Raw genomic sequence first — 98,980 nt, forward strand, 5'->3', positions numbered from 1 at the left:
CTTATCTGACCCACGTGCTCCACGGCACTAAGTCTCATCAGCGTCACTCCGCCTGACCGCACCTACCTCCTTATTATCCGATGGAGATGCGGTACGCTCAATATACGAAGTCTGACATTCGGACACGAGCTCATGCATCGGGAGCGATTACGGCTGAATCCGTGTCCGAATGTCAGACTTGACCCCCATGGTTTAGAGCAAGAAACGCTGGGCGGTGGCGACGATCTGCTCGGTCAGCGCGCGGGTGAACGGCGTGTCGAGGTTCCATGCATGCCAGTTCAGCTCCACGTCGATGTGGTGGCCGGGCGCCAAGTCGACCAGGCGCTCGCTGGCCAGCGCGCCGGACACCTGGATCTGCGGCATCAGGCCGTACGCCAGGCTGCCATAGATGCACTCGGCGGTGGCGGCCGACTGCGGCATGGTGTGGTGCGGATACGGGCCGTTCAGCTCCAGCACCGTGTGCAGGAAGCCGGTCATCATGTCCTGGTCGCTGACCACGGCGGGCGCCAGCCGCACCGCATCCAGCGAGAATCCGTCGCCAAACCAGTGGCCGGCAAACGCCGGCGTGGCCACGCACACGTAGCGCATCTTGCCCAGCGGCGTGACGTCCGGCCCGTTGGCGTGCTGGTCCGGGTGCTCCTGGGCCACGGCGATGCTGCCGAACACGCTGCCTTCCTGCACCAGGTGCAGCGCCATCTTCTGGTCGGCCAGTTGCACCTTCAGCTGGCAGCGCGGCGGCGATAGCAAGGGCTGCAAACTCATGGGGAACCAGGTCGCCAGGCTGGCCGCATCGACCGCCAGCGCGATCTCCGGCATGCTCACCTTGTGACCCAGATCAATGTCGAGCGACGCTTCCATCAGCCTGACGTTGCGATGGTGCGACACCAGCCGCTGGCCCAGGCCGGTCGGCACTGCCGGCTGGCCGCGCACGATCAGCAGGCGCCCGGCGGCGTCTTCCAGCGCCTTGATGCGTTGCGAAACGGCGGATTGGCTGATGCCCAGCGCCAAAGCGGCTTTTTCGAAGCTGCCCTGGCTGGCAACGGCGTCCAGCACGGCCAGTGCCCGGTAGTCGAGTGATCCCATAAGCTGCACTTATATAAATTGGAAACGATAAGTGATACTAATACTCTTTTGCTTTTAAGTAAAACTCGATTACACGTATCGTGCGCGGTAAGCTTGCCTTTTTGGCCGGATATGCCGTTCAGCCAAACGGTGTAGACTCTGAAAAATGAAAACGCTACGCACCGAAGTCGCCGTCATCGGCGCCGGCACCGCCGGCATGACCGCCTACCGCGCCGCCACCACCGGCGGCAAGAAAACCCTGCTGATCGAATCCAACGTCTACGGCACCACCTGCGCCCGCGTGGGCTGCATGCCGAGCAAACTGCTGATCGCGGCGGCCGAGGCGGCCCATGCGCTGCACGCGGCTCCGGCCTTCGGCGTGCATCCGGGCCAGGTCCGCATCGACGGCAAGGCCGTGATGGCGCGCGTGCGCAGCGAACGGGACCGGTTTGTCGGCTTCGTCGTCGAGAGCGTCGACGGCTATCCGGCCGAGGACAAGATCCGCGGCCATGCACGCTTTCTCAGCGCGACCCAGCTGCAAATCGACGAACACACGCTGATCGAGGCGGAGCGCTTCGTCATCGCCACCGGCTCCACGCCCATCGTGCCGGACGAGTGGCGCGCGGCCGGCCCGCGCGTGATCACCAGCGACGACGTGTTTTACTGGGACGACCTGCCGGCGTCGATCGCCGTGGCCGGCACCGGCGTCATCGGCCTGGAGCTGGGCCAGGCGCTGGCGCGGCTGGGCGTGCGGGTGACCGTGTTCGGCCGTGGCGGCAGCGTCGCCCAGCTCAGCGATCCGGACGTGTTGGACGTGGCGCGCCGCGCCATGGCCGATGAGCTCGACGTGCGCTTCAAAACCAAGGTGGTCCGGGTCGTGCCGGAGGGCGACGGCCTGGCCGTCACCAGCGAGGACGGCGACGGCGTGCAGCGCACCGAGCAGTTCAGCTACCTGCTGTCGGCGATCGGCCGGCGCCCGAATGTGCACAAGCTGGGACTGGAGAACACCGGGCTGGAGCGCGATCATCACGGCATTCCGCTGTACGACCAGCAAACCATGCAATGCGGCGCCAGCGCCATCTTCATCGCCGGCGACGCCGACAACGAACGGCCGCAGCTGCCGGAAGCGGCCGACCAGGGCCGCATCGCCGGCGACAACGCGGCGCGCTATCCGGCCGTGCAACCTGGCCTGCGCCGCACTCCGCTGACGATCGCCTTCACCGAGCCGCAGATCGCGACCCTGGGCGCCAGCTACGAAGAGTTGTGCGCGTCATACGCCGGCCGCTTCTCGGTCGGCAAGGTGTCGTTTGAAAACCAGGGCCGCAGCCGCGTGATGTTGCAAAACAAGGGCATGCTGCGGGTGTACGCCGAGCACGCCACCGGCCGCTTCCTGGGCGCCGAGATGATCGGTCCCCGTGCCGAGCACATCGGCCACCTGCTGTCCTGGGCTTGCCAGGCCGGGCTGACCGTCAGCGCCATGCTGGACATGCCCTTCTATCACCCGGTGGTGGAGGAAGGCGTGCGCACCGCCCTGCGCGACCTGGCGCACCAGCTGGCCACCGCCCCGGCGCACGACTGCGGCTGCATCGACTGCACCCCCGCACCCTAAAATACAACAATCTCACACATTCTCACCGAAACACCGTATGCTGCTGGCTCGATAGTTTTTTATCAACGGCAATGAAGATACGTAAAGTCACGGCAGCCGATCTGAAGCTGGGCATGCTGATACCGTGGAATGTGTACGGCGAAAACGGCGCCCTGCTGGTCCGCAAGGGGCATATGATCGCCAGCGCCAACCAGATCGATTACCTGGTCGAGCGCGGTTCGTTCGAGGACCACAGCGGGCAGCATGAAGCCCCCCGCGAACCGGACTCGGCGCTGCGCAAGCTCAACGCCGCCAGCCTGGAGCTGCACGCACTGTTGCAAGCCGTGTCGCAGCGCGCCGCGCCGCCGGATCTGCGCCGCCGCCTGGACGATGTGGCGCTGCTGGTCACCGATGCCGTGGCCGTCAATGCCGACGTGGCCGTTGCCACCATCCTGCACAACCAGCGCGCCGCGCCCTACGCGGTGCGTCATTGCATCGATACCGCCGTCGTTGCGCAGTTGCTGGCCAAGGCGAAGCAGCTGTCGCCGGAAGAGACCGCGAGCCTGACGCTGGCCGCGTTGACGATGAACGTCGCCATGCTGGAGCAACACCAGCGCATGCAGGACAGCCGCCTCGAACTCAGCGCAGCCGATCGCGCCGTGGTGCAAGCCCATCCCGAAGCCGGCGTGCAACTGCTGCGCCTGGCCGGCATCGCCGACCAGGCCTGGTTGGACTGCATCCTGCATCACCATGAAAACGAAGACGGCAGCGGCTATCCGCTGCGCAAGTCGGGCGCGCAGATTCCGCCGCTGGCGCGCTTGCTGGCGCTGGCCGACCGCTATTGCGCCCGCGTGGCCGAGCGCGCCTGGCGCAAGACCATGACCCCGCACGCCGCCCTGCGCGACCTGCTGCTGGAATCGAACGTGACGGTGGATGGCAACCTGGCCGCGCTGCTGATACGCGAGCTGGGCATTTATCCCATCGGCACCTATGTGCGCTTGATTAATGGCGAGATCGGCGTGGTGTCGCGCCGCGGCCTGCAATCGACCACGCCGCATGTGGAATCGGTGATCGGCCCGCGCGGCGCGCCGCTGGAGGTGTTCCTGCAACGCGATACGCGCGCCGAGCTGCACGGCATCCGCGAGGTGCTGAGCCATGCACAGCTGGCCACGCTGCAGGCGCCACCGCTGCGCATGGAGCAGGTGTGGGGCCGCAGCGCCGCCGTTTAGGCGAGTACTAGTTCAGCATCGCATCCAGCCGGCCTTGCTGCGCCAGGTCGCGCAGCACGCGGATGGTGTCGATATCCGACTCCTGGTAGGCCGAGCGGCGGAAATCGTCGTACATCGCGTTGGCGGCGTCGGTCGCCGCGTCGTGGCCGTCGTCGTACTGGAAGCGCACGTACAGCGTATCGGCGGTCGGCGTTTCGATGGTCATCGTCAGGCTGGACTGGCTGATGTCCTGCTGCGCCGCCACTTCGTAGCGCACCTGGCGCATCGGCTCCAGCACCACGCGGTCTTCGATGACCAGCTTGCCGTAGGTCAGGCGGCGGCGGAAGCCGTTCTCGACGCGCTCGTCGATGACGCACTCGTCCAGGTGCGGCACGAACAGCTTCGGCGATTCGGCGCGCAGCACCAGGCCGCTCCACAGCTGCTTGAGGCTCAGGGCATCGATCAGCGGATTCAGCGGGTCGTTAATTTCAATTAAATGTTCGAATTTCATAGGGAAACCATGTCTAGGGCAGGCGCGTACGCGCCTCATCCCCGCATGGTAACGCAAATGCCGCCATCGCTACTGCGCCTGCTCAGGCGATGCCGACATCCCAGTAGGGTTCCGGCCCGAAACGCCGGCTGAAGAAGTCGATGAAGGCCTGGCTCTTGGGCGGCAGGAAACGGCGGTTCAGGTAGACGGCGGAAATCACCGAATCGGTGGTCTGGTAGCCCGGCAACACCCGTACCAGGGCGCCGCTGCGCAGCTGGTCGGCCACCAGCCAGGTCGACGACAGGCCGATGCCCAGCCCGGCGATGGCGGCGTCGCGCAGCGCCTCGCCGTTGTCGCTGCGAAAGCGGCCGCCGACGCGCAGCAGCAGCTCGCTGCCGTCGCGCTCGAGCAGCCGCCACGGGTTCATCGCTTGCAGCACCAGGCATTCGTGCTGCAACAGGTCGGCCGGCTGCCGCGGCACGCCGCGCCGGCGCAGGTAGTCGGGCGAGGCGCACAACACCAGCTTGCTCGGCGCCAGCGGCCGCGCCACCAGCGCCGAATCGCGCAGCGGGCCGATGCGGATGGCGACGTCGATGCCGTCCGCCGCCAGGTCGTGGGCGCTGTCGGACAGGCGCAGGTCCAGCTGCACGCCGGGATGTTCCTCCAGGAACTGCGCCACCTCCGGCACGATGTACAGCCGCCCGAACGTCACCGAGGCCGCCACCCGCAGCAAGCCCTGTGCCTGGGCGTTGCCGTGGCCGACCGCCGTCGAGGCCTGCTCGGCCGCATCCAGCAGTGCCACGGCGCGTTCCAGGAACACTTCGCCGTCCTGCGTCACGGTGATCTGGCGCGTGGTCCGGTGCAGCAGGCGCGCGCCCAGCTGCTTTTCCAGCTGCGCCATGCGGGTGCTGGACGCAGCCGGCGACAGGCCGAATTCGCGCCCGGCGGCGGACAGGTTGCGGGTCGCGCATACCCGCACAAACAGCGCCACGTCGGTCAGGTCCAGAGCCATTTTATTGATTTGATGAAGAATGATTTCATCATTATGCCAATTATCAAAGTAAATGCGGCGATTCATACTGCGTCCATCAAAACTTTTATCTGGAGCAAACCATGAAAGCCATCGCCGTCACCAACACCGCCCTGCAAGATGTGGAAATCGCCGTCCCTGTCGCCACCGGCCACGATCTGCTGGTCAAGATCGAAGCCGTCTCCGTCAATCCGGTCGACACCAAGGTGCGCGCCGGCGAAGCGGCCGACGCCGCCCCGCGCGTGCTGGGCTGGGACGCCGCCGGCACCGTGACCGCCGTCGGCCCGGACGTGACCCTGTTCAAGGTGGGCGACGCCGTCTACTACGCCGGCAGCATCGTCCGCCCCGGCGCCAACAGCGAATTCCACCTGGTCGATGAGCGCATCGTCGGCCGCAAGCCGGCCAGCCTGGACTTCAACCACGCCGCCGCCCTGCCGCTGACCTCGATCACGGCATGGGAAGCATTGTTCGACCGCCTGGCGATTCGCCGCGACGGCGCCGACGCCGGCAAGCGCGTGCTGGTGATCGGCGGCGCCGGCGGCGTCGGCTCGATCGCGATCCAGCTGGCCAAGCAGCTGTCCGGCCTGACGGTGATTGCCACCGCCTCGCGTCCCGAATCGGCCAAGTGGGTGCGCGAGCTGGGCGCCGACCACGTGATCGACCACAACGGCGACATGGCGGCGCAACTGCTGGCGCTGGAGATCGCCAGCGTCGACTACGTGCTGTGCCTGAGCGACACCGATCCGCATTTCGACGCCATCGCGCAAGTGATCGCGCCGCAGGGCAAGGTGGTCAGCATCGTCCACAACACGGCGCCGCTGGACATGGACAAGCTGTTCGCCAAGAGCGTGACCTGGGTGTGGGAAATGATGTTCACCCGCTCGATGTTCGGCACGCCGGACATGATCGAACAGCACAAGCTGCTGGACGAAGTGGCGGCATTGATCGACGCCGGCAAGCTGAAGACCACGCTGGGCGAGGTCTACGGCAAGATCAGCGCCGCCAACCTGCGCCGCGCGCACGAGGCGCTGGAAAGCCGCCGCACCATCGGCAAGATCGTGTTGTCGGGCTTCTGACCGGCCGGGGGCTGTACAATGGCTGGCTGTTCCCTAGCCAGATCGTTGCCTGATGTCCAAAGCCCCCCAATTCGGTCTTAATGTCCCGCAAAGCGAGGCCGTCATGTACCTGGACGGCCCTTGCCTGGTGCTGGCCGGCGCGGGCTCGGGCAAGACGCGCGTGATCACCCAGAAGATCGCCCACCTGATCGAGGACCGCGGCTACGATCCGCGCACCATCGCCGCGCTGACCTTCACCAACAAGGCCGCGCTGGAGATGCAGGAGCGTATCGCCAAGCTGCTCAAGCAGCCTCGGCAGGCGAAGCAGTTGACGGTCTCGACCTTCCACTCGCTGGGCGTCAAGATCCTGCGCCAGGAAGCCAACGGCGTCGGCCTCAAGGACCGCTTCTCCATCATGGACAGCGACGATTGCGGCTCGCTGATCCAGGACATGGCGATCACCACCGACAAGCAGGTGGTGCGGCGCATCCAGACCGATATTTCGCTGTGGAAGAACGGCCTGGTCGATCCGGCGATCGCGCTGCACAACGCCAAGGACGAGGACGAGGCGCAATCGGCGCGCATCTACGCCAGCTACGTGGCGACGCTGTCGGCCTACCAGGCGGTGGACTTCGACGACCTGATCCGCCTGCCGGTGGAACTGTTCCGCAGCAACGAGCCGGTGCGCGACAAGTGGCAGCGTCGCCTGCGCTACCTGCTGATGGACGAATACCAGGACACCAACACCTGCCAGTACGAGCTGGTCAAGCTGCTGGTGACGGGCATCGGCAAGAAGCCGATGTTCACCGCCGTGGGCGACGACGACCAGGCGATCTACGCCTGGCGCGGCGCGTCGGTGGAAAACCTGAAGACGCTGCAAACCGACTTCCCCGACCTGCAGGTGATCAAGCTGGAGCAGAACTACCGCTCCACCACCCGCATCCTGCAAGCGGCCAATGCGGTGATCGGCAACAATCCCAAGCTGTTCGAGAAATCGCTGTGGTCCGAGCACGGGTTGGGCGAACCGATCAACGTGCTGGGCATGGCCAACGACGACCAGGAAGCCGAGCAGGTGGCGATCATGATTTCGGCCGACCATTTCCAGCGCAAGAACAAGTGGTCCGACTACGCCATCCTGTATCGCGGCAACCACCAGGCCCGCATCATCGAACAGACGCTGCGCAAGGAGCGCATCCCGTACACGATCTCCGGCGGCCAGAGCTTCTTCGACAAGGCCGAGATCAAGGACATCATCAGCTACCTGCGTCTGCTGGCCAACACCGACGACGATCCGGCCTTCATCCGCGCCGTGACCACGCCGCGGCGCGGCGTCGGCCAGTCGACGCTGGAGACGCTGGGCACCTTCTCAGGTCAATGGCAGTGCTCGCTGTTCGAGGCGGTGTTCAAGGGGGGCATCGAAGGTCTGTTGAATGATCGCCAGTTGCTGCCGTTGCGCGACTTCTGCAACTTCATCAACAACCTGGAGGCGCGCGCCAGCCGGCCCGGTCCGAGCGGCAGCGGCGACAACGCGGCCCAGGTGCTGGACGACTTGCTGGAAGCGATCAACTACGAATCCTTCCTCTACGATATGTTCGACGAGCGCGCCGCGCAGGCCAGGTGGCAGAACGTGCTGGAGTTCACCAACTGGCTCAAGGAGCGCGGCCGTGGCGGCAAGGACCGCGACAGCGAAGAGAAAAACGTGCTGGAGCTGACGCAGATGGTGGCGCTGATGTCCATGCTTGAAGGCCAGGACGAAGACCCGGATGCGGTGCGCATGTCGACCCTGCACGCGTCGAAGGGACTGGAGTATCCGCATGTGTTCCTGGTCGGCGTCGAGGAAGGCATCCTGCCGCACAAGGGCGATCCCGACGCGCCCGCCGAGACCATTGCCGCCCGCGTGCAGGAAGAGCGGCGCCTGATGTACGTCGGCATCACGCGCGCGCAACGCACGCTGCAGATCACCTGGTGCAAGAAGCGCAAGCGCGCGGGCGAGCAGGTGCATTGCGATCCGTCGCGCTTCATCAAGGAGATGGAGCTCGACGTCGGCAACGCCGTGCCGGCCGAGTCCGAAGTGTTGACGCCGAAGGAGCGGCTGGCACGGATGAAGGAACTATTAACCACACCGAAGACGTAATCGAACAGGCCTTGTGCTAGCATCGGCATGTGCCAATCTGGCGCGATTTCACCGGAGGTGACACTTGCGTACCCAGCTCATTGCGTCTGTCGTTCTTGCCTGCGCGCTGTTGCCCGCCGCCCGCGCCGCCGACATTGCCACCAAGGCCGAAGCGGAGGCGATGGTGCATAAAGCCTTGAAGTTCCTGAAGTCCAACGGCAAGGACAAAACCTACGGCGAGATCAACAAGAGGGACGGCCAGTTCACCGACCGCGACCTGTACCTGACCGTGTACGGCCTGGACGGCGTGGTGCGCGCGCACGGCGCCAACGCCAAGATGATCGGCAAGAACCTGATGGAAATTAAGGACGTCGACGGCAAGGCCTTCGTCAAGGAACGCGTCGAGCTGGCGAAGAAAAAGCAGCCGTTCTGGCAGGACTACAAGTTCACCAATCCGACCAGCGGCCAGATCGAACCGAAGTCCATGTACTGCATGCCGGAAGACGACATGGTGGTCTGTGGCGGGGTCTACCTTAAGTAAGGCCACTAAGGCGGTAGAATGCGTGCTTTCCAGCAGGGAGTATGCCGTGAGCACCAACGAAGACCGCTTTATCGATATTGAAATCAAACTGGCGCACCAGGAGCACATCGTGGAGTCGCTGAACCAGCGCGTCTACGAGCAACAGCAGCAGATCGACAAGCTCGAGCAGATGTGCGCGGCGCTGGTGCAGCATGTGCGCGACCAGGCGCAAGGCGGCGGAGGCGGCGGCGCGTTGGCGCACGAACCGCCACCGCATTACTGATTACGCCAGCACAGCGCGCAGCGCTTCCACCACGATCGCATGGTCTTCCGCCTGGCGCAGGCCGGAGACGGTGGCCGTGCCGATCAGTCCGACATTCTTGACCACCACCGGAAAGGAACCGCCGTAGGGCGCGTACTCTTTCGGGTCCAGGTACTTCACCTCCTCGAACGCCACGCCGCGATTTTTATAATCGGTGCCAATGTGGAAGGAGCAGCGGCCGAAGCGCGTCACCACATTGCTCTTGCGGCGTATCCAGTCGGCCTGGTCGGGCGTCGCGCCCTGCATCGCGTGGTGGAACAGCACCTTGCCGTTGACCGTCACGTTGACGGTGACGCTCTTGTCGCGTTGCCTGGCCAGCTCGACCACCTTCAGGCCCAGCGCCAGCGCGGTGTCGCTGGTGAAGGCGGTGAATTGCAATTCCTTTTCCTGCTGCGCCAGGGTTTCCAGCAGCTCGACATAATTTTCCATCGTTGATCCTTTTCCGGTACAAGACGGCAGTGTAGCCTAGCGGAAGTTGAAGCGCGGAGCGGCTGCCTGCTGCTCGGCCTTGGCCTGCCACTCGCTGGCCAGCGCGGCATTTGCCTTCAGGCCCAGTTCGCCGTTTGTGTAAGCGGTGGCGAGGCGGCGCATGGCGGCCTCAAAGTTCAGATCAGCTGAACGCTGGTACATGGCGGCGGCGGTCGCCGCGTTTTGCGGAACGCCTTGCCCGGCTTCGTACAGCGCCGCCAGGCGATACAGGCCATCCTTATTGTTCTGATCAACGGCGCTTTGATACAGCGAAACGGCCTTGTTCAGGTCTTTCTCTATGCCCAGTCCGTGCTGGTATAGGCCGCCCAGCGCTGCTTGCGCATTGCCATTCCCATGTCCCGCCGCGCGTATGTACCACTCGCGTGCGGCCGCATAGTCCTGCGTAACGCCGCGACCTATTTCGTAAGCATAGCCCAGGTTGTTTTCGGCGGCTGCGTTACCGCCCTTGGCAGCGGTGCGTTGCCATTGCACGCCTTCGGAAGGATTGGCGGCGACGCCGTGCATCCCGTGGGCCAGCACCAGTCCCAGTCGGATTTGCGAGCTGATATCTTCGTCGGCCGCAGCCAGACGCAGGTAGCGTATGCCTTCCTCATCGTTTTGGGAAACGCCCTTGCCACTCAGGTACATCGTCGCCAGATCGCGTTCGGCGACGGGACTGCGTTTTGCGGCTGCCAGCTTCAGCCATTGGAGCGCCTGTGGCAGATCCTCGGGAACGCCTTTGCCGGACAGGTAGCACTGACCCAGGGCAGCCTCACCCTTGGTGTTGCCACCTTCGGCTGCCTTGCGAAACCATTTTGCGGCCTCAGCCAGATTGATCGGGACGCCGAATCCATCTGAATGCAGCAGGCCGATATTGAATTCCGCCCGGTGGTCGCCTTGCGTCGCTGACTTCAGATACCAGATCATCGCTTCGGCATAGTTTTGTGTGACACCTTTGGCTTGCACATAACGGTAGCCGAGTTCAGTCTGTCCGTTTGCATTGCCCGCTTCTGCGGTTTTGCGATACCAAGCCGCGGCTTCGGCCTGGTCCCTCGGCGCATTTCTTCCGGTGGACAGCCGATTGGCCAGCTCGAACTGGGCGTCCACCAGGCTCTTGTCGAGCGTGGTACGGAACTGCTTCAGGGCGGTCGCTTGATTGGCTGCGCCGTTGCTGTAGGCCTTGGCCAGCAGGTACAGCGCCTCGGGATCTCCGGCCAGCGCGGCATCCCGGTATTGGTTCACTGCCGACTGATCGACTCGTATCTTAGAGTCGTCCCCCAGGTCCCAGACATACTGCATCTGCTGCCAGGCACTGACGGGTTTGCTGTCAACGGTACCCGGCTTGAAGTGGCACAGACGCAGGCCGGTCACGGCCGCATCGTCGAGCAGCGGGAAGCCGCTGGAGCGGGTCACTTTGGCGTCGGCGACGCTGCCGTCGGCGGCGATCAGGAAGGCCAGCGTGACGGTACCGGATTGTTCATTGCGCAGCGCTTCCCTCGGCCAGCCAGGCTTGGCGCAGCTACGGAAATCGGCGATGGCTGGTTTAAGCGATTCTGCCGCGCCGGTGGACAGCGAAATAGTGACGCCTAGCGCCGCAGCCAGCAGCCGCCAAGTGGAAAAAGTCTGGCCCATGGCGTATCCTTAATGTTTCAAATTTGAAAATTGGCAGGATAGGCGGTAATTGCACGTTTGTCTATGATCAGAAGGATAGGCGTGGCGTGTCGAATTCACGGACCGTCGTTCGTCGTAGATTATAGAGGGATGTCCTCTCACTCACAGGAGATACGATCATGACTACGAATACTGTACAACTGCAACGGGTACTGAAGGCCAAGGCGGAGCGCGTCTACCGCGCCTTCCTGGATGCCGACGCGCTGGCCAAATGGCTGCCGCCGCACGGCTTCACCGGCAAGGTGCATGCGCTGGACGCCAGGGTGGGCGGCGGCTACCGCATGTCGTTCACCAACTTCACCACCGGCGGCGGCCATCACTTCGGCGGTGAATACCTGGAGCTGGTGCCGAACCAGCGCCTGGTCTACACCGGCAAGTTCGACGATCCCAACCTGCCCGGCGTGATGCAGACCACCGTGACGCTGCGCGAAGTGTTCTGCGGCGTGGAGCTGAAGGTGGTGCAGGAAGGCATACCGGCGATGATCCCGACGGAAGCCTGCTATCTGGGCTGGCAGGAATCACTGGTGCTGTTGGCGCAGTTGGTGGAACCTGAGATACGCGAGTAAATTTAGAGGACGGAAAAAAGTGGAGATATTCGCCGGACGACGTGCTGTCGGACGCTGGTTTAAAAATTTTCTGGCGCTGGTGGGCTTGTTGGCCTTGCTGGCAGGCGCGGCGCGTTTTTTGCTGGGCTACTTCGGAGACCAGCCCTTCCAAACGAAGGAGATGCGCTCGCCTGATGGCAGGTACAAGGCGGTGCTGCTCAACGAGAGTGGCGGCGGCGGCCCTTCTTCCTATTGCATCGATACGGTCGTGGTCATACCTGCCGACGTGAAGGTTGATGCGCGCGAGGATGCCCAGGTGGTCTATGTGGGTGGTTGCGGGAGCCTCCGTGATCCGGCGACCAATAATCTGCGCAACGGCCCGGATGTCAAATGGCTCGCAAGCAATCGCCTGGAGATCCGTTTTCCGCAAGAGAGCGTGGGCGGCGTCGCGGCGATGCGCCTGAAGCAGTATGCCGTCCAGGGCACTGTGACCATCACCTACCGCATCGACAGCAGCTATTGATTGTTGGGTTCTCGGCCCTTGTGCAGTTTAATGCAGCAAGCGCACTAGAGCAGACCGTAGATTTTGACGATCAAGCTCATCGTGCCAAGGGCCGTGGTCAGGCAGATGCTAAGCAGAATGCGAAAGTCCGTGGTGCGTATCTTCAGCAGTTGCTCGTGCACGCGAGCAAACTCGGCATTCATGCGAGCGAAGCCCATATCCACACGAACAAAGCCGCCGTCCGTGCGAACGAAGTCGGCCCTCATTCCTTCCTGTAGCCGTGATATGGCCTGGCCTTGGTAGTGGATCGCCGTCTCTAAACGGGCAACACGCTCTGCGATGCTGTGATGTTCCTGCAGGGGCTGATGCTTGCCATTCATGATTGACTCCTCGAGGGCATCTACCACTGTACGCCAGCACGCACGTGCAGCATAGCGTGCACGATTGATGTAGGTCCCAACGGCACCGCGATCTCGGCAGTGCCCCTTCTGGGCTTTGTGGGCAGACGATATTCTACTGTTGGTCGGGATGATAAGTTCCATGAGGTGCTATGATTTAGTGACCATCCAGATAGTCAGGAGGTTCCCATGTACACGTTTTCTTTGGCTGAAGCGAAAGCGCAGTTGAGCAGGCTGATCGAGTTAGTGGAAGGGGGAGAGCAGGTGACGATCACCAAGCGAGGAAAAGCGGTCGTCAAGATCGTGAAGAGCGATCTACCCCGGCAGCATGTCCCAAGCTTGACCGAACACCGGGCTGGCATTCGTTATTTGGGCGAGCCTTCAGCCGAATTTATACGCAAGATGCGCGACTCGGATCGTTTCTGATGCGGTATATCGACACCAGTGTCTTGATGGCTTTCCTGCTTCCAGAATCCGGCAGTCAACTCGCTGAACGGTTGATGACCAGTCCTGGCGACGCCTTGGCATTTAGCAGCTGGACGGAAGTGGAGTTGCTGTCTGCCTTGGGCATTCAGATTCGGCGCAAGCTGATCACGCGACGTGGAGCAAGGAAGGCAGTCGATGCCTTTGCGAACCTTGTGGCGCCAGTCCTGGTCAGGCTTGCAGTCGATGACAACGACCATCGCATGGCGACACATATGCTGGATGGATGGCAGACCGGTCTTCGCGCAGGCGATGCATTGCATTTGGCACTGGTCCAAGAATACCAAGCCGAATTATGGACCTTTGATCGAACCATGGCGAAGGCTGCTTCGCATTTTGGCCTTCGATGCCAGCTTCTGCGTAGTTAACAGGCTGGCCAAGCGAGAAGGAAAATTGGGCCTATGCGAACAGGCGCGCCAGAGAAGGAACTGAAGCTGGCACGCAAGCGTTTGAAGGAGAAAGGCAGCATGCGCCATCCGTCGCAACGCTTCAAAAATATGCTGCTGCGGTCGGTTGTGAACTACAGATAAAACTGGTCCGGCACAAGCCGGCCTGAAAAGGATAACGAGAAATGGGCAAGGGCAGGTTGGAAGCATTCAGCGACGGCGTCATCGCGATCATCATCACCATCATGGTGCTGGAACTGAAGGTGCCGCATGGCGCGGACTGGGCGGCGTTGCAGCCTTTGTGGCCGGTGTTCCTCAGCTATGTGCTGAGCTTCATCTACGTCGGCATCTACTGGAACAACCACCATCACCTGATCCACACCGTCAGCAAGGTCACCGGCGGCGCGCTGTGGGGCAATCTGCATTTGCTGTTCTGGTTGTCGCTGGTGCCGTTCGTGACCAGCTGGGTCGGCGAGAACCATTTCGCCGCGCTGCCGCTGGCCTGCTATGGCTTCATCCTGTTCATGTCCAGCATCGCCTACTTCATCCTGGCGAAGTGCCTGGCGGCCAACAACGAGGCGCTCAGGATTGCGCTCGGCAAGGATCGCAAGGGCAAGCTGTCGACGCTGCTGTATTTGATCGGTATCGGCGTGTCGCTGGTGGAACCGATGGCCGGTTTCGCGGTCTATGTGAGTGTCGCAATGATCTGGTTTATTCCGGATCGCCGCTTCGAGCACCGCTAGCATGCTGGCTTAACGCTTTTTGTTTGGCCTTGCTGAGCGACTCCACCGCGCGCCGGTACGATCCCGCCACCAGCTCGGTCAGATAATCGGCCGGGAACTTGCTCACGTCGACGATGGTCACCCAGTGAAAGCGTCCCATGTAGCGCGCTGGCTTCACGCCCGGCACGTCGGTCAGCTCCAGGAAACGGTCCGGCGTCACGCGCAGGCTGAAGCGCCAGCGCTCCGGCTCGCTGGTCTTGAAGTAGGCGAAGGTCTTGTCCCCGACCTTGTAGACCAGGATATTCGACGGTTCTCCATGCAGGGTTTCCACCGCGCCGGGGTATTGCTGGCAATGTCGTTTCAGCTGTTGAGTGTTCATTTCTGCGGTGATGTTGCAACGGAACCTCAGTGTAGCTGTAAAAATGCCAATTCGACAAAGCATTCTTCGGAAAAAGCCCCCGCTTTCCAACCAAGTGCAGTGCAGCATTTTTTGCCAGTGACTGCCGCCATATCACCCTGATATCATCTTGCGCTTCCATGCTGCGCTTAGGCGCGTCAGCATTTTCCCTCGGCGTTTAATGAAAGATGTCACCATGTCCCGTCCTCAAGTGCTCGTAATCGCGGCCGCCCTCGGCCTGGCCTTCTCCCAGACCGTGCTGGCCGCACCTGCTCCCGCCGCCGCGCTGGCCGGCAACCCGCTGGCCGCCGCCAGCACGCTGCCGTTCCACTACCCGGCATTTGACAAGATCAAGGACGAGCACTTCCAGCCGGCCTTCGTCGAAGGCATGCGCATCCAGCTGAAGGAAATCGCAGCGATCGCCGACAACAAGAAGCCGGCCACGTTCGAGAACACCATCGTCGCCATGGAAAAATCCGGCGAGCTGCTGACCCGCGTGCAAACCACTTTCGGCAACCTGCAAGGCGCCAACACCAACGACAAGCTCGATGCGATCGATAGCGAGATGTCGCCCAAGCTGGCCGCCCATGGCGACGCCATCTACCTGAACGCCAAGCTGTACGCCCGCGTGAAATCGCTGTACGACAACCGCGACAAGCTCAAGCTCGACGCCGAATCCAAGCACCTGCTGGAACGCTACCACACCGATTTCGTCCGCGCCGGCGCCAAGCTGTCCAACGCCGACAAGGAAAAACTCAAGACCATCAACGGCGCCATCGCCACGCTGCAAACCACCTTCACCCAGAACGTGCTGAAGGAAACCAACGCCTCGGCGCTGGTGGTCGACACCCGCGAAGAACTGGCCGGCATGACCGACGCCGCCATCGACGCCGCCGCGGCAGCCGCCAAGGCCAAGGGCATGGACGGCAAGTTCCTGGTCGCCATCGTCAACACCAGCGGCCAGCCGCCGCTGGCCGTGCTGACCAACCGCGCCGTGCGCGAACGCCTGATGGCCGCGTCGCTGACGCGCGGCAGCCACGGCGGCGAGTTCGACAGCCGCGAAGTGGTGCTGAAAATCGCCAAGGCGCGCGCCGAGAAAGCCACCCTGCTGGGCTACGCCAACTTCGCCGCCTACTCGCTGGAAGACCAGACCGCGCACGACACCGCCGCCGTCAACAAGCTGCTGGGCGAACTGGCCAAGCCGGCCGTCACCAACGCCAAGAAGGAAGCGGCCGACCTGCAAGCCGTGGTCGACGCCGACAAGGGCGGCTTCCAGATCGACGCCTCCGACTGGGCCTTCTACACCGACAAGGTGCGCGCCCAGCGCTTCGCCTTCGACGAGAACCAGTTGAAGCCGTACTTCGAGCTGAACAACGTGCTGACCAATGGCGTGTTCTACGCCGCCGGCAAGCTGTACGGCCTGTCGTTCAAGGAACGCAAGGACCTGCCGGTGTACAACCCGGACGTGCGCGTGTTCGATGTGTTCGACGCCGACGGCAAGCAGCTGGCCATCTTCCTGGCCGATATGTACGCCCGCAGCAACAAGCAGGGCGGCGCCTGGATGAACGAGTACAGCTCGCAGTCGTCGCTGCTGGGCACGCATTCGGTGGTGGCCAACCACCTCAACATTCCGAAGCCGCCGGCAGGCGAGCCGACGCTGCTGACCTACGACGAAGTGAAGACCGCCTTCCACGAGTTCGGCCATGCGCTGCACGGCATGTTCTCCAACGTGAAGTACCCGCGCTTCTCCGGCACCAGCGTGCCGCGCGATTTCGTCGAATATCCGTCGCAAGTGAACGAGATGTGGGCCGTGTGGCCGGAAGTACTGGCCAACTACGCCAAGCACTACAAGACCGGCGCGCCTATGCCTAAGGAACTGCTGGACAAGGTCATCGCCTCGAAGAAATTCAACCAGGGCTTCCTGACCACCGAGTACCTGTCGGCCTCGCTGCTGGACCAGCGCTGGCACCAGCTGACCCCGTCGCAGATCCCGACCGACGTGCTGGGCTTTGAAGCGCAGTCGCTGAAGGACATGGGCGTGGACTTCGCGCCGGTGCCGCCGCGCTACCGCACCACCTACTTCTCGCACAGCTTCTCCGGCGGCTACTCGGCCGGCTACTACGCCTACCTGTGGTCCGAGAAGCTGGACGCCGACACCGTCGAATGGTTCAAGGAAAAAGGCGGCCTGAAGCGCGAAAACGGCGACTGGTTCCGCGCCAAGCTGCTGTCGCGCGGCGGCACCGACGATGCGATGAATTTGTTCCGCAACTTCCGCGGCCGCGATCCGATCATCGAGCCGCTGCTGGACCGTCGTGGCCTGAAATAATATAAACCGTTTATAAGAAAACCAGATGAACACCAACCTCAACCTGCTACTCGCCGCCGGCGTGGCGGCCGTTTGCAGCGTCGCGCATGCGGCCGAGCCAGCTTCCATGCTGCCGGCCAGCAATGCCTTCGCCAAGGCCAGCACGCTGCCGTTCGGCTACCCGCCGTTCGACCAGATCAAGAACGAGGACTACGGTCCGGCGTTCGCCGAAGGCATGCGCATCAACGCCGCCGAAATCGAAGCCATCGCCAACAACAAGCAGCCGGCCACGTTCGCCAACACCATCGTCGCGATGGAGAAATCCGGCCAACTGCTGTCGCGCGTGTCCAGCGTGTTCGGCAACCTGTCCGGCGCCAACACCAACGACAGCTTCAAGGCGCTGGAGCGTGAGCTGTCGCCGAAACTGGCGGCCCACAGCGATGCGATCCGCCTCAACGCCAAGCTGTATGCCCGCATCAAGTCGCTGTACGACAAGCGCGCCAAGCTGCACCTGGACGCCGAGTCGCTGTACCTGCTGGAACGTTACAACACCGACTTCGTGCGCGCCGGCGCCAAGCTGTCCAGCGCCGACAAGGAAAAACTGAAGGCGCTCAACGGCGAGCTGGCCAAGCTGTCCACCAGCTTTGCCCAGAACGTTCTGGAAGAAGCCAACGCCTCGGCGCTGATCGTCGACACCCGTGAAGAGCTTGCCGGCATGTCGGACAAGGCGATCGACGCCGCAGCAGCCACCGCCAAGGCGCGCGGCCTGGACGGCAAGTTCGCCATCCCGGTGGTCAACACCACCGGCCAGGCCAACCTGGCGGTGCTGACCAACCGCGCGGTGCGCGAACGGCTGATGGCCGCTTCGCTGGCGCGCGGCAGCCACGGCGGCAAGTACGACAACACGCAAGTGGTGTTGAAGACGGCCAAGCTGCGCGCGGACAAGGCTGCGCTGCTGGGTTACGCCAACTTCGCCGCCTACTCGCTGGAAGACCAGACCGCGCGCACGCCGGAAGCGGTCAACAAGATGCTGTCCGAGTTCGCCCGCCCGGCCGTCGTCAACGCGAAAAAAGAAGGCGCCGAGATCCAGCAGGTGATCGACAAGGAACACGGTGATTTCCAACTGGCGGCGCAGGACTGGTCCTTCTACAGCGACAAGGTGCGTGCCGAGCGCTTCAATTTCGACCAGAACCAGCTCAAGCCCTACTTCGAACTGAACAACGTGCTGACCAACGGCGTCTTCTTCGCCGCCAACAAGGTCTACGGCCTGACGTTCAAGGAGCGCAAGGACTTGCCGGTCTACGATCCGGACGTGCGCGTGTGGGACGTGTTCGACGCTGACGGCAAGCAGCTGGCCATCTTCATCGGCGACTACTACGCCCGCAGCAACAAGCGCGGCGGCGCCTGGATGAATGCCTACGTGTCGCAGTCCAAGCTGATGGGCACGCATCCCGTCATCGCCAACCACCTCAACATTCCGAAGCCGAACGCCGGCGAGCCGACGCTGCTGACCTACGACGAGCTGCGCACCGCTTTCCACGAGTTCGGCCACGCGCTGCACGGCATGTTCTCCGACGTCAACTACCCACGCTTCTCCGGCACCCGCGTGCCGCGCGATTTCGTCGAGTTCCCGTCGCAGGTCAACGAGATGTGGTCGGTCTGGCCCGAGGTGCTGGCCAACTACGCCAAGCACTACCAGACCGGCGCGCCGATGCCGCAGGAACTGCTGGACAAGGTGATCGCCTCGAAGAAATTCAACGAAGGCTATCGCACCACCGAGTACCTGGCCGCCTCCATCCTGGACCAGAAATGGCACCAGCTGGGCGCGTCGCAGATCCCGGCCGATGTGCTGGGCTTTGAAGCGACCGCGCTGAAGGCCGCCGGCGTCGACTACGCGCCGGTGCCGCCGCGCTACCGCACCACCTACTTCTCGCACGTGTTCGCGGGCGGTTACTCGGCCGGCTACTACGGCTATCTGTGGTCGGAAAAGCTCGACGCCGACACCGTCAACTGGTTCACCGAGAACGGCGGCATGCTGCGCAAGAACGGCGACTGGTTCCGCAAGATGCTGCTGTCGCGTGGCGGCACCATGGACGCGATGCAGATGTTCCGCGGCTTCCGCGGCCGCGATGCGCAGATCGAACCGCTGCTGGAGCGCCGTGGCTTGACCGAAAAGTAAGCCGAAGTTCAGCAAGGAAGCAGGGGCCGGGCGCGATTTGTGTAAGAATCGAGTCCGGCCCTTTCATTTTGTGAGTAAGATAGAACTATGAGTAACGAACTGCACGGCGTGACGCTGGAAGCCATCGTAACCCGTTTGCACGCGCATTACGGCTGGGAACAGCTGGGCCAACGGATCGACATCAATTGCTTCATCAGCGATCCGAGCATCAAGTCCAGCCTGAAATTTTTGCGCAAGACACCGTGGGCCCGCGCCAGAGTCGAAGAACTCTACGTCGCCACGAAATTTACCGACTAGGGGTGGATTATGGACAGCAATCTGAAGGCATCACTGAGTTCCCTGCGCAGCCACCTGGCCAGCGCCGGCCCGATCGACGATGAATTGCAGGATTTGCTCAAGCAGCTGGACGGCGACATCAAGCAGCTGCTGGAACGCCGCGCCGCCGCCGAGGCCAATCCGGGCGGCAGCACCACCTACGGCCTGGCCGAGCGCACCCAGGAAATCTCCGCCAAGTTCGCCGCCCAGCATCCGCAACTGGAGCCGGCCCTGCGCGAATTGGGCAATATCCTGTCCAGCATGGGAATCTAAAGCAGGCGGGAGGACCCGGGGAACCTAGGTCCCCGGGCAGCCGGCGTTACGGAAACGCCAGCATCGGCGGTTCCATACCGCCAAAGCTGATTTCGGGATGACGCTTGGCGATCATCTCTTCGATTTCTTCGACGCGCCGCACCGGCACGTCCACGATCAACAGCACCTGGCCCTGCTCGACGCGCGGCATAAACTGCTTGAGCCGGGTATTCGGCACGGCCGCCGCGTTCATGCCGGAAGCCCAGCCGCCGAAAATCGCCCCGCCCAGCGCCACCAGCAGGATGGCGGCGGTGCGCAAGGTCATGCCGTCCACCGGGAACAGCGTCAGGAACACGCCGGCCCCGAGGCCGACGATGGCGCCGATCACCACGCCCAGCTGGGCGCCGTGGACCAGGTCGGTCTTCTGCAGAAAGCTGACGTCCGGCATGTCCGACGGCAGACCATCCCTGGCCATGAAGCGCATATGGCCGATTTCGATCCGCGCCAGCAGCAACTCGTCCAGCATGGAACGGGCGCTCGGCACGTCGGGCAGCATGAAATAAAGTCGGCGTCGCATAATGGTCTCCCGGTGACAGGTATCTAACCGTTATAGCAAAGTTGCGGACTATAGCAATGTGTATCCGTCATCATTTACACTCAAGTGATTGAATACTAAAAGAATTTTTCTTTTGGCCATGAGCGGAGCGGGGGCATTTCCGGTACAATGCTGTCCGATATGAGCTCCCCTACCAATTTATTTGCGACCGTCCCGAAACGGTCTGCCCGCGCTGCCGTTGCGCCATTCCTGCCGATGTCCCGCGCCGAAATGGCTGCGCTCGGCTGGGACGAGTGCGACGTCATCCTCGTCACCGGCGACGCCTACATCGACCATCCGAGTTTCGGCATGGCCCTGGTCGGCCGCCTGCTGGAGGCGCAGGGCTTCCGCGTCGGCATCATCTCCCAGCCGGACTGGACCTCTGCCGAGGCCTTCCGCGCGCTGGGCAAGCCGCGCCTGTACTACGGCATCACCGCCGGCAATATGGACTCGATGGTCAACCGCTACACGGCCGACCGCAAGATCCGCTCCGACGACGCCTACACCGCCAACGGCGAACCGAACAAGCGCCCCGACCGCGCCGTCACCGTCTACGCCCAGCGCGTGCGCGAAGCCTATCCCGGCACGCCGGTGGTGATCGGCTCGATCGAAGCCTCGCTGCGCCGCATCGCCCACTTCGACTACTGGTCGGACAAGGTGCGCCGCTCGGTGCTGACCGATTCCAAGGCCGACCTGCTGATCTTCGGCAACGCCGAGCGCGCGCTGGTCGACCTGACCCACCGCATGGCCGCCGGCGAAGACATCAAGACCATCCGCGACCTGCGCGGCACCGCCTTCATGGTGCCGGCCGGCTGGCTGCCGGATCAGGACTGGGGCGTGCACAACAGCACCCGCGTCGACGTGCCGGGCAAGATCGACACCCATCCCGATCCGTACATGATGGTGCAGCAGAACACCTCGTCGTGCGCCACCGAGAACGGCGGCGCCAAGGGCGAGGTGGACGAAGGCATGGTCGAGCCGAAGCCGGTGGTGCCGGTCGAGGTGATCAAGCCGATCCGCATCATGAGCCGCGAAGAACGCCAGGCCATGGCCAAGGAAAAGCACAACAAGACCGTGGTGCGGCTGCCGTCGTATGAAACCGTCAGCACCGATCCGGTGATGTATGCGCACGCCTCGCGCGTGTTCCACCTGGAGTCGAATCCCGGCAACGCCCGCGCCATGGTGCAGGCGCACGGCGAGCGCGACGTCTGGCTCAACCCGCCGCCGCTGCCGCTGCGCATGGACGAGATGGACGGCGTCTACGACATGAACTACGCGCGCGCGCCGCATCCGTCCTACGGCAAGGCCCGCATTCCGGCGTGGGAAATGATCCGTTTCTCCGTGAATATCATGCGCGGCTGCTTCGGCGGCTGCACCTTCTGCTCGATCACCGAGCACGAGGGCCGCATCATCCAGAGCCGCTCGGAGCCGTCGATCCTGCGCGAGATCGAGCACATCCGCGACAAGACCAAGGGCTTCACCGGCACCATTTCCGACCTCGGCGGTCCCACCGCCAATATGTACCGGCTGGCCTGCAAGGACCCGAAGATCGAGGAATCGTGCCGCCGCCTGTCGTGCGTGTACCCGTCGATCTGCGTCAACCTGGGCACCGACCACAGCAAGCTGATCTCGCTGTACCGCAAGGCGCGCGCGATTCCCGGCGTGAAGAAGATCCTGATTTCGTCGGGCCTGCGCTACGACATCGCCGTGCGTTCGCCGGAGTACGTCAAGGAACTGGTGACCCACCACGTGGGCGGCCTGCTGAAGATCGCGCCGGAGCACACCGAAGAAAACACGCTGTCGAAGATGATGAAGCCGGGCATCGGCGCCTACGACGAGTTCAAGGAAATGTTCGACCGCTTCTCGCTGGAGGCGGGCAAGAAGCAGTACCTGATCCCGTATTTCATCGCCGCCCACCCGGGCACGACCGACCTCGACATGCTGAACCTGGCGCTGTGGCTGAAGAAGAACAACTTCAAGCTGGACCAGGTGCAGACCTTCATGCCGACGCCGATGGCCATGGCCACCACCATGTACCACACGCGTAAGAACCCGCTGCGCAAGGTGAGCGAGGATTCGGAAGTGGTCGAGACCGCGCGCAGCGGCAAGATCCGCCGCACCCACAAGGCTTTCCTGCGCTACCAGGATCCGGAGAACTGGCCGATCCTGCGCGAGGCGCTGGTGGCCATGGGGCGCGGCGACCTGATCGGCAACGGCGACAAGCACCTGATCCCGTCGTGGTCGGCGGGCGAAGGCAATGCGCCGGATCCGAGCCGGCGCACGCCGTCCGGCCCGGCGCCGAGCGCCAAGGGCGCCCGCTCCGGCATCGTCGCCAGCGCCCAGCCGCCGGCACGCCATCAGGGCCAGCGCGCCAATGCGCTGACCGGTTCGCTGACGGCGCGGCAGTCGCTCGACACCAAGCCGCGCGCCTCCATCCTCGACACCATCAAGGTCAAGAAGCCGGCCGCCGCCGCGCCCGTCAAGGGCGCCAAGCCGGCCCCGCGCGGTCGCAAATAAGCCGCAAATCAACCGGCCCGGCCGGTCCGGCAAGCAGCGTCGCTACGGTGGCGCTGCTTTTTTTTTCGTCTATTTCATTCCGGAAATGTTGTTAAATACCCCCATCGGTGCAATTGCGTGGATAATTCAGGCTTGCTCCGACGATGCGTGGAGGCCGCTTGCGGCTACACTGGTTGCAAGCTGGCCACCGGTCCGGTTGGCCCCGCACGCAGACCTCATTCTGTGAACTGGAAGAACATGAAAAACTTTAAATTCTCGACCCTGCTGCTGGTACCCGTGCTGGCCATCCTGGCCGCATGCGGCGGCGGTGGCGGCAGCTCGACCACCACGCCGACGGTGGCGACGCTCAAATCCATCACCATCGCGGCCAGCGCCAGCGCCAGCAGCACCATCCCGATCGGCATCGCGGTGCCGCTGACGGCCACCGGCACGTATTCGGACAACAGCACCAAGGTGCTCAACACCGCCAGCGGCCTGGTGTGGGCCTTCAAAGGCGCCGGCGCGGTGGCGACCATCGTCCCGGCCGGCACTGTGACCGGCAAGGCGGTCGGCTCCGACACCGTGACCGCGACCCAGGACGGCGTGGTCGGCAGCCTGGCCATCAACGTCATCGCGCAGTGGAACGGCGTGGCCGCCGGCGGCAACCAGACCATCGGCCACAAGTCCGACGGCAACCTGTACGGCTGGGGCTCGAACATCCGCGGCCAGCTCGGCGACAGCACCCAGACCGACCGCAACGTGCCGACGCTGGTCAGCGGCGGCAGCACGCTGTGGAAGCAGATGGCGGTGGGCGAACAGTTCGTGGTGGCGCTGCGCAGCGACGGCACCCTGTGGGCCTGGGGCTCCAACCAGAACGGCACGCTGGGCATAGGCGCGCCCGACACCGCTCAGCATCAGGTCCCGCTCAAGATCGGCAAGGACACCGACTGGGCCTTTGTGGCGGCCGGCAAGGCGCACGCGTTCGCGATCAAGACCAGCGGCGTCATGTACGGCTGGGGGCGCAACTTCAACGGCCAGCTGGGCGACGGCACCAACATCGACCGGCCGGCGCCGGTCGTGATACCGCTGCCGACCGGCCTGAAGGCGTGGCTGTCGGTCAGCGCCGGCGACACCCATACGCTGGCCATCATCAAGGACAACCTGAACCTGTATGCCTGGGGCGGCAATTCCAGCGGCCAGGTCGGCAACAACGGCAAGGTGGACATCTCTTCTCCCGCCAAGATCGGCGCCTTCCAATGGTCGTCGCTGGCGGCCGGCGCCAACCATTCGGTGGCGATCCGCACCGACGGCGCCATGTTCGGCTGGGGTAACAATACCTTTGGCCAGGTCGGCAACAACGGCTCGAGCGACATCAGCGTACCCACGCCGATCGGCATCGGCAGCAACTGGCTGGCGGCGGCCTCGGGTTCCGCACACACCATGGCGGTGACCCGCGACGGCCAGCTGTGGGGCTGGGGCAGCAACGCCGAGAGCCAGCTCGGCACCGGCGGCCCGGACAGCCCGACGCCGGTGCAGGTGGGCACGGCCAACAACTGGCTGTCGGTCACCGCGGGCACGCTGCACAGCTTCGGCCTGCGCTCGGACAATACGTTGTGGGGCTGGGGCCGCAACGTGGAAGGCCAGTTGGGCAAGGGCGACAATGCCCAGGCGCCGGTGCCGGTCGCCATCCCCAACTAAGTAGTACTACCGACGTGACGACGGACGGCAGGCAAACGCCTGGCCGTCCGTTGTGTTTTATGCCTGAGTATTGTCAGAAAGCGACGATTTCGGCCGCCGAAGCAGCTACACTACACCTAGCCCGCGATTCTCTGGAAAAACACTAGTGCCCGTACGTGATACTGTCCCCACCACTTCCCCCTCCCTGCGCGCGCCGCGCCGGTGGCGCCGTGCCGGCCTGACGCTGCTGGCGCTGCTGCCCGCGCTGTGGCTGGCGCCGGCCGCGGCGCAGGACAAGGTCACGCTGCAACTCAAGCATCATCACCAGTTCCAGTTCGCCGGCTACTACGCCGCGCTGGAGCAGGGCTATTACCGCGAGGCCGGGCTGGACGTGTCCATCCTCGAAGGCTCGGACGGCAACGAGCCGGAGCGCGACGTCGCCGCCGGCAAGGCCGAATACGGCGTCGGCGCCAGCAGCCTGCTGCTGGCGCGCCTGGCCGGCAAGCCGGTGGTGGTGCTGGGCGTGGTGTTCCAGCACTCGCCGTATGCGCTGGCGATGCGCCAGACCAGCGCCGAGCCGGACATCCGCCGCATCATCGGCAAGCGCGCGATGATCGGCTCGCTGACCGACGAGCTGGGCAGCGCCGACGAGCTGCTGGCCTACCTGATCAAGGAAGGCATCCCCGCCAGCAGTTTCCAGCGGGTCGAGCCGAGCTACAACACGGCCGACCTGATCAACGGCAAGGTGGACGCCATCGCGGTCTACACCACCAACGAGCCGGACACCTTCGAGCGCCTCGGCTTCCCCTACGATATCTACAGCCCGCGCGCGGTCGGCATCGACTTCTACGGCGACAACCTGTTCACCAGCGAGCGCGAGATCGCCAACCATCCGGAGCGGGTGCGCGCCTTCCGCGCCGCCAGCATGCGCGGCTGGCAGTGGGCCATGAGCCACCAGGAGGAGATGGCCGACGTCATCCTCAACAAGTACTCGCGCCGCAGCGACCGCGCCCACCTGCTGTACGAGGCGCGCCAGATGGTGCCGCTGGTGCAGCCGGTGCTCGTCGAGATCGGCTACCAGAACCCGGAACGCTGGCGCCACATCGCCGACGTCTACGCCGGCCTGGGCATGGTGCCGAAGAACGCCAATTTCGACGGCTTCATATACAACGTCGGCGGCGGCGCCAGCCTGCTGTGGCTGTACCGCGTGCTGGGCGGCGCGGCGCTGGTGCTGGTGCTGGGCGCGGCCGTCCACTTCAGCCTGCTGGCGCGCGAACGGCGCCGCGCCAACGCCGCCATCCGCACCGGCGAGCAGCGCTTCCGCACCATGTTCGAGGCGTCGCCGCTGGGCATCGCGCTGGTCGATTCGGTCACCTCCGAATACCGCGACATCAATCCGCGCTTCGAGGAAATCGTCGGCCGTTCGCAGGTCGAGCTGAGCGCCATGCGCTGGTTCGAGGGCGCCCATCCGGAGGACGTGGCCCAGCTCAAGGTGCAGATGGGGCGCCTCACCGCGCACGAGGTCGGCAGCTTCAAGATCACCAACCGGCTGTTCCGCCCGGACGGCGAGCTGGTCTGGATCGAAGTCTCGGTCACCGCCATCGAGACCGAGAAGGGCAGCCATCCGCACCACCTGTGCATGATCGAGGACGTCACCGACAAGAAGCAGAGCGAGGCGCTGATCTGGCAGCAGGCCAACTTCGACCCGCTGACCCAGCTGCCCAACCGCCGCATGTTCCACGACCGGCTGGCGCACGACATGCTCAAGAGCCAGCGCGACCGCTCGCACATCGCCATCCTGTTCATCGACCTCGACCACTTCAAGGAAGTCAACGACACCCTGGGCCACCACCAGGGCGACATCCTGCTGGTGGACGCGGCGCGCCGCATCAGCGCCTGCGTGCGCAAGTCGGACACGGTGGCGCGCCTGGGCGGCGACGAGTTCACCGTGATCTTGTCCGAGCTCGAGGGCACCGAGCGGGTCGAGCACATCGCCCAGCACATCATCGACAGCCTGCGCCTGCCCTTCCCGCTGGGGCAGGAGCAAGCCTTCGTCTCGGCCAGCATCGGCATCACCCTGTACCCGGACGACGCGCTCGACATCGACGACCTGCTCAAGCACGCCGACCAGGCCATGTACGCCGCCAAGGGCGCCGGCCGCAACCGCTACAGCTATTTCACGCCGACCCTGCAGGTGGCGGCGCTGAACCGCATGCGCCTGACCAACGACTTGCGCGGCGCCCTCAAGGCCGAGCAGTTCGAACTGTATTTCCAGCCCATCGTCCACCTGAAGAGCGGCCGCATCCACAAGGCCGAGGCGCTGATACGCTGGAACCACCCGCAGCGCGGCGTGGTCAGCCCGATGGACTTCATCCCGCTGGCCGAGGCCAGCGGCCTGATCATCGACATCGGCGAATGGGTGTTCCGCGAATCGGCGCGCTGGGTGCAGCGCTGGCGCCATGAGCACCATCCGGAATTCCAGGTCAGCGTCAACCAGTCGCCGCTGGAGTTCGCGCGCGAGGACGGCGCCTACGACACCTGGCTGAGCTATCTGCAGGCGCTGGACCTGCCGGGCCAGGCGGTGGTGGTGGAAATCACCGAGGGCCTGCTGCTCGACGCCAACGCCACGGTCAGCAACAAGCTGCTGCAACTGCGCGACGCCGGCATCCAGGTGGCGCTGGACGACTTCGGCACCGGCTACTCGTCGCTGTCCTACCTGAAGAAGTTCGACATCGATTACCTGAAGATCGACCGCTCCTTCACCCGCAACCTGGCGCCCGATTCCAGCGACATGGCGCTGTCGGACGCGATCATCGTCATGGCCCACAAGCTGGGCCTGCGGGTGATCGCCGAGGGCGTGGAAACGCCGGAACAGCGCGACCTGCTGGCCGCCGCCGGCTGCGACTACGGCCAAGGCTATCTGTTCGCCCGCCCCATGCCGGCCGCGCAGTTCGACCAGCTGCTGCGCAGCCAGTAAGCCCCAGGCCGGCGCGCCTGCTCCCAGCGCCCGAAACAGCGATAATAGCTATCCGCTTTGCTTGTTCTATAGTCGATAGCTATTGAAACTATTGGAACAATCAATTTTGCAAATGGGGCGAAAACCCTTAAACTGGCGTCTCAATGATTCACAACCCAACGAGGAAACCACAATGTCTCTGATCAATACCCAAGTAAAACCATTCAAGGCAACCGCATACGCCAACGGCAAGTTCATCGACGTGAGCGACGAGTCCCTGAAGGGCAAGTGGTCCGTTCTGATGTTCTACCCAGCCGACTTCACCTTCGTGTGCCCTACCGAACTGGAAGACCTGGCCGACCACCAGCCTGAATTCGCCAAGCTGGGCGTGGACGTGTATGGCGTGTCGACCGACACCCACTTCGCGCACAAAGCATGGCACGACACCTCGGATGCAATCAAAAAAGTCAACTACCCGCTGATCGGCGACCCTACCGGCACCCTGTCGCGTAACTTCGAAGTGATGATCGAAGAAGAAGGCCTGGCACTGCGCGGCACCTTCGTCATCAATCCGGAAGGCTTCATCAAAGTGCTGGAAGTGCACGACAACGGCATCGGCCGCGACGCGTCGGAACTGCTGCGCAAAGTGAAGGCAGCGCTGTACGTGGCATCCCACCCAGGCGAAGTTTGCCCAGCTAAATGGACCGAAGGCGCGGCTACCCTGACCCCATCGCTGGACCTGGTCGGCAAGATCTAAGTCCGAGCACGTCTTGAAAGAGACCGCAGCACACAAGTAATACCGCGATGCCGGTCCGGGCGTCCGGCCCGGCATACGCCTAAATATTTGTAAAAAGGAAGAAAAATCATGTTAGATGCAACTCTCAAAACCCAGTTGAAAGCCTACTTGGAAAAAGTGGTGCAACCGATTGAGATCGTCGCTTCTCTCGATGACAGCGCCAAGGCCCGCGAGATGGAAGAACTGCTCCAGGAAATCGTCCTGTTGAGCGACAAGATCACGCTGGTCAAGCGCACCGACGATGCCGAACGCAAACCGTCGTTCAGCATCAACCGCCCGGGCACCGATATCGGCGTGCGTTTCGCCGGCGTGCCGATGGGCCATGAATTCACCTCGCTGGTGCTGGCCTTGCTGCAGGTCGGCGGCCACACCATCAAGTTCGACGAGGCCGTGATCGAGCAGATCCGCAACCTGGATGGCGATTACGAATTCGAAACCTTCATCTCGCTGAGCTGCCACAATTGCCCGGAGGTGGTGCAAGCGCTCAACGCGATGGCGGTGATCAACCCGCGCATCAAGGTGACCACCATCGACGGCGGCGTGTTCCCGCAAGAAGTCGAGGCGCGCCAGATCATGGCGGTGCCGATGATGTTCCTGAACGGCGAGCACTTCGGCCAGGGCCGCACCAACGTCGAAGAGATCCTGTCCAAGCTGGACAAGAACGCCGGCGCCCGCCAGGCCGCTGAGCTGAGCAAGAAAGACGTGTTCGACGTGCTGATCGTCGGCGGCGGCCCCGCCGGCGCGGCAGCGGCCATCTACGCCGCCCGCAAAGGCATCAAGACCGGCGTGCTGGCCGAGCGTTTCGGCGGCCAGGTGCTCGACACCCTGGCGATCGAGAACTTCATCTCGGTCAAGGCTACCGACGGTCCCAAATTCGCCGTGGCGCTGGAGCAGCACGTCAAGGAATACGAAGTCGACATCATGAACACCCAGCGCGCCGCCAAGCTGGTGCCGGGCAAGCTGATCGAAGTGCAGACCGCCAGCGGCGCGGTCTTGAAAGCCAAGTCGGTGATCCTGGCCACCGGCGCCCGCTGGCGCGAGATCAACGTGCCGGGCGAGAAGGAATACCGCAACCACGGCGTGGCCTACTGCCCTCACTGCGACGGCCCGCTGTTCAAGGGCAAGCGCGTGGCGGTGATCGGCGGCGGCAACTCCGGCGTCGAAGCGGCGATCGACCTGGCCGGCCTGGTCAAGCATGTGACCCTGATCGAGTTCGGCGCCGAACTGCGTGCCGACGCGGTGTTGCAGCGCAAGCTGCGCAGCCTGGCCAACGTCACCGTGATCGTCTCGGCGCAGACCACCGAGATCCACGGCGACGGCAAGATCGTCAACGGCCTGAGCTACACCGACCGGGTGTCGGGCGCGGTGCAGAAGGTTGAGCTGGAAGGCGTGTTCGTGCAGATCGGCCTGGTGCCGAACACCGAGTGGCTGAAAGGCACGGTGGCGCTGTCGCGCCACGGCGAGATCGAAGTCGATGCGCGTGGCCAGACCTCGATACCCGGCGTGTTCGCTGCGGGCGACGTCACCACGGTGCCGTTCAAGCAGATCATCATCGCCACCGGCGACGGCGCGAAGGCGGCACTGTCGGCCTTCGACCACCTGATCCGCTCGGACGACGAGGAAGTCGTCACCGAGTCTGCCGAGAAGCAGGCGATGACCGCGTAAGCGTACGCAGCAAAGCAAAAGAGAATCGGGGGTCAAGTCTGACATTCGGACACGGGCTCTGCCGTAACGTTCATTACGGCAGAGCCCGTGTCCGAATGTCAGACTTGACCCCCGATTATTTTTTTATGTCACCAGGTCGGCGCTGGCCTGCCTGGCGCGCAGCTCCATGGCGTTGCGGTGGCGCGCGCGCAGGCGCGGGTCGGTGATCAGCCGGCCCAGCGTTTCGCCGACCACCATCACCACGCCCAGCAGCGGCAGCACCAGCATCAGTCCCGCCACGCCGGCCACCGAGCCACCGATGAAGATCATCAGCACCGTGATCAGTGGATGGATGTGCAGGCTGCGGCCCAGGGTCAGCGGCATGAAGACGAAATCGTCCAGCAGCCGCACCGTGATGAACACGCCGATCGCCATGTAGGCCACACCCGGATCGGCCGGCGCGTCGGTCGAGGCCACCATCACCACCAGCACGCAGCCGACGATCGAGCCCACATACGGCACCCACGCCAGCATCGCCGCGATCAAGCCCAGCACCAGCGGCGACGAGACGCCGATCGCCCACAGCCCGAACGCCAGCACCGCCGTGTCGAGGATGGTCAGCTTGATCAGGCCCTGGAAGTAGCGGTGCGCGGTCTGGTCCACTTCGTGCAGCAGGCACAAGGTCTTTTCAAAGAAGGCGTTCGGCACGGCGCGCGCCAAAAACTTCTTGAAGCGCAAACCGTCGCGCAGGAAGAAGAAGGTCAGGAACGGCGCCAGCAGCAGCGACGGCAGCCACGCCGCCACCGACACCAGGATGTCGGTCAAATGCTTCTGCACGAAGCTGCCGGTGAAGGCGCTGACGCGGCTGTTGACCGTGCGCGCCAGCTTGATCTGCTTGAGGATGGGGAACTGCTGCTCCAGCGACAGCATCGTGTGGCGCACGAACTCCAGGCCGCCGCTCAGGTACTTGCCCAGCATGTCCTGCCACGAGTCGGACGGGCCGGAATCCCAGTAGATGAACACCAGGCCGGCCGCCACCAGCAGCAACAGGAACACGCTGCCAACGATCAGCGTGGCGGCGTTGTGGCTCAGGCCCATGCGGATCAAGCGCTGCATCGGCGGTTGCAGGATGTAGTACAGCACGATCCCCAGCAGGAAGGGGATGGCCAGGAACAGCATCTGCTGCAGCAGGAACAACAGCACGCAGGTGGCGGCGATGATGCCGCTCCAGACCACCGGCCCGGCGCGCTGTTGGGTCGGCAGGAAATTCATAGCGCCTCGACTTGCGGCTTGCCGGTCATCCAGTCGCGCAGGCGGCTGCCGATGTGGCGCGCCAGGGCCAGCGAGATCTTGTAGCCGATCACGGCGTCGGTCTCCATCAGGCCCATGAAGTCGGCGCGGAAGAACACCGCCAGCTCGCAGTTGTCCAGCGCGCGCGTCTGCGCGTTGCGCGGCGTGTTGTCCAGCAGGGCCAGGTCGCCGAAGAAGGAGCCGGCCGACAGCTCGGCCACCACTTCGCGCGTGGCGCCCAGCTGGCGGCTGATGATCACCCGGCCCGACATCACCAGGTACAGCGCCTGGCCTTCCTCGCCCTCGTCGAAGATGATCTCATCGGCCAGGTAGCGGCGCTCGTGCATCAGGCCGTCGACGATGTTCAGTTCGAGCGGGGTCAGCGTGGCGAACAGCGCCGATTCCTTCAGGCGCAGCAAACGCGGCGACAAAACGGGCGATTTGAGGAAGCCAAAGATCAAGGGAACTCCGTGCAGGGCAAGGTGCGCGGACCGGGCCGGCCCGGCTTTATCGTTCCAATGATAACTTAAAGTTGCACGGTAGCGGACAGCGGCAAGGCCGGGTCGAGGTGGCTGGTGAGCAGGATGCACTGGCGCGCCAGCCGTTCGGGCGCCGACAGCTGTTGCCGCAGATAGGCCATGGCGTCGGCGTCGAGGCCGTTGAAGGGCTCGTCGATCAGCAGTAGCCGCACCGGCAGCGCCAGCGCCAGCGACAGCTGCATCTTCTTGTGCTGGCCCAGCGACAGCGTGGTGACCGGCTGGTCCAGCGTGTGCAGCAGGTGGAAGGCTTGCAGTTCGGCGTTGAGCAGCGCGGCATCGGTGTCGGGATACAGCGACAGGTGCAGGTCGAGGATTTCGCGCACCGTCAGCCACGGCAGTTGCGGCGTGTCGCCGCCGCAGTAGTAGCACTGCAGGCGGTAGGCCAGCGGCTGGGCCTGGATGTCCAGGCCGTCCAGCGTGATGGCGCCTGCATGCGGCGTCAGCGCGCCGCCGGCCAGCTTCAGCAGCGTGGTCTTGCCGGCGCCGTTTTCGCCGCGCAGCCAGGTGATGCCCGCACCCAGTTGCAGGTCGAAGCGGCGGAACAGCGGATGGCTGGCGTATTCGAAGGTCAGCTGGTCGATGCGCAGCACGGGGTTCAATTCCATAGTTCGCTTCCAATGGCAGTCAGGATGATGATGGCGCTGATGACCAGCCCAACGCGGCCGCGCACGCTCAGGCGGCGCAGCGAGATGATGGCGACTTGGGCGACGCCGGCAAAGCACAGCCAGACGGTGGCGACGGTGGTGCTGTAGCCGGCGCTGCTGGCGCGGCCCAGGTGGCCCAAGGTCAGCAGCGCGAACCAGGCCATCACGGCCAGGCCGGGCAGCAGCGTGGACACGCGCGCAAAGCGGAACAGGCGCTCGATGCGCACCGGCCACGCCGCCGCGACCGGGCGCAGCAGGGCGATCTGTTCGGTGACGGCCTTGTCGCCGCGGTCGGTCAGCAGCATCAACAGGATCGCGGCGTTGAAGCCCCACAGCGCCGGCGGCACCACCGGCGGATGCCACAGCCACACGGCGATGCCCAGCGCGGCGCCCAGCAGCAGCACGGTCTGCTGGATGCCGACCACGTTCTCGGCGCGCCAGAACGGCAGCCAGAACAGCTGGCGCCAGTGATACAGCGCGGTCCGCGCGCGCTGCGCCGGGGCGCCGGCGCTGGCGCCCCGGCGCAGCGCCGCCGGAACATACGGGCCTGGCGCTGGGCGGTCGGGGGCTAGCCTGGCGGCGGCCGGCATGCGGCAACGCTGTGCCAGCACCAGCGTCGAGACGATCCAGCCCAGCAGCAGCGAGCCGACGGTCAGCAGCAGCGCCTGCGGGGCGACCGGTTGCAGCCAGTCCGGCCATTGGTACAGCCAGATGGTGGTGGAAATTGCGTAAGCCATGCTCAACGGAACGATGATCATGCCGGCCACGGCGATGTTGGCGCCCCATTGCAGGCGTGCCGGAATCGGCAGCGGACGGCACCACAGCAGCGCCTGCGCCGGCAGCAGCCGTTTGCGCAGCAGCCAGACCGGCGCGCTGGCGATCAGCGTCTGGCCGGCGAACAAGCCCAGCGCCTGCGGCCACGGCCGCGTCGCCGCAAACAATCCGGGCAGGGCCAGGCAGGCGATCAGCCCCACCAGCACCTGGCCGAAACCGAGCAGTATGTATTCCAGCGAAGTCTTGAAACTGGCGACGAACTGCAGCATCGCCTGGTGCGCCATGCGGATGCGGAAACGCAGATAGGGCGTGCGGAACGGTGTCGGAATACTCATGCCGGAAGGATAACATCCGCTCAATTAGGCGGGACTTAATTGGTTGTAAATGGGTGTATTATTGGTTGTATGCTGCGTACCGATACTCTGCACATCACCCCTGAGATCCTGAATCTTATTGCGGGGATCGATGAATTCAAAGGTGCCTGGCGGGCCTTGGGCCGGCTTGCGCCGGACCGGCTGTCGGCCTTGCGCCGCGTCGCCACCATTGAAAGTATCGGCTCCTCCACCCGTATTGAAGGCGCCAGCTTGTCAGATCGCGAGGTGGCGCGCTTGCTTTCCAATCTCAAGGTCAAATCGTTTGTCACGCGCGATGAACAGGAAGTGGCGGGCTATGCGGAATTAATGGACGTCGTATTCCACTCTTGGCCAGACATTCCGGTGACCGAAAACCATATCAAGCAATTGCACCAGATGCTGCTGCGTCATAGCGACAAGGACGAGCGGCATCGCGGCGCATACAAGACCAGCATCAATAGCGTGGTTGCCTTCGACGCCGATGGCTGGCAGTTGGGCGTCGTGTTCGAAACAGCGTCGCCGTTTGATACGCCGCGACTCATGGCTGAGCTTCTAGATTGGAGCGTGCAGGAGTTGCGTGGCGGGCGGCTGCATCCTTTGCTGGTGATCGCCATTTTCACGGTTGTTTTCCTGGCGATTCATCCATTCCAGGACGGTAATGGGCGCTTGAGTCGTATTTTGACCACCTTGCTATTGCTCCGCTCCGGCTATGCATTCGTACCTTACAGCTCACTGGAAAGCGTGATTGAAGCAAGCAAGGAATCGTATTACCTGGCGCTCAGGCAAACGCAAGCGACGATCCGCAGCGATGCGCCGGATTGGCAACCGTGGCTGCTGTTTTTTCTGCGTTCGCTGGCGGAACAGATACGCCGGCTTGAGAAGAAGGTCGAGCTGGAGCGTGTTGTGCTGGCGGCGCTACCTGAACTGTCGCTGCAAATCGTGCAGTTTGCACGAGAACATGGCCGGGTGACGATGGCGGATATCTTGCGGGCCTCCGGCCGCAACCGAAACACTTTGAAGCCGCATTTTCGCAACCTGGTTGAACATGGCCAGTTGAGGCAGTTCGGCAGCGGGCGCGGAGTCTGGTACGAGTTGGGATAAAAGCGGCGCAGAAATGATTAAGGGCCCGACGAATCGGGCCCTTAAAGGAATTTGGCGGAGCGGACGGGACTCGAACCCGCGACCCCCGGCGTGACAGGCCGGTATTCTAACCAACTGAACTACCGCTCCAAATTTCGTTTTTTCTGTTTTCTTGGTGGGTGCTGAGAGGGTCGAACTCCCGACCTACGCCTTGTAAGGGCGCCGCTCTACCAACTGAGCTAAGCACCCAGAAAACATATCAGCTTTGCTTCACTACTTTGTCACAACTGCTGAACGAGGCCGTATTCTACAAGCTGGTTTATCCGTTCCGCAAGGGTTTTTGTAAATAATTTAGAAAATTTGTTTGCGGCCTCGCTTCCCGGTGTCACCATAGCCCCGCGCCGAATACCCAGAATAAGGACCGCCAGCATGCGCCACCACGATCACCAGCTCGACCCCCTGTACCGCCGCGTCAGCTGGCGGCTGATGCCTTTCCTGTTCCTGTGTTACGTGGCCGCCTACCTGGACCGGGTCAACGTCGGCTTCGCCAAATTGCAGATGCTGGCCGACCTGCGTTTCAGCGATACCGTCTATGGCATCGGCGCCGGCATCTTCTTCGTCGGCTACTTCCTGTTCGAGGTGCCGTCCAACCTGCTGATGACGCGCACCGGCGCCCGCATCTGGATCGCCCGCATCATGATCAGCTGGGGCTTGATCTCGTCGGCGCTGATGCTGGCCAACAGCGTGGCGACGTTTTATCTGCTGCGCTTCCTGCTCGGCGCGGCGGAGGCCGGCTTCTTCCCCGGCATCATCCTGTATCTGACGTACTGGTATCCGGCCCATCGCCGCGCGCGCATGGTGGCGCTGTTCATGAGCGGGGTGGCGGTGGCCGGCGTGGTCGGCGGACCGCTGTCGGGCTGGATCATGAAAACCTTCGCCGGACTATATGGCCTCAGCGGCTGGCAATGGCTGTTCCTGCTGGAAGGCTTGCCGTCGGTGCTGATCGGCGTCTGGACGCTGTTCTACCTGGACGACGGCATCCGCAGCGCCAAGTGGCTCAGCGAGGACGACAAGCAGCAGCTGGAGCGCGCCATCGCCGAAGACGGCCAGCATCAGCAGCGTCTGCCGCTGGCGCAGGTATTCGGCAGCGGCAAGGTATGGCTGCTGGCGCTGGTGTACTTCCTGTTCGTGATGGGCTTGTACGGCGTGAGCTTCTGGCTGCCGCAGTTGATCAAGAACAGCGGCGTCAAGGACGTGTTCGATATCGGCCTGTTGACGGCGATCCCGTACTCGGTGGCGGCGGTGGCGATGGTGCTGGCCGCGCGCCACTCCGACCGCAGCGGCGAACGGCGCTGGCACGCGGCCGCTGCCGCCGTGGCCGGCGCGCTGGGCCTGGTGGTGGCCACTGTCTACAGCGACAACACCGTCATCGCCATGGCCGCGCTGAGCGTGGCGACGGCCGGCATCCTGAGCACCTTCCCGATCTTCTGGAGCTTGCCGACCGCCATGCTGGGCGGCGCGGCGGCGGCGGCCGGCATCGCCTTGATCAACTCGGTCGGCAACCTGGCCGGCTTCGCCAGTCCCTACCTGGTCGGCGCCATCAAGGATGCGAGCGGCAGCACCGCCAACGGCATCTATCTGCTGGCGGCCAGCCTGGTGGCCGGCGCCGTGCTGGTGGTGGCGCGACGATTACCTGGGACGTAATCGCCGCCGCGCACCGATTTCCGGAGAATGGTTTCTGTCGCCACGACACAACCCACTCAAGGAGATCAGCATGACTACCCCATCCCACATCGCTACGCTATACCTGGCCGTCTGGAACGAACGCGACGCCGCCGCCCGCCGCGCCCTGGTGGCGCGCGCCTTCGCGCTCGACGCCAGCTACCTCGACCCGATGATGCGCGGCGCCGGCCACGACGGCATCGACGCCATGATCGCCGGCGCGCAAAGCCAGTTCCCCGGCTTCCGCTTCGAACTGGACGGCACGCCGGACGGCCACAACCATGTGGTGCGCTTCTCGTGGACGCTGGCCGCGCCCGGCAGCGCGCCGGTGGCGCACGGCACCGATGTCGCCGAGCTCGGCGCCGACGGCCGCCTGACCCGCGTCACCGGCTTCCTGAACGCCGCCTGATTACAGTCGAGCTATCATTACCTTCCAAGGAGATCATCATGCCTGCACTGAGCGCACCGGGATACATCCGCACCGACGATGGCGTCGACCTGTTCTACCGCGACTGGGGCGATGGCGCGCCGGTGCTGTTCGTGGCCAGCTGGTCCATGCCGTCGGACATGTGGCAATACCAGATGCTGGCGCTGTCGCAGCGCGGCCTGCGCTGCATCGCCTTCGACCGGCGCGGCCACGGCCGCTCCAGCGATCCGGGACGCGGCTACGATTTCGACACGCTGGCCGACGACCTGGCCGCCGTCATCGAGGCGCTGGACCTGCATCGCGTGACGCTGGTCGGTCATTCGATGGGCTGCAACGAAATCGTCCGCTACCTGAGCCGCCACGGCAGCGCCCGCGTGGCCCGCGTCGCGCTGCTGGGCACGATGACGCCGATGATCACCCAGGACGACAGCAACCCCGACGGCATAGCCCCCGCCTTGCTGGACTACTTCCGCAACCAGCAGCTGGCGCGCGATTTCCCGCAGTGGGTGGACGACAACCTGCCGCCGTTCCTGACGCCCGACACCTCGCCGGCGATCGCCAACTGGCTGCGCCAGCTGGCGCTGGGCACCTCGCTGCAAGCGCTGACGGAATGCAACCGCGCTCTAGACGGCGCCGATTTCCGGCCCGAACTGCCGCGCATCGACCGTCCGGTGCTGCTGATCGCCGGCGACGCCGACGTCAGCGCGCCATTCGAACTGACCGCCGCCCCGAGCGCCGCGCTGATCCCGGACGTGCGCCTGCACCGCTACGAAGGTGCGCCGCACGGCATGTTCGTCACCCACCTGGACCGCGTCAACGCCGACCTGCTGGACTTCCTCGACGTGGCGCCGGCATGAACGGCGTGGCCGACTATTTCAGCGACTTCGCCACCGCGCTGAAGTACTGGCGCGGCAAGCGCGGCTACAGCCAGCTGCGCCTGTCGACCGAGAGCGAGATTTCGCAGCGCCACATCAGCTTCCTGGAAAGCGGCCGCTCGCAACCGAGCAAGGACTTGATACTGAAGCTGGGCATGGTGCTGGAAATCCCCCTGCGACAACGCAACGTCATGCTGCTGGCGGCCGGCTTCGCGCCGGCCTACCAGGAACGCAAGCTGTCCGATCCCGAACTGGGCGCGGTGCGCCAGGCGCTGGACTTCATGCTGGCGCAGCAGGCGCCGTATCCGGCGCTGGTGGTCGATCGCCTGTGGAATCTGCAGATGGCCAACGCGCCGGCGGCCGGCATGATGCGCTGGCTGCTGGGCATGCCGGAGGACGCGGCCATTCCCACCGACGGCTCGGTCAACGTGCTCAAGCTGATGCTGGACCCGAACGGCGTGCGCCAGTACCTGCACAACTGGGCAGAAGTCAGCGCCGACTCGCTGCACTGGATACAGCGCGAAGCCATGAGCGACGGCCCCGGCAGCGAGGCGACCCTGCTGCTGGGCGAGTTGCTGGCGCTGCCCGGCATCGCCGGCATGTCCGGGGTGGGCCATGCAATTCCCAACCTGGACCGCCGCGCCTTGCCCTTCCTGCCGCTGACGCTGCGCAAGGACGGCGTCGAACTGAACCTGTTCACCACTATCGCCACCTTGGGCACGCCGCACGATGTCACCGTGCACGAGCTGAGGATAGAATCGTTCTTCCCGGCCGACGAGGCCAGCGCGGCGTGGTTCCGCGCCCGCCACGGCTAGTTGCCCGGCAGGGCGTCCAGCAGCTCGCGCACGCCGCCGCTGAAGATCTGGCGGGCGATCTCCTCGCCAAGATAGCGCTCGTAGATTTTCTGCACGCCGCCGTCGCCGATGATGGCGCGCAGCGCCTCGGTGTAGCGGTGTAGCGTCGGCGCGGGCACCTGCTTCGACACATACATGCCCACCAGCGCGCGCGGCGATTCGGCGAACGGCGTGGCCGTCATCTTGCCCAGCATGTGAAACTGGCGCTGGTGCAGCACGTGGATGGCGGGCGGCGCCAGCGTGCCTTCGGCCCGTCCGGCCAGGATCTTGCGGAACACCACGCCGTAGTCGTTGACGTATTCCAGCCGCCCCAGCTTTTGCAGCCGTTCCATCTGCACCATCGTCGCGGCGGAATAGGAGATGCCGCGCGTGACGTTCAGCCGCGCCGTGCTGTGCTCGACAAACTCCGCCAGGCTGCGGAACTTGCCGGCGCTCTTGTTGAGCAGCAGCAGCTCGAAACGGGTGTAGGTGTAGGGCAGCCACACGCCATGGCGGTCGCGCTCGGCGGTACGCAGCGAGGCGCCGGTCAGGTCCAGCTGGCCGTTGAAGAACTGCGCATACAGCCGGCCGTGCGGATACCACTCCAGCTGGAAGGTGCAGCCGCTGCGCTTGCGCATCGCCTCCAGCACGTCGGCCGTGATGCCGCGGATGGCGGCGCCGTCGCGGTAGGCCGAGTAGCCCAGGTCGCTCAGCCCGGCCCGCGCCGGCGCGCAGGGGGCGTCCGCCGCCCACGCCGCAGGCGCGGCGGACAGCAGCAGGCACAGCAAGAGGGTGCGCGGGCGCTTGGACATGTCGTCAGGAGGAAACAGATAGTTTCCAAAGTGTAACATCAGGCCCCGGCAAAAGGTGGGGTCTTGCGGCGCGAATGATTTCCGTAGATACTGTATGTATTCACAGTAATTTTACCCGCACCATGGTTGACGACCAGCGCCGCATTGCCCACCTCGACATGGACGCGTTTTATGCGTCCGTCGAGCTGTTGCGTTATCCCGAGCTGCGCGGCTTGCCGGTGGTCATCGGCGGCGGCCGCGACGCCCAGCCGGTGGCGCAGGCGGACGGCACCCACACGTTTTCCCGCCTGCGCGACTATGTCGGACGCGGCGTCATCACCACCGCCACCTACGAGGCGCGCGCGCTCGGCGTCGGCTCGGCCATGGGCATGATGAAGGCGGCCAAGCTGGCGCCGGACGCGATCCTGCTGCCGGTCAACTTCGACGCCTACCGCCATTGTTCGCGGCTGTTCAAGAACGCCGTGGCCGCCATCGCGCCGGATTTCGAGGACCGCGGCATCGATGAAATCTATATCGACCTGACTCACGTCGAAGGCGAGACGCGCGAGCTGGCGCAGCGCATCAAGCAGGCCGTGCGCGACGCCACCGGGTTGTCGTGCTCGATCGGCGTGACGCCCAACAAGCTGCTGTCGAAGATCTGCTCGGACCTGGACAAGCCCAACGGCCTGACCATCCTCGGCTACGACGACATCCCGGCCCGCATCTGGCCGCTGGGCGTGCGCAAGATCAACGGCATCGGCCCCAAGGCCACCGAGAAGCTGGCGGCGCTGGGCATAGGGACCATCGGCCAGCTGGCGGCGGCCGACGCCGGCCTGCTGCAAGACCATTTCGGCGCCCACTACGCGGCCTGGCTGGCCGAGGCCTCGCACGGCATCGACCGCCGTGAAATCTCCACCAGCTCCGAGAGCAAGTCGATCAGCCGCGAAACCACCTTCGAGCGCGACCTGCACGCGCGCCAGGACCGCGACACCTTGTCCGGCATCCTGACCCAGCTGTGCGCCCGGCTGGCGGACGACCTCAAACGCAAGGGCTACGTCAGCCGCACCATCAGCATCAAGCTGCGCTTCGACGATTTCCAGATTGTCAGCCGCAACGTCACCCTGCCGCTGCCGGTGGCCGACACCACCGGCATCCTGCACGCCGCGCGCGAGTGCCTGAAGCGGGTGCCGCTGCAACGCCGGCTGCGCCTGCTGGGCGTGCGCGCCAGCACGCTGGAGCCGCCCGGCTCCGGCCCGCAGGCCTCCTTGCCCCGGCAAGGCGAATTGTTCGCCTAGGTCAGCAACACAATCGGTCCGGCGCCGCCATCACCGTGTAAAATGGCGCTCCCCTGGCATTACTGAAACAAGGCTCAACACATGTGGTTCAAGAATCTACAGATTTACCGTCTGCCGGCCCCTTGGGCCTACACCCCCGAACAACTGGAAGCAGCGCTGGCCTCCCACTCCTTCGTCCCGGCAAGCAGCAATGAGCTGCTGCGCCAGGGTTGGGACACGCCGCGTCCGAACGGCGGCTTGGTGCACGTCGTCAACAAACAAATGCTGATCCTGCTGGGCACCGAGAAGAAGCTGCTGCCGAACACCGTCATCAACCAGGTCGCCAAGGCGCGCGCCGCCGAAATGGAAGAAGCGCAAGGCTTCGCTCCCGGCAAGAAGGCGATGAAGGAACTGAAGGAACGCGTGGCCGACGAACTGCTGCCGCGCGCCTTCTCGATCCGCAGCAACGTCTGGACCTGGATCGATCCGGTCAACGGCTGGTTGGTGGTCGACGCCGCCAGCCCGGCCAAGGCCGACGAAGTGATCAAGCTGCTGCTCAAGGCGGTCGACAAGCTGCCGCTGGAAAGCCTGCGCGTGCAGCGCTCGCCGGTGGGCGTGATGACCGAATGGCTGCAGGCCGACGATGCGCCGTCCGGCTTCACGGTCGACATGGATACCGAACTGCGCGCCACCGGCGAGAGCAAGGCGGCCGTGCGCTACGTGCGCCACACGCTGGAAGCGGACGAAGTGCGCCGCCACATCGCGGCCGGCAAGCAGTGCACCCGCCTGGCCATGACCTGGGACAGCAAGATCTCCTTCGTGCTGACCGAATCGCTGGCGATCAAGGGCATCAAGCCGCTGGACGTGATCGCCGAAAAAGAATCGAGCACCAAGAACGACGACGAGCGCTTCGACGGCGATTTCATGCTGATGAGCGGCGAACTGGCCAAGCTGATGGCCGATGTGGTGGAAGCGTTGGGCGGCGAAGCCAAGGCTTGATCGCGCGACAACAAAGCCATTGCTGATTGGTTAAGAATGCCGCAAAGTCTTTGATTTTGCGGCATTTTTCATGTAACTTTTGATAAAAATCGGGGAAAATAATTTCGTTGCTCTGTAGAAATTAGCGCAATTTCTGCTATAGTGAAAGTTGTTATCAAATTAGGAACTCGTGATGAGCACCTTCGTCCCCATTATTACCACTGACCAGATCGCCAACCACCTGACCACCCAGGACGTGTTGTCGTGGACCAGCGAGGATATTGCGGCGTTGAGCTCGCTCCAGGTGCCAGCCTTGCGCACCGATCACCTGTCCGTCATGACCAGCTCCCAGCTGGCCTACCTGGCCACCGCCAATGTCGCGGTGTTGACCACGCAGGACCTGGCCGCCATCAAGCCGACCGTCCTGAACGCCGTCGGTGCCCTGCCGTCCGGTTTCATGGGCGCGCTGAGCAGCGCGCAGATCGTCGCCCTGAGCACCGCCCAGGCGGCGGCGCTGGGCACCCAGGCCTTCAGCAACCTCAGCACGCAAGCCATCGCCGCGTTTGAAACGGCCGATCTGGCCGCCTTGAGCAGCGCCGATATCGCCAGCCTGTCGTCCGACCAGGTGGCCCTGATGAGCACCGGCCAATTGGCCGCGCTGGGCACGCACCAGCTGGTGACCTTGACGGCCGATGAAATCCTGGCCATCGGCACGCGCGGCATCGCCGCGTTGGGCACGAAGTCCATCGCCGCGCTGAGCACGGCGCAGATGTCGGGGCTGAGCTCGGGCCAGGTGGCGGCGCTGAGCACCGCGCAGGCCGCCGCGCTGAGTGGCGCGCAACTGAACGCCTTGGCCTCCGACGTCGTCGCCGCGCTGGAAACGGCCGATCTCGTCGCGCTGAAAACGGCGGCGCTGGCCGCGCTGTCGACCCGCACGATCGCCGCGCTGGGCAGCACCCAGCTGGGCGCGCTGACCACCGGCGAATTCGCCGCATTGGGCAGCGCCCAGATCGGCGCCATCGCCAGCGCCAGCCTGGCCGGCTTGTCGAGCGCCGACCTGGCGGTCCTCAATCCGCTGGCGGTACCGGTGCTGGGCACGGCGCTGATGGCCGGGCTGAGCACGGTCCAACTGGCCGGCTTCGGCACCCGCCATATCGCCGCCATGAGCAGCGACCAGATCGCCGCGCTCGGCAGCGCGCAGATCCACTCCCTTAGTTCCCTGCAGATCGGCGCCTTCGGTTCGCGCCAGGTGCTGGGCCTGTCGACCGCCGACATCGCCGCCATCGGCAGCGCCGGCATCAAGGCGCTGAGCGCGGACGCGGTCGGCGCGCTGACCTCCGACCAGTTCGCCCAGCTGGGCGCCGGCGCCCCCGGGCAGATCGCGCTGTTGGGCACGGCTCAGCTGGCCGCGTTGAAGACCTCGATGCTGGCGGGCCTGACCACCGACCAGGTGGTGGCGCTGTCGACCGCGCAAGCGGCCGCGCTGAGCAGCGCCCAGATCGCCAGCCTGTCGACGGCGCAGTTGGCCGCGATGGAGACGGCTGACCTGGCCGCGGTGAAAATCGCCGGCATCGCGGGCCTGAGCACGCTGCAGGTGTCCGTGCTGAATAGCGGCCAGGTCAACGCCTTGGCGACGGCACAGTTCGCATCGCTGAGCACCCGGCAGTTGAACGCACTGTCCGCCGTGGTGCTGAATTACTTGACGAACGCCGCGGTGTTGGCCTTGAGTCCTGCCAGCGTCGCCTCGCTCAGTCCTGCCCAGTTGGGCGCCATGGGTTCGCTACAGATCAATGCTTTGAGCACGCGCCAGGTCGCCGCGCTGACCACCGCCCAGATCGCGGGAATGAGTTCTTCCAGCCAGTTCGAACGCATGAACACCGCTATGGTGGCGGCACTGAGCGCAAGCCAGGCCGCCGCCCTGAGCTCCGACGACCTCGTTACACTGTTTGCGATTGACGCCGGCAAGGCGCTCAGCACGACCGCGTTCGCGGCACTCTCGTCGTCTCAGTTCTACGGTTTGTGGAATGGTGTGGGCTACGGCAATGGTTTCGGTGCGATCACCACGGCGCAGATCGCCGCCATGAACACGTCGGCCTTGTCCATACTCAACGCACCGGGTTTCTACTGGACGTTGAGCAGCGCTCAAGCTGCCGCACTGAGCAGCAAGCAGCTGAGCAGCCTGTCGACGTCGGGAGTCCATGGCTTGTTGACAGAGCAGGTGGCGGCATTGAGAACCGCGTCGATCGCTGGGTTGTCCACGCAGCAGATAGCCGTGCTCGACAGCGCGCAAGTGCGCGCGCTCACCACCGCCCAGATCGCCGCGCTGAGCAGCACGCAGTTCGGCGCCCTGAGCTCCGCCGGCCTGGATGGCCTGGAACCGGGCGACCTGGCCGCGCTCAACAGCGGCGCCATCGCCGTGCTGGGCAGCGCCGCCCTCGCCAGCCTGGACACAACGCAAATCGCCGGCCTGGGCACGCGCCAGATCGCCTCGCTGTCGAGCACGCAACTGAACGCCCTGAACAGCGCCCAGGCCCACAGCCTGACCTCGACGCAGCTCGCCGCGCTCAGTTCGCTGCAGCTGGCCAACCTGTCGACGGCCGAGGTGGCCGCGCTCAACGCCGCCAGCCTGCCCGGCCTGCGCACCGCCGCCATCGTCGGCCTCAATTCGGACCAGCTGACCGCGCTGGGCAGCGCCCAGGTGCAGGCCTTGAGCACCGCGCAGATCACCGCGCTGCGCAGCGCCGCGCTGGCCGGCCTGACCACCGCCGAAACCGTGGCGTTGACGGCCACCCAGGTCGCTGCGCTGAGCAGCGGCCAGCTGCGCGCCATGAGCACGCAAGCGATCGCCGCCATGGAGCCGCTGGACCTGGCCGCGCTGCGCACCGCCGCCATTCCCGGCCTGAGCTCGGCCCAGGTGGCCGCGCTGAACAGCGGCCAGCTGGCCGCGCTGACCATGGCGCAGTTCCTGACCCTGAATGCATCGCAGCTGTCGGCGCTGTCGTCCGACACCATCGCCGGCTTCGCCAGCGCCAATATGGCCGCCTTCAGCACCGCCAATATCGCGGCGCTGAGCGCGTCCGCGGTCGGCAACCTGAGCGCGCTGCAATTGTCCAGCCTGACCTCGCAGCAGTTTGCCGTGCTGTCCAGCACCCAGCTGGCGGGGCTGCACACGGCGCAGATCGCCGGCCTGGGCGTGCCGCAGATCCTGGGCCTGAGCTCGCGCAACATCGCCGGCCTGTCGAGCGCCGACGTGGCCGCCCTGGGCGCCATTGCCATCCGCACCCTGAACACCTCGGCGCTGGCCGCGCTGAGCGCCGAGCAACTGGCCGCGCTGGCCAACGATCCGTCCGGCAGCCTGTTCGGCACGCTGGGCACGGCGCAAATCGCCGCGCTGCGCCCGCTCGGCCTGTCCGGCCTGAGCACCAGCCAGGTGGTGGCGCTGAGCACCGCGCAAGCCGCCGTACTGAGCAGCAGCCAGCTGGCCGCGCTCTCCAGCAACGACATCGCGGCGCTGGAAACGGCCGACCTGGCCGCGCTCAAGACCGCGGCGCTGACCGGCCTGGGCAGCCAGCAAGTGGCGGCGTTCAACAGCGACCAGGTGACGGCGCTGACCAGCGCCCAGGTCGCCTCGCTGAGCAGCAGCCAGGTGCTGGCGCTGTCCTCGTCGGCCGTGGCCGGCTTGCAGACCAGCGATGTCGGCGCGCTGAGCACGGCGGTGATCGCCGCCTTGCCGGTCAGCGTGCTGGTGAAGCTGAGCAGCGCCCAGGTCGCGGCGCTGAGCACGCGCCAGATCGCCGCCCTCGGCACCGACCAGCTGGCCGGCCTGAGCACGCTGCAACTGGCCGCGCTGACGTCGGCGCAGCTGGGCGCCTTCGGTTCGCGCCAGATCGTCGCGCTGTCGTCGAGCGCCATCGACGCGCTCGACCCCGCCGCCCTGACCGGCCTGAAAGCGGCCGCGCTGGCCGCGCTGAGCTCGGCGCAGCTGGCCCAGCTGGGCAACGACACCGGCGGCGCCAGCCATATCGACCTGCTGTCCACGCTGCAGATCGCCGCGCTGGGCAGCGCCGCCGTCAGCGGCCTGAGCACGCGCCAGATCGTCGCCCTGAGCACGGCCCAGGCGGCCGCGCTGAGCAGCGCCCAGCTGGCCGCGTTCGGCACCAGCGCCATCGCCGCGCTGGAAGCGGCGGATGTGGCGGCCTTGCGTGCCGCCGCGTTCGCCAGCCTGTCGACCGACCAGATGCGGGCCATGACCGCTACCCAGCTGGCCGCGCTGACCACCCAGCAGTTGGCCGCCTTGAGCAGCTTGCAACTGGGCGCCTTGTCCAGCAACACCCTGCTGGGCCTGACGACCGCCAACATGGCGGTGCTGGGCACCGCCGCCATCAGCGGCCTGACCACGCGCATCATCTCGCAACTGGCGCCGACGCAACTGGGGGCGCTGAAATCGCAGCAAGTGATGGCGCTGAGCAGCGACCAGATCGCCGCCATCGGCACCCAGCAAATCGTGGCCTTCAGTTCGGCCCAGCTGGACGCGTTCGGCTCGCGCCAGATCGCCGGCCTGACCACCATCGACCTGGCCGCGCTCGACAGCCGCGCGCTGCCGGGCCTGAGCACGGCCGCCATCGCGGCGCTCAGCTCGGCGCAACTGGCGGCCCTAGCCGGCGGCCTCGCCAGCGCCCAGTTCGCCTCGTTGCGCAGCGCGCAGATCGCGGCGCTGAGCACCACCGCCTTGTCGGGGCTGGGCAGCGAGCAGCTGGCCGCCCTCACCACCGCCGAGGCGGCCGCGTTCGGCAGCAGCCAGATCGCCGTCTTCAGCACCGCGCAGATCGCAGCGCTGCAAAGCGATGACCTGGCCGCGCTGAAGACCGCGGCCATCGCCGCGCTCAGGTCCGATCAGTTGGCCGTGCTGGGCACCGACACCGCCGGCATCAGCCATATCGACGCCTTGACGACGGCCCAAGTCGTGTCCTTGCGCAGCGCCGCGCTGGCCGGCCTGGACACGCGCCAGATCGTCGCGCTGAGCACGACGCAGGCGGCGGCCCTGCTCAGCCAGCAGGTGGCCGCGCTCTCGACCCGGCAGATCGCCGCGCTGGAGACGGCCGACCTGGCCGCGCTGAAGCTGTCCGCGATCGCCGGCCTGGGCAGTGCGCAGCTGGCGGCGCTGAGCAGCACCCAGCTGGGGGCGTTGACGACCGCGCAGTTCGGCGTGCTGAGCAGCGCGCAGATCGGCGCCCTGAGCAGCCAGATGGTGATCGGCCTGGCCACCACCAACCTGGCCGCCCTGAGCCAGCAAGCGGTGGCCGGCCTGAATGTGTCGCTGCTGGCCAATCTGTCGCAAAACCAGCTCAACAGCCTGAGCACGCGCCAGGTCACGGCGCTGCTGAGCCAGCAGATCGCCGCCCTCGGCAGCGCCCAGCTGGCCGGATTGACGCTGGCGCAAATCGGCGCGCTGGGCTCGCTCCAGATGGCCGGCCTGTCGAGCGCGGATATCGTCGCGCTCGACACCGCGCATTTGACCGCCTTCAGCACGGCGGCGATCGCCAGCCTGCGGTCGGAACAGATGGCGGTGCTGGGCGTGGCGCCGAACGGTGCGCCCTCCCGCGTCGACGCGCTGACCACGGCGCAGGTGGCGGCCTTCGGTACCGCCGCCTTGCAAGGCTTGACGGCGGCGCAGCTGGCGGCCTTGAGCACCAGCCAGGCAGCGGTGTTGAGCAGCGCGCAACTGGCGGCGCTGGCGCCGGCGACGCTGGCGGCCATGTCGACCCAGGATGTCGCGGCGCTGCGCACCGTCGCCATCGCCGGCCTCAAGACGGCCCAGGCGGCGGCGCTGGCGAGCATGCAGCTGGCGGCCTTGACGACCGCCCAGGTCGCCGTGTTGAACAGCGCCCAGGTGGGGGCCTTGAGCACGGCCGCCTTGACGGGCCTGGAAAGCGCCGACCTCGGCGCGTTGAACACCGCTGCGCTGGGCGGCCTGTCGGGCGCCGCGTTCGGCGGCCTGAGCGCGTCGCAACTGGCCGGCCTGACGTCGGCCCAGGTGGCGTCGCTGCGCAGCGCCCAGCTCGACGCACTGAACACGCAACAGATTTACGCCTTGAACTCGGTGCAGATTCGTGCGCTGAACTCGCAACAGCTGACGCTGCTGTCGCCGTCCGACGTGGCCGCCATCCGCACCGACAACCTGGCTGCGCTGAGCACCTCGGCGCTGGCCGGGCTGACGTCGGCGCAAATGGCGGTGCTCGGCGCCGATCCGCTGGGCAGTGCGGCGCAGCTGATTTCCGTGCTCGGCACGGCGCAGATCGCCGCCTTGCGCACCGGCGCCTTGCAGGGCTTGAGCACGGCCCAGGTCGTGGCGCTGACCACGACCCAGGCCGCAACGCTGAGCAGCGCCCAGTTGGGCGCCTTGCAGCTGACCACGCTGGCGGCGATGGAAACGGCGGACCTGGCGGCACTGAAAACCGCGGCCATCGCCGGCCTGCGCACGCAGCAGCTGCAGGTCTTGAGCACCGCCCAGCTGGCGGCGCTGGGCAGCGCCCAGGTGGCCGCGCTCAACAGCACCCAGCTGAGCACCTTGAGCGCCGGCCAGGTGGCGGCGCTGAGCACGGCGGATGTGGCCGCGATCAACCCGCTGCTGCTGAACGCCGCCGCGCGCGACGGCAGCCTGCTGTCGGCGATGGGCACGGCCCAGCTGCGCGCCATGACCACGGCGCAGTTCGCCGCGCTGGGGTCGGCGGCGGTGGTGCAGATCCAGGCTTTTGCGCTGGCGGCCATCGAAACGGCCGACCTCGCGGCGCTGGGCACGGCCGCGATCCGCGCGCTGCATGACGACCAGTTGCTGGCGCTGGGCACCGAACAGATCGCCGCGCTCAGCCTGGCGCAAATCGGCGCGCTGCTGCCGAACGCTTCCAGCGCCAGTCAGTTCACCGGCGCCCAGATGGCGGCGTTCTCGTCGGCCCAGCTGGGGGCGCTGAGCACTGCGCTGATCGCCGACCTGACGGCGGCCAACCTGACCGCCATCGAAACCCGCGACATCCCCGGCCTGAGCACGCGCCAGTTCGCCGCGCTGACGACGACGCAGATGCAGGCACTGCTGACGGCGCAGTTGTCGGCGCTGACCACCACCCAGACCCACGCGATCTCCTTGACCCAGTACAACGCCTTGAGCGCCGACCAGGTCGCCGCCTTCAGCGCGGCCCAGCTGGCCGCCATGCCATTCCAGACGCCGCTGGTGCTGGACCTGGACGGCAACGGCGTCACCACGCTGGGGCTGGAGGCGGGCGTCCAGTTCGACCTGGCGGCCAACGGCCAGCGGCGCGCCACCGGTTGGGTGGGCGCCGGCGACGGCCTGTTGGCGCTGGACCGCAACCACAACGGCAGCATCGACGACGGTAGCGAGCTGTTCGGTTCGTCCACCCGCCTGGCCGCCGGCGGCACCGCCGCCAACGGTTACCAGGCGCTGGCGGAACTGGACAGCAACCACGACGGCATGATTAGCGCGCTCGACGCCGGCTACGGCGACCTGCGCGTGTGGGTCGACGCCAATGCCGACGGCGTCAGCCAGCCCGGCGAGTTGAAGACGCTGGCGGAACTGCGCATCACCAGCCTGAACCTGGATGTGCAGCGCGGCGGCGCCGTCGACCATGGCAACCTCATCGGCCTGACCTCCAGCTACACCAGCGCCGACGGCCAGCAGCACGCGGCCGCCGACGTCTGGTTCAAGCAGGGCTTGAGCGCGCAGGTCAGCGGCATGGCGCAAGCCTTGTCGGCGTTCGACGCCGGCGCGCCGCAGGCGCAGCAGGCCAGCCTGGACTTCGACGGCGGCCGCCCGGCCGGCGCCCTGGCGGCCAACGCGGCGCGCATGGCCGATGTGCTGCAACAGTTCCACGAGCTCGGCCGCAACGCCGCGGGCGGACAGGCGGACAGCGACACGCTGCGCCTGAAAGCCTTGCAGCAGACGGCCAGCCATGGCCTGCTGGCGGTGCCCAAATAGCCCGCGCCACAGCTTAAAAAACCGCCAGCCTGGACGCGCTCAAGATCGCGTTCAGTGCCGGCGGTTTTTTTTGCCTGCGCGCATAGCAAATCCTTAATCTTTCCTTTTCCCTCAACTCAAGCGCGCTACCACTTCATTAAAAAAAGGAAATACCATGACCTTCGACAGCAGCCTGACCCCGGAGCAGTTTGCCGCCGGCGGCACCCGTCTGATCAGCCGGCTCACCACCGCCGACCTGGCCCACCTGGGCGTTGAGTACATCGCGGCGATGACCACGGCGCAGGCCAATACCCTGACCGGCCCGCAACTGGCGGCGCTGCCGGCGGCCAGCGTCAGCGCCCTGCAGCCGGCCGACTTCGCGGCCTTGCGCACCTACTCGCTGAACCAGGTTTCGCAATCGACCGCCTTCATGGCGGCGCTGACGCCGGAACAACTGGCGGGGCTGACGGTGGGGCAGGCTGGACTGCTCAGCGCGAAGGGCATCCGTGGCCTGTCGCCCGAGGCGCTGGCCGCCATCGGCACCAGGCAGGTCAACATGCTGGCGGTCGCGCTGATCGAGAACCTGCAACCGGAGCAGGTGCACGCGCTGAGCGCCGGCCAGATCGCCGCGCTCAAGCCCGGCCAGGTGGCCGCGCTGCCGCTGCTGCGCCGCGAGGGCGAAGACATGTTCAGCGCCGACCAGATCGCGGCGTTTTCCACGCTGCAGATCGGCGCGCTGAGCACGGCGCTGATGAAGCAGCTGAGCGCCACCGAGCTGGCGGCGATTGAAACGGCCGATGTCGCGGCGCTGGGCTCGCGCCAGATCGGCGTGCTGAGCGTTGAGCAGCTGCTGTCGCTGACCCTGGACCAGTTGCACGCGCTGCAGAGCCGCCAGGTGGTGGCGCTGGGCAGCAGCCAGATCCAGGCGCTCGATGCCGAGCGCATCCATGCGCTGGGCGCGGCGGTCATCGGCGCGCTGAGCACGGCGCAATTCCACACGCTGCAGGCGGCCCAGCTGCATGCGCTGAGCAGCGCCCAGCTGGCCACGCTGACCGCGCGCCAGTTCGGCGTGCTGTCGACCGCCGACATCATGGCGCTCGACGGCGCCAGCCTGGCCGCGCTGCGGGTGGCGGTGATGGCGGCCCTGGGCTCGGCCCAGCTGGCCGCGCTGGGCGCCGGCGGCGACGGCGATTTCGGCCTGTTCTCGAGCGCGCAGGTGGCGGCGCTGGGCAGCGCAGCGCTGTCGGGCCTGACGGCGCAGCAGGCGGCGCAGCTGACCAGCGCCCAGGCCGCCGCATTGAACGCGACGCAGCTGGGCAGCTTGTCGACCCAGGCCATCGTCGCGCTCGACGGCAGCGACCTGGCGGCCTTGAAGGCGAGCGCCATCGCCGGCCTCAAGACGCGCCAGATGGCCGCCCTCAACGGCGAACAATGGGCCGCGCTGACCACGGCGCAGGTGGCCATGCTGAGCAGCAGCCAGGTCAACGCGCTCGACAGCGAAGCCTTCGCCGCGATCGAGACCGCCGACCTGGCCGCGCTGGGGGTGACCGCGATCGCCGGCCTGTCGACCCGCCTGCTGGCGCTGCTGGACCCGGACCGCATCGGCGCGCTGACGGCGCGCCAGCTCACTGCCTTCGGCTCGGCCAGCCTGAACGCCCTGAGCATTGAACAATTCCAGGCCTTGAGCACGGCGCAGCTCGCCAAGCTGAACCCGGCGTCGGCGGCCGGCCTGTCGACCGCCAACCTGGCGGCGCTGTCGCCGGCCGCGCTGGCGGCGCTGCCGGCCACGGTGTTCGGCGGGCTGAACTCGGCGCAGTTTGCCGTGCTGGGCGGGGCGGAACATCAGATCGGCCTGCTCAGCACGGCGCAGATCGCCCAGCTCAAGCCGGCCGCGCTGGCCGGCATGACGGTCGAGCAGGCCGTCGCGCTGAGCACGGCGCAGGCGGCCACGCTGAGCGGCGTGCAGATCGCCGCGCTGTCGCTGGAGGCGGTGGCGGCGCTGGAGGCGCAGGACTTCGCGGCGCTGAGCGCGGCGGCGATCTACGGCTTGCGCACCGCGCAGCTGGCGGTGCTGGGCAGCGAGCAGATCCTGGGGCTGACCACGGCCCAGGCGTCCGGCCTGGGCAGCCAGCACATCGCCGCCCTGTCCAGCGACGTGATGGCGCAGATGCAGACGGCGGAAATCGCCGCGCTGCGGCTCGGCGCCATCGTGGGCCTGCGTACCGACCAGTTGCAAGCCATGGGCAGCGACCGGATCAACGCGCTGTCGGCCGGCCAGGCTTCCATGCTCAACAGCACCCAGTTCGCCGCGCTGTCGGCCGAGGTGGTGGCCAATTTGCAGCTGAGCGACCTGGCGGGGCTGAACACCTCGGTGATCGCCAACCTGGCGCCGGCCACGCTGGCGGCGCTGACCAGCAGCCAGATCGGCGCGCTGCTCGGACGCCAGGTGGCGGTGCTGACCACCGCCGCGCTGGCCGGCCTGAGCCTGGAACAGTTCGCTGGCTTGACGGTCACGCAGTTCGGCGTGCTGACCTCGCGCCAGTACCAGGCCTTGACCGCGGAGGAAGTGGCGGCGATACGCACCGGGCAGCTGGCGGCGCTGTCGTCGCAGGTAGTCGGCAGTTTGAGCACGGCGCAGTTGGCGGCGTGGTCGACGATGCAGGTGGCGGCGCTGAGCGCGGCCCAAGCGGCGGCGCTGGCGGCCTCGCAGTTGCGCGGCCTGGGCAGCGACGGCCTGGCCGCGCTGAGCACGACGGCGGTCGGCGGCCTGAGCACCAGCGCCATCGCCCAGCTGCTGCCGGAACAGTTGCAGGCGTTCGGCACCGGGCAGATCGCCGCCTTGTCGCAGCGCCAGATCGCGGCGCTGCCGACCGCGCACATCGCCGGCGGCGACGTGCTGACCACGGATCAGATCGTGGCGCTGACGTCGAGCCAGGTGGCGGCGCTGAGCAAGCCGTTGCTGGCGGCGCTGGGTGCGGACGACCTGGCGGCGATCGAAACGCGCGACCTGCGGGCCCTGAGCAGCGCGCAGCTGGCGGTGCTGTCGACCGCGCAGATCGGCGCGCTGACGACGGCGCAGGCGGTGGTGTTCACGACCGCGCAGACGGCCGGCCTGAGCACGGCGCAGATGGCGGCGCTGGCGGCGGCCAAGCTGCCGCACCTGACGGCGCAGGGCGGCCCGTCCTTGCGGATGAAGGTGGGCGGCATGGTGGAGGCGCTGGCGGCCTTCGGCGAGGCCTGCCAGCCGGTCGCGGCCGGGCAGTCGTCGCTGGCGATGCCGGGCGGGCTGAAGGAGGCGGCCGGCATGCTGGCCGCGCCGGATGGCTTGCGATTGACTACTCTGTTGCCGGAGACGAAGGACTTGCTGGCGCCTCCGCGCAAGTAAGCAGGTTCTTACAGCGGCTGGAACACTCCGGCCGCTTTGTTTTTCTGCACGTTATCCCACGCGAAGATCTTGCCGTTCATGGCCACATACACGCCCGGCGGCAGGGTCTGCGCCACGCCGGCGGCAAAGCCCAGGTTGAACATCGCGTCGGAATTTTCGATCGCGTAAGGGATCATGGCGCCGGTCAGCACGATAGTCTGGCCCAGGCCGGCGGGTCCCAGCACGGCGGCGGTCTGCGGCATGGTGTCGGTGCCGTGGATGATGACGATCGCCTTTTCGCTGGCGGCGCGGCACGAGGCCAGGATGCGCTCGCGGTCGGCGTCCACCATGTCCAGCGAATCCATCAGCGGCAACTGTTCCAGCGCCACGTCCACCGTCAGGCGGCAGCGCGCCAGCAGCGCCGGCACATGGCTGTCGGCGAAGCCCAGGGTGCCGTTCAGTTCGTTGTAGTGTTTGTCGAAGGTGCCGCCGGTGGCGAGGATGCGCAGGGTCATGATGAAAGCTCAGGCAGATTAAAATGATCTGCATCATAACCCAAACCGCAAGCGCCCAAGAACGCGAAAAGAGTCCGTCGGCGGGCTGGAAAGTTGGGCATACTATGGCTACACTGGTTTCTTTGTTCGTTTCGATACCATGAAAGCGCTTGCTCCCGGAACCGTCATTTTCCATCGCCATCGCGGCTACGGCGTCATCACGTCGGTCAATTTGCTGACCGGCTGGATCTCGGCCCGTTTCGGCAGCGAGGCGAGGACGCTGGACTTGAACCTGTCCACCGACGAGGTGCAGTTCGCCGACGGCGAAGCCATCCTGTTCCGCCGCGCCCCGCCCGACCGCATGCCGCACGCGCGCCTGATGGCGCTGGTGCGCGCGCTGCACGAGGCCGGCTATCAGCGGCTCTACCTGTATTCCTGGCCCAAGCCGTCTGGGCTGCACTGGCGCTGGCACCTGTTCACCGGCCAGCGCGACTGGATGCAGCGTTCGTGGCGCGAGGGCTGGTATGGCTCGGGCGCCGACTACAACGTCAATCCGGTGCTGGGCTGGGGCGACACGCCGGGCGCCACCACCGAGGAGCTGATCCACGCGCTGGCTCGGTTCGACCCGCAAGGGCTGGCGCAGGCGCTGGGCCGCGACGAGGACCACACGGCCTGGTTCGCCAGCGTGTGCGACGCGTTGTTGCCGGGCTATATGTACAGCCTGGACATGCAGCGTGCCGACGGCGGCCCGCTGATCGACATGCCGCCGGTGCCGGTGGTGCCGGTGCGCGCCACCCTGCCGCCGTACGCCGGGCCGGACATCACCTGGCCGCCCGGCTGGGCCGGCCTGTGGAGCAAGGTGCACGCCATGCCGGCCCCCCGCATCAACCTGACCGGCCTGCCGGAAATCCCCGAACAGACCGACTAGCTAGCGCGCGTTGGCCTTGTAATCCGGGTTGTTGATCTTGTCGCAGCTGCCGGCGGCGAAATCGACGATGTTCTGGAACGCGTGGCGGAAATACAGCTCGTAGCTATCCTGCTCCACATAGCCCAGGTGCGGCGTCGCCAGCACGGTCGGCATGCGCAGCAGCGGGCTGTCGGCCGCCAGCGGCTCGGATTCGAACACGTCCAGCGCGGCGCAGCCCGGGCGGCCCTGGGGCAGCGCCTGCTCCAGCGCGCCGGGCTGCACCAGCTCGGCGCGGCTGGTGTTGACGAACAGCGCGCTCGGCTTCATGCGCGCCAAGTCCTCGGCGGTGACGATGCCGCGCGTGTCCGGGTGCAGCCGCAGGTGCAGGCTCAGCACATCGGCCTGCTCGAACAGCGCCTCGCGCGAGGCCGCCGTCCCGTGGCCGTCGGCGGCCGCCTTGTCGCGGCTGGACTGGCTGCCCCACACGATCACCTGCATGCCGAAGGCGCGGCCGTAGCCGGCGATGACCTGGCCGATCTTGCCGTAGCCCCAGATGCCCAGCGTGCGCCCCTTGAGCACCACGCCCAGCCCGTTCAGCTGCGGATTGATGGAGGCGGTCTGCCACAGGCCGTCCTTCAGGTTGGACGCGTAGGGCACGATCTTGCGCGCCGCCGCCATGATCAGCGCCCAGGTCAGCTCGGCCGGCGCGGTCGGCGAGCCGACGCCCTCGGCGATCGCGATGCCCAGCTCGGTCGCGGCCTCGACGTCGACATGGCCGGCCAGCTTGCCGGTCTGCGAAATCAGCTTCAGATTGGGCAGCTTGGCCAGCAGCGCGCGGTTGAGCGCAGTGCGCTCGCGGATCAGCACCAGTGCGTCGAACGGGGCCAGGCGGATCGCCAGCTGGCCCAGTCCGCGGGTCGAGTTATTGAAGACTTTAACGTCGTGTCCGCGCAATAAATCCAAGCAGGCCAGCGTGGTCGTGGCATTCTGATAATCGTCGAGAATCGCAATTTTCATGGAAGATAACCGATTTTATGAGGAATTTCGTAGGGAAATAACGGCTTGCAAAAGAACCTGAATAGCTTACTACTTTACTCAACTAATTCTCCTACATTTTTGACTGGAACAGCTATTGACGGGTGTACAATCGCCTCAAAAATAAGGCCTGTCGATCATGAATCCGGGCCGCGCAAGACCGCCGTGACCCCGCCGACCCATTTCGAATGGGCATCTGAGCGCAAGCCAAAAGCTGACGACGATCCTGCCGCATGCAGAATTTTAATTAGCATTGGAGGTAGTATGAATCAACCCGTCATGGGTGGCGTTGCAGCACTGCTCAACGTCCCAGCTTACATCAAGCAGCAAAAGTTGATCAACTGGGTAGCGGAAATCGCAGCCCTGACCAAACCGGACCGCATCTACTGGTGCGACGGCTCCCAGGAAGAGTACGACCGCCTTTGCGGCGAAATGGTTGCCGCCGGCACCATGAAAAAGCTGAACCAGGAACTGCGTCCGAATTCCTACCTGGCCTGCTCCGACCCGACCGACGTCGCGCGCGTCGAAGACCGCACCTACATCTGCTCCAACACCAAGGAAGAAGCCGGCCCGACCAACAACTGGATGGCGCCGTCGGAAATGCGCGCCACCCTGAACCCGCTGTTTGACGGCTGCATGGCCGGCCGCACGATGTACGTGGTGCCGTTCTCGATGGGCCCGCTGGGTTCGCCGATCGCCCACATCGGCGTGGAACTGTCGGACTCGCCATACGTGGCGGTCAATATGCGCATCATGACCCGCATGGGCAAGGCCGTGTACGACGTGCTGGGCACCGACGGCGAGTTCGTGCCGTGCGTGCACACCGTCGGCGCGCCGCTGGCCGCCGGCCAGAAGGATGTCGCCTGGCCTTGCAACGCCACCAAATACATCGTGCACTTCCCTGAGACCCGCGAAATCTGGTCCTACGGTTCCGGCTACGGCGGCAACGCGCTGCTGGGCAAGAAGTGCTTCGCGCTGCGCATCGCCTCCAACATGGGCCATCAGGACGCGCAAGCGGGCGGCACCGGCTGGCTGGCAGAACACATGCTGATCCTGGGCGTTGAATCGCCAGAAGGCAAGAAGCACTATGTCGCGGCGGCCTTCCCTTCGGCCTGCGGCAAGACCAACTTCGCCATGCTGATCCCGCCGGCGAGCTTCGACGGCTGGAAAGTCACCACCATCGGCGACGACATCGCCTGGATCAAGCCGGGCGCCGATGGCCGCCTGTACGCGATCAATCCGGAAGCCGGCTACTTCGGCGTGGCGCCGGGCACCAACACCCGCACCAACTCGAACTGCATGGCGTCGCTGGGTTCGGACACCATCTTCACCAACGTCGCGCTGACCGACGACGGCGACATCTGGTGGGAAGGCCTGACCAAGGAAGCGCCGTCGCACCTGATCGACTGGCAGGGCAAGGACTGGACGCCGGCCTCCGGCACCAAGGCCGCCCACCCGAACGCCCGCTTCACCGTGGCCGCGACCCAGAACCCGGTGATCGATCCGGCCTGGGACGATCCTGCCGGTGTGCCGATCTCGGCCTTCATCTTCGGCGGCCGCCGTTCGACCACCGTGCCGCTGGTGACCGAAGCGCGCAACTGGGTGGAAGGCGTCTACATGGCCGCGACCATGGGTTCGGAAACCACCGCCGCCGCTGCCGGCCAGATGGGCATCGTGCGCCGCGACCCGTTCGCGATGCTGCCGTTCATCGGCTACAACATGAGCGACTACTTCCAGCACTGGCTGAACCTGGGCGAGAAGCTGGGCAAGGTCAACGCCGCCACGCTGCCGAAGATCTACTGCGTCAACTGGTTCCGCACCGACGACCAGGGCCACTTCGTCTGGCCTGGCTTCGGCGACAATATGCGCGTGCTGAAGTGGATGCTGGAACGCATCGAAGGCACGGCCGGCGGCGTCGAAAACATCTTCGGCACCACCCCGCGCTTCGGCGACCTGAAGTGGGACGGCATCCCGTTCTCGCCGGAAGAGTTCGAGACCATCACCTCGATCGACAAGGACGCCTGGCGCGAAGAGCTGAAACTGCACGATGAACTGTTCGCCAAGCTGGCCTACCATCTGCCTACCGAACTGACCGCCGTCAAGGCTGAGTTGGAGAAGCGCCTGGCACGATAAGCCGGCCTGGAGGAGACCGAAAACAGCGCGCGTGGGTGATCCCATGCGCGCTGTTTTTTTTGCGCGATGGACCAGCATGCTAGTATCGGCCGACTTGTTTCCCTCTCCCTGATCGGATATTTCATGTCGCGCCTTCCAGTTTTGCTGCTCGCCCTGGTCCTGCCTTTTACTGCCGTCGCCGCCGACGATGCGGCGTTGGCCCATGCGCGGACGCTGCTGAAATCCACCATCCTGCTGGACGGCCACAACGACCTGCCCTGGACCATCCGCGAGGATCCGAAGGCGCCGATGGATGTCGAGGCCTACGACATGCGCAAGACCACCAGCGGCGAGACCGATGTGGCGCGCCTGAAGCAAGGTCAGCTGCGCGCGCAGTTCTGGTCGATCTTCGTGCCGGGCGAGACCAAGGAAGGCTACGCCAAAGTGCAGCTGGAGCAGTTTGACATCGCCCGGCGCATGATCGCCAGATACCCGGAGGCGATGGAGCTGGCGTTGTCGGTGGCGGACGTGCGCCGCATCGCGGCCCAAGGCAAGGTCGCCTCGCTGCTGGGCATGGAAGGCGGTCACGTGCTGGAAAACTCGCTGGGCGCACTGCGCGCCTACTACAGCCTCGGCGCGCGCTACATGACGCTGACCCACAACGTGACCTTGGACTGGGCCGATGCCGCGCTGGATGCTCCACGCCACCACGGCCTCACCCCCTTCGGCAAGGAAGTGGTGCGGGAAATGAACCGCCTCGGCATGCTGGTCGATATCAGCCACGTCTCGCCCGACGTCATGCGCGACGTGCTCGACACCAGCGCCGCCCCAGTGATTTTCTCGCACAGCTCGGCGTTTGCGCTGGTCGCCCATCCGCGCAACGTGCCCGACGCCATCCTCAAGCGCATGGCCGCCAACGGCGGCGTGGTGATGGTCACTTTCGTGCCGCCGTTTGTGAACCGCGACGCCATGGCCTGGGGCGACGGGCTCGAGAAACTGAGCAAGGGAATCGCCGGCGACGCCGAGCTCAAGCGCATAGAAGACGCTTACACCAAGGAACACGGCCCATCGCCCAAGGCCACGTTGAAGGATGTGGCCGACCATATCGACTACGTCGCCCGGACCGCCGGCCACGACCACGTCGGCATCGCCAGCGATTTCTATGGTGGGGTTACGCCGGTGGGGCTGGAGGACGTGTCCAAATATCCCGAGCTGTTCGCCGAGCTGATCCGCCGTGGCTGGAGCGACGCCGACCTGAAAAAACTGGCCGGTGAAAACATGCTGCGCACTTTCGAGCAAGCCGAACGCGTGGCCCGGCGCTTGCAGGCGCAGCGCCCGCCCAGCACCGCCACCATCGCCACGCTGGACGGCAAAAAGGAAAAATAACGCTGGCTATTTCGCACGGGTGTGCTAAAGTTCGACCCATGGACACCTTGACCGCAAAAAGCGAAGCGACTTTCGCCACCATCATCGACGCCGCGCTGGACATGGCGGCGGCCGATGGCATCGGCAAGCTGTCGCTGGGCGAGCTGGCCAAGCGCACCGGCATCAGCAAGAGCGGCGTGTTTTCCCGCGTCGGCTCGCTGGAGACCCTGCAGGCCGCCGTGCTCGACGAATACGACCGCCGCTTTGCACAGGACATCTTCCTGCCCTCGCTGCAGCAGCCCAAGGGCTTGCCGCGCCTGATGGCCATGGTCAGCGCCTGGTCGCGGCGCGCCTGCAACGAAGGCCTGAGCAACGCCTGCCTGTACAGCGCCGGCGCGTTCGAGTTCGACGACCAGGACGGCCCGCTGCGCGACCGCCTGCAGCAAGGCGTGCTGGCCTGGCGCGCCTCGCTGCGCAAGACCATCCTGCAGGCGATGGAGCTGGGCCATCTGCGGCCCGACACCGACGCCGGCCAGCTGGTCTACGAAATCTACAGCCTGATCGTGGGGCTGATGCACGATACCCGTTTCCTGCGCGACGAGCAGGCCGGGCGCCATATGCAGCGCGCCTTCAGCCGGCTGATCTCGACCTACAAAAGCTTCAACGACATGGAATAAACCCGGCCGCAGCTCGTCTGCGGTTTTCTTGAAACTAATTTCGCACATGTGTGCGAAAAGGAGAATGTGATGGCCGCCTTGCTGATGTTGATCCCCGTCGGACTATACTTTGCCTACCGCAGCCCGCTGTGGTGCGTCCTGCGTTCGCTACCCAGCTGCAACGAGGACTTCGTACTGTTCTGAGGACCGCTTGAACCACAAACTGATCATCTTTGATTTCGACGGCACGCTCGCCGATACGCTGCCGGTGTTCGTCGACGTGTTCGACCAGGCGGCCGACAAATACGGCTTCAAGCGCATGGACCGCAGCCGTACTCAGGCGCTGCGCCAGCTCGACGCGCGGCAGATGATGGCGGTCCACGAGATCCCGTTGTGGAAGGTGCCGGCCATCGCCACCTTCATGCGTTCAACCATGGGGCGCAGCGTGGCCGACATCCGCCTGTTCGACGGCATGCCAGAGGTACTGCACGCGCTCAAGGCGCGGGGTGTGATACTGACCGTGGTCAGCTCCAACTCGCGCAGCAATGTGGTCAACGTGCTGGGACCGGAATTGGCCGGCCTGTTCAGCCAATTCGAATGCGGCGCCTCGCTGTTCGGCAAGCTGCCGAAGATACGCAAGGTGCTGGCCGCCACCGGCGTCGCGCGCGAGCACACCATGCTGATCGGCGATGAGATCCGCGACGCCAAGGTCTCGGCCGAAGCCGGCGTGGATTTCGGCGCCGTGGCCTGGGGCTTCAACACGGTCGAGACGCTGATGGCGGAAAATCCCAGCCGGATATTCCGCGCCGCCGGGGACTTGCTGGCGCACTGATTTCGCCTGTCGCCGGAAAATGCATTTCATGCCCTTGTTTCAACATTCCAGCGCAATTTGCGCGCGCTGGCGCGGGCGCAGGCCTACAGTGCATGCTCAACATTTTTCCTGATAGGCCTATAGACATGACAACTGCAACTACCCGTATCGGCGTCGCCAGCGCCCTGTTGTTTTCCCTGATCCTGGGCGTGGCCCATGCCGACACGGCAGCTCCCGACCTGGCGGGTCGCCGCGAAGCACTGAACTCCCTGATCAAGGAACAGTGGGAATACACGATGCGCTCCAGCCCTGAATGGGCGTCGCTGCTGGGCGACAAGCGCTACAACGACAAGTGGTCCGACTTCTCGCAGGCCGGCATCGACGCCGACCTCAAGATCACGGCCGACTTCCTCAAGCGCTTCGAAGCGGTGGACACCACCGGCTTCCCGCTGCAGGAACAGCTGAACCGCGAGCTGATGGTGCGCCAGCTGCGCCAGAACGTGGAAGGCGGGCGCTTCAAGGAATGGGAGATGCCGCTGGCGCAGAACTCCGGCATCCACATCGACGCGCCGCAGCTGGTGTCGGCGCTGCCGTTCGACACCGTCAAGGACTACGAGGACTACATCGTCCGCCTGCACGCGCTGCCCAAGCTGTTCGACGAGACCCGGGTGCAGATGGAGAAGGGCGTGCACGACAAGCTGATGCCGCCGAAATTCCTGATCCCGAAAATCGTCAAGCAATGCGAGGACGTGGCGGCCATCAAGCCGGCCGATTCGCCGTTCGCCGAGCCGCTGAAAAAATTCCCGAAAGAGTTCTCGGACGCCGACAAGGCGCGCCTGAGCAAGGAAGTACTGGCGGCGGTGCAGAAGGACGTGATCCCGGCCTACAAGAAGCTGGCCGTGTTCACCAAGACCAAGTATGCGCCTTACGGCCGCATGGATGTCGGCATGTGGTCGCTGCCGGATGGCGCGGCGCGCTATACCTACAAGGCCAAGTCCTCGACCACCACCGAGATGTCGCCGGAAGCGATCCATCAACTGGGCCTGTCCGAGGTCAAGCGCATCGAAGCGCAGATGCTGGCGACGGCGCAAAAGCTGGGCTACAAGGATTTGAAGAGCTTCAACAAGGCGGTGGCCGCCAAGCCGGAGCTGCATCCGAAATCGCGCCAGGAAATCATCGACCTGTACCAGAAATATACGGACCAGATGTACACCCAGCTGTCGCAGCAGTTCGGCGTGCTGCCGAAGGGTAAAGTGGAAATCAAGCCGGTCGAGGAATTCCGCGAGAAGGGCGCATCGGCGGCGGCCTATATGCCAGGTTCGCCGGACGGCAAGCGCGCCGGCCGCGTGATGGTCAACACCGGCGACTTCGAGCATCGTTCGACCATCGACATCGAAACCACGGCGCTGCACGAAGGCGTGCCGGGCCACCACATGCAGCTGACCATCGCGCAGGAGATCGAAGGCTTGCCGACCTTCCGCCAGCAGGGCAACTACACGGCGTATGCCGAAGGCTGGGCGCTGTACTCGGAGCGTCTGGGCGAGGAGCTGGGCTTCTATCAGGACCCGTACAGCTACTACGGCCACCTGCAGGATGAGATGCTGCGCGCGATCCGCCTGGTGGTGGACACCGGCCTGCACTACAAGAAGTGGAACCGCCAGCAGGTGGTGGACTTCTTCCACGACCACTCGGGCATCGAGGAAGTGGAAGTGCAGAGCGAGACCGACCGCTACATCGTGTGGCCGGGCCAGGCGCTGGGCTACAAGATCGGCCAGCTGAAGATCCTCGAACTGCGTGACTATGCCCGCAAAGAGCTGGGCACGGGCTTTGACATCCGCAGCTTCCACGACCAGGTGCTGGGCGCGGGCGCATTGCCGATGGATGTGCTGGAATCGCACATCAAGGACTGGGTCGGCGCCGAGAAATTGAAGCAGACCCGCACCGCCGCGGCGCAGTAAGCTAGTTGGGTTTTGTCGAAGGCAGGGGTGCTCAATGCAGCGCGCCTGCCTTCATGGCGGCTTCTGAGCTGGTCCGTTCGCGGGCCAGCAGTTCCTCGTTCTCATGCTGGATTTCCCGCCGCATCGCATTCGCGATGTCGAAAGTCCCGTTGCTGCCCACTAGCATGTCATCCACGCGCCAGCCGTCATCTTCCATTTTCAGCACATAACGTATCTGGCGGTCATAGTTTTTGCCTTCGCTGGGGAATACGTTGAAAGAGACATCGACAGTGCGCTTGCCGGAGCGGATCGCTTTGAACCTGGCCTTGTTGAAGTCCAGATCAGGAGCGGTTTCCTGCGTGTCCAGGAAGATATCGCCATCGGCGTCGTAGCCGCAGATCTCGTCCCCGTGCGCCAACTGGGCGCAAAGTCGATGATTGGTTGCCAGCAGGGTTTCAAGTTCTTCCGAGTAGAACGATCCCGCAGGCGGCGGCGTGCGCCTGCCTGGATTGGACAGATAGCTTGTGTAAAAATTCGTGATGAAGGTGAGTTGTCCTGCTTCGAACTGCGCCTTGTAGGCCAGCAGCGAGGCAATCGCAAACACGGTGGCGACCAACAGCGAAGCGAACGGCAGGATATGCGCTTTATTGATTTTCATGACGGGCTTTCGAGAGGGCAGCTTTGCTGAGATCGATCTTCGTTATCCACCCCTGGTCCTGGAAGGTGTAGGACAAGGCATCCAGTGCGACCACCTTGCCTTCCACTCTTGGAGTCGCCCGCTTGAGCATGTTCTCGTTTTGTCTCTTGATTTCCCGGCGCATGTTGCTGTCGGCGGAGAACACCCCCCACTTGCGGTACAGGACATTGTCCACGCGCCACCCATCCGCTTGCTTGACCAGCAGGTAGCGCAGTCCAATATGGTTGGTGTTTTCGTTTTCGGAACGTGGTTGGAGGAGAACGTCGACGGCGTTGTTCCCGGAGTGGATCGCCATCAACCCAGCTTTGTCGAAGGTGAAGCCAGAGCTCACTTTTGGAGCGGCGATCAATGCTTCGCCGTGCTCATAGTCGCAGCTATCACCATGTCGCGAGAGTTTTTCGCAAAGTTGCCGCCGCGCTGTCTTTAGCTGGATCAGCTCGTGGGAATAGAAGGTGCTGGCTGATGACCGCTGCAGTCCCTCCGGGACGGAAAGATAGTCAATGTAGAAGTGCCTGACGAGCTCCATCTGCTGCTCGTACTCCATACATTGCGACGTGTAGGCGGTCAGCGCGACACTCGCCAATCCAATTGCGCCCAGCGCCAGGACAACTCTGACGAAATCATTTTCGTTGATACGCATGGCCAGCCCCAAGGAAGATGCATGACTGCATTGTCCTTGAGGCTGGTGCGAGACGAATTGCCTAAAATCAAGAATGGATGAGCGGACGCCGCCGGATTCCGCTATTTCACCGCCATCACTTCAACAACGGTCCCAGATACTTGCCGGTCACGCTGGCAGGATTGGCCGCCACGTCTTCCGGCGTGCCGGCGGCGATGATCTGGCCGCCGCCCGCGCCGCCTTCCGGTCCCAGGTCGACGATCCAGTCGGCCGTCTTGATCACGTCCAGATTGTGCTCGATGATGACCAGCGTGTTGCCCTGGTCGCGCAGGCGATGGATCACCTTCAGCAGCAAGTCGATATCGTGGAAGTGCAGGCCGGTGGTCGGCTCGTCGAGGATGTACAAGGTGCGGCCGGTGTCGCGCTTGGACAACTCCAGCGACAGCTTGACGCGCTGCGCCTCGCCGCCCGACAGCGTGGTGGCGCTCTGGCCCAGCTTGATGTAGCCCAGGCCCACGTCCAGCAGCGTATGCAGCTTGCGCGCGATCAGCGGCACCGGCTTGAAGAACTCGTGCGCATCTTCGACCGTCATGTCGAGGATCTCGGTGATGTTCTTGCCCTTGTAGTGCACTTCCAGCGTTTCGCGGTTGTAGCGCTTGCCGTGGCAGACATCGCACGGCACATACACGTCCGGCAGGAAGTGCATCTCGACCTTGATCACGCCGTCGCCCTGGCAGGCTTCGCAGCGGCCGCCCTTGACGTTGAACGAGAAGCGCCCGGCGCTGTAGCCGCGTTCCTTGGCGGTCGGCACGGTTGCGAACAGGTCGCGGATCGGCGTGAACAGGCCGGTGTAGGTGGCGGGGTTCGAGCGCGGCGTGCGGCCGATCGGCGCCTGGTCGACCGAGATCACCTTGTCGAAGTGTTCCAGGCCGCTGATGGAGTCGTGCGGCGACGGTTCGGTCTGCGAGCCGTACAGGTGGCGCGACAGGGCCGGGTACAGCGTGTCGTTGATCAGCGAGGACTTGCCGGAGCCGGACACGCCGGTCACGCAGGTCATCAGGCCGACCGGCAGGTGCAGGTTGACCTTCTTCAGGTTGTTGCCGGTGGCGCCGGTGATGACCAGCTGCTTGTCCGGATCGGCCACGTGGCGTTTCTTCGGCACGGCGATCTTCAGCGTGCCTTTCAGGTACTGGGCCGTCAGCGAATTCTTGTTCTTCAGGATGTCCTGCAAGGTGCCCTGGGCGATGATGTCGCCGCCGTGCACGCCGGCGCCCTTGCCCATGTCGACGATGTAGTCGGCGGTGCGGATCGCGTCCTCGTCGTGCTCCACCACCAGCACGCTGTTGCCGATGTCGCGCAGGTGCTTCAGCGTTTCGATCAGGCGGTCGTTGTCGCGCTGGTGCAGGCCGATCGACGGTTCATCGAGCACGTACATCACGCCGGTCAGGCCGGAGCCGATCTGCGAGGCCAGGCGGATGCGCTGCGCCTCGCCGCCGGACAGCGTGTCGGCGCTGCGGTCCAGCGACAGGTAGTCGAGGCCGACGTTGTTGAGGAACTGCAGGCGCGAGATGATCTCCTTGACCACGCGGTCGGCGATCTCTTTTTTCGCGCCCTTCAGTTTCAGCTGCTCGAAGAAGGACAGCGTGTCGCGCAAAGGCTTCTCGGCGATCTCGTAGATCGCCTTTTCCTGCTTGCCGGTGCCGACCTTGACGAAGCGCGCTTCCACCCGCAGGCGCGCGCCGTGGCAGGACGGGCACTGCTTCTCGTTGATGAACTTGGCCAGCTCCTCTTTCACCGCCATCGAATCGGTTTCGCGGTAGCGGCGCGCCAGGTTGGTGACCACGCCTTCGAAGGCGTGTTCCTTGATGACGGTGCGGCCGCGCTCATTGACGTAGGTGAACGGGATGTTGGTCTTGCCCGAGCCGTGCAGGATCACTTCCTGCGCGGTCTTCGGCAGCTGCTCGTACGGCAGGTCGAGGTCGAACTCGTAGTAGGCAGCCAGGTTGGACAGCATCTGGAAGTAGAACTGGTTGCGGCGGTCCCAGCCCTTGACCGCGCCGGAGGCCAAGGACAAATTCGGGAAGGCGACGATGCGCTTGGGATCGAAGAACTCGATGTGGCCGAGGCCGTCGCATTCCGGGCAGGCGCCCATCGGGTTGTTGAACGAGAACAGGCGCGGTTCCAGCTCCTGCAGCGAATAGCCGCACTCGTTGCAGGCGAACTTGCTGGAGTAGACGTGTTCGGCGCCGCTGTCCATTTCCAAGGCCACGGCGCGGCCGTCGGCCAGGCGCAGCGCGGTCTCGAAGCTTTCGGCCAGGCGCTGCTTGATGTCGGCGCTGACCTTGACGCGGTCGATCACCACGTCGATGGTGTGCTTCTCGGTTTTCTTCAGCTTGGGCAGGTCGTCCACTTCGTAGATCTTGGCGTCGTGGGTGCCGCTCTGCACGCGAAAGCGCACGAAGCCCTGGGCCTGCATCTGCTCGAACAGGTCGGAGTGCTCGCCCTTGCGGTTGGCCACCACCGGCGCCAGGATCATCAGCTTGGTCGCTTCCGGCATGGCCAGCACGGCGTCGACCATCTGCGAGACAGTTTGCGCGGCCAGCGCGTGGTCCGGGTGGTTGATGCAGTAGGGCGTGCCGACGCGCGCATACAACAGGCGCAGGTAGTCGTGGATCTCGGTCACGGTGCCGACCGTCGAACGCGGATTGTGCGAGGTGGCTTTCTGCTCGATCGAGATGGCCGGCGACAGGCCTTCGATCAGGTCGACGTCGGGCTTTTCCATCAACTGCAGGAACTGGCGGGCATAGGCCGACAGCGATTCCACATAGCGGCGCTGGCCCTCGGCGTACAGCGTATCGAACGCCAGCGAGGACTTACCGGAGCCGGACAGGCCGGTAATCACGATGAGCTTGTTGCGTGGCAGGTCGAGATTGATGTTTTTGAGGTTGTGCGTGCGTGCGCCGCGGATGCGGATCTGTTCCATGGATTTTTTGCCTTTCGGGTCAACCCGTTACTATAGCCGGGTTTGATTACTTGCGCCGACCTTGCGCTGGATCGCGTTCCGGTGGCTCGACACTGTATATAATACCAGTATTTTCTTGCGACGTTACAACTTGGTCTGCACGGAAATTTCGGTGGGTGGTCGGCGGCATCGTCTATAATCGTCGTTTAGCTTTTCCATACATAGCCCGTCCCGAGGGGACGGCCGTCGTTACTCAGGAGTTTCATACATGGCATCAGTCAACAAAGTCATCATCGTCGGCAATCTGGGTCGCGATCCGGAAATTCGCTACATGCCTAGCGGTGACGCGATCGCCAACATTGCTGTGGCGACATCGTACAAATCGAAGGACCGCAACACCGGCGAGCAGAAAGAGCTCACCGAGTGGCACCGTATCTCGTTCTTCGGCCGCCTGGCTGAAATCGTCGGCCAGTATCTGAAAAAAGGTTCGTCGGTCTACGTCGAAGGCCGCCTGCAAACCCGCAAGTACACCGACAAAGACGGCGTAGAGAAATACGCGACCGACATCATCGCCGAGCAGATGCAAATGCTGGGTGGCCGTCAAGGCATGGGTGAAGGCGGCGGCATGGACGACGGCGGCTACGAAGCCCCGCCACAGCAGCGCCAGGCACCGGCGCCGCGTCCGCAGATGGCCGCGCCGGCGCCAGCACCGCGCCCGGCTCCACGCCCAGCGCCGAACTTCTCGGACATGGATGACGATATCCCGTTCTAAGATCGACTTCTTTGAAGTTGTAAACGAAAGGCCCGCAGCTCGCGCTACGGGCCTTTTTTCTTGAACTGCGCCTCTATATTTTCTCCACAATTAGTAACGATAATGGCCCTGTCTTCCACCCGATACTGAAAGGACCGTCATGTTCCGCATAGCTACTCTTGCCTTGCTGCTCGCCGCCGCCAACGCCTACGCCCAGCAGCAACCCGCTCCGCAGAACCAGCCCCAGGAGCATCGCGGCCCGCCGCAGGAAGCCTTCGATGCCTGCAAGGGCAAGAAGGAAGGGGATACCGCGCAAATGAAAACGCCGCGTGGCGAGTCGATGGCCGGCACTTGCCGCATGGTGCTGGTGCCCAGCCGTGCTCCTGCGGAAAAGACGCCGCCGCGCGAACGTCCGCCGGCCAAATAAAAGCTGCGCAGCCATGCTGGACAACGCCTTGCTGGCCGATGACTTCACCTTGTGGCTGGGCATATTGCGGCAGTCCGGGGCCGTGCGCTTGTCGCTGCACCTGTGCACTGAATTCGATCTCGGCACGCAGCGCGCCACACGCGGCGGCGAGTATGCGGTGGTCGTGCACTACGCGGACCGTCACGAGATCTGGGTCGTGGGGGAAGAGCGGGCCGCGTGGCTAGCGCATCCCTTGCTGCCCGACGATGCGGGCTTCCCCGCCTTCCCGGACGCGACCCACTGGGGCGGCGAGCTCGATAGCTATTGGCGCATCGCCGAGCGGCCAGGCACGCTCGATGTGCCCGATACCAACTGGAAGCAGCTGGCGGTCGCCATCGCTGCCGATCTCGATATCCGTGTGCCGTCCAGCCTGGTGCCTGCCGGGCCGGTTTTCCTGTTCGGGCAGGAGCCGGAAGCGTGGGCGAAACTTCCGCTGTTTCCCAAGTCTGCGGTGGCCGCTCCGGCCCATCATCTGCTGGCAACGTTGTACCGGGAGCAGGCGACGTTTTCCAATGACACGAATCCGAAGAACGAAGGCAGCCACTATCAAAGCCTGGATGCCGAAAGTGCGGTGAACATGGAAAATTGGGGACGTCGCCTCGACAGTTGGGTGATCGAAGCGCAGTTGCGCTGCGCGAACGAGTGCCGGTCCTGATCGGCTAGGCGTTCGCGCCGGCGCGATTCAACGCGGCAGCGTCCTCTCGACATTGACCCGCGCCAGCGCGAACGCCTGGCGCAACACCGCCAGGTCGCCGATGTGATTGGACAGCAGCAGGATCAGCTGATCGCTCAGCATTTTGCTTTGATGCTCGTCCAGGTCCTGGTGCGAGTCGCTCAGCATCGCGTAGAAATCGTCGTAGTCGGCCAGGTTCTGGCCCAGGTTCAGTGGCAGGTCCATGTGCGCTCCTAGGCCGTCAGCAGGCGGCCGGCGGCCAGGCCCCACAGCGTGCGCAGCGACAGCACCAGCACCGCGGCGGTGAGCAGGAACAGCAGGATCACGGCGATCCCTTGCAGCACGGCGCCGCCGACCGCGTTGGCGTAGACCAGCGCGGAATTCGACAGCGCCGCCATCGGGAAACCGATCGCCCACCACGACGGCGAAAACGGCGCCGGCTTCACCGCCAGGCGATAGCCGATGATGGCGAACAGGAACAGCGCGAAGTAGAACAGCAGCGCCGCAAACATGTCCACCTGGTGCACCAGGTTGACGTAGGCGATGAAGCCGACCGCGAACGGCGCCACCAGGATCATCTTGGACGGCCGCATCGGCGCCGCCAGCGGCTCCTGGTGCACCAGCCGCGAGAAGATCAGCACGAAGAACACCAGCGCGCTGACCGCGCCGATGGCGGCCGCGAACAGGTTCACCTCATGCGTCCAAGCGGCCGTCAGCGCGCCGCCCGTCACCACGATATCGAGGCTGCCGACGCCGGCGATCAGCCAGGCCGGCACCACGCTGGTGGGCGCGGCGTTGCCATTCAACAGACGGGAAATCATGACCACGCTCAGCGCCAGCGTGGCGACGGCGCCGATGGTCCACACGACCAGCTGGGCCGCCGCGCTGTAGCCGCCGATCACGCTCGACAGCAGCAGCACGCTGATGCCCACCGTGCCGAAGAAGCTGCCCATCATCGGATGCGAAAATTCATGCTTGACCAGCTCGGGATGCCTGAACAGCTTGGCCAGGTAGGACAGCGCCAGCACCACGAACAGCGCCAGCGCGGCGATGCCGATCGCGTTCGACACCGCGATGTCGGCGCCATAGGTCTTGCTGGCCAGGCGCCAGGCCAGCGCCAGGCCGGCCACGCTCATCACCGAGCCGAACAGGCTGACGGGCAGGTAGCGCACCGACGGCATGGCGCGCGCGGGCAGGGCGGGGTGTAGTTGAGCGGATTCCATCATGACTCCAGTGGGGTGTTTTGCGTGAGGCCATTCTGCCCCGGCGCCGCCCGCCCGTGAGCGGGCTGACCCAAAAGGAGTGCGGGATGTCCCCAAATGCGCTAAGCGGCCCGTCCGTGGTCGCCGGCGCGGAAGCGTTCGCGGTACAGCTTGGGCGTGGTGGCCAGCTGGCGCGAGAAGATCATGCGCATCTGGGTGGCGGTGCTGAAGCCGCAGCGGAAGGCCACCGTCTTCAGCGGCACGTCGGTCTCCTCCAGCAGCTTGCGGGCGAAGTCGATGCGCACCTGGTCGACGAACACCGACGGCGTCACATGCGCATGCTTGGCGAAGGCGCGCGAGAAGGTGCGGCGGCTCACGCCCACGGCGTCGGCGATCTCCTCGATGGTCAGGGCGTCGCTGATGTGGTCGGTCACATGCTTGAGCACCTTGGCCACCAGCGAGTCCTCGTCCGGGCCGACCGCCAGGTAGGGGCTGTACTGCGACTGCCCGCCGTCGCGGCGGATGTAGACGATCAGGCGCTTGGCCACCTTCATCGCCAGCTCGTGGCCCCAGTCCTCGGCGACCAGGGCCAGGCACAGGTCGATGCCGGCGGCGACGCCGCCGCAGGTGAACAGGTTGCCGTCGCGCACGAAGATCTTGTCGGGCCGCACATTGGCGCCGGGGAACTGGGTCGACAGCCGTTCGGCGTGGTCCCAGTGGGTGGTGATTTCCCGCTCCGCCAGCAGGCCGGCATGCCCCAGCAGGAACACGCCGTTGCACACCGCGCCGTAGCGGCGGGCGCCGCGCGCGCGCTGCTTGAGCCAGTCGGTCAGGGCCGGCTCCGGCCGGTACTCGGGGAAGCGCGGGCCGCCGGCCACCAGCAGCATGTCGCTGTCGGCGTGGTGGTTCAGGTAGTCGCAATGGACCTTGAACTCGATGCCGCTGGAGCAGACCACGCTGTCCGGCCGGCCGCCGACCAGCGTGATGTCATAGTGCTGCTCCTTCGGCAGGAAGTCGTTCGCCTCGGCAAACACGTCCAGCGGACCCGCCACGTCCAGCGCCTGCACGCCATCCAGCACCACCAGGGTTATCTTCACCACATCCGCCTTTTGCTATCGCCATGTCGGCCCATGATAAGCCATGGGGCCGGCCGGCGCTTATTTCGGCGGGGCGGCGCCGAAAAACACCTGCGACGCGAATTCCAGCGCGTCGTGGCGCGACTGCCGCAGCGCCGCGTCGTTGCGGCCCACGTGCACGCCGCGCTTGGCGCAGCCGGCGAAATACTCGCCCACCTTGGCCGCCGCGATCGGCGTGCCGGCCGGCTCGGTGCGCAGGGTCCAGTTGGCCAGGTCCCAGCGCACCACCTCGCAGGCGATGCCGGTGGTGGCCTGCGGCAGCAGGTGCACCGGGTAGTTGCCGTCCCACGAGTGGTGGGCGCCGGCGTACTTGATGGTGCGGATGCCGGCGCCGGCCGCCGCGTACTGCGCCGCCAGCTGCTCGCAGGCGGCCGCGCCGGTGTAGTCGTCGGCCTCGCCCACCAGGTTCAGCATCGGCGCCCGGCTCAGTTGCGGCGACCAGTACACCTGGCCGCAGCCGGCGTACACCGGGATGTGCAGCGCGAAGCGCAGCTCCGACTTGAGCACCGCGCGCCGCAGCGGCTCCACCGCGCTCTGGAAGGCGACGCTGCCGCCGCGCGAGAAGCCCATCACGCCGATGCGCGCCGGGTCGATGCGCGGATGCGTGGCCAGCAGCTGCAGCGCCTGCAGGCTGTCCACCAGGTTGGCCGCCGCCGGCACCAGGGTCTGGTCCTCCGCCGTGCGCCTGACGCCGCGCGGCTCGAAGCTGCTGACCACGAACGTGGCGACGCCGATGGCGTGGAAGGCGTCGACCCAGGTCTGCATGCTGGCCTCGATGCCGCCGCTGCCGTGCATCAGCACCATCGCAGGCACCGGCGCCGCCGGCTCGGCCGGCTTGGGCAGGCTCAGCTCGCCCCATATTTTCTGCGGCGCCCAGTTCTCGCGGCGCTCGCGCGCCAGGTCGAACATGGTCTTGGGAGTGTAGCTGTCGAACTCGATGCGCCCCTGGCTGGCGGCGTTGAGCTGCTGGGCGTGCGCGGCGGTGGTGGCCAGCAGCAGCGCGGCCGACAGCAGGAAGGCGGGGGTTTTCATCGGGGTGGCGTCCATAAGTTTGTTTTATTGATAATAATGTAAATACCATTTCAGCCACGTTTTTGCAACAGCCGCCTGGCCGGCTGTTCAGCTGAAAGCGACTTCGTGTAATACTGGCCTGACGTGAGTTCGCTACGGGGGCAGTGCCATGTCTGCATCTGAAACACGATCCTATGCCGCGGCCGCCAACGAAGCGGCCGAGGCGGAGCAGCTGCTGCAAGCGCTGCGCGCCTGCCTGATGGCGCAGGAGATGCCGCACTACGCCCTGACCCTGCAACAACTGGCCGGCCGCCGCCTGAACGGCTCGCAGGCGCTGGAGCTGGCGGCGTTCCAGCTGCTGGCGCGGGCCGCCGACGCCGCCGTCGCCGCCGACACCCTGCTGCTGCCGGCCAGGAATCTGCAGCTGCAGGCGCAAACCGAACAACATCCGCTGGCCCAGGCCGCCGCGCTGCGGGCGCTGCACTGGGTGCAGATGCGCCTGCGCCTGCACCACGCCGCGCTCGACAGCCTGGCCAAGGCCGCCGAGCTGTACGCGCGCTGCGCGCTGCCGCGCCTGGCCACGCAGATGCGGGCCAGCCGCTGCCGCGTGATGCTGGGCGCCGAGATGCACCTGGAGCTGGTGCAGTTCTGCGCCGCCATGCTGGCCGAGCCGGGCGAGCTGACGCCGGCCATCCACGTCATGCTGCTCGACAGCGCGGCCTCGGGCGCCTACTACCTGGCGCTGGAGGAGCCCGACGACGCCGCCGCCGCGCCGCTGTGGCGCGACTGCCTGGCGCGGCGCGAGCTGGTGCTGCGCCGCACCCGCGAGTCCGGCCTGGACGCGCAGGAATGCCTGGCGCTGCTCAACCTGGCCGTGGTCAGCGCCAGTTGCGAGCAGGCCGGCGCCAGCCGCGACTACACGGCCCAGCTGCGCGCCAAGTTCGGCCACGACGGCTACTGGAGCGCGTGGCTGCGGCTGTGCGCGCTGCTGGCCGACTGCGCCGACGGCGCGCGCGAACGCGCCTGGCCGGCGCTGCTGGCCTACGACGCCGGCCTGGACGACGAGACCCCGCAGGGCACGCGCCTGCGCGAGATCACGCTGTGGGCGATCCGCCGCTACGGCCGCCGCTGGGGCCGGCTCGACGCGGCGCTGCAGGCCAGCATCGCCCAGGTGGGGCTGGAGCGGCGCCACAAGCGCGCGCTGGCGACCTCGCTGGGCGAGACCCTGAGCGCGGTGATGGAGCGGCCGCAGCTGCTGCACCAGAATGCCCTGCTGGCGCAGCACGGCACGGTGCTGGAGAACTCGCTGGTGCAGCGCAACCTGGAGCTGGGCGAGGCGCTCGAGACGCTGCGGCGCGAGGTGGCGGTGCGCCAGGCCGCCGAGGCGGCGCTGCAGGGCGCGCACGACCGGCTGGAGCAGCAGGTGCGCGAGCGCACGGACGAGCTGGGCCACGCGATGCGGGCCCTGATGCAGCAGGAAAAACAGCTGGGCATGTCGCGCATGGTGGTCGGCATGGCGCACGAGCTCAACACGCCGCTGGGCAACGCGCGGGTGGCGGCCAGCGCCATCACGGCCCAGGCCGAGGACTTGCGGCGCGGCTTGGACGCCGGCGCGCTGCGCCGCAGCGAGGTGGCCGGCCTGCTGGCCAGCGTCACCCAGGGCGGCGCACTGGTCGACCGCGCGCTGGCGCAGATCAACCGCCTGGTCGAGCGCTTCAAGGGCTTGTCCGGCCAGCCGACCCAGGAGCCGGCCAGCCGCTTCGACCTGGCCGAGCGGCTGCGCTTTTGCGCCGGCGCCTGGGCCCACGGCCTGCAGGCGCGCGGCGTCACGCTGACCTTGACGCTGCCGGACCAGCTGTGGCTGTACGGCTACCCCGGCGCCTGCCAGCAGGTGTTCCAGCACCTGCTGGACAACTGCCTGCTGCACGCCTTCGCCCGCCGCGCCGGCGGCGCCATCGTGGTCGAGGCGCGCGCCGCCGCCGACGCCATCGTCATCGACTGGAGCGACGACGGCTGCGGCATCGCGCCCGAACACCTGGCGCAGGTGTTCGAACCGTTCTACACCACCCAGCTGGGCCTGACCGGCGCCGGGCTCGGCCTGGCCAGCGTGCACAGCATGGTGGTCAGCCTGATGCGCGGCCAGATCACGCTCGACAGCACGCCGCAGCGCGGCACGCGGGTGTCGCTGCGCCTGCCCTACGGCGACGGGGGCGCGTCTTGATGCGGGCCAGGGCAGGACGCATGCGGCGCGCCGTGCTGCTGTGCGCGCTGGCGCTGCTGCCGCTGGCGCGCGCCGAGCCGCCGGAGCCGCTGCGGCTGGTGGCGGCCGACCTGCCGCCGTATGCCATCGCGGCCGGCGGCGACAGCCCCGGTTCGCTGGTGGAAATCGCCCAGGAGCTGGCGCGCCGCGTCGGCACGCCGGCCACGGTGGAGTTCTACCCGTGGCAGCGGGCGGTGGTGATGACCGGCGTGCTGCCGCACATCGCGGTGCTGCCGCTGACCCGCACGCCCGAGCGCGAGCACCAGTTCCGCTGGCTGGTGCGGCTGCGCCAGCAGAACTTCGTGTTTGTCGCCCGCCACGGCAGCGTCGACCTGCGCGACCCGGCGGCGCTGGCGCGGCGGCCGATCGTGGTGCTGCGCGGCTCGCCGCACAGGCAGATGCTGCAGTCGCTGAACTTCGGCATGGTGGCCGAATGCGCCAGCGTCAGGGAATGCATGCGCATGGTCAAGAAGGGCGTGGCCGACGCCACCTACGGCGGCGAGGACATCCACCGCCACGCCGCCAGCCTGGACGGCAACCGCGAGGCCGACTTCGACTTCAGCCCGGTGTTCCGCAGCGGCGACGTCTGGCTGGGCGGCTCGCTCGACTTCAGCGAGGACGACGCGCGCAAATGGCGCGCCGCGCACGAGGCCATGCGCGCCGACGGCACGCTGGCGCGCATCCAGCGCAAGTACGGGCTGGCCGGCAACTGAGGCGCCGGCCTATTTCGGCCTGGCGCGGCGCGCCTGGATTTCCTTGAGCAGCTTGAGCTCCTTGTCGCTGGCCTTGTCCAGCAGCGCCTCGTGCTTTTTTCCCAGCTCGGCCAGGCCGGCCACCTCGGGCGGCACCGGCGTGTCCGGGTGCACCTGGTAGGCGATCCAGGCCGACAGCAGGCACATCGCCAGGGTGCCGGCCACGTAGGCGGCCAGCCACAGGCCGGTCTGGCCGCGCGCGCGGTGCAGCGCGCCGCACACCTGCTCGGCCTCGCGGCTGGCGGCCTGCATCTGGCCTATCATCCCGGCCACGGCGGCGCTGGCCGCCTCGGTGGCGGCGCGCGCCGCTTCGCGCCCGGTGGCCTCCAGCTGGACCGCGGCCTGGGTCTCGATCCGCACCGCCTCGGCGATGCGGGCGTCGATCTGGTTGAGGCTGATATGCGCCATGCGCACCAGCTTGTCGCAGCCGGCGATTTGCTTGGACAGGGTTTGCAGGTCGACGTGGAAGCGGTCGACCAGCGCGCCGTGGGCGTCGACCTTGTCGTTGAGCGAGTTGAAGAAATCGCCTTGCGATGTCGCGGGCTGCTCGTCTTGGTTCATGCGCTGCGCCTATTCGGTGACCGGGAAGCCTTATTGTAAATTCAAGCTACAATAGCGGCGTGAAAAAAATTCTGCTGATCCTGCTGCTGACCATCCTGCCCATCCAGTACGCCTGGTCGATGGCGGCCGTCTATTGCCAGCATGAGCCGGCCAAGGTCGCGCATTTCGGCCACCACGGCCATCAGCACCAGGCGCAGTCCGACGACGGCGCCGACCAGGGCAAGCCGGTCAAGGTCCACAGCGACTGCGAGGTGTGCCACCACGCGGTGCAGGCCTCGCTGCCGGGCGGCGCCGCGCCGGCGCTGGCCGTGGCGCCGGGCGGTCACGCGCCGCCTTTGCCATCCGCATACCTGTCCCATATCTCCGACGGGCCCGCGCGGCCCAATTGGCTGCTCGTCGCCTAGCGCGACGAGGCCCTCGCCCCCTTTTTTAGACGCCTGAGTCTCGTCGAATTCCTTTTCCTATCGTCTGGAGAATTCGATGTACAAGTATCTGTTGCCGCTCGTCGTAGCGGCATGGCCTGCCTATGCGCAGGCCGAAATCGAGCCGTCCGCGCCGCTGACGCTGAAGGCCGCCCTGGCCCTGGCCGGCGGCGCCAACGCGGAACTGGCCGCCGCCCGCCATGAACTGGGCGCGCTGGACGGCGCCGTGCGCCAGGCCGGCCTGTCGCCCAATCCCACGCTGTCGGTCGAGCGGCTCGACACCCGCAGGGACACGCGCGAAACCACCGTCCAACTGAGCCAGCCGCTGGAGCTGGGCGGCAAGCGCGCCGCCCGCGTGCAGGCGGCCGAGCGTGGCCGCGACGGCGCCGCGGCCGAACTGGCGCTGCGCCAGGCCGGGATCCGCGCCGCCGTGATCGACGGCTGGTTCGCCGTGCTGGCCGCGCAGGAGCATGTGCGGCTGGCGCAGCAGGCGGCCGAGCTGGCGCAGCGCGCGGCCGGCGCCACCGCGCGCCGCGTGGTGGCCGGCAAGGTGTCGCCGGTGGAGGAGACCCGCGCCCGCGTGGCCGCGTCGTCGGCGCAGCTGGATTTGATCCGCGCCCGCAGCCTGCTGGCCGGCGCGCGCCAGCGGCTGGCGACCCTGTGGGGCAATCCGGCGCCGCGCTTCGAACGGGTCGACGGCGCCAGCGAGGCGCTGTCGCAACTGCCGGAACTGGCCCCGGCCGAGGCCATGCGCCACCGGCTGCAAGGCGCGCCGGCGCTGGCGCTGGCCCGCGCGGAGCTGGCGCGGCGCCAGGCGCTGGCGCAGGTCGAGCTCAGCAAGCGCACGCCGGACCTGACCTTCAACGTCGGCGGCAAGCGCTCGGAGGAACTGGGGCGCACGCAGGCGCTGTTCGGCATCTCGCTGCCGCTGCCGCTGTTCGACCGCAACCAGGGCAGCGTGCTGGAATCGGCGCGCCGCGTCGACAAGGCGCGCGACGAGCTGGCCGCCACCGCGCTGCGGCTGGAAGCCGAGCTGGCGCAGGCGCGCGCGGAGTTCGACCTCGCCCGCCAGCAGGCGCAGGCCCTGCGCGCCGACATCCTGCCCGGCGCGCAAAGCGCCTACGACGCCGCCAGCACCGGCTTCGAATACGGCAAGTTCGGCTTTCTCGACGTGCTCGACGCCCAGCGCACCTTGCTGCAGGCGCAAACGCTATACCTGAACGCCCTGGCGGACGCGCACCGCGCGCTGGCCGTCATCGGCCGCATCCTCGGAGAAGAACATGAATAAAACCCAGAAAATCACCATCGCCGTCATGGCGCTTATCGGCCTGCTGCTGGCGGTCCTGATGCTGATGCCCAGGCGCGGCGCCGGGCCGGCGACGGCGGCCGCACCGGCGGAGCAGGCCGCGCCGGAGCATGGCGGGCATGCGGACGCGCAGCCGGAAAAAATCGCGCTCGACGATATCCAGGCCAAGGCCGCCGGCGTGGCGCTGGCCGTGGCGGCGCCGGCCAGGATCAGCGTCGCCATCACGCTGCCGGGCGAGATCCGCTTCAACGAGGACCGCACCGCGCACGTCGTGCCCAAGCTGGCCGGCGTGGTCACCAGCGTGCGCGCGGAGCTGGGGCAGAACGTCAAACAGGGACAGGTGCTGGCGGTGATCGCCAGCAGCGGCCTGTCCGAGCAGCGCAGCGAGCTGCTGTCGGCGCAGCGGCGGCTGGCGCTGGCCGGCACCACCTTCGAACGCGAACGTCGCCTGTGGCAGGACAAGATCTCCGCCGAGCAGGACTACCTGCAGGCGCAGCAGGCGCTGAGCGAAGCCGAGATCGCGGTGCGCAACGCGCGCCAGAAACTCAGCGCCATCGGCGCCGGTGCCGGCACCGGCACGACGGCAGCGGCGGCGGGCGCTGAGCTGAACCGGCTGGAACTGCGGGCGCCGTTCGACGGCGTGGTGATGGAGAAGCACCTGGCGCTGGGCGAAGCGCTGAAGGAGGATGCCGCCGTGTTCACCATCTCCGACCTGTCCGGCGTGTGGGCGGAAATCGCCGTGCCGCCCAAGGACCTGGCGCTGGTGCGCGTGGGCGAGACGGTGGTGGTCAAGGCCTCGGCCTTCGACGCCCAGGCCAGCGGCAAGATCACCTACGTCGGCTCGCTGCTGGGCGAGCAGACCCGCACCGCCAAGGCCCGCGTGGCGCTGGCCAATCCCGACCGCGCCTGGCGCCCCGGCCTGTTCGTCAGCGTCGACGTGCTGTCGGGCCAGGCCGACGCCGCCGCCGTCACCGTGCTGGCCGACGCCATCCAGACGGTGGAGGACAAGCCGGTGGTGTTCGTCAAGGTGGCGGGCGGCTTCCGCGCGCAGCCGGTGCTGCCCGGCCGCAGCGACGGCAAGCGGACCGAGATCCTCAAGGGCCTGGCGGCCGGCGCGCAGTACGCGGCGGCGGGCAGCTTCGTGCTCAAGGCGGAGCTGGGCAAGGACAGCGCCGAGCATGCGCACTGATACGGGAGACACCATGTTTGAACGCATCATCCAATTCGCCATCGCCCAGCGCTGGCTGGTCCTGCTGGCGGTGGCCGGCATGGCCGCACTCGGCGTCTACAACTACCAGAAGCTGCCGATCGACGCCGTGCCCGACATCACCAACGTGCAGGTGCAGATCAACACCTCGGCGCCCGGCTACTCGCCGCTGGAGACCGAGCAGCGCGTCACCTTCCCGATCGAGACCCTGATGTCCGGCCTGCCCAGGCTGGAGCAGACACGTTCGCTGTCGCGCTACGGGCTGTCGCAGATCACCGTCATCTTCAAGGACGGCACCGACATCTTCTTTGCGCGGCAGATGGTCAGCGAGCGCATACAGGAGGCGCGCGCGCAGCTGCCGGCCGGCGTCACGCCGGCCATGGGTCCGGTATCGACGGGGCTCGGCGAAATCTACCTGTGGACGGTGGAGACCAGGCCGGGCGCGAAGAAGGCCGACGGCACGCCCTACACGCCGACCGACCTGCGCGAGATCCAGGACTGGATCATCAAGCCGCAGCTGCGCAACGTGCCCGGCGTGACGGAGATTAATTCCATCGGCGGCTACGCCAAGGAATACCAGGTGGCGCCCCATCCGCAGCGGCTGGCCTCCTACGGCCTGACCCTGCAGGACGTGGTGACGGCGCTGGAGCGCAACAACGGCAACGCCAGCGCCGGCTACATCGAGCAGCGCGGCGAGCAGCTGCTGGTGCGCGCGCCGGGCCAGGTGCAGTCGCTCGACGACATCCGCAACATCATCCTCGGCAACGTGGACGGCGTGCCGGTGCGCGTGCGCGACGTGGCGGAGGTGGACATCGGCCGCGAACTGCGCACCGGCGCCGCCACCGAGAACGGCCGCGAGGTGGTGCTGGGCACCGTCTTCATGCTGATCGGCCAGAACAGCCGCGCGGTGTCGCAGGCGGTCGACCGCAAGATGGTCGACATCAACCGCAGCCTGCCGGCCGGGGTGCAGGCGGTCACCGTGTACGACCGCACCACGCTGGTGGACAAGGCGATCAACACCGTGAAGAAAAACCTGCTGGAGGGCGCGGTGCTGGTGATCGTGGTGCTGTTCCTCTTCCTCGGTAACATCCGCGCGGCGGTGATCACGGCGCTGGTGATCCCGCTGGCGATGCTGTTCACCTTCAGCGGCATGGTCACCTACCAGGTCAGCGCCAACCTGCTCAGCCTCGGCGCGCTGGACTTCGGCATCATCGTCGACGGCGCGGTGGTCATCGTCGAGAACTGCGTGCGGCGGCTGGCGCACGCGCAGGCCCGCCACGGCCGCGTGCTGACGCGCGCTGAGCGCTACGCGGAAGTGTTTGCCGCCGCGCGCGAGGCCCGCAGGCCGCTGCTGTTCGGACAGCTGATCATCATGGTGGTCTACCTGCCGATCTTCGCGCTGACCGGCGTCGAAGGCCGCATGTTCCATCCGATGGCGCTGACGGTGGTGATGGCGCTGGCGGGCGCGATGCTGTTGTCGATCACCTTCATCCCCGCCGCCGTGGCGCTGTTCATCGGCGACAGCGTGGTCGAGAAGGAGCACCGCCGCATCACCGGCTGGTACGCGGCGGTGCTGGAGCGCGTGCTGGCCAACACGCCGGTGGTGCTGGCGTTCGCCGGCATCGCGGTGGCGCTGTCGGTGCTGCTGGCCACGCGCCTGGGCAGCGAGTTCGTGCCCAGCCTGAACGAGGGCGACATCGCCATCCAGGCGCTGCGCATCCCCGGCACCAGCCTGACGCAGTCGGTGCAGATGCAGCAGCAGGTGGAGCTGGCGCTGAAGCGGCAGTTCCCCGAGATCGAGCGCATCTTCGCGCGCACCGGCACGGCGGAAATCGCCTCCGACCCGATGCCGCCCAACGTCTCGGACGGCTACATCATGCTCAAGCCGGAGTCGCAGTGGCCGGCGCCGAGGAAGTCGCACGCGCAACTGGTGGCGGCGATTCAGCAGGCCGCCGAGCGTTTGCCGGGCAATGCCTTCGAATTCTCGCAGCCGATCCAGCTGCGCTTCAACGAGCTGATCTCGGGCGTGCGCAGCGATGTCGCGGTCAAGCTGTTCGGCGACGACATGGCGGTGCTGGGCGAGACCGCCGCGCGCATCGCCGTCACCTTGGGCAAGGTGGACGGCGCGACCGAGGTCAAGATCGAGCAGACCAGCGGCCTGCCGGTGCTGACGGTGCAGATCGACCGCGGCAAGACCGCGCGCTACGGCCTGAATGTGGGCGACGTGCAGCAGACCATCGCCACCGCCATCGGCGGCCAGCAGGCCGGCACCATGTTCGAGGGCGACCGCCGCTTCGATATCGTGGTGCGGCTGCCGGACGCGCTGCGCAGCGACCTGGATGTGATGCGGCGCCTGCCGGTGCCGCTGCCGCGCGCCGGCGGCGCATCGGCAGGCGCTGCTGGTGGCGCTGGCGCGGCCAACTTCATCCCGCTGGGCGAGGTGGCGACCTTCGCCATCGCGCCGGGGCCGAACCAGATCAGCCGCGAGGACGGCAAGCGCCGCGTGGTCATCAGCGCTAACGTGCGCGGGCGGGATATCGGTTCCTTTGTCGCGGAGGCTGAAGAGCGCCTGCGGCAGGTGCAGATCCCGGCCGGTTACTGGACCAGCTGGGGCGGACAGTTCGAACAGCTGCAATCGGCGTCGCGGCGCTTGCAGATCGTGGTGCCGGTGGCGCTGCTGCTGGTGATCGTGCTGCTGTTCGCGATGTTCGGCAATCTGAAGGATGGGCTGCTGGTGTTCAGCGGCATACCGTTCGCGCTGACCGGCGGCATCGCGGCGCTGGCCTTGCGCGGCATACCGTTGTCGATATCGGCGGCGGTGGGCTTCATCGCGCTGTCGGGCGTGGCGGTGCTGAATGGGCTGGTGCTGATCTCCTTCATCCGCAGCCTGCGCGAGGAGGGGCGCACGGTGGAGCAGGCGATCCGCGAAGGCTCGCTGGGCCGCCTGCGGCCGGTGCTGATGACGGCGCTGGTGGCGTCGCTGGGCTTCATCCCGATGGCGATCGCCACCGGCACCGGCGCCGAAGTCCAGCGCCCGCTGGCGACGGTCGTCATCGGCGGCATCCTGTCGTCCACCGCCTTGACGCTGCTGGTGCTGCCGCTGCTGTACCGGCTGGTGTATCGGCGCGAGCAGTCTAAAACGGCTTAAGGCTTGGAAAGTTCCGCAGCCGATAACACCCGGCTGCGGGCTTTACCTGGGCGTCAATATCATTTCCTGCCGCTCGCGCCGCATGCTGAATTGGTCCAGGAAATTACTGCCCAGCAGAATGATGGGCAAGCCGCTCTCCTGGACGATGGCCTCAAGATTGCGGAGCTCCACCTCGCCGATGCGCATCCTCTCTATATGCACCCGGAAGACGTTGGCGATGCCGTTTGCCGTCGATGCGGTGCCGGGCTGTCCTTTGCGGTAGTCGATGCCGAAGCGGGTGGCGTCCGTCGCAGGCATCGCGATGTGGGTGGCGCCGGTATCGACCAGCATCCGCGCATTCATGCCATTGATGCTGCCATTGGTGTAAAACTGGCCGGCGGAGTCCGCACGCAACACCAGCGACTGGTTCGCGCCGTTCTGCGCCGGATAGCGGCCCATGGCGATCGTCACCGACTTGCCATGCTCGGTGATGGTGGCGCCGTCGTTATGAACGGCCAGCAGTTGATGGCCCGGCGCAATGGTGCTGCCGATTGCGTAGGCAGTGGGCTCGCCGCCGTCTACCGTCATCAGCGCGCGATCACGGACTACGCCCACCAGGCTGATATTGGCGGCGAAGGCATTTGCGCCGGAAAGGATGAAGCCGGCTGCTAAGGCATAGGTTGGGAAGCGCATGGTAGTCGGCGGGAAAATGTTGGGAATTACTTAATTGCCGCTGAGCATAACATTTTAAGCCGGCTCAAAATGCGCACATCTTCACGCTATTGCCATCGCTATACAGAGTGGCATATTTTGGGCGGGCTCTAAAAGCTCTAAACGCTCTAATTCAGTAGAGATTGAACTAAATCGTTAGAGATCGCTCTAAAAAAGAAGCGCGGCGTAGAAAAAATAGAAAAATTAGAGCCGAGATTAGAAAAATTAGAGCGAAGTCTAGCGAATTAGACCGATCTCTAGCGATTTAGAGCTTTTAGAGTCGGAGAAAAAAAATGTCCCTCCCTATACCCCTGCATCTACCGCACCACGTACTCCAAGGCCTGATAGACCGCACGCGCGAAGGCTGGTTCGGCCCGAAGACCGAAGCCGTGGTGTGCAAGCTGATTCAAGACTGGATCGCCCGCAGCGGCGCCAGGCCGGAGCTTCCTGAAGACGAACACGACGCCACGCCAAACGCGGTGCATGACGCCAGCAAAGGCTATCAATGGAAGCAGCTCTTCCTGCCAAACGGCACCGAACTGCGCGCCACCTTTTGCGGCAAAAGCACCTACGCCAAAGTGCAGGACGAAGTCATCATCAGCGACGGCGCCCAGACCACGCCATCGCGGCTGGCCAACGCAAGCGGCTGCGGCACGCGCAACGCCTGGCGAGCGATCTGGCTGCGTTTTCCCGGCGAGCGCACATGGAAGCTCGCCGCTGCCTGCCGCGCGGACGAATAGAGCGCGCTACTCGCCGACCGGCACCAAGCGGATGGCCTGGCCGCCGCCGGGGGCCAGCTTGAGCTGCAAGACGGTCTTGGAGGTGACGCTCTTCTTCTCGATGACGATATCGAAGCGGTGGCTGTTGCGGTAGTCGGCGTGCTCGCCGTCGCGGTAGATCTCGGCGGTGTAGCGCTTGCCGGCGTCGAGGAAGGACAGCGGCAGCGACAAGGTGCGCGCCGCGCCGTCCGTCACCGAGCCGACATACCAGTTATCCGAGTGACGGTCCTTGCGGGCGATGGTCGCGTATTCGCCCACCGCGCCATGCAGCACGCGCGTGTCGGCCCAGTCGGTCGGCACGTCCTTGATGAATTTGAACGGACCCGGATACTTCTCGTAGTTCTCGATCAGGTCCGCCGCCATCACCACCGGCGAGTAGATCACCACGAAGCTGGCCAGCTGCTTGGCCTGCGTCGAGTTGATCGGCCGGCCCTTCACGCCTTCCAGGCTCAGGATGCCCGGCGTGTAGTCCATCGGCCCGCTCAGCATGCGCGTGAACACCAGGTTCGCTTCATGATCGACGCCGTTGATCGGATTGCCCCAGGCGTTGTACTCCATGCCCCGCGCACCCTCGCGTGAAATCCAGTTCGGATAGGTGCGGCGCAAGCCGGTGTCCTTGACCGGTTCGTGCGTGTCGATCGCCAGCTTGTAGCGCGCCGCCTCCGTCACCGCCTTCAGGTAGTGCCGCACGCCCTCCTGCGAATCGGTAAAGCCGTAGTGCGCGCCGCCGCCGGCGCTGCGGAACTGCGCCGTGCCGGCATCCGTCACGTAGCCGGACTTGATGCTGTCCACGCCCAGCTTGGCATACAGCTGATAGCCCGCATCCATCTGCTCCTCGTAGTGCGCGGCGTTGCCGCCGGTCTCGTGATGGCCGATCAGGCGCACGCCCTTGCCGATGGCGTAGGCGCTGGCCGCCGCCAGATCGAAGTCGGGATACGACTGCGTGAAGCTGAACTCAGTACCGTCACCGTACCACTTGCCGTCCCATCCCACGTTCCAGCCTTCCACCAGCACGCCGCGGAAGCCGTTGCTGGCGGCGAAGTCGATATAGCGTTTGGTGTTCTCCGTGGTGGCGCCGTGCTTGGCGCCCGCGCCCCAGGTGGTGCGCTCCAGATGCATCTCCCACCACACGCCGACAAACTTGGACGGATGCACCCACGATACGTCGCCCAGCCGGTTCGGCTCATTCAGGTTCAGGATCAGGTCCGACATGTACAGCCCCGCCGCGCTGTCGGCGATCTGCATGGTGCGCCACGGCGTGGTGAACGCGCCCGTCCGCTCGACCGGCGCGCCGGTGGCCGACGGCGTCAGGTGCGCGCGCAGCTTCTGGCCTTCCACCTTGCGCAGCCACATCGACGCATAGTCCACCAGCGCCGCCTCGTGGAAGGCGATGTGGGTGCCGTCCCTGGTGCGTATCGTCAGCGGCGTGTTGGCCATGCCCACTTCGCTCAGCGGTGTTTTGGTGACCGGATATTCCAGCGCGGCCATCTCGCCGGCCGGCTGCCACCACGCCGTGGCCGGCGCGGCGACGACGAATTCGGTCAGCTCGTCGGCGATGCGCGTTTGCGGCAACTGCGGCTGCTCCGGCAGTTCGTAGCGGAAGCCGACGCCGTCGTCGAACACGCGGAACACCAGCGCCATGCGGCGGTCGTGCTGCGCCTTCTGCACCAGCTCCAGCCGCAGCTCGCGGTAATGATTGCGCACGTAGCGGCGCTCGCCCCACGGCTGTTCCCAGGTGTCGTCATGCTCGCTCACCGCCTGTCCGGCCAGCGAGAAGCCGCCGTCCAGCTGCGGCGCGTTGGCCAGCACAAAGCCCAGCCGCGACGGCGCGATCAGGGCCTTGCCGTTGCGCCGCACCTGGTACGCCAGCCGGCCGTCGCCACTCAATTGCAGCGACACGCTGATCCTCTGGTCGGGCGAGGCGACGGTGGCCAGGGTGTCGTCGGCGCGGGCCGACGCGGCGCAGGCGGCCAGCAGCAGGAGCGCGATGGCGCGGCGGGAGTGGGGCAGGAGGGACACCGGTGGTTTCCTTGATCGCATGATAGGGACCGTACATCATGCCAGAAAACCAAACACGCCAGCCGCAAGGGCTGGCGTTGATGCCGCGCGGGCGGCGCTTACTCTTGCGGGGTCAGTGCCAGCGCGGAGCTGAAGTCGCCCATCGGCTTGGCGCCGTTGGCGGCCAGCGCCTTGTCGCGGGTGCTCAGGCCATCGAGCAGCGGCAGGTTGAAGCGGCGGGTGATGGCGCGCAGGATCGAGGCCGAGTCATACTGGGTGTGGTCCACGCCCTTCTTCACGTACGGCGAGACGATGATGGCCGGCACGCGCGTGCCCGGACCCCACTTGTCGCCCTTCGGCGGGCTGGCGTGGTCGTAGAAGCCGCCGTTCTCGTCGTAGGTGACGATGACCAGCATGTTCTTCCACTGCGGGCTCTTCTTCAGCTTGGCGATGACGTCGGCGATGTGGGCGTCGCCGTCGGCCACGCTGGCGTAGCCGGCGTGCTGGTTCAGGTTACCCTGCGGCTTGTAGAAGGCCACCGGCGGCAAGGTGCCGTTGGCGGCGTCGGCCACGAACTGGCTGTCGTAGTCCTTCAGGTGGGCCGCGCGGTAGGCCGGGTTCTTCACCGGGTCCATATTGGCGAAGTAGTTGAACGGCTGGTGGTGGAACTGGAAGTTGGGCGGATTGGTGATCGCGCCGCGGGTGGCACCGGTGGTGGCGGCGGTGGTGTCCTTCCAGGCGCCGGCGTACCAGGCCCAGTCGATGTTCTTGCCGGTCAGCAGATCGCCGATGTTCTTCTGCGTCTGCGGCGGCAGCGTGTTGGACTTGCTGGTGTCGGCGTACAGGTGGGTGCTGTCGTCGGCGGCGTAGCTGTTGCTGCTCGGCTGGTACGGCGGCTGCATGGTGTTGACCGCGTAGAACATGCCGGTCGCGTCGGCCGGCGTGATGGCGCCGTCGTTGGCGTAGGCCGGCGCGCCATTGAGCACGCTGGCCGGCGCGCTGGCCGACGGCGTCAGGCGCACGAAGTTGCCCTTGGCGTCGACGTCGATCTTGGCGATCGATCCCTTGGCCACCGAGGTGTCGGCGTTCGGGTACTGCGGCGCGCAGGCGCAGATCAGGTACTGGTGGGTCAGGAAGGAGCCGCCGAAGGCGCCGATGTACAGGTTGTCGGCCAGCGCGTACTGCTTGGCGATGTCCCACATCTTCATCTTGCTGCCGTCGTAGTAGCCCATGGTCAGGCCGCCGGCGTCGGAGTAGGCCGCGAACTTGTCGTTGGCGCCGCCGTTGATCTGCATCTGGTTGTTGTAGAAGCGGTGCACCAGGTCACGCGTGATGACCGATTGGCCCATGTACAGCGGGCTGTTGACGTCGTCGATCTGGAACGGCTTGTTGGCCATGCCCACCGTCTGCGCCTGCGTGATCACCACGCTCTGGCCGGCGGCCGCCATGCCGCCCCAGGTCGGCGGCAGGGCCGGCAGGGTGCTGTTGTCGTAGTCCTTCTGCGGCACGTAGGCGCTGGTCGAGGCCGGGTTCACGCCCGGCACGCCGTTAGCGCCCGGGAACAGGCCGTACAGATTGTCGAAGCCGCGGTTTTCCGCGTAGATGACGACGATGTTCTTGATGTTGTTGAGCGCCAGGCCGGCGTTGAGCGTGGCGGCGATGTCGGCCGGCGCGGCCAGCGCGCTGGCGGCGGCGATGACGTCGGTCACGCTGGCGTTCTCGGCCTTGAGCTTGGCCTGGTCGTCGCCGCCGACCTTGTTGATGTCGGCGACCAGGTTGGCTTCGGCCACGCCCAGCTTGGCGGCCAGCTTGCTGCTGGCGGCGGCGAAGTCGCCGCCGTTGGCGTCCATCAGCGTGACCAGCTCGGTGGTGATGGCGCTGACCACGCCGGTGTGGCCGTTCGGCGCGCGCAGCAGCAGCTTCTGGGTGACCTTGGCGCCGGCGTCGCCGACGGCGTCGTGGCGGATGGCGTCGGTGCCGACCGTGACCAGCAGCGCGCCGGTGCTGGTGCCGGTGATGGTGTAGCTGCCGTCGGCGCCGGTGCGCACGGACGACGAGCCGCTGTCGCAGGTCAGCTTGGCGCTGGTGCTTTCCAGGCAGACCACGGCGTTTTCATAATAGCTGCCGACCACTTGGCCCTTGATCGCGGGCACGTTGTCGGAGGAGCTGCCGCAGGCGACCAGGCCGGCGCCCAGGCCGATCGACATCAGCATCAGGGGCAACGGGCGCATCGGGTTCAGTTTCATGTTCTTGCCTTGTAGAGTGGGTATTAAAGCGCCTCATGCTAGTTTTGAAATATTTCAGGGTGATGAAATTGCATGTTTCGCTTTGTATCCTTTCCCATCTGTCATGTAGCGGTCATTTCACGCTGCTAGGCTAGCCGCATGAAAAAGATTGTCGTTGTCCTCGCCGCCGCGCTGCTGGCGGCCTGCCAGAAACCGCCCGCCGCGCCTGCTGCCTCTGCCGCCCCTGCCGCCCCTGCCGCCGCCTACGCCCCGCTGCAGCACCAGCCCAGCGTGCCGGTGCTGACGGCGCTGGGCCGCGCCATGTTCCACGAGACCAGCTTGTCGGCGTCCGGCCGGCATAGCTGCGCCAGCTGCCACAGTCCCGACAACGCCTACAGCCCGGCCAACCGGCTGGCGGTACAGCTGGGCGGCGGCGACGGCGCCACGCAAGGCACGCGCGCCGCGCCGTCGCTGAAGTATCTGCAGACGGTGCCGCCGTTCAGCGAGCACTATCACGACGACGACGGCGACGACAGCGTCGACGCCGGCCCGACCGGCGGCTACGACTGGGACGGCCGCGCGCGCTCGGCGCACGAGCAGGCGCGCGGGCCGTTGCTGTCGCCGCGCGAGATGGGCAATCAGGACGACGCGGCGGTGGTGGCCAGGCTGCGCGCCGGCCCGCTGGCGCCGCAGTTCCGCCAGGCCTTCGGCAACGACATCTTCGACCATCCGGACGCCGCCATGCGCGCCGCGCTGATGGCGCTGGAAGTGTTCCAGGAGAGCCCGGCCGATTTCTACCCCTACACCAGCAAGTACGACGCCTACCTGCGCCAGCAGGCCACGCTGACGCCGCAGGAGGCGCGCGGCCTGGCGCTGTTCAACGACGAGGCCAAGGGCAATTGCGCGTCCTGCCACATCAGCAAGATCGCGCAGGGCGGGGCCTTCCCGCAGTTCACCGACTACGGCCTGATCAACCTGGGCGTGCCGCGCAACGGCAAGCTGGCGGTCAACGCCGATCCCAAGTATTTCGACCTCGGCCTGTGCGGCCCGGACCGCACCGACCTGAGCGAGCACCGCGAATACTGCGGCCGTTTCCGCACGCCGTCCCTGCGCAACGTGGCGCTGCGCAAGGTCTACTTCCACAACGGCAGCTTCGACAGCCTGGAGCAGGTGCTGCGTTTCTACGTGCAGCGCGACACGGCGCCGCAGAAATGGTATCCGCGCAAGGCCGACGGCAGCATCCACAAGTTCGACGACCAGCCGGCCGGCATGGACGCCAACGTCAACATGGAAGCGCCGTTCGGCGGCCGGCCCGGCGCCAGGCCGGCGCTGAACGACAAGGAAATCGCCGACGTGGTGGCCTTCCTGCACACGCTGACCGACGGCTACCCCGGGGTCAAGTCTGACATTCGGACAGGAGCTCAGCGGTAGCGACTGACAACGGCAGGGCTCGTGTCCGAATGTCAGACTTGACCCCCGACTGTAATTAGCAAATTTGTCATAGAATGCGGGATTCGCTTTTTATAGACATTGCCCATGAAATACATCAAGCAGTTGAGCATCGCGGCCGTGGTGGTGGCCGTCGCCGGCGCGGGCGCCTACCTGGCGCTGCGCGGCAAGCAGCCGGCCGGCGCGCCCGCCGCCGCCCCGGTGGTCGCAGGCGCCACGCCGGAGATCATGCCGGAGTTGCGCAATATGCTGGCGGCCTACCGCAAGATCATCGTGCTGCTGGCCGACGAGAAGTCGCTGTCCGAATCGGACCGCAAGGCCGCCGGCCAGGTCGGGCAGTCGCTGTTCCACGAGAACCTGGAGCGCCTGGCCAAGGTGCAGGCGATGCTGGCGCAAACCCAGGCGCTGCCGCCGTCGCAGCGCGACGCCGCCGACGACGCGCTGCTGTCGTACATCGAATCGGCCAGCGATTTGTTCGACGCCGACCGCCTGGCCTTCCGCGAAGTGCTGCTGTCGCTGCAAAAGCTGGCGGCCGCCGACCAGACCCTGCCCGCGATCAAGCTGCACAAGCGCGTCAGCGAAGACCTGGCGGCGCTGGAGGATATCGAGAAGCAGTACGACAAGGAGATCAACGACATCTTCTCGCGCTTCGACACGCGCGCCATCACGCCCAAGCGCGAACGCTGGGACGACTACGTGAGCCACCTGCGCAAGCTGTACGCGCGCGAGCAGATCATGAAGGACTACGGCGTCATCGTGCCGTATCCGGAGCAGCCCAAGTCGGCGGAGCAGGAAGTGCAGGCCAAGGAAATCTTCGGCAACGCGCTGCCGCCCAAGACCGTGGTGCTGACCTTCGACGACGGCCCGCACAAGAGCTACACCGAGGAAGTGGCGGCCATCCTCAAGCAGTACAACGTGCCGGGCGTGTTCTTCCAGGTCGGCCAGAACCTCGGCAAGCTCGATGCGCAGGGCAAGCAGACGCTGAGCGCCAACGCCGCCGAGAGCCGCCGCCTGATCGACGCCGGCCACACCGTGGGCAACCACAGCTTCAGCCACGCGCTGCTGTCCAAGGAAAAGGGCGAGCAGCTGTACGGCGAGATCGCCAACGCCGACCTGCTGCTGAAAGCCACCGATGCGCGCCGCTCGGACCTGTTCCGCTTCCCGTACGGCGCGCACAACGCCGAGGGACTGGCCATCCTGTCCAAGCTGGGCCTGCGCTCGGTGATGTGGAATATCGATTCGCTGGACTGGGCCGACCCGGTGCCGAGCTCCATCGCCAACCGCGTGCTGACCACCTTGAGCAAGGAGCAGCGCGGCATCATCCTGTTCCACGACATCCACGAGCGCAGCGTCAAGGCGCTGCCGATGGTGCTGGATAAATTGATCGCCGACGGCTACAGCTTCGCGGCCTGGGACGGCCATGAGTTCAAGGTGGCCAAGGGCGGCAAGCCGGAGCCGGAGAAGATCGCCGTCAGCACCGGCTACGCCAACAGCTACGCGGTGGTCATCGGCATCAACGACTACCAGAAATGGCCCAAGCTGCAATACGCGGTGCAGGACGCCAAGGCGATCCGCGACACGCTGGTCAACCGCTTCGGCTTCGCCAGCGAGCGGGTGTTCACGCTGTCCAACGGCGAGGCCACGCGCAACAACATCCTGGCGCTGTTCCACGACAAGCTGGCCGACGCCCAGTTGAAGAAGGACGACCGCATCTTCGTGTTCTTCGCCGGCCACGGCGCCACGCGCCAGCTCAGTTCCGGCCGCAACCTGGGCTACATCATCCCGGTCGATTCGGACCCGCAGCAGGTCAGCTTCGACGCCATCCCGATGACGGACTTGCAGAACATCGCCGAAAGCCTCAATGCCAAGCACGTGCTGTTCGTGATGGACGCCTGCTACAGCGGCCTGGGTCTGACGCGCGGCGGCGGCAACAGCGCCTTCCTGCGCGATAACGCGCGCCGCATGGGCCGGCAGATGCTGACCGCCGGCGGCGCCGACCAGATGGTGGCCGACGGCGGCCCGAACGGCCACTCGGTGTTCACCTGGACCTTGCTGCAGGCGCTGAACGGCAAGGCCGACCTGAACGGCGATGGCCTGATCACCGCGACCGAGCTGGCGGCCTATGTGGCGCCGGCGGTGGCCAGCGTGTCGCAGCAGACGCCGGCCTTCGGCAGCCTGCCGGGATCGGAGGGCGGCGAGTTCGTGTTCCAGCTGCCGGTGGAGGCGGAGTTCCTCAGCGCGCAATCGGCGCAGCTGTCGCCGGACGCGATCGCGCTGAACAGCAAGCTCGATAAGGGCCGCGACCAGAAGGCCGACGGCAACACGGTGCTGGTCAAGAACCTGCAGGGCGAGGAGCAGAAGATCGCCGCGCCCAAGCCGGTGGACGCGTCGAGCCGCCAGCTGGCGCAGCGCGCCAACGACAAGGGCCTGCAGCTGTACAAGGAGAAGCAGTACGCGCAGGCGGAAGCGGCGTTCACCGAGGCCTTGAAGTACCGTCCCGATTTCGGACTGGCGGCCAACAACCTGGGCTTCGTCTACTACAAGCAGGAGAAGTACGCGGAAGCGGCGCGCTGGTTCGAGAACACGCTGCAGATCGACACCTCGCGCGCCATCGCCTACCTGAACCTGGGCGACGCCCGCATGCACCTGGGCGACAGCGAGAAGGCGAAGAAGGCCTACACCAGCTTCCTGGAGCTGGCGCCCAACCACGCCAACGCCGGCTACGCCAAAGAGCAGCTCAAAAAACTTTGACCTGACCCGTGTCACGGGCTGCCGGCGCGCTCGATGACCAGGATGCGCGCCTGGCCGCATGGGTGGGCGGAGTGGGCGTCGCCTTCGTCGACGAAGAAGATGTCGCCCGCCTGCAGCCGCACCGTCTGCTCTGCCCCGTCCTGGCGGTAGTGCATGTCCACCTCGCCGTCCATCACGGCGAACACTTCCTGGCCGTCGTTGACGTGCCAGCCGTAGGGCTGGTCGGTCCAGTGCAGGCGCACGGTGGCGTCCTGCATGGCGGCGATCAGGTCGGCGCCCCAGGCGCGCCCGGCGCGGTAGTCCTTGCTGCGCACGATCCTCATGCCTCGTTCCAGTCGTATTCCATTTGCAGCGCGGTGCGCGCGGCCAGTTCGTGGCCGGCCAGCCGCGCCACCAGGTGCAGCGACATGTCCATGCCGGCCGAGATGCCGCCGCTGGTGACGATGCGGCCGTTGTCGATCCAGCGCCGTTCGCCCGCCACCGTCAGGTGCGGGAAGGCGGCGCGCAGGTCGGCGATGTCTTCCCAGTGCGTCGTCACTTGCTGGCCGTCGAGCAGCCCGGCCTGCGCCAGCAGGAAGGCGCCGGTGCACACCGACGCCACCAGCTCGCAAGCGGGCGCGGTGGCGGCGATCCAGCGTATCACTTCCTGCTTGTCCTGCTCCGCCGTCACCACGCCGCCCGGCACGATCAGCACGTCGAGCTGGCCGGCGTTGCCGAAGTCCGCCTCGGGGAACACGCTCAGGCCGGCGCGCGCGCGCAGCATGGCGCTGCGCTGGCCGATGGTGCGCACGCGGAACGGCGCTGCCGATCCCGGCGCCAGCTTGGCGGCCATCCGCGTGGCGCAGGTGAATACTTCGTACGGCCCGGCGAAGTCGAGCACTTCAACGTCGTCGAATACATAGATGCCTATGGTGCGTGTCATGGTGGCTCCCGTGAGTAGAAGCGTTCATCATGCCTGCGTGGCGGTTGACACAAATGACATTCATGGTTGAATATCTGCCACATGAAACCTATCGACATCTGGCTGCTCGTTTATCCCGGCTTCGTGCTGCTGGACGCCACCGGCCCGGCGCAAGTGTTCTCCACCGCGAACGACGAGGCGCGCGACGCCGGCCTGCCCGAGCCCTATCGCATCCGCATGATCGCGCCCGGCGGCGGGCTGGTGGCGTCCACCGCCGGCGTCAGCGTGATGACGGAGCCGCTGCCCCGGCGCAGCCTGGCGGGATCGACCCTGATCGTGGCCGGCGGCCGCGGCCTCGAACGGGGCGACAGTGCGGCGCTGGAGCCGGCCAATGTGCGCTGGGTGCGGCGCGCGGCGTTGGGCGCAAGTGGCGTGCGCCGTTGCTGCGCGGTGTGCACCGGCGCCTTCGTGCTGGCGCAGGCCGGCCTGCTGCAAGGCCGCAGCGCCGTCACGCACTGGATGGACGCCGCCCAGCTGCAGGCGCAGTATCCGGAGGTGCAGGTGCTGGACGACGCGATCTACGTCAAGGATGGCCCGTTCTACACCTCGGCCGGCATCGCAGCCGGCATGGACCTGGCCCTGAGCCTGGTCGAGGAAGACCAGGGACGCGGCGCGGCGCTCGATACGGCCAAGCGGCTGGTGGTGTTCTTCAAGCGGCCCGGCGGCCAGCGCCAGTTCAGCTCCGAGCTGCTGGCGCAGGCCGATCCGCAAGGCTTGCACGGCCAGTTGACCGACTGGCTGCGCCCGCGCCTGAAGCGCCAGATCGATGTCGAGCAGATGGCGGCGGCGTTCGCGCTGTCGGTGCGCACGTTGCACCGCCGGCTGCAGCAGGAGGCGGCCATCTCGCCGGCCCAGCTGCTGCTGCGGCTGCGCATGGAGGCGGCGTGCGGCCTGCTGGAGCGGCCCGGCATGAGTGTCAAGCGCGCCGCCAGCCAGAGCGGCTTCGGCAGCGAGTACAATCTGCGGCGCGCGTTTGCCGCCCAGCTGGGCGTGGTGCCCAGCGATTACCAGGCGCGCTTTGGCTGAACCAGGCGCGTGTACAAATAAGCGGACGATATTGATGATGCAGGAATTCGAGAAGTGGGTGGCGCGCGTGCTGCTGCTCAACAGCGCGCTGGCGCTGGGCGTGAGCCTGGGCCTGCTGGGCGAGCCGCAGTCGGCCGACGCCCTGCCGTTGCTGTACGGCGCGGCCATGCTGGGCTTCCTGTCGGCCGTGCTGTCGCTCAAGCGCTGGAAGGCCGGCCTCTGGGGCGGCGTGCTGTACTACGCGCTGCAGCTGGTCAGCATCTATCCGTTCGACGGCGGCTGGCAGTTTGCCGTCAAGGCCGGCGTCAGCATCGGCCTGGTGATGCGCTTCGCCAGCGGCGTGGTGGTGGTCAACATGGTGGCGCTGGCGCTGCTGGCGGCCACCGCCGCCGTGCTGGCCTGGCGCTATCGCGCGCCGAAGACCTGACCGCCCAGGTAGGAGTAGTAGAAGCGCTGCCGGCCGGTGGCCAGCAATACGCGGTGGGCGCGCAGGAAGTCGCGGCCCAGTATCATGTCGACGTGCTTGATGCCGAACTGCTGGGTGTTGGGCACCGCGCCCAGCGCGATGCGCGGGTGGCCGATGTTTTCCTCGCCGATGGCGAAGCTGTCGAAGACGGCGCCCTCCGGCGTCGCGGCGGTCACGCCCAGCGCCGCCGCCGTGCCCAGGTCGACCAGCGACTGTTCGGCGCTGGTGTCGATCAGCGCGCGCACGCTGCGGCCGTTGAGCTGCGTCTGCACGTAGGCGCCGCTGTGCTTGTCGCTCAGCTCCAACGGCACGTCCAGCGCCTGCGTGTCCCAGTAGGCCAGCGACTTGGCGCCACAATCGTCCTCCTTGAAGAATTTCAGCTTGCGGTCGGCCAGCGCGATTTCCAGGTCCGACTGCAGCAGGTAGTCGGCGCCGACCTTGCCGCCGTAACCGGGATCGTCGGCGCGGTCGACCACCGGGAACCAGGCCTTGGCCACGCGCGACGGGCCGATCACCACTTCCTCGGGCTGGGCCGCGAAGCTGGCGGTGTCGGTGTCGGCGCCGCGCACGCGGTTGAGGGTGCGCGTCAGCGGCAGTTGCTGGCGGTCGGCTTCGGCGCGCGTGAGCACGGTGCGGGGGGCGCCGGTGTCGATCAGCATGCGCACCGGCTTGCCGTTGACCTGGCCTTCGATGTAGGGGATGCCGGTCGCGGCCTGGAGGTTGAGCTCGAGCGCGGCCAGCTCGGTGTAGCGGCAGGCGTGGGCGGTGGCGCTGGCCGCCAGCAGCAGGCCGGCGCCCAGCAGTCGTTGCAGGGTAGGGTGGGTCATGGCACGAAAGCGATTGGTAAGCCCGGATCAGGCGATGCCCGATGTTAGCATTTCAATCAACTTTCGTGGCCGACAATTTTACGGCTTGCGGAAGCGCAGGATGAACTGGTCGGTGTGGGCGCGGATGCCGGTCTCGAACACCTGGGCGCTGCGGTCGTCCTTGGGATTGCGCAGCGCCTGCGATTCGGCGTCGAGCACGAAGCCGGCCGCCAGCACCTCCTGCTTGACCAGCGCCTCGTCGATGCGGTGCAGCTTGGCCATGCCGGCCTCGTCCAGACCCGGCTGCGCCGAATGATCCAGCACTATATAGTAGCCGCCCGGCTTGAGCGCCTCGAACACCGCCTTGTTCAACTCGGCCGTGCCGGCGGCGCCGCTCCAGATGCGGATGTCGTGGTAATTCTGCGAGGTCCACACCAGGTCGGCCTTGACCGGCACGTTGAGCGAGGCGGCGCCGACCGCTTCATGCACGTTGGCGCGGCCCGGCTCGGCCGACACCGGCGGCGGCAGCGGCTTGCCCTTCAGGCGGTCCAGCAGCGCCTGCGGCGCCACCGCGTACACCGCGCCCTGCGGGCCGACCGCCGTGCTGAACAGGCGGGTGAAGTAGCCGCGGCCGGCGAAGTAGTCCACCACCACCTGGCCCGGCTGGACCTTGGCGAAGGCCAGCATCTCGGCCGGCTTGCGGTCGGCGTCGCGCGCCTTGTCGGCGTCCGGGCGGGTGGCGTCGGCCACGGCGGCGGCGGCCAGCGGCGCCTGGCCGGCGGCGTGGCCGGCGGCCAGTGCCAAGGCACTGCTCAGGCAAAGTAATCCAAGGATGCGGCTTCTAGGCAACAAGTTCATTTTGAAAGTCTCCGTAGGTGGGGGCGGCTGTTTTCCCGCCTTCTCGGTGCAGGCGGCATCCGGATTATGCACCGGATATGTCAAATTGGCATGGCTTACCCCCTCTGTTCGGTCATCTGTTTGTCATACGGCAAAGGCAAAATGTTCTTGCGGATATATTTCCCATAAAAAATTATCAATTCCAGCATGATACTTGCATGATGGAATTCTTTAACGGGTAACTTTTTTAATAAATAAACATTCCTCTCAGGCAGGTTGCGGGAGAGAGACAGCGCTTGAAATAAATTCTTTTGGGAAATTTACTCGGATATAATCGGCCCTTGGAAGACGATTGGATGGAGTGACTTTCCGGTTCCAGCTGGGATGGCCCGCAAGTTAGTGGCCAAAAGAAAAGTTTACTTAATGAAAGTCCAAATTCAGTCGTTATATACAGGACGGAGTAGTTTTTTCCGGCAACACCCAAAAAATTTTGTTAAAAAAGTAACAAATCCACTACAGGGCTCGGGCATCAGACAAAAGCTGATCGCTCGAGTTGCTTTCTGAGCAGATAGAGATGTACCTCCAGGAGAATTAGCATGAGTTTCGCGACCAGTTTTACCACTGACCAGATTGCCAGTTTCAGCACGGCCCAGATCATCACACTGGCAACTGCCGACATTGCGGCGTTCACTTCGGATCAGTTGGCTGCGTTCACGACCGCGCAAATTCCCGCCTTCACTACTGCCCAGGTGGCCGGGGGCCTGACCTCCACCCAGATCGCCTTCCTGACCACCAAGCAAGCCAACGCGCTGACCTCGAATCAGGTCGCCGCGCTGCAAACGGCGGCCATCGCCGCGCTGACCACCAACGACGTCGCCGCGCTGGCCACGGCCGCGGTGGTCGGCATCACCGTCAACCAGGTCAAGGCGCTGACCACCGACCAAGTGGTCGCGCTGAGCAGCAACCAGGCCGCGCAACTGAGCTCGACCCAGGTCGGCGCGCTGGGCACCAGCGCCATCGCCGCGCTGGAAACGGCCGATCTGGCCGCGATCAAGAGCACTTCCATCGCCGTGCTGAGCAGCGCCCAGGTGGCCGCGCTGACCACCGCGCAAGTCAATACCATGGGCACCGCCGCCGTGGCCGCGCTGAGCACCGCCGGCATCGCCGCGCTGAACAGCGACCAGGCCGTCGCGCTGACGTCGGCGGAAATCGCCGCCATGGGCACCGCGCAAGTGGTCGCGCTGTCGAGCCGGGCGCTCGGCGCGATTGAAACCGCCGACCTCGTCGGCCTGAGCACCAATGACATCGCCGCCCTGCGCACTTCGCAGCTGGTCGGCCTGGCCACCGCGCAAGTCGCGGCGCTGTCGACCAACCAGATCGGCGCGCTGAGCACTGCCGCCGTTGCCGGCCTGAGCACCGACCAGGTGGTGGCCCTGACCACCGCGCAAGCGAGCACCCTGAGCACCGCGCAAGTCGTCGCGCTGAGCACCCGGGCCATCGCAGCCCTGGAAACCGCCGACTTCGCCGCCCTGTCGACCAACGCCATCGCCGCGCTGAGCGTGGCGCAAGTCAAGGCGCTGAGCACCAATGATGTGGTCGCATTGACCACCGCCGCCGCCGCCGCGCTGAGCACCGCGCAAGTGGCCGCCCTGTCGACCGACGCCGTCGCCGCGCTGGAGACGGCCGACCTGTCGGCCATCAAGACCGCCGCCATCGCCGTCCTGAGCTCCGCCCAGACCGCCGCGCTGACCACCAAGCAGATCAACACCCTGGCCACCGCCTCGCTGGCCGCGCTGAGCACCGCCGGCGTCGCCGCGCTGACCACCGACCAGGTCGTCGCACTGACCTCGGCCCAGCTGAGCAGCATGAGCTCGGCACAAGTTGCCGCCTTCACCAGCAACGCCATCGGCGCCATCGAGACCGCCGACATCGTCGGCCTGACCACCGCCAACGTCGCCGCCCTGCGCAGTGCGCAGCTGGTGGGCCTGGCCACGGCGCAAGTGGCCGCGCTGTCGACCAACCAGATCGCCGCGCTGAGCACCGCCGCCGTGTCCGGCCTGACCACCAACCAGATCGTCGCGCTGACCACCGCGCAAGCGAGCACGCTGAGCACCGCGCAAGTGGCCGGCCTGAGCACCAACGCCATCGCCGCGCTGGAAACGGCCGACTTCGCAGCACTGAAGTCGGACGCGATCGCCGCCCTGAGCGTCAACCAGGTCAAGGCCCTGACGACCGACCAGGTCGTCGCGCTGACCACCGCCGAAGCCGCCGCGCTGAGCACCGCGCAAGTGGCCGCGCTGTCGACCAATTCGATCGCCGCGCTGGAAACGGCCGACCTGTCGGCCATCAAGACGGCCGCCATCGCCGCCCTGAGCAGCGCCCAGGCCGCCGCGCTGACCACCAAGCAAGTCAACACCCTGGCCACCGCCTCGCTGGCCGCGCTGAGCACCGCCGGCGTCGCCGCGCTGACCACCGACCAGGTGGTCGCACTGACCTCGGCCCAGCTGAGCAGCATGGGTTCGGCACAAGTTGCCGCCTTCACCAGCAACGCCATCGGCGCCATCGAGACCGCCGACATCGTCGGCCTGACCACCGCCAACGTCGCCGTGCTGCGCAGTGCGCAGCTGGTGGGCCTGGCCACGGCACAGGTTGCCGCGCTGTCGACCAACCAGATCGCCGCGCTGAGCACCGCCGCCGTGTTCGGTTTGACCACCAACCAGATCGTCGCGCTGACCACCGCGCAAGCGAGCACGCTGAGCACCGCCCAAGTGGCCGGCCTGAGCACCAGCGCCATCGCCGCGCTGGAAACGGCCGACTTCGCAGCGCTGAAATCGGACGCGATCGCCGCCCTGAGCGTCAACCAGGTCAAGGCACTGACGACTGATCAGGTCGTCGCGCTGACCACTACCGAAGCCGCCGCGCTGAGCACCGCGCAAGTGGCCGCGCTGTCGACCAATTCGATCGCCGCGCTGGAAACGGCCGACCTGTCGGCCATCAAGACGGCCGCCATCGCCGCCCTGAGCTCCGCCCAGGCCGCCGCGCTGACCACCAAGCAAGTCAACACCCTGGCCACCGCTTCGCTGGCAGCGCTGAGCACCGCCGGCGTCGCCGCGCTGACCACCGACCAGGTGGTCGCACTGACCTCGGCCCAGCTGAGCAGCATGAGCTCGGCGCAGGTTGCCGCCTTCACCAGCAACGCCATCGGCGCCATCGAAACCGCCGACATCGTCGGCCTGACCACCGCCAACGTCGCCGCCCTGCGCAGCTCGCAATTGGTGGGCCTGGCCACGGCGCAAGTGGCCGCGCTGTCGACCAACCAGATCGCCGCGCTGAGCACCGCCGCCGTGTCCGGCCTGACCACCAACCAGATCGTCGCGCTGACCACCGCGCAAGCGAGCACGCTGAGCACCGCCCAAG

Annotated in this window: 80 protein-coding genes and 2 tRNA genes; 50 read left to right on the forward strand and 32 right to left on the reverse strand. The window is 66.0% G+C overall.

Annotation, left to right across the window (positions count from 1 at the left end; all coding sequences use genetic code 11):
* Nucleotides 1-192: 192 nt before the first annotated feature.
* Nucleotides 193-1,083, reverse strand: a complete 891-nt coding sequence (locus D0T21_RS30680) for an ArgP/LysG family DNA-binding transcriptional regulator (protein WP_116993851.1) — start codon at nt 1,081-1,083, stop codon at nt 193-195.
* A gap of 145 nt (nt 1,084-1,228) precedes the next feature.
* Here D0T21_RS30680 and D0T21_RS30685 point away from each other — a divergent pair, with 145 nt between their 5' ends.
* A complete protein-coding gene (locus tag D0T21_RS30685) occupies nt 1,229-2,671 on the forward strand; it encodes a dihydrolipoyl dehydrogenase (protein WP_116993850.1) in 1,443 nt (480 codons plus the stop codon).
* A 71-nt stretch (nt 2,672-2,742) separates the two neighbouring features.
* Nucleotides 2,743-3,879 carry an HD-GYP domain-containing protein gene (locus D0T21_RS30690; protein WP_229211706.1) on the forward strand — a complete coding sequence of 379 codons (1,137 nt, stop codon included), beginning with the start codon at nt 2,743-2,745 and terminating at the stop codon, nt 3,877-3,879.
* 7 nt (nt 3,880-3,886) lie between these two features.
* On the opposite strand, the gene D0T21_RS30695 is transcribed toward D0T21_RS30690, so the two are convergent.
* Nucleotides 3,887-4,369 carry an SRPBCC family protein gene (locus D0T21_RS30695; RefSeq protein WP_116993849.1) on the reverse strand — a complete coding sequence of 161 codons (483 nt, stop codon included), beginning with the start codon at nt 4,367-4,369 and terminating at the stop codon, nt 3,887-3,889.
* Between the two features lie 82 nt (nt 4,370-4,451).
* The gene (locus D0T21_RS30700) at nt 4,452-5,360 is read right to left on the reverse strand and encodes a LysR family transcriptional regulator (RefSeq protein WP_116993848.1); all 909 of its coding nucleotides are present in this window, start codon (nt 5,358-5,360) and stop codon (nt 4,452-4,454) included.
* A gap of 101 nt (nt 5,361-5,461) precedes the next feature.
* Between D0T21_RS30700 and D0T21_RS30705 the strand changes: the two genes are divergently transcribed.
* The 4 genes from D0T21_RS30705 (at nt 5,462) to D0T21_RS30720 (ending at nt 9,349) form a co-directional block, all read left to right on the forward strand.
* Nucleotides 5,462-6,454: a zinc-binding alcohol dehydrogenase family protein gene (locus tag D0T21_RS30705; protein WP_116993847.1), complete on the forward strand. Its 993-nt coding sequence runs from the start codon at nt 5,462-5,464 to the stop codon at nt 6,452-6,454.
* Nucleotides 6,455-6,506: 52 nt separating this feature from the next.
* Entirely contained in the window at nt 6,507-8,567 is a 2,061-nt protein-coding gene (locus tag D0T21_RS30710) for a UvrD-helicase domain-containing protein (protein WP_116993846.1), read from the forward strand.
* Nucleotides 8,568-8,631: 64 nt separating this feature from the next.
* Nucleotides 8,632-9,087 carry a cache domain-containing protein gene (locus tag D0T21_RS30715; protein WP_116993845.1) on the forward strand — a complete coding sequence of 152 codons (456 nt, stop codon included), beginning with the start codon at nt 8,632-8,634 and terminating at the stop codon, nt 9,085-9,087.
* Between the two features lie 46 nt (nt 9,088-9,133).
* Nucleotides 9,134-9,349: a SlyX family protein gene (locus D0T21_RS30720; RefSeq protein ID WP_020703788.1), complete on the forward strand. Its 216-nt coding sequence runs from the start codon at nt 9,134-9,136 to the stop codon at nt 9,347-9,349.
* Here the strand turns inward: D0T21_RS30720 and D0T21_RS30725 are convergent, their stop codons facing one another.
* Complete coding sequence (locus D0T21_RS30725; protein WP_116993844.1) at nt 9,350-9,817, reverse strand: heme-degrading domain-containing protein; 468 nt, start codon at nt 9,815-9,817, stop codon at nt 9,350-9,352.
* Between the two features lie 36 nt (nt 9,818-9,853).
* Nucleotides 9,854-11,488, reverse strand: a complete 1,635-nt coding sequence (locus D0T21_RS30730) for a TonB family protein (RefSeq protein ID WP_116993843.1) — start codon at nt 11,486-11,488, stop codon at nt 9,854-9,856.
* Nucleotides 11,489-11,646: 158 nt separating this feature from the next.
* Between D0T21_RS30730 and D0T21_RS30735 the strand changes: the two genes are divergently transcribed.
* Nucleotides 11,647-12,093 carry an SRPBCC family protein gene (locus tag D0T21_RS30735; RefSeq protein WP_116993842.1) on the forward strand — a complete coding sequence of 149 codons (447 nt, stop codon included), beginning with the start codon at nt 11,647-11,649 and terminating at the stop codon, nt 12,091-12,093.
* Nucleotides 12,094-12,112: 19 nt separating this feature from the next.
* Entirely contained in the window at nt 12,113-12,595 is a 483-nt protein-coding gene (locus tag D0T21_RS30740; protein ID WP_116993841.1) for a hypothetical protein, read from the forward strand.
* A 44-nt stretch (nt 12,596-12,639) separates the two neighbouring features.
* On the opposite strand, the gene D0T21_RS30745 is transcribed toward D0T21_RS30740, so the two are convergent.
* A complete protein-coding gene (locus D0T21_RS30745) occupies nt 12,640-12,954 on the reverse strand; it encodes a hypothetical protein (protein ID WP_116993840.1) in 315 nt (104 codons plus the stop codon).
* Between the two features lie 207 nt (nt 12,955-13,161).
* Between D0T21_RS30745 and D0T21_RS30750 the strand changes: the two genes are divergently transcribed.
* From D0T21_RS30750 to D0T21_RS30765, 3 genes are all read left to right on the forward strand, one after another.
* The gene (locus D0T21_RS30750) at nt 13,162-13,398 is read left to right on the forward strand and encodes a type II toxin-antitoxin system Phd/YefM family antitoxin (RefSeq protein WP_116993839.1); all 237 of its coding nucleotides are present in this window, start codon (nt 13,162-13,164) and stop codon (nt 13,396-13,398) included.
* On the forward strand, nt 13,398-13,823 hold the full coding sequence (locus D0T21_RS30755; protein WP_116993838.1) for a type II toxin-antitoxin system VapC family toxin: 426 nt from the start codon (nt 13,398-13,400) through the stop codon (nt 13,821-13,823). The genes D0T21_RS30750 and D0T21_RS30755 overlap by 1 nt, the downstream gene beginning before the upstream one ends.
* Before the next feature lie 203 nt (nt 13,824-14,026).
* Nucleotides 14,027-14,584, forward strand: coding sequence for a TMEM175 family protein (locus D0T21_RS30765; protein ID WP_116993837.1), 558 nt, complete (start codon nt 14,027-14,029; stop codon nt 14,582-14,584).
* On the opposite strand, the gene D0T21_RS30770 is transcribed toward D0T21_RS30765, so the two are convergent.
* Complete coding sequence (locus D0T21_RS30770; RefSeq protein ID WP_116993836.1) at nt 14,553-14,942, reverse strand: MmcQ/YjbR family DNA-binding protein; 390 nt, start codon at nt 14,940-14,942, stop codon at nt 14,553-14,555. The genes D0T21_RS30765 and D0T21_RS30770 overlap by 32 nt on opposite strands.
* Before the next feature lie 214 nt (nt 14,943-15,156).
* Here D0T21_RS30770 and D0T21_RS30775 point away from each other — a divergent pair, with 214 nt between their 5' ends.
* The 4 genes from D0T21_RS30775 to D0T21_RS30790 all read left to right on the forward strand — a co-directional run bounded on the left by D0T21_RS30775 (nt 15,157) and on the right by D0T21_RS30790 (nt 20,032).
* Entirely contained in the window at nt 15,157-17,286 is a 2,130-nt protein-coding gene (locus D0T21_RS30775) for a M3 family metallopeptidase (RefSeq protein ID WP_199538630.1), read from the forward strand.
* 25 nt (nt 17,287-17,311) lie between these two features.
* Nucleotides 17,312-19,444 (forward strand): M3 family metallopeptidase, encoded by a 2,133-nt coding sequence (locus D0T21_RS30780; protein ID WP_116993834.1) that lies wholly within the window; start codon nt 17,312-17,314, stop codon nt 19,442-19,444.
* Nucleotides 19,445-19,531: 87 nt separating this feature from the next.
* Nucleotides 19,532-19,741 (forward strand): VF530 family DNA-binding protein, encoded by a 210-nt coding sequence (locus D0T21_RS30785; RefSeq protein WP_116993833.1) that lies wholly within the window; start codon nt 19,532-19,534, stop codon nt 19,739-19,741.
* Nucleotides 19,742-19,750: 9 nt separating this feature from the next.
* The gene (locus D0T21_RS30790) at nt 19,751-20,032 is read left to right on the forward strand and encodes a DUF4404 family protein (RefSeq protein WP_116993832.1); all 282 of its coding nucleotides are present in this window, start codon (nt 19,751-19,753) and stop codon (nt 20,030-20,032) included.
* A gap of 46 nt (nt 20,033-20,078) precedes the next feature.
* Here D0T21_RS30790 and D0T21_RS30795 read toward each other — a convergent pair whose 3' ends face one another.
* Nucleotides 20,079-20,588 carry a DUF1269 domain-containing protein gene (locus D0T21_RS30795; RefSeq protein ID WP_229211707.1) on the reverse strand — a complete coding sequence of 170 codons (510 nt, stop codon included), beginning with the start codon at nt 20,586-20,588 and terminating at the stop codon, nt 20,079-20,081.
* A 234-nt stretch (nt 20,589-20,822) separates the two neighbouring features.
* Between D0T21_RS30795 and D0T21_RS30800 the strand changes: the two genes are divergently transcribed.
* The 5 genes from D0T21_RS30800 (at nt 20,823) to ahpF (ending at nt 30,196) form a co-directional block, all read left to right on the forward strand.
* Nucleotides 20,823-23,123, forward strand: a complete 2,301-nt coding sequence (locus D0T21_RS30800; protein ID WP_229211708.1) for a YgiQ family radical SAM protein — start codon at nt 20,823-20,825, stop codon at nt 23,121-23,123.
* A gap of 237 nt (nt 23,124-23,360) precedes the next feature.
* Nucleotides 23,361-24,800, forward strand: coding sequence for a hypothetical protein (locus D0T21_RS30805; RefSeq protein WP_116993830.1), 1,440 nt, complete (start codon nt 23,361-23,363; stop codon nt 24,798-24,800).
* A gap of 145 nt (nt 24,801-24,945) precedes the next feature.
* Nucleotides 24,946-27,756, forward strand: coding sequence for an EAL domain-containing protein (locus D0T21_RS30810; protein WP_116993829.1), 2,811 nt, complete (start codon nt 24,946-24,948; stop codon nt 27,754-27,756).
* Between the two features lie 172 nt (nt 27,757-27,928).
* The gene (gene ahpC, locus D0T21_RS30815) at nt 27,929-28,492 is read left to right on the forward strand and encodes an alkyl hydroperoxide reductase subunit C (RefSeq protein ID WP_020703761.1); all 564 of its coding nucleotides are present in this window, start codon (nt 27,929-27,931) and stop codon (nt 28,490-28,492) included.
* A gap of 108 nt (nt 28,493-28,600) precedes the next feature.
* Nucleotides 28,601-30,196: an alkyl hydroperoxide reductase subunit F gene (ahpF, locus tag D0T21_RS30820; RefSeq protein WP_116993828.1), complete on the forward strand. Its 1,596-nt coding sequence runs from the start codon at nt 28,601-28,603 to the stop codon at nt 30,194-30,196.
* A gap of 123 nt (nt 30,197-30,319) precedes the next feature.
* Here the strand turns inward: ahpF and D0T21_RS30825 are convergent, their stop codons facing one another.
* The 4 genes from D0T21_RS30825 to D0T21_RS30840 all read right to left on the reverse strand — a co-directional run bounded on the left by D0T21_RS30825 (nt 30,320) and on the right by D0T21_RS30840 (nt 33,757).
* Complete coding sequence (locus D0T21_RS30825) at nt 30,320-31,447, reverse strand: AI-2E family transporter (RefSeq protein WP_116993827.1); 1,128 nt, start codon at nt 31,445-31,447, stop codon at nt 30,320-30,322.
* Nucleotides 31,444-31,926: a cyclic nucleotide-binding domain-containing protein gene (locus D0T21_RS30830; RefSeq protein WP_116993826.1), complete on the reverse strand. Its 483-nt coding sequence runs from the start codon at nt 31,924-31,926 to the stop codon at nt 31,444-31,446. The genes D0T21_RS30825 and D0T21_RS30830 overlap by 4 nt, the downstream gene beginning before the upstream one ends.
* A gap of 65 nt (nt 31,927-31,991) precedes the next feature.
* On the reverse strand, nt 31,992-32,609 hold the full coding sequence (locus D0T21_RS30835; RefSeq protein WP_116993825.1) for an ATP-binding cassette domain-containing protein: 618 nt from the start codon (nt 32,607-32,609) through the stop codon (nt 31,992-31,994).
* Nucleotides 32,600-33,757 carry a hypothetical protein gene (locus tag D0T21_RS30840; protein WP_229211709.1) on the reverse strand — a complete coding sequence of 386 codons (1,158 nt, stop codon included), beginning with the start codon at nt 33,755-33,757 and terminating at the stop codon, nt 32,600-32,602. The genes D0T21_RS30835 and D0T21_RS30840 overlap by 10 nt, the downstream gene beginning before the upstream one ends.
* 69 nt (nt 33,758-33,826) lie before the next feature.
* Between D0T21_RS30840 and D0T21_RS30845 the strand changes: the two genes are divergently transcribed.
* Complete coding sequence (locus D0T21_RS30845; protein ID WP_116993824.1) at nt 33,827-34,876, forward strand: Fic family protein; 1,050 nt, start codon at nt 33,827-33,829, stop codon at nt 34,874-34,876.
* Nucleotides 34,877-34,928: 52 nt separating this feature from the next.
* Here D0T21_RS30845 and D0T21_RS30850 read toward each other — a convergent pair.
* Both D0T21_RS30850 and D0T21_RS30855 read right to left on the reverse strand, forming a co-directional pair.
* Nucleotides 34,929-35,005, reverse strand: a tRNA-Asp gene (locus D0T21_RS30850).
* 23 nt (nt 35,006-35,028) lie between these two features.
* Nucleotides 35,029-35,104: transfer RNA gene (locus tag D0T21_RS30855), tRNA-Val, on the reverse strand.
* Between the two features lie 180 nt (nt 35,105-35,284).
* Between D0T21_RS30855 and D0T21_RS30860 the strand changes: the two genes are divergently transcribed.
* The 4 genes from D0T21_RS30860 to D0T21_RS30875 all read left to right on the forward strand — a co-directional run bounded on the left by D0T21_RS30860 (nt 35,285) and on the right by D0T21_RS30875 (nt 38,694).
* Nucleotides 35,285-36,559, forward strand: a complete 1,275-nt coding sequence (locus D0T21_RS30860) for an MFS transporter (protein ID WP_116993823.1) — start codon at nt 35,285-35,287, stop codon at nt 36,557-36,559.
* A 70-nt stretch (nt 36,560-36,629) separates the two neighbouring features.
* Entirely contained in the window at nt 36,630-36,986 is a 357-nt protein-coding gene (locus D0T21_RS30865) for a nuclear transport factor 2 family protein (RefSeq protein WP_116993822.1), read from the forward strand.
* Nucleotides 36,987-37,024: 38 nt separating this feature from the next.
* Complete coding sequence (locus tag D0T21_RS30870; protein WP_116993821.1) at nt 37,025-37,861, forward strand: alpha/beta fold hydrolase; 837 nt, start codon at nt 37,025-37,027, stop codon at nt 37,859-37,861.
* Nucleotides 37,858-38,694, forward strand: coding sequence for a helix-turn-helix domain-containing protein (locus tag D0T21_RS30875; protein ID WP_116993820.1), 837 nt, complete (start codon nt 37,858-37,860; stop codon nt 38,692-38,694). The genes D0T21_RS30870 and D0T21_RS30875 overlap by 4 nt, the downstream gene beginning before the upstream one ends.
* Here D0T21_RS30875 and D0T21_RS30880 read toward each other — a convergent pair.
* Complete coding sequence (locus tag D0T21_RS30880) at nt 38,691-39,524, reverse strand: ABC transporter substrate-binding protein (protein ID WP_116993819.1); 834 nt, start codon at nt 39,522-39,524, stop codon at nt 38,691-38,693. The genes D0T21_RS30875 and D0T21_RS30880 overlap by 4 nt on opposite strands.
* 122 nt (nt 39,525-39,646) lie before the next feature.
* Between D0T21_RS30880 and dinB the strand changes: the two genes are divergently transcribed.
* From dinB to D0T21_RS30900, 4 genes are all read left to right on the forward strand, one after another.
* Nucleotides 39,647-40,798 carry a DNA polymerase IV gene (gene dinB, locus D0T21_RS30885; protein ID WP_116993818.1) on the forward strand — a complete coding sequence of 384 codons (1,152 nt, stop codon included), beginning with the start codon at nt 39,647-39,649 and terminating at the stop codon, nt 40,796-40,798.
* Between the two features lie 81 nt (nt 40,799-40,879).
* Nucleotides 40,880-41,776 (forward strand): recombination-associated protein RdgC, encoded by an 897-nt coding sequence (locus D0T21_RS30890; RefSeq protein ID WP_116993817.1) that lies wholly within the window; start codon nt 40,880-40,882, stop codon nt 41,774-41,776.
* 172 nt (nt 41,777-41,948) lie between these two features.
* Nucleotides 41,949-49,742, forward strand: a complete 7,794-nt coding sequence (locus D0T21_RS30895; protein ID WP_116993816.1) for a hypothetical protein — start codon at nt 41,949-41,951, stop codon at nt 49,740-49,742.
* A 154-nt stretch (nt 49,743-49,896) separates the two neighbouring features.
* Complete coding sequence (locus tag D0T21_RS30900) at nt 49,897-53,106, forward strand: hypothetical protein (RefSeq protein ID WP_116993815.1); 3,210 nt, start codon at nt 49,897-49,899, stop codon at nt 53,104-53,106.
* 8 nt (nt 53,107-53,114) lie between these two features.
* Here D0T21_RS30900 and D0T21_RS30905 read toward each other — a convergent pair whose 3' ends face one another.
* Complete coding sequence (locus tag D0T21_RS30905; RefSeq protein ID WP_116993814.1) at nt 53,115-53,600, reverse strand: asparaginase domain-containing protein; 486 nt, start codon at nt 53,598-53,600, stop codon at nt 53,115-53,117.
* Between the two features lie 139 nt (nt 53,601-53,739).
* Here D0T21_RS30905 and D0T21_RS30910 point away from each other — a divergent pair, with 139 nt between their 5' ends.
* Complete coding sequence (locus D0T21_RS30910; protein ID WP_116993813.1) at nt 53,740-54,507, forward strand: L-asparaginase; 768 nt, start codon at nt 53,740-53,742, stop codon at nt 54,505-54,507.
* Here the strand turns inward: D0T21_RS30910 and D0T21_RS30915 are convergent, their stop codons facing one another.
* On the reverse strand, nt 54,508-55,503 hold the full coding sequence (locus tag D0T21_RS30915; RefSeq protein WP_116993812.1) for a D-2-hydroxyacid dehydrogenase family protein: 996 nt from the start codon (nt 55,501-55,503) through the stop codon (nt 54,508-54,510).
* Nucleotides 55,504-55,785: 282 nt separating this feature from the next.
* Between D0T21_RS30915 and D0T21_RS30920 the strand changes: the two genes are divergently transcribed.
* The 5 genes from D0T21_RS30920 (at nt 55,786) to D0T21_RS30940 (ending at nt 62,423) form a co-directional block, all read left to right on the forward strand.
* Nucleotides 55,786-57,654 carry a phosphoenolpyruvate carboxykinase (GTP) gene (locus D0T21_RS30920; RefSeq protein WP_116993811.1) on the forward strand — a complete coding sequence of 623 codons (1,869 nt, stop codon included), beginning with the start codon at nt 55,786-55,788 and terminating at the stop codon, nt 57,652-57,654.
* A 123-nt stretch (nt 57,655-57,777) separates the two neighbouring features.
* A complete protein-coding gene (locus D0T21_RS30925; RefSeq protein WP_116993810.1) occupies nt 57,778-59,019 on the forward strand; it encodes a dipeptidase in 1,242 nt (413 codons plus the stop codon).
* Nucleotides 59,020-59,057: 38 nt separating this feature from the next.
* Entirely contained in the window at nt 59,058-59,675 is a 618-nt protein-coding gene (locus D0T21_RS30930) for a TetR/AcrR family transcriptional regulator (RefSeq protein ID WP_116993809.1), read from the forward strand.
* Between the two features lie 190 nt (nt 59,676-59,865).
* A complete protein-coding gene (locus tag D0T21_RS30935) occupies nt 59,866-60,486 on the forward strand; it encodes an HAD hydrolase-like protein (RefSeq protein WP_116993808.1) in 621 nt (206 codons plus the stop codon).
* Between the two features lie 125 nt (nt 60,487-60,611).
* Nucleotides 60,612-62,423 carry a DUF885 family protein gene (locus tag D0T21_RS30940; RefSeq protein ID WP_116993807.1) on the forward strand — a complete coding sequence of 604 codons (1,812 nt, stop codon included), beginning with the start codon at nt 60,612-60,614 and terminating at the stop codon, nt 62,421-62,423.
* 31 nt (nt 62,424-62,454) lie between these two features.
* Here D0T21_RS30940 and D0T21_RS30945 read toward each other — a convergent pair whose 3' ends face one another.
* The 3 genes from D0T21_RS30945 to uvrA form a co-directional block, all read right to left on the reverse strand.
* The gene (locus D0T21_RS30945) at nt 62,455-63,060 is read right to left on the reverse strand and encodes a DUF3828 domain-containing protein (RefSeq protein WP_116993806.1); all 606 of its coding nucleotides are present in this window, start codon (nt 63,058-63,060) and stop codon (nt 62,455-62,457) included.
* Nucleotides 63,047-63,739 carry a hypothetical protein gene (locus D0T21_RS30950; protein ID WP_147328217.1) on the reverse strand — a complete coding sequence of 231 codons (693 nt, stop codon included), beginning with the start codon at nt 63,737-63,739 and terminating at the stop codon, nt 63,047-63,049. Before D0T21_RS30950 ends, D0T21_RS30945 begins: the two co-directional genes overlap by 14 nt.
* 115 nt (nt 63,740-63,854) lie before the next feature.
* A complete protein-coding gene (uvrA, locus tag D0T21_RS30955) occupies nt 63,855-66,701 on the reverse strand; it encodes an excinuclease ABC subunit UvrA (protein ID WP_116993804.1) in 2,847 nt (948 codons plus the stop codon).
* Nucleotides 66,702-66,948: 247 nt separating this feature from the next.
* Here uvrA and ssb point away from each other — a divergent pair, with 247 nt between their 5' ends.
* The 3 genes from ssb (at nt 66,949) to D0T21_RS30970 (ending at nt 68,552) form a co-directional block, all read left to right on the forward strand.
* Complete coding sequence (ssb, locus tag D0T21_RS30960; RefSeq protein WP_116993803.1) at nt 66,949-67,452, forward strand: single-stranded DNA-binding protein; 504 nt, start codon at nt 66,949-66,951, stop codon at nt 67,450-67,452.
* Between the two features lie 139 nt (nt 67,453-67,591).
* Nucleotides 67,592-67,858 (forward strand): hypothetical protein, encoded by a 267-nt coding sequence (locus D0T21_RS30965; protein ID WP_147328218.1) that lies wholly within the window; start codon nt 67,592-67,594, stop codon nt 67,856-67,858.
* 13 nt (nt 67,859-67,871) lie between these two features.
* A complete protein-coding gene (locus D0T21_RS30970; protein WP_116993801.1) occupies nt 67,872-68,552 on the forward strand; it encodes a hypothetical protein in 681 nt (226 codons plus the stop codon).
* Between the two features lie 27 nt (nt 68,553-68,579).
* On the opposite strand, the gene D0T21_RS30975 is transcribed toward D0T21_RS30970, so the two are convergent.
* The 4 genes from D0T21_RS30975 to D0T21_RS30990 all read right to left on the reverse strand — a co-directional run bounded on the left by D0T21_RS30975 (nt 68,580) and on the right by D0T21_RS30990 (nt 71,940).
* The gene (locus D0T21_RS30975) at nt 68,580-68,795 is read right to left on the reverse strand and encodes a DUF2783 domain-containing protein (RefSeq protein ID WP_199538629.1); all 216 of its coding nucleotides are present in this window, start codon (nt 68,793-68,795) and stop codon (nt 68,580-68,582) included.
* 8 nt (nt 68,796-68,803) lie between these two features.
* Complete coding sequence (locus D0T21_RS30980) at nt 68,804-69,796, reverse strand: SLAC1 anion channel family protein (RefSeq protein ID WP_116993800.1); 993 nt, start codon at nt 69,794-69,796, stop codon at nt 68,804-68,806.
* Nucleotides 69,797-69,894: 98 nt separating this feature from the next.
* Entirely contained in the window at nt 69,895-70,869 is a 975-nt protein-coding gene (locus tag D0T21_RS30985) for a GlxA family transcriptional regulator (RefSeq protein WP_229211710.1), read from the reverse strand.
* Between the two features lie 60 nt (nt 70,870-70,929).
* Complete coding sequence (locus D0T21_RS30990; protein ID WP_116993852.1) at nt 70,930-71,940, reverse strand: dienelactone hydrolase family protein; 1,011 nt, start codon at nt 71,938-71,940, stop codon at nt 70,930-70,932.
* Nucleotides 71,941-72,088: 148 nt separating this feature from the next.
* Here D0T21_RS30990 and D0T21_RS30995 point away from each other — a divergent pair, with 148 nt between their 5' ends.
* Both D0T21_RS30995 and D0T21_RS31000 read left to right on the forward strand, forming a co-directional pair.
* Nucleotides 72,089-74,140: a HAMP domain-containing sensor histidine kinase gene (locus D0T21_RS30995; protein WP_116993799.1), complete on the forward strand. Its 2,052-nt coding sequence runs from the start codon at nt 72,089-72,091 to the stop codon at nt 74,138-74,140.
* Nucleotides 74,140-74,892 (forward strand): ABC transporter substrate-binding protein, encoded by a 753-nt coding sequence (locus D0T21_RS31000; protein WP_116993798.1) that lies wholly within the window; start codon nt 74,140-74,142, stop codon nt 74,890-74,892. The genes D0T21_RS30995 and D0T21_RS31000 overlap by 1 nt, the downstream gene beginning before the upstream one ends.
* A 9-nt stretch (nt 74,893-74,901) precedes the next feature.
* Here D0T21_RS31000 and D0T21_RS31005 read toward each other — a convergent pair whose 3' ends face one another.
* Nucleotides 74,902-75,492: a hypothetical protein gene (locus D0T21_RS31005; protein ID WP_116993797.1), complete on the reverse strand. Its 591-nt coding sequence runs from the start codon at nt 75,490-75,492 to the stop codon at nt 74,902-74,904.
* A gap of 59 nt (nt 75,493-75,551) precedes the next feature.
* Here D0T21_RS31005 and D0T21_RS31010 point away from each other — a divergent pair, with 59 nt between their 5' ends.
* The 4 genes from D0T21_RS31010 to D0T21_RS31025 all read left to right on the forward strand — a co-directional run bounded on the left by D0T21_RS31010 (nt 75,552) and on the right by D0T21_RS31025 (nt 81,575).
* The gene (locus D0T21_RS31010) at nt 75,552-75,896 is read left to right on the forward strand and encodes a hypothetical protein (RefSeq protein WP_116993796.1); all 345 of its coding nucleotides are present in this window, start codon (nt 75,552-75,554) and stop codon (nt 75,894-75,896) included.
* A gap of 76 nt (nt 75,897-75,972) precedes the next feature.
* Nucleotides 75,973-77,202 carry a TolC family protein gene (locus D0T21_RS31015; RefSeq protein WP_116993795.1) on the forward strand — a complete coding sequence of 410 codons (1,230 nt, stop codon included), beginning with the start codon at nt 75,973-75,975 and terminating at the stop codon, nt 77,200-77,202.
* On the forward strand, nt 77,195-78,409 hold the full coding sequence (locus D0T21_RS31020; RefSeq protein ID WP_116993794.1) for an efflux RND transporter periplasmic adaptor subunit: 1,215 nt from the start codon (nt 77,195-77,197) through the stop codon (nt 78,407-78,409). Before D0T21_RS31015 ends, D0T21_RS31020 begins: the two co-directional genes overlap by 8 nt.
* Before the next feature lie 13 nt (nt 78,410-78,422).
* Nucleotides 78,423-81,575, forward strand: a complete 3,153-nt coding sequence (locus tag D0T21_RS31025) for a CusA/CzcA family heavy metal efflux RND transporter (protein ID WP_116993793.1) — start codon at nt 78,423-78,425, stop codon at nt 81,573-81,575.
* Nucleotides 81,576-81,617: 42 nt separating this feature from the next.
* On the opposite strand, the gene D0T21_RS31030 is transcribed toward D0T21_RS31025, so the two are convergent.
* Nucleotides 81,618-82,247 carry a TIGR02281 family clan AA aspartic protease gene (locus tag D0T21_RS31030; RefSeq protein ID WP_116993792.1) on the reverse strand — a complete coding sequence of 210 codons (630 nt, stop codon included), beginning with the start codon at nt 82,245-82,247 and terminating at the stop codon, nt 81,618-81,620.
* Nucleotides 82,248-82,558: 311 nt separating this feature from the next.
* On the opposite strand from D0T21_RS31030, the gene D0T21_RS31035 reads away from it, so the two are divergent.
* The gene (locus tag D0T21_RS31035; protein ID WP_116993791.1) at nt 82,559-83,005 is read left to right on the forward strand and encodes a hypothetical protein; all 447 of its coding nucleotides are present in this window, start codon (nt 82,559-82,561) and stop codon (nt 83,003-83,005) included.
* Between the two features lie 6 nt (nt 83,006-83,011).
* Here the strand turns inward: D0T21_RS31035 and D0T21_RS31040 are convergent, their stop codons facing one another.
* Entirely contained in the window at nt 83,012-85,063 is a 2,052-nt protein-coding gene (locus tag D0T21_RS31040; protein ID WP_116993790.1) for a glycoside hydrolase family 97 protein, read from the reverse strand.
* A 98-nt stretch (nt 85,064-85,161) separates the two neighbouring features.
* On the reverse strand, nt 85,162-87,288 hold the full coding sequence (acpA, locus tag D0T21_RS31045) for an acid phosphatase (RefSeq protein ID WP_116993789.1): 2,127 nt from the start codon (nt 87,286-87,288) through the stop codon (nt 85,162-85,164).
* Nucleotides 87,289-87,426: 138 nt separating this feature from the next.
* Here acpA and D0T21_RS31050 point away from each other — a divergent pair, with 138 nt between their 5' ends.
* Nucleotides 87,427-88,698, forward strand: coding sequence for a cytochrome-c peroxidase (locus D0T21_RS31050; RefSeq protein ID WP_116993788.1), 1,272 nt, complete (start codon nt 87,427-87,429; stop codon nt 88,696-88,698).
* 105 nt (nt 88,699-88,803) lie between these two features.
* Nucleotides 88,804-91,467, forward strand: coding sequence for a polysaccharide deacetylase family protein (locus D0T21_RS31055; protein ID WP_116993787.1), 2,664 nt, complete (start codon nt 88,804-88,806; stop codon nt 91,465-91,467).
* A gap of 11 nt (nt 91,468-91,478) precedes the next feature.
* Here D0T21_RS31055 and D0T21_RS31060 read toward each other — a convergent pair whose 3' ends face one another.
* Nucleotides 91,479-91,790, reverse strand: a complete 312-nt coding sequence (locus tag D0T21_RS31060; protein WP_116993786.1) for a cupin domain-containing protein — start codon at nt 91,788-91,790, stop codon at nt 91,479-91,481.
* Entirely contained in the window at nt 91,787-92,389 is a 603-nt protein-coding gene (locus D0T21_RS31065; RefSeq protein ID WP_116993785.1) for a DJ-1/PfpI family protein, read from the reverse strand. Before D0T21_RS31065 ends, D0T21_RS31060 begins: the two co-directional genes overlap by 4 nt.
* Before the next feature lie 81 nt (nt 92,390-92,470).
* Between D0T21_RS31065 and D0T21_RS31070 the strand changes: the two genes are divergently transcribed.
* Together D0T21_RS31070 and D0T21_RS31075 are read left to right on the forward strand one after the other, a co-directional pair.
* Nucleotides 92,471-93,454, forward strand: coding sequence for a GlxA family transcriptional regulator (locus tag D0T21_RS31070; protein WP_116993784.1), 984 nt, complete (start codon nt 92,471-92,473; stop codon nt 93,452-93,454).
* Nucleotides 93,455-93,488: 34 nt separating this feature from the next.
* The gene (locus D0T21_RS31075; RefSeq protein WP_116993783.1) at nt 93,489-93,881 is read left to right on the forward strand and encodes a hypothetical protein; all 393 of its coding nucleotides are present in this window, start codon (nt 93,489-93,491) and stop codon (nt 93,879-93,881) included.
* On the opposite strand, the gene D0T21_RS31080 is transcribed toward D0T21_RS31075, so the two are convergent.
* Nucleotides 93,860-94,747 (reverse strand): retroviral-like aspartic protease family protein, encoded by an 888-nt coding sequence (locus tag D0T21_RS31080; RefSeq protein ID WP_116993782.1) that lies wholly within the window; start codon nt 94,745-94,747, stop codon nt 93,860-93,862. The genes D0T21_RS31075 and D0T21_RS31080 overlap by 22 nt on opposite strands.
* Nucleotides 94,748-94,825: 78 nt before the next feature.
* Nucleotides 94,826-95,584 (reverse strand): class I SAM-dependent methyltransferase, encoded by a 759-nt coding sequence (locus D0T21_RS31085; RefSeq protein WP_116993781.1) that lies wholly within the window; start codon nt 95,582-95,584, stop codon nt 94,826-94,828.
* A 575-nt stretch (nt 95,585-96,159) separates the two neighbouring features.
* Here D0T21_RS31085 and D0T21_RS31090 point away from each other — a divergent pair.
* Nucleotides 96,160-98,980, forward strand: a 2,821-nt coding sequence (locus D0T21_RS31090) for a beta strand repeat-containing protein (protein WP_373995385.1), incomplete at its 3' end; no start/stop codon positions are given.

The sequence above is a fragment of the Duganella sp. BJB476 genome (assembly GCF_003416895.1).
GTDB lineage: Bacteria > Pseudomonadota > Gammaproteobacteria > Burkholderiales > Burkholderiaceae_D > Rugamonas.

Bases quoted from the DNA above. Each gene is read 5' to 3' on its own strand.
- D0T21_RS30755 (WP_116993838.1), top strand. From the start codon at position 13,398: ATGCGGTATATCGACACCAGTGTCTTGATGGCTTTCCTGCTTCCAGAA.
- D0T21_RS30880 (WP_116993819.1), bottom strand. From the start codon at position 39,524: ATGTCCAAGCGCCCGCGCACCCTCTTGCTGTGCCTGCTGCTGTCCGCC.
- D0T21_RS30705 (WP_116993847.1), top strand. From the start codon at position 5,462: ATGAAAGCCATCGCCGTCACCAACACCGCCCTGCAAGATGTGGAAATC.
- D0T21_RS30840 (WP_229211709.1), bottom strand. From the start codon at position 33,757: ATGAGTATTCCGACACCGTTCCGCACGCCCTATCTGCGTTTCCGCATC.
- ssb (WP_116993803.1), top strand. From the start codon at position 66,949: ATGGCATCAGTCAACAAAGTCATCATCGTCGGCAATCTGGGTCGCGAT.
- D0T21_RS30770 (WP_116993836.1), bottom strand. From the start codon at position 14,942: ATGAACACTCAACAGCTGAAACGACATTGCCAGCAATACCCCGGCGCG.
- D0T21_RS30795 (WP_229211707.1), bottom strand. From the start codon at position 20,588: ATGCGACGCCGACTTTATTTCATGCTGCCCGACGTGCCGAGCGCCCGT.
- D0T21_RS30910 (WP_116993813.1), top strand. From the start codon at position 53,740: ATGAAAGCGCTTGCTCCCGGAACCGTCATTTTCCATCGCCATCGCGGC.
- D0T21_RS31000 (WP_116993798.1), top strand. From the start codon at position 74,140: ATGCGGGCCAGGGCAGGACGCATGCGGCGCGCCGTGCTGCTGTGCGCG.
- D0T21_RS30735 (WP_116993842.1), top strand. From the start codon at position 11,647: ATGACTACGAATACTGTACAACTGCAACGGGTACTGAAGGCCAAGGCG.
- D0T21_RS31065 (WP_116993785.1), bottom strand. From the start codon at position 92,389: ATGACACGCACCATAGGCATCTATGTATTCGACGACGTTGAAGTGCTC.
- D0T21_RS31070 (WP_116993784.1), top strand. From the start codon at position 92,471: ATGAAACCTATCGACATCTGGCTGCTCGTTTATCCCGGCTTCGTGCTG.
- D0T21_RS30825 (WP_116993827.1), bottom strand. From the start codon at position 31,447: ATGAATTTCCTGCCGACCCAACAGCGCGCCGGGCCGGTGGTCTGGAGC.
- uvrA (WP_116993804.1), bottom strand. From the start codon at position 66,701: ATGGAACAGATCCGCATCCGCGGCGCACGCACGCACAACCTCAAAAAC.
- D0T21_RS30835 (WP_116993825.1), bottom strand. From the start codon at position 32,609: ATGGAATTGAACCCCGTGCTGCGCATCGACCAGCTGACCTTCGAATAC.
- D0T21_RS30690 (WP_229211706.1), top strand. From the start codon at position 2,743: ATGAAGATACGTAAAGTCACGGCAGCCGATCTGAAGCTGGGCATGCTG.
- D0T21_RS30790 (WP_116993832.1), top strand. From the start codon at position 19,751: ATGGACAGCAATCTGAAGGCATCACTGAGTTCCCTGCGCAGCCACCTG.
- D0T21_RS31085 (WP_116993781.1), bottom strand. From the start codon at position 95,584: ATGAACTTGTTGCCTAGAAGCCGCATCCTTGGATTACTTTGCCTGAGC.
- D0T21_RS30745 (WP_116993840.1), bottom strand. From the start codon at position 12,954: ATGAATGGCAAGCATCAGCCCCTGCAGGAACATCACAGCATCGCAGAG.
- D0T21_RS30980 (WP_116993800.1), bottom strand. From the start codon at position 69,796: ATGATGGAATCCGCTCAACTACACCCCGCCCTGCCCGCGCGCGCCATG.
- D0T21_RS30685 (WP_116993850.1), top strand. From the start codon at position 1,229: ATGAAAACGCTACGCACCGAAGTCGCCGTCATCGGCGCCGGCACCGCC.
- D0T21_RS31055 (WP_116993787.1), top strand. From the start codon at position 88,804: ATGAAATACATCAAGCAGTTGAGCATCGCGGCCGTGGTGGTGGCCGTC.
- D0T21_RS30700 (WP_116993848.1), bottom strand. From the start codon at position 5,360: ATGGCTCTGGACCTGACCGACGTGGCGCTGTTTGTGCGGGTATGCGCG.
- D0T21_RS30730 (WP_116993843.1), bottom strand. From the start codon at position 11,488: ATGGGCCAGACTTTTTCCACTTGGCGGCTGCTGGCTGCGGCGCTAGGC.
- D0T21_RS30990 (WP_116993852.1), bottom strand. From the start codon at position 71,940: ATGAAAACCCCCGCCTTCCTGCTGTCGGCCGCGCTGCTGCTGGCCACC.
- D0T21_RS30895 (WP_116993816.1), top strand. From the start codon at position 41,949: ATGAGCACCTTCGTCCCCATTATTACCACTGACCAGATCGCCAACCAC.
- D0T21_RS31050 (WP_116993788.1), top strand. From the start codon at position 87,427: ATGAAAAAGATTGTCGTTGTCCTCGCCGCCGCGCTGCTGGCGGCCTGC.
- ahpF (WP_116993828.1), top strand. From the start codon at position 28,601: ATGTTAGATGCAACTCTCAAAACCCAGTTGAAAGCCTACTTGGAAAAA.
- D0T21_RS30965 (WP_147328218.1), top strand. From the start codon at position 67,592: ATGTTCCGCATAGCTACTCTTGCCTTGCTGCTCGCCGCCGCCAACGCC.
- D0T21_RS31025 (WP_116993793.1), top strand. From the start codon at position 78,423: ATGTTTGAACGCATCATCCAATTCGCCATCGCCCAGCGCTGGCTGGTC.
- D0T21_RS31080 (WP_116993782.1), bottom strand. From the start codon at position 94,747: ATGACCCACCCTACCCTGCAACGACTGCTGGGCGCCGGCCTGCTGCTG.
- D0T21_RS30940 (WP_116993807.1), top strand. From the start codon at position 60,612: ATGACAACTGCAACTACCCGTATCGGCGTCGCCAGCGCCCTGTTGTTT.
- D0T21_RS30995 (WP_116993799.1), top strand. From the start codon at position 72,089: ATGTCTGCATCTGAAACACGATCCTATGCCGCGGCCGCCAACGAAGCG.
- D0T21_RS30945 (WP_116993806.1), bottom strand. From the start codon at position 63,060: ATGAAAATCAATAAAGCGCATATCCTGCCGTTCGCTTCGCTGTTGGTC.
- D0T21_RS30905 (WP_116993814.1), bottom strand. From the start codon at position 53,600: ATGACCCTGCGCATCCTCGCCACCGGCGGCACCTTCGACAAACACTAC.
- D0T21_RS31035 (WP_116993791.1), top strand. From the start codon at position 82,559: ATGTCCCTCCCTATACCCCTGCATCTACCGCACCACGTACTCCAAGGC.
- D0T21_RS30860 (WP_116993823.1), top strand. From the start codon at position 35,285: ATGCGCCACCACGATCACCAGCTCGACCCCCTGTACCGCCGCGTCAGC.
- D0T21_RS30930 (WP_116993809.1), top strand. From the start codon at position 59,058: ATGGACACCTTGACCGCAAAAAGCGAAGCGACTTTCGCCACCATCATC.
- D0T21_RS31015 (WP_116993795.1), top strand. From the start codon at position 75,973: ATGTACAAGTATCTGTTGCCGCTCGTCGTAGCGGCATGGCCTGCCTAT.
- D0T21_RS31030 (WP_116993792.1), bottom strand. From the start codon at position 82,247: ATGCGCTTCCCAACCTATGCCTTAGCAGCCGGCTTCATCCTTTCCGGC.
- D0T21_RS30765 (WP_116993837.1), top strand. From the start codon at position 14,027: ATGGGCAAGGGCAGGTTGGAAGCATTCAGCGACGGCGTCATCGCGATC.
- D0T21_RS30805 (WP_116993830.1), top strand. From the start codon at position 23,361: ATGAAAAACTTTAAATTCTCGACCCTGCTGCTGGTACCCGTGCTGGCC.
- D0T21_RS30750 (WP_116993839.1), top strand. From the start codon at position 13,162: ATGTACACGTTTTCTTTGGCTGAAGCGAAAGCGCAGTTGAGCAGGCTG.
- D0T21_RS30890 (WP_116993817.1), top strand. From the start codon at position 40,880: ATGTGGTTCAAGAATCTACAGATTTACCGTCTGCCGGCCCCTTGGGCC.
- D0T21_RS31020 (WP_116993794.1), top strand. From the start codon at position 77,195: ATGAATAAAACCCAGAAAATCACCATCGCCGTCATGGCGCTTATCGGC.
- D0T21_RS30695 (WP_116993849.1), bottom strand. From the start codon at position 4,369: ATGAAATTCGAACATTTAATTGAAATTAACGACCCGCTGAATCCGCTG.
- D0T21_RS30780 (WP_116993834.1), top strand. From the start codon at position 17,312: ATGAACACCAACCTCAACCTGCTACTCGCCGCCGGCGTGGCGGCCGTT.
- D0T21_RS30775 (WP_199538630.1), top strand. From the start codon at position 15,157: ATGTCCCGTCCTCAAGTGCTCGTAATCGCGGCCGCCCTCGGCCTGGCC.
- D0T21_RS30950 (WP_147328217.1), bottom strand. From the start codon at position 63,739: ATGCGTATCAACGAAAATGATTTCGTCAGAGTTGTCCTGGCGCTGGGC.
- D0T21_RS30865 (WP_116993822.1), top strand. From the start codon at position 36,630: ATGACTACCCCATCCCACATCGCTACGCTATACCTGGCCGTCTGGAAC.
- D0T21_RS30970 (WP_116993801.1), top strand. From the start codon at position 67,872: ATGCTGGACAACGCCTTGCTGGCCGATGACTTCACCTTGTGGCTGGGC.
- D0T21_RS31060 (WP_116993786.1), bottom strand. From the start codon at position 91,790: ATGAGGATCGTGCGCAGCAAGGACTACCGCGCCGGGCGCGCCTGGGGC.
- dinB (WP_116993818.1), top strand. From the start codon at position 39,647: ATGGTTGACGACCAGCGCCGCATTGCCCACCTCGACATGGACGCGTTT.
- D0T21_RS30800 (WP_229211708.1), top strand. From the start codon at position 20,823: ATGTCCCGCGCCGAAATGGCTGCGCTCGGCTGGGACGAGTGCGACGTC.
- D0T21_RS30680 (WP_116993851.1), bottom strand. From the start codon at position 1,083: ATGGGATCACTCGACTACCGGGCACTGGCCGTGCTGGACGCCGTTGCC.
- D0T21_RS30785 (WP_116993833.1), top strand. From the start codon at position 19,532: ATGAGTAACGAACTGCACGGCGTGACGCTGGAAGCCATCGTAACCCGT.
- D0T21_RS30870 (WP_116993821.1), top strand. From the start codon at position 37,025: ATGCCTGCACTGAGCGCACCGGGATACATCCGCACCGACGATGGCGTC.
- D0T21_RS30915 (WP_116993812.1), bottom strand. From the start codon at position 55,503: ATGAAAATTGCGATTCTCGACGATTATCAGAATGCCACGACCACGCTG.
- D0T21_RS30975 (WP_199538629.1), bottom strand. From the start codon at position 68,795: ATGGACCTGCCACTGAACCTGGGCCAGAACCTGGCCGACTACGACGAT.
- D0T21_RS31075 (WP_116993783.1), top strand. From the start codon at position 93,489: ATGATGCAGGAATTCGAGAAGTGGGTGGCGCGCGTGCTGCTGCTCAAC.
- D0T21_RS30920 (WP_116993811.1), top strand. From the start codon at position 55,786: ATGAATCAACCCGTCATGGGTGGCGTTGCAGCACTGCTCAACGTCCCA.
- ahpC (WP_020703761.1), top strand. From the start codon at position 27,929: ATGTCTCTGATCAATACCCAAGTAAAACCATTCAAGGCAACCGCATAC.
- D0T21_RS30925 (WP_116993810.1), top strand. From the start codon at position 57,778: ATGTCGCGCCTTCCAGTTTTGCTGCTCGCCCTGGTCCTGCCTTTTACT.
- D0T21_RS31005 (WP_116993797.1), bottom strand. From the start codon at position 75,492: ATGAACCAAGACGAGCAGCCCGCGACATCGCAAGGCGATTTCTTCAAC.
- D0T21_RS30875 (WP_116993820.1), top strand. From the start codon at position 37,858: ATGAACGGCGTGGCCGACTATTTCAGCGACTTCGCCACCGCGCTGAAG.
- acpA (WP_116993789.1), bottom strand. From the start codon at position 87,288: ATGAAACTGAACCCGATGCGCCCGTTGCCCCTGATGCTGATGTCGATC.
- D0T21_RS30710 (WP_116993846.1), top strand. From the start codon at position 6,507: ATGTCCAAAGCCCCCCAATTCGGTCTTAATGTCCCGCAAAGCGAGGCC.
- D0T21_RS30845 (WP_116993824.1), top strand. From the start codon at position 33,827: ATGCTGCGTACCGATACTCTGCACATCACCCCTGAGATCCTGAATCTT.
- D0T21_RS30725 (WP_116993844.1), bottom strand. From the start codon at position 9,817: ATGGAAAATTATGTCGAGCTGCTGGAAACCCTGGCGCAGCAGGAAAAG.
- D0T21_RS30900 (WP_116993815.1), top strand. From the start codon at position 49,897: ATGACCTTCGACAGCAGCCTGACCCCGGAGCAGTTTGCCGCCGGCGGC.